Annotated in this window: 94 protein-coding genes, 1 tRNA gene and 5 pseudogenes (1 of these 100 running past the window's edge); 39 read left to right on the top strand and 61 right to left on the bottom strand. The window is 69.8% G+C overall.

Annotation, left to right across the window (positions count from 1 at the left end; translation table 11 throughout):
* Window positions 1–1,495 carry the 3' portion of a ThuA domain-containing protein gene (locus tag GA0115254_RS17595; protein WP_370740887.1) on the top strand. The gene continues 998 nt to the left of window position 1, outside the view, so only the last 1,495 of its 2,493 coding nucleotides appear in the window; its start codon lies off the left edge, out of view; the stop codon is at window positions 1,493–1,495.
* A gap of 74 nt (window positions 1,496–1,569) precedes the next feature.
* On the top strand, window positions 1,570–3,723 hold the full coding sequence (locus GA0115254_RS17590; protein ID WP_370740889.1) for an OmpL47-type beta-barrel domain-containing protein: 2,154 nt from the start codon (window positions 1,570–1,572) through the stop codon (window positions 3,721–3,723).
* 12 nt (window positions 3,724–3,735) lie between these two features.
* On the opposite strand, the gene GA0115254_RS17585 is transcribed toward GA0115254_RS17590, so the two are convergent.
* On the bottom strand, window positions 3,736–4,815 hold the full coding sequence (locus GA0115254_RS17585; protein WP_093896243.1) for an ABC-2 transporter permease: 1,080 nt from the start codon (window positions 4,813–4,815) through the stop codon (window positions 3,736–3,738).
* Window positions 4,812–5,822 carry a non-homologous end-joining DNA ligase gene (gene ligD / locus GA0115254_RS17580; RefSeq protein WP_093896242.1) on the bottom strand — a complete coding sequence of 337 codons (1,011 nt, stop codon included), beginning with the start codon at window positions 5,820–5,822 and terminating at the stop codon, window positions 4,812–4,814. Before ligD ends, GA0115254_RS17585 begins: the two co-directional genes overlap by 4 nt.
* Before the next feature lie 98 nt (window positions 5,823–5,920).
* Between ligD and GA0115254_RS17575 the strand changes: the two genes are divergently transcribed.
* Complete coding sequence (locus GA0115254_RS17575) at window positions 5,921–6,988, top strand: ATP-dependent DNA ligase (RefSeq protein ID WP_093896241.1); 1,068 nt, start codon at window positions 5,921–5,923, stop codon at window positions 6,986–6,988.
* Here GA0115254_RS17575 and GA0115254_RS17570 read toward each other — a convergent pair.
* The 14 genes from GA0115254_RS17570 to GA0115254_RS17505 all read right to left on the bottom strand — a co-directional run bounded on the left by GA0115254_RS17570 (window position 6,971) and on the right by GA0115254_RS17505 (window position 20,345).
* Window positions 6,971–8,197, bottom strand: coding sequence for a lytic transglycosylase domain-containing protein (locus tag GA0115254_RS17570; RefSeq protein ID WP_093896240.1), 1,227 nt, complete (start codon window positions 8,195–8,197; stop codon window positions 6,971–6,973). The genes GA0115254_RS17575 and GA0115254_RS17570 overlap by 18 nt on opposite strands.
* A gap of 22 nt (window positions 8,198–8,219) precedes the next feature.
* On the bottom strand, window positions 8,220–8,960 hold the full coding sequence (locus GA0115254_RS17565) for a hypothetical protein (protein ID WP_093896239.1): 741 nt from the start codon (window positions 8,958–8,960) through the stop codon (window positions 8,220–8,222).
* Window positions 8,961–9,010: 50 nt separating this feature from the next.
* Window positions 9,011–9,541: a nuclear transport factor 2 family protein gene (locus GA0115254_RS17560; RefSeq protein WP_093896238.1), complete on the bottom strand. Its 531-nt coding sequence runs from the start codon at window positions 9,539–9,541 to the stop codon at window positions 9,011–9,013.
* Window positions 9,542–9,607: 66 nt separating this feature from the next.
* Window positions 9,608–10,207 (bottom strand): hypothetical protein, encoded by a 600-nt coding sequence (locus tag GA0115254_RS17555; protein WP_093896237.1) that lies wholly within the window; start codon window positions 10,205–10,207, stop codon window positions 9,608–9,610.
* Window positions 10,208–10,226: 19 nt separating this feature from the next.
* Window positions 10,227–10,745, bottom strand: coding sequence for a hypothetical protein (locus GA0115254_RS17550; RefSeq protein ID WP_093896236.1), 519 nt, complete (start codon window positions 10,743–10,745; stop codon window positions 10,227–10,229).
* Window positions 10,742–11,998, bottom strand: a complete 1,257-nt coding sequence (locus GA0115254_RS17545; RefSeq protein WP_093896235.1) for an MCE family protein — start codon at window positions 11,996–11,998, stop codon at window positions 10,742–10,744. Before GA0115254_RS17545 ends, GA0115254_RS17550 begins: the two co-directional genes overlap by 4 nt.
* Window positions 11,995–13,227, bottom strand: coding sequence for an MCE family protein (locus GA0115254_RS17540; RefSeq protein ID WP_093896234.1), 1,233 nt, complete (start codon window positions 13,225–13,227; stop codon window positions 11,995–11,997). Before GA0115254_RS17540 ends, GA0115254_RS17545 begins: the two co-directional genes overlap by 4 nt.
* Window positions 13,224–14,351, bottom strand: coding sequence for an MCE family protein (locus tag GA0115254_RS17535; RefSeq protein ID WP_093896233.1), 1,128 nt, complete (start codon window positions 14,349–14,351; stop codon window positions 13,224–13,226). The genes GA0115254_RS17540 and GA0115254_RS17535 overlap by 4 nt, the downstream gene beginning before the upstream one ends.
* 1 nt (window position 14,352) lies before the next feature.
* Window positions 14,353–15,372, bottom strand: coding sequence for an MCE family protein (locus GA0115254_RS17530; RefSeq protein WP_093896232.1), 1,020 nt, complete (start codon window positions 15,370–15,372; stop codon window positions 14,353–14,355).
* Complete coding sequence (locus tag GA0115254_RS17525) at window positions 15,369–16,400, bottom strand: MCE family protein (RefSeq protein ID WP_093896231.1); 1,032 nt, start codon at window positions 16,398–16,400, stop codon at window positions 15,369–15,371. Before GA0115254_RS17525 ends, GA0115254_RS17530 begins: the two co-directional genes overlap by 4 nt.
* Window positions 16,397–17,698, bottom strand: coding sequence for an MCE family protein (locus tag GA0115254_RS17520; protein ID WP_093896230.1), 1,302 nt, complete (start codon window positions 17,696–17,698; stop codon window positions 16,397–16,399). Before GA0115254_RS17520 ends, GA0115254_RS17525 begins: the two co-directional genes overlap by 4 nt.
* On the bottom strand, window positions 17,695–18,498 hold the full coding sequence (locus tag GA0115254_RS17515) for an MlaE family ABC transporter permease (protein WP_093896229.1): 804 nt from the start codon (window positions 18,496–18,498) through the stop codon (window positions 17,695–17,697). Before GA0115254_RS17515 ends, GA0115254_RS17520 begins: the two co-directional genes overlap by 4 nt.
* Before the next feature lie 6 nt (window positions 18,499–18,504).
* Window positions 18,505–19,359 (bottom strand): MlaE family ABC transporter permease, encoded by an 855-nt coding sequence (locus tag GA0115254_RS17510; protein ID WP_093896228.1) that lies wholly within the window; start codon window positions 19,357–19,359, stop codon window positions 18,505–18,507.
* Window positions 19,356–20,345 carry an ABC transporter ATP-binding protein gene (locus GA0115254_RS17505; RefSeq protein WP_093896227.1) on the bottom strand — a complete coding sequence of 330 codons (990 nt, stop codon included), beginning with the start codon at window positions 20,343–20,345 and terminating at the stop codon, window positions 19,356–19,358. The genes GA0115254_RS17510 and GA0115254_RS17505 overlap by 4 nt, the downstream gene beginning before the upstream one ends.
* Window positions 20,346–21,292: 947 nt before the next feature.
* Between GA0115254_RS17505 and GA0115254_RS17500 the strand changes: the two genes are divergently transcribed.
* The gene (locus GA0115254_RS17500) at window positions 21,293–22,225 is read left to right on the top strand and encodes a hypothetical protein (RefSeq protein WP_176740163.1); all 933 of its coding nucleotides are present in this window, start codon (window positions 21,293–21,295) and stop codon (window positions 22,223–22,225) included.
* A gap of 166 nt (window positions 22,226–22,391) precedes the next feature.
* Here GA0115254_RS17500 and GA0115254_RS17495 read toward each other — a convergent pair whose 3' ends face one another.
* Entirely contained in the window at window positions 22,392–23,891 is a 1,500-nt protein-coding gene (locus tag GA0115254_RS17495) for a DUF6801 domain-containing protein (protein WP_093896302.1), read from the bottom strand.
* A gap of 139 nt (window positions 23,892–24,030) precedes the next feature.
* On the bottom strand, window positions 24,031–24,648 hold the full coding sequence (locus GA0115254_RS46150) for a hypothetical protein (RefSeq protein WP_256102633.1): 618 nt from the start codon (window positions 24,646–24,648) through the stop codon (window positions 24,031–24,033).
* A gap of 771 nt (window positions 24,649–25,419) precedes the next feature.
* Between GA0115254_RS46150 and GA0115254_RS17480 the strand changes: the two genes are divergently transcribed.
* From GA0115254_RS17480 to GA0115254_RS17465, 4 genes are all read left to right on the top strand, one after another.
* The gene (locus tag GA0115254_RS17480; protein ID WP_093896225.1) at window positions 25,420–26,634 is read left to right on the top strand and encodes a PucR-like N-terminal domain-containing protein; all 1,215 of its coding nucleotides are present in this window, start codon (window positions 25,420–25,422) and stop codon (window positions 26,632–26,634) included.
* 220 nt (window positions 26,635–26,854) lie between these two features.
* Entirely contained in the window at window positions 26,855–27,118 is a 264-nt protein-coding gene (locus tag GA0115254_RS17475) for a hypothetical protein (RefSeq protein WP_093896224.1), read from the top strand.
* A gap of 344 nt (window positions 27,119–27,462) precedes the next feature.
* The gene (locus GA0115254_RS17470; protein ID WP_093896223.1) at window positions 27,463–28,290 is read left to right on the top strand and encodes an ATP-grasp domain-containing protein; all 828 of its coding nucleotides are present in this window, start codon (window positions 27,463–27,465) and stop codon (window positions 28,288–28,290) included.
* Between the two features lie 58 nt (window positions 28,291–28,348).
* Window positions 28,349–30,439 (top strand): MDR family MFS transporter, encoded by a 2,091-nt coding sequence (locus tag GA0115254_RS17465; RefSeq protein ID WP_093896222.1) that lies wholly within the window; start codon window positions 28,349–28,351, stop codon window positions 30,437–30,439.
* A gap of 26 nt (window positions 30,440–30,465) precedes the next feature.
* On the opposite strand, the gene GA0115254_RS17460 is transcribed toward GA0115254_RS17465, so the two are convergent.
* Entirely contained in the window at window positions 30,466–30,915 is a 450-nt protein-coding gene (locus GA0115254_RS17460) for a YchJ family protein (RefSeq protein WP_093896221.1), read from the bottom strand.
* Between the two features lie 40 nt (window positions 30,916–30,955).
* Window positions 30,956–31,332, bottom strand: a pseudogene (locus GA0115254_RS17455) (AraC family transcriptional regulator); the annotation flags it as partial.
* Between GA0115254_RS17455 and GA0115254_RS17450 the strand changes: the two are divergent.
* Window positions 31,322–32,809, top strand: coding sequence for a pentapeptide repeat-containing protein (locus GA0115254_RS17450; protein WP_093896220.1), 1,488 nt, complete (start codon window positions 31,322–31,324; stop codon window positions 32,807–32,809). The pseudogene GA0115254_RS17455 and the gene GA0115254_RS17450 sit on opposite strands and share 11 nt — an antisense overlap.
* Before the next feature lie 17 nt (window positions 32,810–32,826).
* Here the strand turns inward: GA0115254_RS17450 and GA0115254_RS17445 are convergent, their stop codons facing one another.
* The 3 genes from GA0115254_RS17445 to GA0115254_RS17435 form a co-directional block, all read right to left on the bottom strand.
* Complete coding sequence (locus GA0115254_RS17445) at window positions 32,827–33,636, bottom strand: SAM-dependent methyltransferase (protein ID WP_093896219.1); 810 nt, start codon at window positions 33,634–33,636, stop codon at window positions 32,827–32,829.
* 73 nt (window positions 33,637–33,709) lie between these two features.
* Window positions 33,710–33,946, bottom strand: coding sequence for a DUF397 domain-containing protein (locus GA0115254_RS17440; RefSeq protein ID WP_093896218.1), 237 nt, complete (start codon window positions 33,944–33,946; stop codon window positions 33,710–33,712).
* Window positions 33,946–34,806, bottom strand: coding sequence for a helix-turn-helix domain-containing protein (locus GA0115254_RS17435; RefSeq protein WP_093896217.1), 861 nt, complete (start codon window positions 34,804–34,806; stop codon window positions 33,946–33,948). The genes GA0115254_RS17440 and GA0115254_RS17435 overlap by 1 nt, the downstream gene beginning before the upstream one ends.
* Before the next feature lie 207 nt (window positions 34,807–35,013).
* Here GA0115254_RS17435 and GA0115254_RS17430 point away from each other — a divergent pair, with 207 nt between their 5' ends.
* Window positions 35,014–35,466 carry an ATP-binding protein gene (locus GA0115254_RS17430; RefSeq protein ID WP_093896216.1) on the top strand — a complete coding sequence of 151 codons (453 nt, stop codon included), beginning with the start codon at window positions 35,014–35,016 and terminating at the stop codon, window positions 35,464–35,466.
* Window positions 35,460–35,900 (top strand): hypothetical protein, encoded by a 441-nt coding sequence (locus GA0115254_RS17425; protein ID WP_093896215.1) that lies wholly within the window; start codon window positions 35,460–35,462, stop codon window positions 35,898–35,900. Before GA0115254_RS17430 ends, GA0115254_RS17425 begins: the two co-directional genes overlap by 7 nt.
* A gap of 55 nt (window positions 35,901–35,955) precedes the next feature.
* On the opposite strand, the gene GA0115254_RS46145 is transcribed toward GA0115254_RS17425, so the two are convergent.
* A complete protein-coding gene (locus GA0115254_RS46145) occupies window positions 35,956–36,087 on the bottom strand; it encodes a carbohydrate-binding protein (protein WP_256102632.1) in 132 nt (43 codons plus the stop codon).
* 89 nt (window positions 36,088–36,176) lie between these two features.
* On the opposite strand from GA0115254_RS46145, the pseudogene GA0115254_RS47630 reads away from it, so the two are divergent.
* Window positions 36,177–36,398, top strand: a pseudogene (locus tag GA0115254_RS47630) (WGR domain-containing protein); the annotation flags it as partial.
* Here the strand turns inward: GA0115254_RS47630 and GA0115254_RS47625 are convergent.
* A complete protein-coding gene (locus GA0115254_RS47625) occupies window positions 36,335–36,541 on the bottom strand; it encodes a hypothetical protein (RefSeq protein ID WP_370740890.1) in 207 nt (68 codons plus the stop codon). The pseudogene GA0115254_RS47630 and the gene GA0115254_RS47625 overlap by 64 nt on opposite strands.
* A 303-nt stretch (window positions 36,542–36,844) precedes the next feature.
* On the opposite strand from GA0115254_RS47625, the gene GA0115254_RS17415 reads away from it, so the two are divergent.
* The 5 genes from GA0115254_RS17415 to GA0115254_RS17395 are packed head-to-tail and all read left to right on the top strand — an operon-like array spanning window position 36,845 to window position 46,620.
* On the top strand, window positions 36,845–39,910 hold the full coding sequence (locus tag GA0115254_RS17415; protein ID WP_256102631.1) for a DUF4132 domain-containing protein: 3,066 nt from the start codon (window positions 36,845–36,847) through the stop codon (window positions 39,908–39,910).
* Complete coding sequence (locus tag GA0115254_RS17410; RefSeq protein ID WP_093896214.1) at window positions 39,907–41,043, top strand: ATP-binding protein; 1,137 nt, start codon at window positions 39,907–39,909, stop codon at window positions 41,041–41,043. Before GA0115254_RS17415 ends, GA0115254_RS17410 begins: the two co-directional genes overlap by 4 nt.
* Complete coding sequence (locus GA0115254_RS17405; RefSeq protein ID WP_093896213.1) at window positions 41,043–43,403, top strand: DUF5682 family protein; 2,361 nt, start codon at window positions 41,043–41,045, stop codon at window positions 43,401–43,403. The genes GA0115254_RS17410 and GA0115254_RS17405 overlap by 1 nt, the downstream gene beginning before the upstream one ends.
* A complete protein-coding gene (locus GA0115254_RS17400) occupies window positions 43,400–44,593 on the top strand; it encodes a VWA domain-containing protein (protein WP_256102630.1) in 1,194 nt (397 codons plus the stop codon). The genes GA0115254_RS17405 and GA0115254_RS17400 overlap by 4 nt, the downstream gene beginning before the upstream one ends.
* Window positions 44,590–46,620 (top strand): hypothetical protein, encoded by a 2,031-nt coding sequence (locus tag GA0115254_RS17395; RefSeq protein WP_093896212.1) that lies wholly within the window; start codon window positions 44,590–44,592, stop codon window positions 46,618–46,620. Before GA0115254_RS17400 ends, GA0115254_RS17395 begins: the two co-directional genes overlap by 4 nt.
* Here the strand turns inward: GA0115254_RS17395 and GA0115254_RS17390 are convergent.
* The 6 genes from GA0115254_RS17390 to GA0115254_RS17365 form a co-directional block, all read right to left on the bottom strand.
* A complete protein-coding gene (locus GA0115254_RS17390) occupies window positions 46,617–47,963 on the bottom strand; it encodes a 6-phospho-beta-glucosidase (RefSeq protein WP_093896211.1) in 1,347 nt (448 codons plus the stop codon). The genes GA0115254_RS17395 and GA0115254_RS17390 overlap by 4 nt on opposite strands.
* A 97-nt stretch (window positions 47,964–48,060) precedes the next feature.
* Window positions 48,061–49,644, bottom strand: a complete 1,584-nt coding sequence (locus GA0115254_RS17385; protein ID WP_093896210.1) for a cytochrome P450 — start codon at window positions 49,642–49,644, stop codon at window positions 48,061–48,063.
* Between the two features lie 67 nt (window positions 49,645–49,711).
* On the bottom strand, window positions 49,712–50,326 hold the full coding sequence (locus GA0115254_RS17380; RefSeq protein WP_093896209.1) for a GTP-binding protein: 615 nt from the start codon (window positions 50,324–50,326) through the stop codon (window positions 49,712–49,714).
* Window positions 50,307–50,678, bottom strand: coding sequence for a DUF742 domain-containing protein (locus tag GA0115254_RS17375; RefSeq protein WP_093896208.1), 372 nt, complete (start codon window positions 50,676–50,678; stop codon window positions 50,307–50,309). Before GA0115254_RS17375 ends, GA0115254_RS17380 begins: the two co-directional genes overlap by 20 nt.
* Window positions 50,675–51,082, bottom strand: coding sequence for a roadblock/LC7 domain-containing protein (locus GA0115254_RS17370; RefSeq protein WP_093896207.1), 408 nt, complete (start codon window positions 51,080–51,082; stop codon window positions 50,675–50,677). The genes GA0115254_RS17375 and GA0115254_RS17370 overlap by 4 nt, the downstream gene beginning before the upstream one ends.
* The gene (locus GA0115254_RS17365; RefSeq protein WP_093896206.1) at window positions 51,079–52,686 is read right to left on the bottom strand and encodes a sensor histidine kinase; all 1,608 of its coding nucleotides are present in this window, start codon (window positions 52,684–52,686) and stop codon (window positions 51,079–51,081) included. Before GA0115254_RS17365 ends, GA0115254_RS17370 begins: the two co-directional genes overlap by 4 nt.
* Window positions 52,687–52,936: 250 nt before the next feature.
* Here GA0115254_RS17365 and GA0115254_RS43870 point away from each other — a divergent pair, with 250 nt between their 5' ends.
* Window positions 52,937–53,149, top strand: coding sequence for a hypothetical protein (locus GA0115254_RS43870; RefSeq protein ID WP_141720847.1), 213 nt, complete (start codon window positions 52,937–52,939; stop codon window positions 53,147–53,149).
* Window positions 53,150–53,178: 29 nt separating this feature from the next.
* On the opposite strand, the gene thrS is transcribed toward GA0115254_RS43870, so the two are convergent.
* The 3 genes from thrS to GA0115254_RS17350 form a co-directional block, all read right to left on the bottom strand.
* Window positions 53,179–54,474 carry a threonine--tRNA ligase gene (thrS, locus tag GA0115254_RS17360; protein WP_370740888.1) on the bottom strand — a complete coding sequence of 432 codons (1,296 nt, stop codon included), beginning with the start codon at window positions 54,472–54,474 and terminating at the stop codon, window positions 53,179–53,181.
* Window positions 54,475–54,660: 186 nt separating this feature from the next.
* A complete protein-coding gene (locus GA0115254_RS17355) occupies window positions 54,661–55,167 on the bottom strand; it encodes a MarR family winged helix-turn-helix transcriptional regulator (protein WP_093896204.1) in 507 nt (168 codons plus the stop codon).
* A complete protein-coding gene (locus tag GA0115254_RS17350; protein WP_093896203.1) occupies window positions 55,164–56,885 on the bottom strand; it encodes an FUSC family protein in 1,722 nt (573 codons plus the stop codon). Before GA0115254_RS17350 ends, GA0115254_RS17355 begins: the two co-directional genes overlap by 4 nt.
* 147 nt (window positions 56,886–57,032) lie before the next feature.
* Here GA0115254_RS17350 and GA0115254_RS17345 point away from each other — a divergent pair, with 147 nt between their 5' ends.
* Window positions 57,033–57,800 (top strand): VOC family protein, encoded by a 768-nt coding sequence (locus GA0115254_RS17345; RefSeq protein ID WP_093896202.1) that lies wholly within the window; start codon window positions 57,033–57,035, stop codon window positions 57,798–57,800.
* A 247-nt stretch (window positions 57,801–58,047) separates the two neighbouring features.
* Complete coding sequence (gene pcaB / locus GA0115254_RS17340; RefSeq protein ID WP_093896201.1) at window positions 58,048–59,418, top strand: 3-carboxy-cis,cis-muconate cycloisomerase; 1,371 nt, start codon at window positions 58,048–58,050, stop codon at window positions 59,416–59,418.
* A gap of 49 nt (window positions 59,419–59,467) precedes the next feature.
* On the opposite strand, the gene GA0115254_RS17335 is transcribed toward pcaB, so the two are convergent.
* Complete coding sequence (locus GA0115254_RS17335) at window positions 59,468–60,076, bottom strand: GNAT family N-acetyltransferase (RefSeq protein ID WP_093896200.1); 609 nt, start codon at window positions 60,074–60,076, stop codon at window positions 59,468–59,470.
* A 370-nt stretch (window positions 60,077–60,446) separates the two neighbouring features.
* Window positions 60,447–60,521, bottom strand: a pseudogene (locus GA0115254_RS47620) (hypothetical protein); the annotation flags it as partial.
* A gap of 100 nt (window positions 60,522–60,621) precedes the next feature.
* Between GA0115254_RS47620 and GA0115254_RS17325 the strand changes: the two are divergent.
* From GA0115254_RS17325 to GA0115254_RS17310, 4 genes are all read left to right on the top strand, one after another.
* On the top strand, window positions 60,622–61,080 hold the full coding sequence (locus GA0115254_RS17325) for a hypothetical protein (protein WP_176740162.1): 459 nt from the start codon (window positions 60,622–60,624) through the stop codon (window positions 61,078–61,080).
* Window positions 61,081–61,168: 88 nt separating this feature from the next.
* Window positions 61,169–61,819: a DUF3105 domain-containing protein gene (locus tag GA0115254_RS17320; protein ID WP_093896197.1), complete on the top strand. Its 651-nt coding sequence runs from the start codon at window positions 61,169–61,171 to the stop codon at window positions 61,817–61,819.
* A complete protein-coding gene (locus GA0115254_RS17315; protein WP_093896196.1) occupies window positions 61,816–62,460 on the top strand; it encodes a DUF305 domain-containing protein in 645 nt (214 codons plus the stop codon). The genes GA0115254_RS17320 and GA0115254_RS17315 overlap by 4 nt, the downstream gene beginning before the upstream one ends.
* A gap of 216 nt (window positions 62,461–62,676) precedes the next feature.
* Window positions 62,677–63,918 carry an ROK family protein gene (locus GA0115254_RS17310; RefSeq protein WP_093896195.1) on the top strand — a complete coding sequence of 414 codons (1,242 nt, stop codon included), beginning with the start codon at window positions 62,677–62,679 and terminating at the stop codon, window positions 63,916–63,918.
* A gap of 179 nt (window positions 63,919–64,097) precedes the next feature.
* On the opposite strand, the gene xylA is transcribed toward GA0115254_RS17310, so the two are convergent.
* Complete coding sequence (gene xylA, locus GA0115254_RS17305) at window positions 64,098–65,267, bottom strand: xylose isomerase (protein WP_093896299.1); 1,170 nt, start codon at window positions 65,265–65,267, stop codon at window positions 64,098–64,100.
* Window positions 65,268–65,566: 299 nt separating this feature from the next.
* Between xylA and xylB the strand changes: the two genes are divergently transcribed.
* The 4 genes from xylB (at window position 65,567) to GA0115254_RS17285 (ending at window position 70,977) form a co-directional block, all read left to right on the top strand.
* Entirely contained in the window at window positions 65,567–67,048 is a 1,482-nt protein-coding gene (gene xylB / locus GA0115254_RS17300; protein ID WP_093896194.1) for a xylulokinase, read from the top strand.
* Window positions 67,049–67,225: 177 nt separating this feature from the next.
* Entirely contained in the window at window positions 67,226–68,503 is a 1,278-nt protein-coding gene (locus GA0115254_RS17295; RefSeq protein WP_176740161.1) for a VWA domain-containing protein, read from the top strand.
* Window positions 68,503–69,348: a hypothetical protein gene (locus GA0115254_RS17290; RefSeq protein ID WP_093896192.1), complete on the top strand. Its 846-nt coding sequence runs from the start codon at window positions 68,503–68,505 to the stop codon at window positions 69,346–69,348. Before GA0115254_RS17295 ends, GA0115254_RS17290 begins: the two co-directional genes overlap by 1 nt.
* A 261-nt stretch (window positions 69,349–69,609) precedes the next feature.
* Window positions 69,610–70,977 carry a cytochrome P450 gene (locus GA0115254_RS17285; protein ID WP_093896191.1) on the top strand — a complete coding sequence of 456 codons (1,368 nt, stop codon included), beginning with the start codon at window positions 69,610–69,612 and terminating at the stop codon, window positions 70,975–70,977.
* A 204-nt stretch (window positions 70,978–71,181) separates the two neighbouring features.
* Here GA0115254_RS17285 and GA0115254_RS17280 read toward each other — a convergent pair whose 3' ends face one another.
* Window positions 71,182–73,239, bottom strand: coding sequence for a phosphocholine-specific phospholipase C (locus GA0115254_RS17280; RefSeq protein ID WP_093896190.1), 2,058 nt, complete (start codon window positions 73,237–73,239; stop codon window positions 71,182–71,184).
* A 304-nt stretch (window positions 73,240–73,543) separates the two neighbouring features.
* Here GA0115254_RS17280 and GA0115254_RS17275 point away from each other — a divergent pair, with 304 nt between their 5' ends.
* Window positions 73,544–76,216, top strand: coding sequence for a glycoside hydrolase family 31 protein (locus tag GA0115254_RS17275; RefSeq protein ID WP_256102628.1), 2,673 nt, complete (start codon window positions 73,544–73,546; stop codon window positions 76,214–76,216).
* A gap of 150 nt (window positions 76,217–76,366) precedes the next feature.
* Here GA0115254_RS17275 and GA0115254_RS17270 read toward each other — a convergent pair whose 3' ends face one another.
* The 3 genes from GA0115254_RS17270 to GA0115254_RS17260 form a co-directional block, all read right to left on the bottom strand.
* Window positions 76,367–77,194, bottom strand: coding sequence for an SAM-dependent methyltransferase (locus GA0115254_RS17270; RefSeq protein ID WP_093896189.1), 828 nt, complete (start codon window positions 77,192–77,194; stop codon window positions 76,367–76,369).
* A 251-nt stretch (window positions 77,195–77,445) separates the two neighbouring features.
* On the bottom strand, window positions 77,446–78,507 hold the full coding sequence (locus GA0115254_RS17265) for an alpha/beta hydrolase (protein WP_093896188.1): 1,062 nt from the start codon (window positions 78,505–78,507) through the stop codon (window positions 77,446–77,448).
* Window positions 78,508–78,531: 24 nt separating this feature from the next.
* On the bottom strand, window positions 78,532–79,791 hold the full coding sequence (locus tag GA0115254_RS17260; protein WP_093896187.1) for an esterase/lipase family protein: 1,260 nt from the start codon (window positions 79,789–79,791) through the stop codon (window positions 78,532–78,534).
* Between the two features lie 372 nt (window positions 79,792–80,163).
* Between GA0115254_RS17260 and GA0115254_RS17255 the strand changes: the two genes are divergently transcribed.
* The gene (locus GA0115254_RS17255; protein WP_093896186.1) at window positions 80,164–80,643 is read left to right on the top strand and encodes a GtrA domain-containing protein; all 480 of its coding nucleotides are present in this window, start codon (window positions 80,164–80,166) and stop codon (window positions 80,641–80,643) included.
* A 172-nt stretch (window positions 80,644–80,815) separates the two neighbouring features.
* Window positions 80,816–82,639 carry a hypothetical protein gene (locus GA0115254_RS17250; RefSeq protein WP_093896185.1) on the top strand — a complete coding sequence of 608 codons (1,824 nt, stop codon included), beginning with the start codon at window positions 80,816–80,818 and terminating at the stop codon, window positions 82,637–82,639.
* A gap of 27 nt (window positions 82,640–82,666) precedes the next feature.
* Here the strand turns inward: GA0115254_RS17250 and GA0115254_RS17245 are convergent, their stop codons facing one another.
* Both GA0115254_RS17245 and GA0115254_RS17240 read right to left on the bottom strand, forming a co-directional pair.
* Complete coding sequence (locus GA0115254_RS17245) at window positions 82,667–84,799, bottom strand: tetratricopeptide repeat protein (protein ID WP_093896184.1); 2,133 nt, start codon at window positions 84,797–84,799, stop codon at window positions 82,667–82,669.
* A 156-nt stretch (window positions 84,800–84,955) separates the two neighbouring features.
* Complete coding sequence (locus tag GA0115254_RS17240) at window positions 84,956–85,777, bottom strand: maleylpyruvate isomerase family mycothiol-dependent enzyme (RefSeq protein WP_256102627.1); 822 nt, start codon at window positions 85,775–85,777, stop codon at window positions 84,956–84,958.
* Window positions 85,778–86,186: 409 nt separating this feature from the next.
* On the opposite strand from GA0115254_RS17240, the gene GA0115254_RS17235 reads away from it, so the two are divergent.
* The 4 genes from GA0115254_RS17235 to GA0115254_RS17220 all read left to right on the top strand — a co-directional run bounded on the left by GA0115254_RS17235 (window position 86,187) and on the right by GA0115254_RS17220 (window position 90,349).
* Window positions 86,187–86,915: a response regulator transcription factor gene (locus GA0115254_RS17235; protein WP_256102626.1), complete on the top strand. Its 729-nt coding sequence runs from the start codon at window positions 86,187–86,189 to the stop codon at window positions 86,913–86,915.
* On the top strand, window positions 86,893–88,986 hold the full coding sequence (locus GA0115254_RS17230; protein ID WP_093896181.1) for an ATP-binding protein: 2,094 nt from the start codon (window positions 86,893–86,895) through the stop codon (window positions 88,984–88,986). Before GA0115254_RS17235 ends, GA0115254_RS17230 begins: the two co-directional genes overlap by 23 nt.
* Window positions 88,987–89,110: 124 nt before the next feature.
* Window positions 89,111–89,539 carry a hypothetical protein gene (locus GA0115254_RS17225; protein WP_093896180.1) on the top strand — a complete coding sequence of 143 codons (429 nt, stop codon included), beginning with the start codon at window positions 89,111–89,113 and terminating at the stop codon, window positions 89,537–89,539.
* Window positions 89,540–89,692: 153 nt separating this feature from the next.
* Window positions 89,693–90,349 (top strand): class F sortase, encoded by a 657-nt coding sequence (locus tag GA0115254_RS17220; RefSeq protein ID WP_093896179.1) that lies wholly within the window; start codon window positions 89,693–89,695, stop codon window positions 90,347–90,349.
* 402 nt (window positions 90,350–90,751) lie between these two features.
* On the opposite strand, the gene GA0115254_RS17210 is transcribed toward GA0115254_RS17220, so the two are convergent.
* The 7 genes from GA0115254_RS17210 to GA0115254_RS17180 form a co-directional block, all read right to left on the bottom strand.
* Window positions 90,752–91,585, bottom strand: coding sequence for an ATP-grasp domain-containing protein (locus tag GA0115254_RS17210; protein ID WP_093896177.1), 834 nt, complete (start codon window positions 91,583–91,585; stop codon window positions 90,752–90,754).
* The gene (locus GA0115254_RS17205) at window positions 91,582–92,517 is read right to left on the bottom strand and encodes an ATP-grasp domain-containing protein (protein WP_093896176.1); all 936 of its coding nucleotides are present in this window, start codon (window positions 92,515–92,517) and stop codon (window positions 91,582–91,584) included. The genes GA0115254_RS17210 and GA0115254_RS17205 overlap by 4 nt, the downstream gene beginning before the upstream one ends.
* 300 nt (window positions 92,518–92,817) lie before the next feature.
* Complete coding sequence (gene rbsD / locus GA0115254_RS17200; RefSeq protein WP_093896175.1) at window positions 92,818–93,207, bottom strand: D-ribose pyranase; 390 nt, start codon at window positions 93,205–93,207, stop codon at window positions 92,818–92,820.
* Complete coding sequence (locus tag GA0115254_RS17195; protein WP_093896174.1) at window positions 93,204–94,124, bottom strand: ribokinase; 921 nt, start codon at window positions 94,122–94,124, stop codon at window positions 93,204–93,206. Before GA0115254_RS17195 ends, rbsD begins: the two co-directional genes overlap by 4 nt.
* Window positions 94,125–94,164: 40 nt before the next feature.
* Complete coding sequence (locus GA0115254_RS17190; RefSeq protein WP_093896173.1) at window positions 94,165–96,129, bottom strand: ABC transporter permease/substrate-binding protein; 1,965 nt, start codon at window positions 96,127–96,129, stop codon at window positions 94,165–94,167.
* The gene (locus GA0115254_RS17185) at window positions 96,119–97,681 is read right to left on the bottom strand and encodes a sugar ABC transporter ATP-binding protein (protein ID WP_093896172.1); all 1,563 of its coding nucleotides are present in this window, start codon (window positions 97,679–97,681) and stop codon (window positions 96,119–96,121) included. The genes GA0115254_RS17190 and GA0115254_RS17185 overlap by 11 nt, the downstream gene beginning before the upstream one ends.
* Window positions 97,678–98,694: a LacI family DNA-binding transcriptional regulator gene (locus GA0115254_RS17180; protein ID WP_093896171.1), complete on the bottom strand. Its 1,017-nt coding sequence runs from the start codon at window positions 98,692–98,694 to the stop codon at window positions 97,678–97,680. The genes GA0115254_RS17185 and GA0115254_RS17180 overlap by 4 nt, the downstream gene beginning before the upstream one ends.
* 456 nt (window positions 98,695–99,150) lie before the next feature.
* Here GA0115254_RS17180 and sph point away from each other — a divergent pair, with 456 nt between their 5' ends.
* Complete coding sequence (gene sph / locus GA0115254_RS17175; protein WP_093896170.1) at window positions 99,151–100,134, top strand: sphingomyelin phosphodiesterase; 984 nt, start codon at window positions 99,151–99,153, stop codon at window positions 100,132–100,134.
* On the opposite strand, the gene GA0115254_RS44510 is transcribed toward sph, so the two are convergent.
* Window positions 100,104–100,301: a hypothetical protein gene (locus GA0115254_RS44510; RefSeq protein WP_176740160.1), complete on the bottom strand. Its 198-nt coding sequence runs from the start codon at window positions 100,299–100,301 to the stop codon at window positions 100,104–100,106. The genes sph and GA0115254_RS44510 overlap by 31 nt on opposite strands.
* Between GA0115254_RS44510 and GA0115254_RS17170 the strand changes: the two are divergent.
* Together GA0115254_RS17170 and GA0115254_RS17165 are read left to right on the top strand one after the other, a co-directional pair.
* Window positions 100,236–100,429: pseudogene (locus tag GA0115254_RS17170) on the top strand (transposase); the annotation flags it as partial. The gene GA0115254_RS44510 and the pseudogene GA0115254_RS17170 sit on opposite strands and share 66 nt — an antisense overlap.
* Before the next feature lie 200 nt (window positions 100,430–100,629).
* Complete coding sequence (locus GA0115254_RS17165; RefSeq protein ID WP_093896169.1) at window positions 100,630–102,090, top strand: amino acid permease; 1,461 nt, start codon at window positions 100,630–100,632, stop codon at window positions 102,088–102,090.
* A gap of 123 nt (window positions 102,091–102,213) precedes the next feature.
* On the opposite strand, the gene GA0115254_RS17160 is transcribed toward GA0115254_RS17165, so the two are convergent.
* Window positions 102,214–102,298, bottom strand: a tRNA-Leu gene (locus GA0115254_RS17160).
* A 224-nt stretch (window positions 102,299–102,522) separates the two neighbouring features.
* Here GA0115254_RS17160 and GA0115254_RS46135 point away from each other — a divergent pair.
* A pseudogene (locus GA0115254_RS46135) lies at window positions 102,523–102,669 on the top strand (DUF2254 domain-containing protein); the annotation flags it as partial.
* Window positions 102,670–102,816: 147 nt separating this feature from the next.
* On the opposite strand, the gene GA0115254_RS17150 reads toward GA0115254_RS46135, so the two are convergent.
* The 9 genes from GA0115254_RS17150 to GA0115254_RS17110 form a co-directional block, all read right to left on the bottom strand.
* Window positions 102,817–103,968, bottom strand: a complete 1,152-nt coding sequence (locus tag GA0115254_RS17150; RefSeq protein WP_093896167.1) for a sugar phosphate isomerase/epimerase family protein — start codon at window positions 103,966–103,968, stop codon at window positions 102,817–102,819.
* Window positions 103,969–104,017: 49 nt separating this feature from the next.
* A complete protein-coding gene (locus tag GA0115254_RS17145; RefSeq protein ID WP_093896166.1) occupies window positions 104,018–105,415 on the bottom strand; it encodes an alkaline phosphatase family protein in 1,398 nt (465 codons plus the stop codon).
* Window positions 105,412–106,587 (bottom strand): metabolite traffic protein EboE, encoded by a 1,176-nt coding sequence (gene eboE / locus GA0115254_RS17140; RefSeq protein WP_093896165.1) that lies wholly within the window; start codon window positions 106,585–106,587, stop codon window positions 105,412–105,414. Before eboE ends, GA0115254_RS17145 begins: the two co-directional genes overlap by 4 nt.
* Before the next feature lie 4 nt (window positions 106,588–106,591).
* The gene (locus GA0115254_RS17135) at window positions 106,592–107,440 is read right to left on the bottom strand and encodes a TatD family hydrolase (RefSeq protein WP_093896164.1); all 849 of its coding nucleotides are present in this window, start codon (window positions 107,438–107,440) and stop codon (window positions 106,592–106,594) included.
* Window positions 107,440–108,105 (bottom strand): EboA domain-containing protein, encoded by a 666-nt coding sequence (locus tag GA0115254_RS17130; RefSeq protein WP_093896163.1) that lies wholly within the window; start codon window positions 108,103–108,105, stop codon window positions 107,440–107,442. Before GA0115254_RS17130 ends, GA0115254_RS17135 begins: the two co-directional genes overlap by 1 nt.
* A 22-nt stretch (window positions 108,106–108,127) precedes the next feature.
* Window positions 108,128–108,985, bottom strand: a complete 858-nt coding sequence (locus GA0115254_RS17125) for a sugar phosphate isomerase/epimerase family protein (RefSeq protein WP_093896162.1) — start codon at window positions 108,983–108,985, stop codon at window positions 108,128–108,130.
* Window positions 108,982–110,079 (bottom strand): SCO3242 family prenyltransferase, encoded by a 1,098-nt coding sequence (locus GA0115254_RS17120; protein ID WP_093896161.1) that lies wholly within the window; start codon window positions 110,077–110,079, stop codon window positions 108,982–108,984. The genes GA0115254_RS17125 and GA0115254_RS17120 overlap by 4 nt, the downstream gene beginning before the upstream one ends.
* Window positions 110,076–111,194 carry an inositol-3-phosphate synthase gene (locus GA0115254_RS17115; RefSeq protein WP_093896160.1) on the bottom strand — a complete coding sequence of 373 codons (1,119 nt, stop codon included), beginning with the start codon at window positions 111,192–111,194 and terminating at the stop codon, window positions 110,076–110,078. Before GA0115254_RS17115 ends, GA0115254_RS17120 begins: the two co-directional genes overlap by 4 nt.
* A 130-nt stretch (window positions 111,195–111,324) precedes the next feature.
* On the bottom strand, window positions 111,325–115,047 hold the full coding sequence (locus GA0115254_RS17110; RefSeq protein WP_093896159.1) for a ThuA domain-containing protein: 3,723 nt from the start codon (window positions 115,045–115,047) through the stop codon (window positions 111,325–111,327).
* Window positions 115,048–115,343 lie beyond the last annotated feature (296 nt).

Raw genomic sequence — 115,343 nt, 5'->3', positions numbered from 1 at the left:
GCGCGGTGGCGCCGACAGCAGCAAGCCGGTCGTCACCGACTGGAACAACCCGGACATCGGCAAGGGTCTGGGGCAGATCCATGTCTACGACCCGAAGACCAAGAAGGTCACCCTCGCCGGTGAGCTGACGATCTTCGGCAACAAGGGCGGCGGCGACGAACTGGTCAAGGTCGAGGAGGGGCTGCTCGGGATCGAGCTGGACCCGGACTTCGAGAAGAACGGCTGGGTGTATCTGCACTACACACCCCACTCGAAGATCGACCGCGACAAGCAGATGGCGGTACGTCAGGTCTCCCGCTTCACCCTCGATCCGGCCACCGACAAGCTGGATCTGTCCTCCGAGAAGGTGCTGTTGCACTGGCCCGTCCAGATCCACAGCTGCTGCCATGCGGGCGGCGGGATGGCCTGGGACTCCAAGGGCAATCTGTACATCGCGACCGGTGACAACAACTCCTCCGGTTTCAGCGAGGGTTACTCCGGAAACAACCCGCAGCCGAACTACAAGGGCGTCTCCTTCGCCGATGCCCGGCGCACCGCGGGCAACACGAACAACCTCAACGGGAAGATCCTGCGGATCCACCCCGAGGACGACGGCACGTACACACTGCCCGAGGGCAATCTCTTCACCGGCAAGGAGCCCGATGAAGGCGGCGGCAAGACCCGCGGCGAGATCTATGTGATGGGGGTGCGCAACCCGGCCCGGATCTCCGTCGACAAGAGCACCGACACGCTGTACGCGGGCTGGGTCGGCCCCGACGCGGGCTCGCCGAGCACCACCTGGGGTCCGGCCAAGTACGACACGTTCGCCGCGATCACCAAGGCGGGCAACCACGGCTGGCCGTACTGCATGGGCAACAAGCAGCCCTACCGGGACCGCAATCTGCCCGACCCGAGCAAGCCGCTCGGCTGGTACGACTGCGACCACCCCAAGAACGAGTCTCCGAACAACGACGGCCTGGTGAACCTGCCGCCGATCACGTCCAACACCATCTGGTACTCGCCGCAGGGCGGTGGCGTGGACTACCCGCGCAACGCGAACGGCATCCCGAGCTACAAGGCGGAGGAGCAGAAGCAGCTGCTGCCGTGGCTCAAGGGCGGGGGTCAGGCCACGATGAACGGCCCGGTCTACCGGTACGACGCGGCGAGCACCAGCGCCGACAAGTGGCCCTCCTACTGGGACGGCAAGTGGTTCGTCGGTGACTTCTACGACGACACCCAGCCGCGGCACGCCGTACTCACCGACCCGAAGACGGTCGGCAAGGGCGGTCTGCCCACGCACGCCGAGTCCTTGAAGAAGATCATCCCGGTCGGTGCGGACGGCATCCGCAACCTGATGGACTGGAAGTTCGCCCCGGACGGTTCGCTGTACGTCCTCGACTACGGGCGCGGCTTCTTCACCTCCGACTCCAAGTCCGCGCTGTGGCGTGTGACGTACAAGGGCGGCGGCCCGACCCCGGCCGCCGAGGATCTGGCCAGGAAGGCGGCAGTGCAGTGAGACACCGTTCGATCTTCGCGCGACAGCGGTACCGGCCCGCCCGGTTGTGGCTCGCCCTGCTGGGTTCGTTCCTGATGGTGCTGGGGCTGACCTCGACGGCGGCCTACGGCCGTACGGCGGCTCCCGCCGCTGCGGCGGCCGACCAGGTCCTCACCTGGACGGCTGGCAACCCCATCGACCACTATCTGTCCGCTCCGAAGACCGCGGTGGCCGGCAAGGCGACCATCGTCTTCGAGAACAGCGCGGCGACCGGCAACACCACGGGGATGCCGCACACCCTCACCTTCAGCATCTCGGACCCGGAGTTCAACAACGACGTCACACTGAACATCCTGGCCAACCCGGCCGACGACCAGGACGGCAAGCACACCGCCGAGGTCACGCTCTCCCCCGGGCGGTACTTCTACCACTGCACCATGCCGGGGCACGAGGCGATGCAGGGCATTCTCACCGTGACGGACGGCGGCGGTACGGACACCACCGCGCCCGAGACCTCTGCGAAGGTCGACGGCGACAAGAACGCCGACGGCGCGTACATCGGTCAGGCGACGGTCACTCTCTCGGCGACCGACGACAGCTCCGGTGTCGGCACCGTCGAGTACGCGGTCGGGGCCGACGGCACCTGGCAGCCGTACACCACACCGATCGTGGTGAACGAGGTCGGGACGCACACGATCCGGTACCGCGCCACCGACAAGGCCGGCAACACGGCAGCGGAGAAGTCGGTCGACTTCGCGGTCGCCGCGCCGCCGACGGACGACAGGACGCCGCCGGAGACGTCGGCGACCGTGTCCGGTGAGAAGGACGACCAGGGACAGTACCTGGGGATGGCGACGGTCACCGTGACCGCCTCCGACACCGGGTCCGGCGTCAACACCATCGAGTACGCGATCGGGGCGGACGGCGCCTGGCAGCCGTACACCGCGCCCGTGATGGTGCACGAGACCGGCACACACCGGGTCCGCTACCGGGCCACCGACCGGGCGGGCAACACGGCGGCCGAGAAGTCGGTCGACTTCACCGTCGTCGCACCGCCGACGCAGGACAAGACGCCGCCGGAGACCTCGGCCAAGGTCGAGGGCGACAAGAACTCCGACAACGCCTACATCACCAGCGCCAAGGTGACGGTCACCGCGACCGACGCCGAATCGGGCGTGGACCGGATCGAATACTCGCTCGACGGCGGCCCGTACCTCGCGTACACCACCACCGTCATCGTCGACCGCGTCGGCTATCACACCGTCGCCCACCGGGCGACGGACAAGGCCGGCAACACCTCCGTGGCGAAGCAGGTGTCGTTCACCGTCGCAGAGAGCGGCGGCGTACCGGCACCGAACTGCCCGGAGTTCGACGAGCGGCTCACCGTCATCGTCGGCACGGTCGACACCGGGGTGCCCAACCGCATCACCGGCAACCGCTGCACGATCAATGAGCTGATCGAGGACGAGAAGGACTGGTCGTCGCACGCACTGTTCCTCAAGCATGTCGACAGCGTCCTCGACAAGCTGCTCGCCGCCGGTGTGATCGACGCCCGCGAGCACAGGAAGATCTACCGGGCGGCCAAGCAGTCGGGGATCGGCAAGCCGGGCCAGGACGAGGGCTACAAGAAGCTCTTCGACGGCACGGCGGAGTCGTTCGCCAAGTGGCAGCAGGTGGGTGGCGGCAGGTTCGGGCTCAATCCGGACGGCACGATCACCAGCTCCACCACGGTGGACGGCATGGGCATGCTCTGGTTCCCGGGCCGGCAGTACGGCGACTTCTCGCTCAAACTCCAGTGGCGCGACGACGCCCCCGGCACGGGCAACGCCAACAGCGGTGTGTTCGTCCGCTTCCCGAACGTCCACGACAACCCGGAGGAGTCACGTCCGGAGTGGGTCGCCATCAAGTACGGCCATGAGGTGCAGATCCTCGACCGTCCGGACGGCGACATGTACAAGACCGGTTCGATCTACGGCTTCGACCGGATCGGTCTGGCCGGCGCCGGGGTCACACCCAAGGGCACCTGGAACGACTACGAGATCCGGGTGGTGGACCAGCACTACTCGGTCTACCGCAACGGTGTCCTGCTGAACGAGTTCGACAACAACGGCGGCCAGGTCTTCGAGCCGCCGCGGGGCGACGACCCGGGCACCGACGGCCGGCGGTACGCCTCCGGTTACATCGGACTCCAGGTCCACAGCACCACGGACGTGGTCTCGTACCGCGACATCCGGATCAAGGAGCTGTAGCCCGGACCGGCATCAGGTGGCCGTGGCCGCATGCTGAGGCATGTGGTCACGGCCTCCCGGGTGCCGGCGGCGCCATACCCAGAACACCGTGCAGGAGACCAGCGCCCATCCGGCGAGCACCAGGTACGGGAAGACCCGCTGGTGCCCCTGGTAGTAGACGGCGGCGTGCTGGGCGTTGACCGAGGCGCCCGGGGGGAGCCAGCGGCCGATGAAGCCGAGCACCGAGGGAAGCAGCGGCCAGGACACCGCACCACCGGAGGACGGGTTTCCGAGCATCACCATCAGTCCCCAGGTGGGAAGCATGGCCCAGCGCCCGATCAGGGTGTTGAACATGGTGAAGACCATGCCCGTGGTGAACATGGTGAAGGCGAGGATCAACCACGACTGGACGAAGGGCAGGTCGACGGAGCCGAGCAGCCAGTCCACCACGGCGGCGATGGAGAACCCGCCGAGCAGGGCGTAGGCGACGGTGAACCCGATCCGCTCCAGGGGCTCCAGCGCCTTGGCGTGCACACTCAGCTGGATCGCACCGACGAACCCGACGATCACCGCGGCGAGCGAGATGTAGAAGAGAGCGAGGCCGCGCGGATCACCCCGCTGCAAGGGCTTCACGTCCGTGACCTTCACCGGCACATGGGCCGCCTCCCCCACCTTCAGCGTGGACTCGGCGAGCAGCTGGGCGACCGAGGCTCCGGACGCGCTCGCGACGTCCAGGCCGACCCCGCCGTTCTCGGACCGCAGGACGGCGAAGACCTTCTGCTCCTCCAGGGCGGTGCGGGCCTGGGCCTCGGTGATGTACTCGTGCAGCACCAGCGAGGTGTCGAGCGCGCCCTCCAGCCGGTCGAGGAAGACCTTGTCGCGCGGGGTGTCGAGGCGGCCGACCACGGCGGCCGGGATGTTGCGCGGGGTCGGATTGGCCATCGCGTACGTGTAGGAGCCCGCGAAGAGACCGGCCGCGGCCGCGATGATGAACAGGAGCACGAGGGCCGGCAGATACGGGGACGCCTTGAACGCCGCCCAACGGTCACCGCGGGCCGGGGGCCGGGCATGTTCCCCTCGCGGGGTGACGGGCTCCAGGTCGGGTGCGCTCATGCATCGCCGTCCTCGTCGCGCCGGGCCCTGCTCGGCTGGACCCGTTTCGGTTCGCCCGGCATCTTCGGGTACTCCGGCGGGTACGGCATGTCGCCGAGGCCGCGCTCCCGCTCGTCGCGGTCCGCCAGCTCCAGCAGCCCGTCGAGCCGGAAGGCGTGCTCGTCCATGTCCGCGTGCACGTCGCCCACCTCCGCGTAGCGCTTCGGCATGGTCCTGATGTCGAAGTCGCCCGGTTCGGCGTCGTCGATCTCCTCCCAGCGCAGCGGGGCGGAGACCGGGGCGTGCGGAAGAGGGCGTACGGAGTAGGCGGAGGCGATCGTGCGGTCGCGGGCGGTCTGATTGAAGTCGACGAAGATCCGCTCTCCGCGCTCCTCCTTCCACCAGGCGGTGGTCACCCGGTCCGGCATCCTGCGTTCCAGTTCGCGCCCGGCGGCGATGGCGGCGCGCCGGACCTCGGTGAAGGTCCACTGCGGCTCGGTGGGGACGAAGACATGGATGCCCCGGCCGCCGGAGGTCTTGGGCCAGCCGCGCAGACCGTGGTCGTCGAGCACGGACCGCAGCTCATGGGCAGCCCTCACCGCGTCGGCGTAGTCCGTACCGGGCTGTGGGTCGAGGTCGATGCGCAGCTCGTCCGGATGGTCGGTGTCGGTGCTCCGGACCGGCCAGGGGTGGAAGGTGAGCGTGCCGAGGTTGGCCGCCCAGATGACGGCCGCGAGCTCGGTGGGGCAGATCTCGTCGGCGGGACGGCCGCTGGGGAACGCGATCCTGGCGGTGGGAATCCAGTCGGGGAGGTTCTTCGGGGCCCGCTTCTGGTAGAAGAACTCGCCTTCGACACCGTCCACGAAGCGCTGGAGGGTGGTCGGCCGATTGCGCAGGGCGCGCGTGATGCCGGGGCCCACGGCCAGGAAGTACTCGGCCACGTCCCTCTTCGTGTAGCCCTTCTCCGGGAAGTAGACCTTGTCCGGACTGGACAGCCGTACGGCCCGGCCGCCGGCTTCCAGCTCCACCGCTTTCCCCGCTGCACCCATGACGGTCACGGTAGGCCTGGCTCACATATGCCGCATATTGGGAGACGTATGTCCACCCTTGGGCAAGAATCGGGGCCATGGATCTGCCGGTGATGCCGCCTGTGAAGCCGATGCTCGCCAAGTCCGTCTCGAAGATCCCGCCCGGTATGCAGTACGAGGCCAAGTGGGACGGCTTCCGTGCGATCGTGCACCGCGACGGCGACGAGGTGGTGATCGGCAGCCGCACCGGGAAGCCGCTCACCCGTTACTTCCCCGAACTGGTCGCCGCCGTCCGGGACAATCTGCCGCCGCGCTGTGTGATCGACGGCGAGATCGTGATCGCGTACGACGGCCGGCTGGATTTCGACCGGCTCAGCGAGCGCATCCACCCCGCCGATTCCCGGGTGCGGCTGCTCTCCGAGCAGACCCCGGCCAGCCTGGTCGCCTTCGACATCCTGGCCGTCGGTGACGATTCGCTGCTCTCCATCAGGCAGTCCGACCGGCGCGCCGTTCTGGAGGCGGCCCTGTCCGGTGCGTCGGCCCCCGTCCATCTCGCACCGGCGACCACGGACCCGGCGGTCGCCCAGGAGTGGTTCGAACGGTACGAGGGCGCGGGGCTCGACGGTGTGGTCGCCAAACCGCTCGATCTGCCGTATCGCCCCGACACCAGGGTGATGTACAAGATCAAGCATGAGCGGACCGCCGACTGTGTGGTGGCGGGGTACCGCTTCCACAAGAGCGGCCCGGTCGTCGGCTCGCTGTTGCTCGGCCTGTACGACTCCGGTGGCGTACTGCAGCACGTCGGAGTCTGTGCGGCCTTCTCGATGAAGCGGCGCGAGGAGCTGGTCACGGAGCTGGAGCCGCTGCGCATCGAATTCACCGGCCACCCGTGGGCGGCCTGGGCGGACGCCGAGGCCCATGAGCGCGCCCGGCTGCCCGGGGCGCCGAGCCGCTGGTCCGGGAAGAAGGACCAGTCATGGGTGGCGCTGCGTCCGGAACGGGTCTGCGAGGTGGCGTACGACCACATGGAGGGCGACCGTTTCCGGCACACCGCCCAGTTCCGCCGGTTTCGGCCGGACCGCACCCCGGACAGCTGCACCTACGCGCAGCTCGAAGAGGTGGTGCGGTACGACCTGGCCGAGGTGCTGTCAGCCGGCGGACGCTGAGCCCGACGGCGTGGCGCACGGGTCCTCGCTCGCTCCCGGGTCGGGCGACGGGGACTCGGTGGCTCCGGCCGAGTCGGTCGGATCGGGGGATGCGGAGTCCGTCGGGCAGCCGGGTGCCGGGGTACTGGGGTCGGGGCTCGACGTACCGGGGTCCGGGGAGGCCGGTCCGCTGTCGGTCGGATCGGGGGAGCCGCCCGGATCGGTGGGGTCCGGGGAACCGGTCGGGTCCGGGGAACCGGTCGGGTCCGGGGAACCGGTCGGCGATTCGGTGGGCTTCGGGGACGCCGATGACGAGGGGCCGGGCGAACCGCCGGGCTGCGGACCCACGATGATGCCGCCGCCGGGGGCACCGGGGCCGCCCACCGGGTGCGTCGGCTTGTTCGGTCCGCCCGCGCCGGGACTTTTCGGTACGGGTCCCTTGCCGTCGGCCACCGGATGGATGCCCTGGCGGTAGAAATCCAGCCAGGCCAGCACGGTGCGCAGATAGGTGTCCGAGTGGTTGTAGCTGAGAATGGCCCGGTCCAGATCGGCCTTCACCGACAGATTGCGCGGCCCGGCACACAGGTAGTACCCGGCGGCCAGGGCGGCGTCGTAGACGTTGCTCGGATCGCGGCGGCCGTCGCCGTTTCCGTCCTTGCCCCAATGGGCCCAGGTGGAGGGGATGAACTGCATCGGGCCGACGGCCCGGTCGTACGTCCTGTCACCGTCGTACGCGCCGCCGTCGGTGTCCGGGATGTTGGCGAAGCCCGCGCCGTTGAGCACCGGCCCGAGGATCGGGCTCAGCGTCGTGCCCTGGGCGTCGACCCGGCCCCCGCCGGCCTGGCCGGACTCGACCTTGCCGATCGCCGCGAGCAACTGCCACGGCAGGCGGCATCCGGGGTCGGTGCGGCCGAGCGCGCTCTCCGCCTTGCGGTAGGCGGCGAGCACCGTGGCAGGGATGCCCGCTTCGGCCCAGGACCGGGCGACGGCCGGGCTCTGCCCCACCCCTGCCTTGGGCGGCTTCGGCGACTGCAGCGGCGGCAGTTCGGTGTGGTAGGAGTCGTCGTTGGGCACGTGCGACCACCTGACGTCGTCGGCCTCCTGGCGCTCCTTCGCGGTCTGTTCATGGCGGACGAGTCCTGGTGCCTGGGACGCGGTGAGCGCGGCCATCGCGGCGACCGCGGCTGCCGTGCCGCCGATTCCGCGGCGCATGGTGCCGTTGAACCTCATGCGTGCTCCCCTCTCCCCCGGGTCACTGGGTGAACGTATCGATGGCGGAGATCCGCCAGGTCTCGCCGCGGCGAACAGCGTCCACGGCGAACATGGCCGCCGCGTAGGTCGTCTCGTCCGACTTGCCGGTACGGGTGTTGCTCTGGTCGGCGAAGATCAGCAGCCGGGCCCGGTCGCCGTCGAGGAGTTCCACACCGCTCTCGGTGACGGTCGTGGTGAGGACGAGCTTCTGCTTCGGCGCTTGCGCCCGTACCTCCGCGAGCATGTCCTTGTGCTGCTGAACGGCCTTGCCCACCAGGTAAGTCCGCGCCGCCTGATCGGACTTGGCGGTGGCGGCGTAGTTGTACGAGAAGACCGCACCGACCGCCTCGGAGATCTGCCCCTTCACCTCACTGGTACGGCTGATGTCGGTGAGTGCGGTGTTCCGGCGGCTCGCGTCGCCACGCAGCCCGTCGGCCGCGGTGAACGACCAGGCGGTGAAGGCACCGAGGAGGACGGTGAGTGCGCAGAGCACGGCAGGAAGCCGGATCCGGAGGCGGGGCATGGTGCGCTGCCGTTCACCCCGCGCCTCGTTCGCCGCCTCGTCCACCGTCTGCTCTGCGGCGCGGGAATCCGATGACTCCTCCAGGTCCGGCGTGACCACGGACTGCTGCTCGTCCTCGCCGGTCCGCCCTTTCCTTCGCGGTGGTGCGGTCGTGCGCTCCGCGGCGGCCACGGTCGCCAACCGGCGCTGACGGTTGACGAGGTGGCGGGTCGTCGACATGTCCGGGGTTCCTCTCGGTGATGGAATGGATCGGATGGGACCGGGTGGTTTCAGCCGGCCGTGTTCCCGACCGGCGCCTGACCGAGGGCACTGAGCTTCCACCCCTCGGACGTGCGGGTGAGCCGGCCGAGCATCCGGCTCTCCTTCACCGCGGGCTTTCCTTTCGGTGCCGTCACGGTGATCCGCAAGGCCACCATCACCGATGCCTTGCCGGTCCGGTCGTCGAGTTCGGTGACCGCACCGGACAGCACCTTGGCGGTGCTCACGGTCTTCGCCTCCTGGATCTGCTTCTCGAACCCGTTTCGTCCGTCCACGAGTTGCTGGTGCAGATCGCCAGTGGTGGAGTCCTCCCAGCTGTCCAGACCCTGGTCCAGCCTCTGATGGTCGAGCGTGTTCAGGTTCTGCACGGCCTGCTCGCCCGCCGCCAGGGCGTCGTCGCGGGTCTGCCCGTAGCCGGCCGAGTCGTCGTGCGCGGCCCCGTACCAGGACCAACCGCCCCAGGCCGCGCTGCCGGCCGCCAGGGCCGTCAGCACGATCGCCGCCACCACCAGCGGGTTCTTCGTCGTCCGTACCCGTGCCATTGCTGTCTCTCCCTTGCCGGTGGAGCTGAGCGGTGGATGTCCGATGGGCTGTGGCCGCGGCCCTGGCTATCTGGAGGTGATGTCCGTGATTCTCCAGTGCCCGTCCCGGAGTTCGGCGGTGACGGAGAGCTGGGCGGCCGCCGTGGTGGCGGGTTTGCCCCGTCGCTCGTAGACCTGGTCGAGGAAGACGAGAAGATGGGCGCCGGTGCCGGAGAGCCGGCTGACCCCGGCGCGTACGACATGCGTGGTGAGGGTCAGTTTCTGGTCCCTGGACTGCTTCTCGACCTGGCCGAACAGAGCCGCGTACTGCCGCAGCGCCTTTCCCCCGAGGAGCTCTTTCGCGGACTTCTTGGCGCCTGCGGTGTCCTGTGGTCCGTACGAGAACACCTTGCCCAGTGCACTGCTCACGTCGCCCACGACGCGGGTCGTCGCCTCGGTGTCGCTGAGCGCCAGATTGTCAGTGGCGGGAGTGTCCCTCACCTGCTGGGCACGGACGAAGAATCCGGCTCCCGTCACGACCAGGGCGACGACCAGCAGCACGACCGCGGTACGCCGCGGGCGGCGGGTGGACCCGGACTCCCCGGCCTCGTCGGGCTCGTCCCTGGTGGTCTCCGGGCTCTGCGGCTCGTCCACCTCGGCTTCGGCCTTCTCCCCGGTGCTCACCATCGCCGTCCTCCCCCGTGCCTCATGCGGCACCCACCGGAATCGCGGTGAGTGCTTTGACCTTCCAGCCGTCCGGAGTGCGGGCGAGCGTGGCCTCGAACCGTTTGCGCTCGGTGCCGGCCGCGCCGGTGCGCGGGGTGACCCGGACGTCGACGGTCGCGATCAGCTCGGCCGTACCGGCGCGTTCGTCGAGCGCGGTGAGTGCCGCGTCGGTGACGGTGCCGCGGGCCGTGCTGCCGCTCTTCTTCAGGTCGTTCGCGTCCTTGCTCCGGGTCCGCTTCAGCTGGTCGTGCAGCGGCCCCGTGGAGGCATCGAGCCACTGCCGGAGCCCCGCGTCCACGCTCGTGGCGTCCTTGCCGTTCAGACTGTTCAGCCGGGCGAGATGGTGCTTGCCCGCCGCCAGGGCCGCGTCGCGGCTCTTCGCGTACGCGAGGGTGTCGTCGCCACGCGCCTGCGTGTACGACGAGACGCCGAAGGCGCAGATCAGTAGGGCGGCGAGCACGACCGCCCAGCCCATGAGAGCCCTGGTACGGGAGTTCACTCGCCGGCCCCCAGTCCCAGCAGCCCGGCCATGCCGTTCGTGGCGGGTGATGTGTTCGCCGTGGCCCCGAGTGCACCCGGGAGCGTGCCTCCCGCGTCGGCTCCCAGGAGCATCGAGCCCGGTTTGGCGGGTTCGGGTACGGCGGGGCCCTTCGGCGCGTTGGCGCTGCCGCGTACGTTGATGCCGGTGCCGGGTGAGGAGGTGCAGCGCGTCTTGGTGTCGGCCTCGGGACCGGTCGTCGTGTCGAGACCGTTGCGATACGTCGTGCCGCCGTATCCGGCGGTGCAGGGCAGCGGTTCGAAGAAGGTGACCGACATACCGAACCGGGCACCGTCCTCGTCCACGGCGCTCGCTCCGGCCGCGGCGACCGCGGGCAGTTTCACGAGGAGTTCCTCGATGCCGCGCTGCCGGGTGACGGCAACCTCGGACGTGGTGAGGAGGTTCGCGACGACGATCCCGAAACCGGGGTCGAGATCGCGCAGCAGTCCGCTGATCTGCTCGGTCGCATCAGGCGCGGCGGCGATCAGCTTGCGGAGGTCCGTGTCGGAGCCCTTGAGCTGAGCTGCCAGCTCCTTGGCCCCTGAGGCGAATCCCTTGAGCGCTTCGCCCTGTTCGGCCTGGGTGCGCAGCACGATCTCGCCGTCGGCCATCAGCTTGGTATTGATGGGCAGTGCGTCGTCGGCCGCCTGGACGAATTCGCTGCCGGTGTCCAGGAGGACCTGGAGGTCGTCGCCGCGCCCGTCGAACGCGGTGCCGAACTCCTCGACCACGGTCCGCAGCGACTCCAGGTCGACGGAACCGGCGACGTCGTTGACACTGGTGAGGACGTTCGTCACCGGTGCCGGGACGGTGGTGTCGGCCTGGTCGATGACCGAGCCGTTCGCCAGGTAGGGCCCGTCGGTGCGGGTCGGCCGCAGATCGACGTACTGCTCGCCGACGGCGGAGAGGTTGGCGACGACGGCCTTCAGGTCGTCGGGGATGGGAGGTGCGGACTTGTCGATGCGCAGCTCGGCCTCCACACCGTCGTCGGTGAGTTCGATCGGGCCGACGCGGCCCACGGACACCCCCCGGTAGGTGACGTTGGAGTGGGTGAACAGTCCGCCGGTCCGGGTGAGTTGGACCTTGACGGTGTAGTAGTCACGCATGCCGATGTAGTGGCCGAGGTCGGCGTAGCGGACACCCAGATAGCCGAGCACCAGCACTGCGATGATCAGGAACGAGATGTTCTTCAGCCGGATGGCGAGGGTGATCATCCGTTGCTCCCCTCCGAGGCCGAAGACTTGTCCGACCGTTTGTCCGAAGGCCTCCGGGAAGGCGTTCCGGAAGGCGTGGTCGTGGTCGCTCCCTCAGTGGTGATCGAGGGAAGCGGCAGTGGCAGTCCCGAGCCGGCCGATCCGGCCGTTGCCGGCGTTCCGGTCGCCGTGTCGGCGTCCGGGTCGTAGGGCGGGATGATCTGCGTGCCAGGGGCGGCCGTCATGTCCAGGTAGACATTGAGGTAGTCGCCCTTGACACCGCGCAGCACCTCGTCCGTGAACGGGTAGGTGAGCAGCACCTGGAGGGAGTCCGGCAGGTCGTTGCCCGAGTCGGCGAGCGCCTTGAGGGTGGGGGCGATGGCCTTCAGATCGGCGATCGTGTCCGCCTTGCTCTTGTTGACGGTGTCGACGGCGACGGTGGAGAGGGTGTCGAGTGCGCGCAGCATGGTGAGGAGCGAGCCGCGCTGCTTCTCCAGGACCTTCATTCCGGGGCTGAGCCCGGTGAGGACCTTGCCCACGTCCTGTTTGCGGGTGGCGAGGGTGGTGGAGAGACGGTTGACACCGTCGAGTGCCTCGGTGATGTCCTTCTTGTGGTCGTCAAGGTTGGTGACGAGGGTGTCGACGCGGCTGAGCATGGACCGGATCTGCGGTTCCTGCCCGGCCAACGCCTTGTTGAGTTCGGTCGTGATGGTCTTGAGCTGGTTGATGCCACCGCCGTTGAGGAGCATCGACAGGGCGCCGAGGACCTCTTCGACCTCGGGGTTCCGGTTGGTGCGGGTGAGCGGGATCTTCGCACCGTCGGCGAGTGTGCCCCGGGCGGTGCCGGTCGCGGGTGGTGAGAGCTGGATGTACTTCTCGCCGAGAAGACTGGACTGTTCCAGGTGGGCGTACGCGTTGGCGGGCAGCCTGACCTTCCCGTTGACACGCATGGTCACTCTGGCCTGCCAGCTGTCCGGGGCGAGGGAGATCTTGGTGACGCGACCGACGGAGACGTCGTTGACCTTCACCGAGGACTGCGGGGCGAGGCTGAGTACGTCCGCGAAATCGGCGGTGATCTCGTACGGATGGTCTCCGAGGTCCGCGCCGCCGGGCAGCGGCAGTTGTTCGATGCCGCTGAACCGCAGCGGCTCGCAGCCCCTGACGACGAGGACGCAGCAGAGGCCGAAGGCGATCAGGGTGGCGGCGCCGGTGGTCGCGAGGGCTCCGGGTCTGCGGAGGGTACGGCTCATCGGTTCGCCCCCTTGTTCTCGTTGTTCTTCGTCGTCCGGCTGTCCTCCGGCGTGCCGTAGACGGTGCCCACGGCCGGGAGCGGCAGCGAGGGCAGGGTCTTCTGCCGTTCGGCGCTCACCGGGGAGAGGCCGTCGAGACTCACGGTGGATTCGGTGAGCGGCCCGCCCATGCTGAGCTCGTTGAGGTCGGTCCGGCCGTTGAGGGTCCGGTTCGTCGGGTCGTAGGCGTTGATGAGGTTGCCCGCGGAGAGCGGCAGTGTGTCGAGGGACTCGGCGAGCGAGGCCCTCTGGTCGACGAGGGTCTGGGTGAGCGGCACCAGGGCGTCCACGTCCTTCTTGAGTGCCCCGCGGTTGTCCTGGATGAAGGTCTTGACCTGGGCTAGTGCGGTGCCCAGCTCCTTGAGCGCGGCACCTAGGTTCTTCTTGTCGTCGGCCAGGAATCCGGTCACGGAGTTCAGCTGCTGCTCGGCGGCGCGCACATTGCCGTCGTTCTCCTTCAGCATCGTGGTGAAGGTCTGCAGGTAGGACAGTGTGCCGAAGAGATCCCCACTGCTCTTGTCGAGGGTCTTCGTGGCCTTGCCGAACTGTTCGATGGAGTCCCCGATGTCCTTGCCGTTGCCCTTGAGGTTCTTCGCCCCGGTGTCGAGGAGCCCGGCGAACGCTCCTTGCGCGTTCGCCCCATCCGGTCCGAGCGCGCCGGCGAGTTCGGTGATGGACTCGTACAACTGGTCCACCTCCACGGGCGTGGCGTTGTTCGCGGCGGGCAGTTCGGCGCCGTCTGCCAGGACCGCTCCCCCGTCGTAGGCGGGTGCGAGCTGGATGTACCGGTCGGCGACGAGGCTGGGCGCGACGACGACGGCGTGCGCCTCCTTGGGGACCTTGATTCCCTTGTCGACGCGCAGGACGACCTCGACCTCCTTGCCGCGCGGTTTCACCGATTCGACGGTGCCGACCCTCACACCGAGGATCCGGAGGTCCGATCCGGCGTAGACACCGGTGGCCTGGTCGAAGTACGCGGTGACAGTTGTCGTTCCTTCTTCGTCCAGGGACATGACCCCGGCGGTGGCCGCGACGGCCACGACGGCGAGTCCGGCGCCGATGCCGACGATGCGTGTGAGTCTCATGTCAGCTGCCGCCTTCCTGTTTGGGAGGCATACACCCGGTCGCCGGTGGTGTGTCGGCGGGCAGATAGTTCTTCGGGACGACACCGCAGACGTAGTTGTCGAACCAGCGGCCGTTGCCGAGGGTGTTGCCGACGAGCCTGTTGTACGACCCGGCGAGCGACAGCACCTTGTCGAGGCTCTTGCGGTTCTTCTGCAGGACCGCGGTGACCCGGCCGAGCGCGGTGAGCGTCGGCTTCAGCTGCTTGTTGTTGTCGGCGACGAGCCCGGTGAGCTGGGTGCCCAGATCGCGGGTGCCGGTCAGCAGCAGATGGATGGAGTCGCGGCGCGCCTGAATCTCGCCGAGGAGCAGATTGCCGTCCTCCAGGAGGGTTTCGAAGCTGCTCTTCTTGTCGGCGAGGGTCTTGGTGAGCTGTTTGCTGCCCTTGAGGAGGGTGGCGAGCTGGGCGTCGCGCTCGGAGACGGTCCTGGAGAGTGCGGACAGCCCGTTCGCGGCGCTCTTCACATCCGGTGGGGAGTCCTTGAACGTGGCGGAGATCGTTTCGAAACTCTTGGCGAGCTGTGCGGTGTCGATCTCCCCGATGGTCTCGCCGAGGCCGTTGAACGCCTGGGTGACGTCGTAGGGGGATGTGGTGCGGCTCGCCGTGATGCGTTCGTGCGGGTCCTGCGGGGCGTTGCCGAGCGGGTCGACGGCGAGGTACTTCTCGCCGAGCAGTGTCTTGATGGCGATGCCGACGGTGCTGGAGTTGCCGATCCAGGCGTCCTTGACCCGGAAGGCGACCTTCACCTTGGCGCCGTCGAGGGAGATCCCGGTGACCTCACCGACCTTCACTCCGGCGATCCGTACTTCGTCGCCGTCGGCGAGTCCGGCCGATTCGGTGAAGTCGGCGCTGTATGTGGTGCCGCCGCCGATGAAGGGCAGCGAGTCGGCGCGGTAGGCGGCGAGTCCGACGAGGGCCAGGACGAGCAGGCCGACGATGCCGACGGCGACGGGGTTGCGTTCCCGTACGGGCTTGATTCTCATGACAGGCACCTCGGCTGGGTGATCTCGATGCCGGTGGGCGGTGTGCTGCCGTCGCTGGTCGTCACACCGCTGATCCTGGCCTCGCAGAGGTAGAGGTTGAGCCATGAGCCGTACGAGGCGAGGCGGCTGATCGCCGCCATCTTGGCCGGGGTCTTCTCCAGGAAGTTCTCGATCTGCGGCGAGTTGTCCGCCAACCGGTCGGACAGGCGCCCGAGTTGCTTGATGTCGTCCTTGAGCGGCCCCCGGCCGTCGTTGAGCAGGTCCGCGGTGACGGTGGTGAGCGCTCCCATCGCGGTGACCGCCCGGCCGAGCGGTTTGCGGTCCCCGGAGAAGCCGGTGACGAGCTTCTGCAGGGTGACGACGAGGTCGTTGAAGCCGGCCTCGCGGTCGTTGACGGTCTTCAGGACCGTGTTGAGGTTCTTGATCACCTCGCCGATCACCTTGTCCTTGGCGGCGACGGTGCCGGTCAGCGAGCCGACGTGCTGCAGGATGCTGTCGACGGTGCCGCCCTCGCCCTGGAGCACCTGGACGATGGAGCCGGCGAGCTCGTTGACGTCCGGCGGGGAGAGCCCTTCGAAGAGCGGCTGGAAACCGTTGAAGAGCTGGGTGAGATCGAGTGCCGGGGTGGTGCGCGAGAGCGGAATGGTCGAGCCGGCGGTGAAGCTCTCGCCGACCGGGCCCGCCCCCTGGCCGAGGTCGATGTACCGCTGGCCGACCATGTTGAGGTACTTGATGGACGCGGTCACCGACGCCGGGAGCTTCCGGCCCTTCTGGACGCTGAAGCCGACCTCGGCGAGCCGCCTGTCGGCGACCTCGATGGATTCGACCTGCCCGACCTTGACCCCGGCGATCCGGACGCTGTCGCCGACGATCAGTCCGGTCGCGTCGGTGAACCGGGCTTTGTACGCAGCGGTGCCGCCGACGCCCGTGTTGGCGATGGACAGGGCCAGGACGGTGGTGGCCAGGACCGTGACCAGGATGAAGACGATCGATTTCGCGAGTGGCCCGGCGAGGGAGCGGCGCTTCACTTGAGCTTCACCTCCGCACCGCGGAAGGCCGGACCGATGAGCACGCTGCTCCACTCGGGCAGGGCCTGCGGCTGGACTTTCAGTGAGGGAGCCACCAGCTCGTTGACGAGCCGGCTCTCCTGCGGGGAGTTGGGCATACCGAGGGACGCATCCGCTGCCGCCACTTCTTCAGGGGCGCCGGGCGTGGAGTCCGACCAGGTGTCCCGGCCGGCCCCTGCGCGGGCATCCGCCGTCGGCACGGTGTTGCCGACGTAGGGCAGGGAGTAGCAGTGCGGCCCGCCGGTCGCGTCGTAGACCGGGGTGTCCTTACCGGCCACGTACTTCCCCTTGGAGGGCACGGTCTTCAGCGTGACGTGCAGACCGGGTTCATCGGTGCCCTTGCCGAGTGCCTTGTCCATCGCCGGGACGAACCCGGCCATGGTGCGCAGGGTGCAGGGGAACTCCGACGAGTACTTCGCGAGGGTCTCCAGCGTCGGTCTGCCTGTTGCGGAGAGCCGGATGAGGTTGTCCTTGTTCTTGCGCAGGAAGGTGGTGGCGTCCTGGGCGGAGGCGGTCGTGGACCCGTACAGGTCGGCGAGACCGGCCTGCTGTTCGGCGAGCGTGCCGCTGGTGGTGGTGAAGTCGGTGAGTGCGTCGAGGACATCCGGTGCCGCATCCGCGTACACGGTGCTCACCTTGACGAGTTCCTTGATGTCGGCGTTGAGTTCGGGCAGTTGGGGGTTGAGCTTCTTCAGGTGCGCGTCGAGCGTGACGAGGGTCTCGCCGAGCTTGTCGCCCCGCCCTTCGAGTGCCTGGGAGACAGCGGTGAGCGTGGCGGAGAGCTTCTGTGGCTGTACGGCGGTGAGCAGCGGCAGGACGTTGTCGAGGACTTGTTCCAGCTCGATGGCGTTGCTGGAGCGGTCCTGAGGGATGACGGCGCCCGCCTTCAGCGACTGCACGGAGGGAATCTCCGGCGGTACGAGTGCCACGAACCGTTCCCCGAAGAGGGTGGTGGGCAGCATCTGGGCAGTGACGTCGGCCGGGATCCGGTCGAGTTTGCCGGGTTGGATGGCGAGGGTGAGCCGGGCCCCGTCCCCATCGGCCGTGATGTTGCGGACCTGGCCGACGACGACGCCGCGCAGTTTCACATCGGCGTTGTCGTGCATCTCGTTGCCGACGGTCCCGGTCCGTACGGTCACGGTGGCGTCGTGGGTGAAGTCCTTGTTGTACACCGCGACCGACACCCATACGAGCACGGCGGGGACGAGCAGAAAGCTGACTCCGGCGAGCCGGCGGCGTACCGTCTGCATGTGCATCATCCGGCCACCTTCACGGTCGTCGTGGCGCCCCAGATGGCGAGCGAGAGGAAGAAGTCGGTGACGCTGATCAGCACGATCGCGTTGCGCACCGACCGCCCGACGGCGATACCGACCCCGGCGGGCCCGCCCTCGGCCCGGAATCCGTAGTAGCAGTGGGCGAGGATCACCATCACGCTGAAGATCAGCACCTTGAGTACCGACAGCAGTACGTCGTCCGGGGAGAGGAAGAGGTTGAAGTAGTGGTCGTACGTGCCCTCCGACTGCCCGTTGAACAGGACGGTGACGTAGCGGGACGCGACGTACGACGAGAGCAGCCCGATCGCGTACAGCGGGATGATCGCGACGACTCCCGCGATGACCCGGGTGGTGACGAGGTAGGGCATGGATCGCACGCCCATCGCTTCGAGTGCGTCCACCTCTTCGTTGATCCGCATCGCGCCGAGCTGGGCGGTGAAGCCGGCGCCGACGGTCGCGGAGAGAGCGAGTCCGGCGACGAGCGGGGCGATCTCACGGGTGTTGAAGTAGGCGGAGATGAAGCCGGTGAAGGCGGAGGTGCCGATCTGGTTGAGAGCCGCGTACCCCTGGAGACCGACGACCGTCCCCGTGAAGAGCGTCATCGCGATCATCACGCCGATGGTGCCACCGATGACACCGAGACCGCCGCTGCCGAACGCGACTTCGGCGAGGAGGCGCTGCACCTCTTTGAGGTAGCGGCGCAGAGTCCGGGGGATCCAGATCAGCGCGCGCACATAGAAGGTGAGTTGATCGCCTGAGCGATCCAGCCAGCCGAGCATGGACATCTTCTCTCAGCTCCCCTTCGCGGGGACGATCTGGAGATAGATCGCCGTGAGGACCATGTTCACGAAGAACAGCAGCATGAAGGTGATGACGACGGACTGGTTGACCGCGTCGCCGACGCCCTTGGGACCGCCGCGCGGGTTCAGCCCGCGGTAGGCGGCGACGATGCCCGCGATGAACCCGAAGATCAGCGCTTTGAACTCGCTGATGTAGAGGTCGGGCAGCTGGGCGAGGGCGGAGAAGCTCGCCAGGTACGCGCCGGGGGTCCCGTGCTGCATGATCACGTTGAAGAAGTAGCCGCCCAGGGTGCCGACGACGGAGACCAGGCCGTTGAGCAGGACGGCCACGAACATGGTGGCCAGGACGCGCGGGACGACGAGGCGCTGGATGGGCGAGACACCCATGACCTCCATCGCGTCGAGCTCTTCGCGGATCTTCCGGGACCCGAGGTCGGCGCAGATCGCCGATCCGCCCGCTCCCGAGATGAGCAGCGCCACGATGAGTGGGCTGGCCTGCTGGATGACGGCGAGGACGCTGGCGCCGCCGGTGAAGGACTGGGCGCCGAGCTGCTCGGTGAGCGAGCCGACCTGGAGCGCGATGACCGCGCCGAACGGGATGGAGACGAGGGCCGCGGGCAGGATGGTGACGCTGGCGATGAACCAGAACTGCTCGATGAACTCCCTTACCTGGAAAGGTCTTCGGAAGACCGCGCGGGTCACGGACAGGGCGAGCGCGAACAGCTTTCCGGTCTCGCGCAGCGGTGCGAGCAGCCTCGTCGGCGGCTTCTGCACCGGGGCCTGCTGCAAGGGCGTCACATCGGTGGCGGGTGGCTCGGGGGGCCGCACCGGAATCTCGGCCGTCACGGGCGTGCACCGCCGGCGGCCGGGGCGTAGCTGTTCATGATGGCCGTACGGGCGGCCTCCGGGAGCTGGCCCATCATGCCGAGGACCCGCTCCCGGCGACGCCGGACGGCCTGGCGGACCGGCATCCCGGGCGAGGGTTCCAGTTGCGGTACGACGGTCCGCGGGCCTGAGCCGTGGTCGTGGGCGCTGTCATTCAGCTGCTCGGCGGCGAGAGTTGCGGCGTCCTTCTCCTCGGACATGCCGATGGGGCCTTCGCGGCGTCCGGAGAGGAACTGGGAGACGACCGGCACATCGCTGGTGAGCAGTACCTCACGCGGCCCGAAGGTGACGAGGTTGCGGCAGAACAGCATCCCCATGTTGTCGGGGACGGTCGCCGCGATGTCGAGGTTGTGGGTGACGATCAGCATCGTGGCATCGATCTGCGCGTTCAGATCGATGAGGAGCTGCGAGAGGTAGGCGGTGCGGACGGGGTCGAGTCCGGAGTCCGGCTCGTCGCAGAGGATGATCTGCGGGTCCAGGACGAGCGCACGGGCGAGACCGGCCCGTTTGCGCATGCCGCCCGAGATCTCACCGGGCAGCTTTCCCTCGGCACCGAGGAGCCCGACGATGTCGATCCGCTCCATGACGATGCGGCGAATCTCGGATTCCTTCTTCCGTGTGTGCTCGCGCAAGGGGAAGGCAATGTTGTCGAACAGCGACATCGATCCGAAAAGGGCACCGTCCTGGAACATGAGCCCGAAGAGTTTGCGGGTCTCCATGATGTCGCGTTCGGGACTGTTCACCATGTCGACGCCGTTGATGAGGACGCGACCGCGTTCGGGCTTCAGCAGGCCGATGATGGATTTGAGGAAGACGGTCTTTCCCGTGCCCGACGGGCCGAGCATGACACTGACCTCGCCGGCGGGGAGCGTGAGCGACACATCCTGCCAGATGTTCTGCTTGCCGAAAGACTTGGTAAGGCCTTCGACAACTACTTCGATTCCCATCCCACCTCCTGCATGCGCTCACGAAGTGACAGAAGTGCGCCAAGGGGCGCACGTTAAGTTCACGGGCACCGCCAGGACAAGCCTTTGAACAGCCAATTCGTGAACGACCGGCCCACTTGTCATCCAGTGACAAACTTTCACTCAAACCTTGTAAAGAGCTGCGCACCCGCAACAGTCTGTGCAGGCCGGGACCGCACGGCCCGGAGGGCCGGAGCCGCGGGGCCCCGGGCCCCGGGGCGAGAACGCCGCCCCGCCCGGGGGTACGGGACCGATGGCTCCCCGGGCAGGGAATCCCGGCGTGGGGGGCCACGACAGAGTTCCTTTCCCGACGGGTGAGCAATCTCCGGACGCACCGCCCGAGTTGCCGACGTTACGGCCGAGTAACCTGGCCCGCAATACCAGTTCTCCAAGTTTTCGCGAGCCCGCGTGGAGCCGTCGAGTTTTTCGCATTGTCTGAGCAGGAGGCCCGGGGGATTTATCGGCAAGTGACAAGTTCCTCGGCTCTGGCGGCAAGAGCTCAGCGATCACGACCGGCCGCCCGACGACCGTCCGGACCGGCGTGAACGCACAAGCGGGAGACCGAATTCCGCATAGGCCGCGAGTCGCGACGGCATCGAGTTCCACCGTGGGTCCATGCGCACTGATTGACAAGATGCCCTTGCGCCGTACTCACCCGCGGACGAGAAGTCGCATTCGCGGGCAGATTCTCAATCGGCGGGATTGTGCGCCGGTGTTTCTCGCCAGTAACCTCACGGCTCGGTGAATGGGGAGTCCGAACCGGCATTGCTCGCTCCGGACCCCGGCACCCGCATTCCGCACACCCATCGTCTGCGCACCCCTCACGCCATGACCGAACCATGCCTGCTTCGGGGTGCCGCAGGCAGACCGAGCAACTCCGGACTCACCGGGCCGCCTCGATGACGGCTGCCTCAAAAAAAGGGGAAGACATGAGATCTGGTTCGAACCGGGCGCGCGTGGGGCTGCTGGCCTCGTTCACCGCACTTGCCGCCTTCGCGTCCATGGGGTCGGCCACCGCGGCCACCACCCTGAACGGCAACTGGGCGCCCTTCAACCGCTGTCCGGTGGACGCTCCGGCCATGCTGGCCGCGGACGGCGCGACCGACACCGCCACCTGCGTCTCCTCGCACTCGGCGAGCGGCTCCATCAAGCTCGGCAACACCGTGGTCCCGGTGGGCGCCAGCGACCTGCAGATCGGGGTCGTCACACATCCGGGTGGCGGGGCGACCGTGGTCTCACCCCAGGGCGGCGCTCTGATCGCCGACTCCGCCCAGATCCCCGGCGGTCTGCTCGGTTTGATGTGCCCGAGCGACATTCCCGTGATCACCGGCATCTGCAACCAGCTGACCGACAACAGCCTGAACCGGGTGACGGCCACCATCGAGTCCGTCAACAACCCCAGCGGCTTTCAGCTCCTGGCGGGAACCACCACCGGAAAGCCGATCATCACGCTGCCGGTACGGATCCACCTGGAGAACCCGTTCCTCGGCAACTCGTGCTACATCGGCTCCGCCTCGGACCCGATCCTGCTCCGTCCGGAGAACCTGACCCGCCCGACCGTCAGTACCCAGAAGTTCGCCGGCGACGGCACCACCGACGCGACCGGCCCCATGGGCCGTATCAGCCTCGTGGGTGCCACCCAGAACGACACGACGTACGCGGTCCCGGCGGCCGGCGGCTGCGGACTGGGCCTGCTCAACTGGGCGGTGAACCTGAAGACCGGGCTGCCGTCCGCCTCGGGCAACAACAACGTGGTCCTCAACAACGCCCAGACGTACGTCGCGACGATCAACAACCCCGGCAGCGTCGCCCCCGACGCGGGCAAGCTGCTGTCGCAGTACTGGCACTCGGCGGCCCAGTAGCCGTCGGCCGAGCCCTGCCCGACGCCCCGGTGGGGCCACGCTCCTGTTGGGAGGTGGCCCCACCGGGGCGTTGAGACGCCACTGCGGGTGCCGACGGCGCAGAGCCCGAAGACCGGGCCGGCCGTTCATGTCGGGCAGGACGTACGTCCTGCCCGACATGAACCGGTCACGAGTCCGTACCGGGCATCTTCGGCATCGTCGGCGGGCAGAGGTTATTGGGTGAACTCGGAATACATGTCGTTCCCTGGTTCATGCTGATCAGGTTTCCGGGGCCCGAGATGGATGCCGTGAACAAGGCGTCGAGGTCTTCCTCACCCGTTTCGCAGCCGGAGAACGGCGGAATGTCCACCTCACCCTCCAGCAGGCCTCCCGAGTAGACATTGACGTACTTCGCCCCACCGTTGAGAACCACCTTGTAGGGCCTGACGGTCCTGCAGTTGCTGCCCACATCCAGAGGGGTTCCATTGACCTTCACGTCGTGGAGGCGCAGACTCTGCTTGAAGTAGGCGGTGGAAAAGGCGATTCTCTGGGTGCCGGAACCAATGTTTCCGGTGGAGATGGTCATCGGACCGTTCTCGAATTCCACCTTCGCGCTCACCGGCTGGAATCCGAATGTCAGAAAGGTCGATTCGGCATCCGGAAGCTTCAGATTTCCGAGCGAGTCGAGACGTGTGTAGGCACCGCCCTTGGCGCTGGGAGCACGATTCGACGTGTGCTTGATCGCCATGACGCTGATCAATGCCGGGGTGCGGGTGGGGTCGTTCACGATCATGGCCCCATTCAGCTTGCGTACATTGGCGATCCCGACCGCGTAGGCGCAACCGAAGGTTCCGCCCGTGGGCACGTCGGTCTCCCTGGTGGGATCACCCGGAGGTGCCTGCGGTGCCTCGCTCCGGTCCATCTCCCCCGTGGCCTGCTCGACCGGGCACGGATCGGTGTCCTCCGCCGGGGTGTCCTCCGGCTCGACCATGATGCCGTCATCGGTCCTCTCGCCCGAGTCGCCGTGCTCCGCCGGGTCGGGTGTCCCCGACGTTTCGGCATCCGGTCCGCCCGGCACCGAAACGGTCGCAAGGCGTCCGTCCTGCCCCTCAGCCGGTTCGCACGTCACCGGCTCCGGAGCCGACTCGCTCTCCTGGCCCAGTGCCGCCGCGGAGCGAAGGGCGATCCTCAACTCCCGTGCGGTGAACCGAACCTCACCCGGAGCACCTACCGTCACCGACGGGACTTCGCCCGAGTGGACCAGCCTCACCGCACCGTCGGGCGGAAGCGGGGTGCCCGGAGCGCCGAGGTCCGCCCACTGCGCCTGGACCGACTGATCGTTCTGCGCCACCTCCACCGTGAGCGTCGCCGTGCTCACCACCGCATCGGCACCGGCCGGGAGCAGCCCGTCGAGATCGGTCCGCGACAGCACCACGGCAACCGTCGCGGGCCCCGGCTGCATGGGCCGGCCGACCTCACCCGTGGCCGGCACTTCCACCGAGACCTCGACCGTGGCCGCCACGGCCCCGCTCTTCGGTCCGCAGTCGTACGCGAGGGTGACCGGCTTCGTGCCCTCGTCCGCGACGGATCCGGGTCCGGACAGCAGCCCGGCAAGGAGGGCGACGCTCGCGATCGAGGCAAGCCGCATCGACCGCCTGCCGCCCCTCACGGGTGTCTTTGTGTTCATGCCGACGCTGTCCTCCACCTCGTGCGTGCTGCAACTGATCTGCTGCGGCGCCGTCATCCACGACGCCGGAAACGAGAAGGACGGGCCGACGGCGGCAGCATCCGCTCACCGTCGGCCCGTACCCGTACGCTTCCCGGTGCTACGGGGTGGTGATCACCGGCGACGTGCCCGTCGATGTCACGGTCACGTGGTACGAGGCGTTGAAGCTGGCCACATCACCGTTGTTGATGAGACCGAGGCAACTGGCGTTGGACGCGACCAGGTCGGTGCCCGAGCCGTCGATGACGAGGTCACCGGTGTTGTTCTGGTAGCGCCCGTAGACCTTGCCCGTGAAGTCGGCACTGCAGCCGATTCCGGAGATGTGGGCCGAGATGGAACTCACGCTGCCATCCACCCAGTTCGAGTTGGAGGCGTTCGGCTTGACGGCGTTGATCAACCACGGCGTCGTCTTCATCGTGACATCGAAGGGAATGCCACCGACCGTGCAGTCGGTGAAGGTGATGTTGTTGATGTTGGCAATACCGTTGCCGGTGGCACTGGACGCCTGGAGGACTCCGGCCTTCACGTCGGAGGACGCACACTCCAGTGACGCCAACGGTACTTCCAGCGTGGGGAAGTCGGCGTGCGCGGTGTAGGCCCCCGACGGCGTGATCGTCCACGTCGTCGTGGTACCGGCCGAGGCCGTCGACACCGTCATTCCGATGGCCGCACCGAGGGCGGCGGTTACAACTGCGGCTCTGCGTGCAAGGGTGTTCACGGATCTGTATCCCTTCAGGGTACGTGGCCCGGCGCCGGAGCTCGCCTCCGGCCGGATTCGGCGGAACTCGCGGGGCGGGGTCACAGGACAGAGAAGTGGCAGTCCGACCTGACCGACTGCGCGACCACTTGCGTTCGGCGGAGACGCTACGGGCGAGTAATGTTGCACCGCAACACTCGGGACGAAGAATCTCCGAAAGCGCTCTTCCCGGTCAATTATTTGTTCCGGCGCGAGTACGGTCTCCTGGATTCTTATCCAGAAGTGAGTGGTTCCGGCCCGACGGCGGCGCGTCGCACGCCCATCGGATCGACTGATCGTCGGCGTGCCCACCGGCAACTCCCCACGTCAGATCCCCTGCCGCGAGAGGCCGCCAGTCCCTGCCGGCATGCTGCACGACTGCCCGTTGCACGGGCCCTTGACTTCACCGCGCCTGCACAGTCGAATTACCAGGGGAATAACGATCGCGACTCGCTCCCCATTACAGGTGACGGCCGTACGAGGATTCCCCGGCGCTCCGGGAATTCCTTGTCACCACGCGCCGAACCTGATTGCGGGCCGGCTCCGGCCGCCGGAACTCCGGCCGCCGGGGCATGTGCGGCCCGGACCCGGCACGGCAATACGTGCCCCTTGCATCTCATGCTGTCACAACTGTGTCCACGCGCCCCTGCTTGGACTATCTTCAGCAGCCCACGTTGGTACGCACCTGACGGCTTGGGAGCGCTCCTCCCACAGCCCACCCCCATCGGGCGCCGGAGAGCAAGGGATGCAGTCATGCCGGGAGTTGTACAGCCCTCGGACCTCGGAGAACCACTCGGACCGCTGCCGCAGGAGTTCGCCGCGATCGTGCGGCCCGAACTCCCCAGCCTGATCAAGGAGATCGGGCTGGAGGTGACGCGCGCCTACCCCGAGTATGCGCGACTGCTCGACGGTCCCTACGGCCAGGGCATCCGGGTCGGCGTGGAGCAGAGCATCTCCGTCTTCGTGGACCAGGTCGCCGAGCCGGCCGCTCCCTCCGCACTGCGCGACGAGATGTGCCGCAGGTTCGGCAGGTTCGAGGCGTACGAGGGCCGCACTCTGGACCAGTTGCAGGGCGCGTACCGACTGGGCGCCCGGATCGCGCTGCGCCGGGCCAAGAAGGTGGGCCGGCGCTACAACCTCTCCCCCACGATGATGCTCACCTTCGCCGACGCCCTCTTCTCGTACGTGGATGAGCTCGAAGCACTGTCCCGCCAGGGCTACTTGGAGGTCCGGGCGGCCTCCGGCGACCACACGGACACCCTTCGGCGGCGTCTGCTGCATCTGGTTCTCGCCGGCCGGCCCGTGCCCCGTACCGCCATCGCCGAACTCTGCGAGCAGACCGGCTGGGTACTGCCCGACGAGGTGACTCTCGTTGCGGTACGCCACTCGGCGGACCTCGGGCGGCTCGGTGCCGACCGCGACGTCCTCGTCGACTTCACCGATCCACAGCCGCACTTACTGATCCCGGGACCGTTCGACGAGATGCGAAGACGCATGCTCGATCACGCGCTCCCGGGTGCCCGCGCCGTAATCGGCCTGACCGTTCCCACCGCCCTCGCCTCGGACTCGATCCGCTGGGCCCGTCGCGTGATGGAACTCGTCGACGCAGGCGTCATCGACGACGCACCGGTCACCCTCTGTGAGGACCACCTCATCACCCTGTGGCTCCTCTCCGACCCGGTCCTCCTGGACCAGCTCGCACGGCGTGAACTCGCCCCGATGGCCGGTATCAGCGCCAATCGGCGCGAGCGGCTGACCGAGACCTTGCGGATCTGGCTCGACACCCGTGGCACCGCCGCCCAGATGGGCGAGCTGCTCGACGTACACCCGCAGACCGTCCGCTACCGGATGCGCAATCTGGAATCCATCTTCGGCGAGCAACTCGTCGACCCCGCGTCCCGGTTCTCGACCGAGGCCGTGCTCCGCGCAATGCGGCTGCGTGCGCGCAGCGACGACACACCACTCTGACCGGCGCAGCGCGGGCCCCGACCCGAGCACGTTCCTTACGCGGAGTCAACTTACTTACGGGTAAGGGGAAATAGCCGGTCACTCCCAAACGGTTGCCACACGGAGACGTTCTCAACGAGAAACCCGGAAGTGCGTCCCGTACATATGGAGAAGTCGGCCGCCCACTCGACGGCCGCACCGAGAACCGCCTCCTGGCCGGCCATCCGAGAGGGAACCCCCCATGACCGCCTCGCACCTCCTCGTCCCCGTGCCGATCCCGGACCGGGTCGCCGCGCTGATCGGGTCCTGCATCCCGCCGCACATCGTGGAGGCGGAGTTCGATGCCGAATGCGCCGCGCGCGAGGTACGCAGGTTCCGCGGCCCGCGGCTCTGCGTCGAGGACCAGGCCGACCGCGAGCAGGCACTCGCCGAGCTGGCCCGCGCCAACAAGATCCTCGCCGCCCACCACCCCCGGCTGCCGGTGCGCCCCGGCAGCTCCTGGTGAACCGCCCGCACCTCCCCCACTGCACGCCCGCCTTGCGAAGGGGCTGCACGGCCCTGCCCCACTCCGCCCAGGTCGTCCGCCCCGCAGCCGCCGAGTAGGACGCACGGGAGGAGACTCCGTGGGCGCGCCCCGGCGTCTTTGGCCGCTCGCGCCCCTTGTGGCCGCATCCGGGTCACCGCCCGGATGGGGATCATCAGAGCCTGCGTGAGAATGTCGGGCGGTGGCGGCGATTGCGATGCGGTCGACTCGTTCGGGGCGGACCTCATCACCTCCGGGTCCGTGCCGTACAACGCCGCCGACGTCATCGATCCACCGTCCGCCGACACACCTCATGGGGGAACGCCATGCCCGCCGGCCCGCGCCCGTCCGTCCTCTTCGTCACCGACCTCGCCTACGAGGCCCGCGGTCGCCGCTACTGCGACGAGGACATCTACCTGACGTCGCGGCTGCGCGAGGAATTCGATGTCGCGCTCTGCCACCCCCGGGACGCCGCCGCACTGCTCGACGGTTTCGACGCCGTCGTCGTACGCAACAGCGGTCCGGTGCTGCACTACCAGGAGGCGTACGACGCGTTCTGCGCGCGGGCGCGGGAGCTGGGTGTACGCGTCTACAACCCGCTGCACGGCCGCGGGGACATGGCGGGCAAGCAGTACCTGGTCGATCTGAGCCGGGCCGGACATCCGGTGATCCCCACGGTGGACCGGGCTGCGGATCTGGGGCTGCTGCCCGCGGCCGCGGAGTACGCGGTCAAGCCGAAGCTGGGGGCGGACTCGGTCGGGCTGCGGTTCATACGGGAGGCCGCCCTGCCGGAGGGCGAGGACGGCACGCTGCTCGTCCAGCCGCGGATCGACTTCCGATACGAGGTGTCGTTCTACTTCATCGACCGCGACTTCCAGTACGCGCTGTACGCACCGCATCCGGAGCTGCGGTGGGTGCTGGAGCCGTACGAGCCGAGCGCGGAGGATCTGGGGTTCGCCCGGAGTTTCGTGGAGTGGAACAGTCTCGACCATGGCATCCAGCGGGTCGACGCCTGCCGGACCTCGGCGGGCGAGCTGCTGCTCGTCGAGTTGGAGGACCTCAATCCGTATCTCTCGCTGGACCGGGTGGCGGAGCCGGTGCGGGAGGCGTTCGTGACCCGTATGAAGGCTTCCGTAAGGGACCTGCTGGCCTGACGCCACGTCCAGCCGTCCCCCACATGCGGGGGACGGGGCCCGGTGTGAGGGTGCAAGCGTGACCACTGCCAGCGAGACCGCCCCCGCCGCGCAGAGTGCCGCCGCACAGAGTGCCGCCGCGCCACCCGTACTCGATCCGCGCCGCAGGAACATCGTCTTCGCGACGATCGTGCTGGGGCTCCTGCTGGCCGCCCTGGACCAGACGATCGTCGGCACAGCACTGCCGACGATCGTGTCGGATCTCGGCGGCGCCGCACACATGTCCTGGGTGGTCACCGCGTATCTGCTCGCCGAGACGGTGGCGACGGTCCTGGTCGGCAAGTTCGGCGACCTGTTCGGCCGGAAGATCATCTTCCAGCTGTCGGCGATCATCTTCATCACCGGCTCGTTCCTGTGCGGCCTCGCGACCAACATGACGCTGCTCATCGTCTGGCGCGGACTGCAGGGAATCGGCGCGGGCGGGCTGATGGTCACCTCGATGGCGCTGATCGCCGATGTGATCCCTTTGCGCGAGCGCGGCAAGTACCAAGGTGCGCTGGGTGCGGTCTTCGGGGTGTCGACGGTGATCGGGCCGCTGCTGGGCGGGCTCTTCACCGACCATCTGAGCTGGCGCTGGGCGTTCTACGTCAATGTGCCGATCGCGATCGTGGTGGTCATCGCCGCCGCCCGGACGATCCCGTCGGTGAAGGCCGCCGGGCGGCCCGTGATCGACTATCTGGGCATCGCGATGGTCACGGTCGGCGCGAGCGCACTGATCCTGGCGACCAGCTGGGGCGGCAATGAGTACGCCTGGGGATCGCCCGTCGTCGTCGGTCTCTTCGCGGGCGGCGCCGCGGCGCTGGCGCTCTTCTGCCTCGTGGAGTTCCGGGCCCGGGAACCGATGCTGCCGATGCGGCTGTTCCGGAATCCGGTGTTCACCGTCTGCTCGATCCTGAGCTTCATCGTGGGCTTCGCGATGCTCGGCGCGATGATCTTCCTGCCGATGTATCTGCAGTACGTCGACGGCGATTCGGCGACCCTGTCGGGTGTGCGGACACTGCCCATGGTCATCGGGCTGCTCGTCGCGTCGATCTTCAGCGGCAACGCGGTCTCCAGGACGGGCCAGTACCGGATCTTCCCCATCGTGGGCTCGCTGATCATGGCGGTCGGCCTGTTTCTGCTCTCCCGGATGGGCCCGGACAGCGGGGTGTGGCTGGAATCGCTCTACATGGTGGTGCTCGGGGTCGGCATCGGCCTGTGCATGCAGGTGCTCACGATCGCGGTGCAGAACACGGTCGACTACTCGGACCTGGGTACGGCGACGTCGGGCGTGACGTTCTTCCGTACGCTCGGCAGCTCCTTCGGTACGGCGGTCTTCGGCACGATCTACGCCAATGCGCTGAAACCGAATCTGGCCGACGGCATCGCGGCGGCGGCCCGGGCCGGCGGCGACCCCGCGGTGCTGGCGAAGGCCGCGCAGAGCCCGCAGGGGCTGCACGGTCTGCCCGCCGCGCAGTCCGCGCCACTGGCCCGGGCTTACGCCGACACACTGCACACCGTGTTCCTGTGGACGGTGCCGGTCGCGGTCCTGGGGTTCGTCGTGGCGCTCTTCCTGAAGCAGGTGAAGCTGCGCGACACGGCGCGGGTCGGCTCGACGGACATGGGCGAGGGGTTCGCCCAGCCCGGCGCCGGCGACCCGGCCAAGGTCCTGGAATTCTCCGTGGCCAAGATCCTGCACGGAGCGGGTGGGGACACGGCACGGCGGATCGTCGCGGAGTCGGACACCCGGCTGGACATGGCCGGGGCCTGGGCGGTGATGCAGGTCGAGCTGTTCACCCGGATGGTCGGCCACGCGGGTCTGAACCTGATCGCGGCCCGGCACCGGGTTCCGCCGGAGGTGCTGGTGCCGGTCTTCGACCGGATGATCGAGGAGGGATTTCTCACCGGCGACGGTCATCTGTTCATGCATACGGCCGCCGGGAGCCGGGAGGCCGCGGCGATCAACGACGCATGGGCGCGGTGGCTCAATGAGCGCCTGGACGAGAGCGGGGCACGCCCGGACGACCGGCAGCTGCGCGCGGCGGTGGATGTGATCGCCAAGCGGTTACTGGCGGAGGACCTGACGCAGGAGCTCTCGCCGGAGAAGCCACGGCTGGCGGCCGCCATCTGAACGGACCCGGTCGCCGATCGGCCGGGTCAGTCGACGAAGACCGCCGTCGAGTACACCCAGGCGCCCTCCGACCGGACGAAGCGGCTCTTCTCATGGAGCGAGGCCGGCCGCCCGTTGTCGGTGCAGTGCGCGCGGAAGGTGACCGTTCCTGTGGTGTGGAACGCGCTGCCGTCCGTCGTCTCCAGGATCTCCAGGCGCACCCAGCGCAACCCGGGATCGAAGTCGACCGCGGGCGGCCGGGTGTCGGGGTGCCAGGTGCGGAGCAGATACGCCTCGTCCCTGACGACGAACGCGGCGTACCGGGAGCGCATCAGCGCCTCGCAGGTCGGCGCTGCGGCGGTCCCGGCGTGCAGGCGGCCGCAGCAGTCGGCGTAGGCGGCGGGCAGGCCGCACGGGCACGGCGACTCCGCGGTGATCGCGGGCGTCCGCGCTCCGGCGGTGGCGGAACGCTTCGGTCGTGTGGTGCGTCGTGACATGCGTCCATTGTCACCTGCGGGCCGGCCGGTTCAGCCGGGCGTCGTCGACGAACAGCACATCGGGTCGAGGTGGACCTGCGGGTGACGGGCGGTGAAGGCGTCGGCCCAGCGCCAGTGGGTGGTGACCCGTCGGCCGTCCAGCACTCCGGCGGCGGCCGCCGTGAACGTACCCGTACAGAAGCTGACCAGCCTGGCTCCGCGGGCGTCCGCGCGTCCGATCGCGTCGAGGACGGCCGAATCGGGTTCGGTCTCCGGGTCGGGGCGGTTCGGCACGATGACCGTGCCGGCGCGGTCCACGGCATCCAACTCGGCGATGCCGGACAGCGGGTGGCCGGGTGTCGGCCTGAACACGGCGGTGAACCAGTGGGGTTGACACTGTGCCGGACGTCGGGTCAGAGTCCCGCCGATGGAGATCACCGAGCTGACCGCCGCCGAACGCCGCGTATGGGATGCCTTCCCGCGCGGCGTTCCTGTCGACTTCCGTACAGGCGTGGAGGCCGAGGACGACCCGGAGACCGGGGCCGGCTGGGGACCGGAGCGCACCGTACGCGGCGAGGTGCTGCGGGCCCTACTGATCGGCGGCCGGCAGGAGGACGGCGAGGTGGCCGCGCTGCGTGTGATGGGCGCACGCATCTCGGGCACCCTGAACGTGCGGTATGCGACGGCCGAGTACGCGGTGCTGCTGGCCGGCTGTCACTTCGAACAGGCGCCGAATCTGTACGGGGCGCAGCTGCGCCAGCTCAACCTCAGCAATTCGGTGCTCCCGGGCCTGGTCGCCGGCACCGTCCGGATCGACGGCGTACTGAGGCTCACGGACTGCCGGATCTCCGGCCCGGTCCGGCTCGGCGGTTCGAGGATCACCCAGGCGTTGTTCTTCGACCGCACCCGGATCGGGGTGAACGCCGACGGTTCGACGGCGGACAACGACGAAGCGGTCCTCCAGCTCGATCACGTGATCGCCGGGGACGACATGTGGCTGCCGGCACTCGTCGTGCACGGCGAGTGCCGGCTCGACGGTGCCGCCGTCACCGGGCAGGTCCTGCTGAACGACGCCGAGCTGCTGAATCCGGGGGCGACCGCCCTCCAGGCGGAGACGCTGACGGTCGGCACCGATGTCCACGCGATGCGGATCCGGGTCGAGGGGCGGACCAATGTGCGCGGCAGCCGGATACCGGGTCAGCTCAACCTCGCGTACGCGCGGCTTTCGAACCCCGGCGGCGTCGCCGTGCGTGCCGGCAGTTGCACGGTCGGCGAGCTGTGGCTGCGGGAGGCCGCCCCGATCCGGGGAAGGGTGAATCTGCGCCGCGCGCGGATCGACCTCATCCACGCCGACCCGGCGGTCTGGCCGCGCGATGTCCGCCTCGACGGGCTGACGTACACCACTCTGCTCCCCCGTCTGCCCGCCGAGCAGCGGCTGCCTCTGCTGGGGCGCGAGGAGGAGGGATACGTTCCCTACGCGTACGAGCAGTTGACAGCGGCGTACCGGCGGATCGGTGACGACGACGCGGCGCGTACCGTGCAGCTCGCCAAACAGCGCACCCACCGCGCCACCCTGCCGGGATACGCAAGGGTGTGGGGGTATCTGCAGGACGTCACCGTGGGATACGGCTTCCGGCCGGTGCGCGCGGCGGCCTGGCTCTTCTCGCTGCTGCTCATCGGGTCGCTGGCGTACGGACTGCACCGTCCGCCGCCGCTGAAGGCCGGTGAGGCGCCGCCGTTCAGTGCGTTCTTCTACACCCTGGATCTGCTGCTGCCGATCATCGACTTCGGGCAGGACAAGGCGTTCAACCCGCAGGGCTGGTACCAGTACCTGTCATATCTGCTGATTTCGGCCGGGTGGCTGCTCGCGACGACGATCGCCGCGGGCATCACCCGGTCGGTCAGCCGTCAGTGACGGCGCGGGCCGGGCGGTCAGGCCTTGCGGGCCACGCCGGCGTAGCCCGGGATCGGCTCGTCACCGGAGACGTCGATGGCCTCGCCGAGTTCCGGATGCCAGTCCGCGGAGAGCGTGACACCCGGCTCGACGAGTTCGAGTCCGTCGAAGAACGTGGTGAATTCGGCGTGGGAACGCAGGCGCAGCGTCATCCCGCGGGCCTTGTACAGGGCGGACGCCTGCGCCGCACCCTCGGGGTCGAAGTCCCCGGTGGTGTGCGAGAGCACCAGGTAGCTGCCGGAGGGGAGCCGCTCGACCAGGCGGTCGACGAGTTCGGCCGCGCCGTCCTCGTCGTCCAGGAAGTGCAGCAGGGCCAGCATCGACAGCGCGATCGGCTTGTCGAAGTCGAGGACCTTGCCGGCCTGCTCCAGGATGACTTCCGGCTTGCGGGCGTCGGCCTGGATGTACTCGGTGGCGCCCTGCGGGGTGGAGCGCAGCAGCGCCGCCGCGTGCGCGAGGACGATCGGGTCGTTGTCGCAGTAGACGATGCGCGCGTCCGGGGCGGTCCGCTGGGCGATCTGGTGGAGGTTCGGCTCGGTGGGGATGCCGGTGCCGATGTCGAGGAACTGGCGGATGCCGTTCTCGGCCAGCCACCGGGTGGCCCGGTGCATGAAGGCCCGGTTGACCCGGGCCATGTCGCGCCCTCTGGCGTCGAGGGCCAGCAGCTGCTGGGCCATCTGTTCGTCGACCGGGTAGTTGTCCTTGCCACCGAGGAACCAGTCGTACATCCGGGCGGGATGCGGCTTGCTGGTGTCGATCTCGATGGCTTGGGGTTCGTGCCCGGTCATAGCGCGCTCCATGGGTCCATAAGTCGGCGAACAACGAGAGTGTGGGGCGAGGGCGGACTTCGGCGCTGCGGATTCAGGTGAGAAGGAAGTCCGCCTGACCCGACTTGGCTCCCTGGATGAAGGCGGCGATCTCACGGTGGGAGTAGATCAGGGCGGGGCCGTCGGGATCGGCGGACTGGCGCACGGCGACTCTGCCGTCCGACAGCTTCATGGCTTCGACGCAATTGCCTCCGTTCCCACCGCTCCACGGCTTGTACCAGCCCTCGGAGCCGAGTTCGGCGGCCGGCATGCCGTTGTATATGGGTTCCATCACAGCTCCTTGCGGAAGTCCCGGAGGATTTCCTTCGTGCGTTGTGCAGTTGCGGCCTGAGCCGCCATGCGGTCCATGACTTCGAGGTAGGAGGCCACCTCGGGGCGCGCGTCGAAGTAGACGGCTCCGGTCAGGTACTCGCTGTAAACCATGTCGGGGAGTTCAGGGACGCCGAAGCGGAAGAGGACGAAGGGGCCGTAGGTGCCCGGATGGTGACCGGTCGAGAACTCCGCGATCTGCAGCGTCACATGCGGCATCTCGGTCGCTTCGAGCAACCGGTCGATCTGTCCTCGCATGGCGTCGGCGCTGCCGACGGGACGGCGCAGCACCGTCTCGTCCATCACCACCCACAGCTTCGGGGAGTCCGGCCTGGTCAGCAGGGACTGACGCTCCATCCGCAGCGCCACATGGCGCTCAATGTCCTCGGGCCTGGTCTGGCCGACGGCTCCGGTGCGCATCACCGAGCGCGCGTAGTCCTCGGTCTGCAGCAGTCCGGGGACGAAGTGCGGCTCATACATGCGCAGGAGGCTCGCGGCGCCCTCCAGGCTGACGTACATGCTGAACCAGTCGGGCAGTACATCGTGGAAGCGCTGCCACCAGCCGGGCTTATTGGCCTCCTCGGTGAGCTCCACGAAGGCCTCGGCCTCGTCGTCGGCGATCCCGTACGCCTTCAGCAGCAGCTGGACATAGGGGATCTTGAGAGCGACCTCGGCGGTCTCCATCCTGCGTATCGTCGCAGGTGCGACCCGCAGCACCTTGGCAGCCTGGTCACGGCTCAGGCCGACACGCTCCCGCAGATCCTGCAGGCGTTTGCCGAGAACGACCTGACCCACGGTCGGGGCGGACCGCGGTTCGCTCACTTCAGACCTCCCGATGCGCTGTTTGCCAGCAGTGTGCCATGCGCAGGCCGTCCAAGACACAGGCACTCTGAAATTTTCAGAGTGCCCCTTGCCAAGTGTTCTCGACAGAGGGAGAGTTGGTGAGTGAACCAGTTCACGTAGTCACGGCCGCCCTCATTTGCGTGGGACCGCGGAGTGTGACGCAGCCCCCACTGTGAGGAATCGGTTGTGGCACCTGGCAGTGCGCTTATCCCCCGGCTCATGGATCTCAGCCCCGGGACGGAAGCGCTCCGGTACTGCTTCGCGCTGCCTGCGCACCCCGAGTCGGTGGCCGGTGCACGGCGGCTGACGAGAGCTCGGCTCGACGAGTGGCGGCTGGACGAGGACACGCACGAAGCGGCGATCCTGATCGTCTCGGAACTGGTCACCAACGCGGTGGTGCACACCGAGAGCGCTCGCGTCGTGTGCGAGCTGCACCGCCTCCACGGACGGCTTCGCATAGCCGTGCAGGACCAAGGACACCAGCCCGGCGGCCCACAGCTGTGCCGCACCGCCGATGACGAGCACGGACGCGGCTTGCTGCTCGTCGACGCGATGAGCAGCTCCTGGGGTTCACGCGACGCGGGCAACGGCTCGGGCCGCATCGTCTGGGCAGAACTGCGCTCGGAGCGGTCATGTTGAAGAACGCAATGTCCCATCTGCTCGGAGCACGCCGCTCCCGTGAACCCCAGCGCGCCCTCACCACGGGCACAGTGCAGTTGCCGCTGCCGCCCGCACTGTCGGCGAGCCTGGGCTGCGACGCGGTGGGGGTGCCGTCCCGGTACGGCTTCCGGCTCATGTCTCATCTTCCACGCACCGGTTGCGTCTTCGCGGATGCCGACCGCTGGTGGTGGATCGTGCCTGCGGGCTCCGACCTCGATCTGGACTGGCCCGCGCAGGCCGCCTACGCGAAAGGGGCCCGCGTTCCGGCAGTACGGCCCCGGCTGATCCACCAGCCCGACAACCGCACGCCGTACACCCCGCCCATCCCGCTCTTCCTGATGGTGTGCCAGATCACCGGTGTGACGCCGTCATGGGCATCGTCCGGCGGTGCACGCGCCGTCTCCGCTCCCTGATACAGCCGGGAATGGCGGCGGGGTTTCCCTGAGGAACCCAGCCTCATCTGCTCACTCACTTACGGAACGTCAGCCCGTCGACAGCGGCGACCTCGGAGCCGCCCGCCGCGACGAGGTGGACGTCGTGCGTGCCGGTGACGGTGTGCGGCAGCTTCACGGACTGCTCCTGCCACCCCGGGACTGCCATTTGCTCGCTCCGTGCACAGGAAAGAGCTTTCACACAGCGGTTGACCTGCTGCTTCACTCCCCGGACACCACGGTCACGCTGCGTTGTCAGTGGTCCGTTCTACTGTGGCACCACTGATCGAAAAGCCCGCGGCAGGCGGGCTGTCCGGGTGTGAAGGGGGCGGGACTGTGCGCCGCTGGGAGTACGTCGAGGGCAGTGCCTCGAAGTTCTGGGAGACCGAGGCCGAGGGTGCCGTGGTGACGGTGCGCTACGGGCGGTGCGGGAGCGACGGGCGTACGCAGACGAAGGAGTACGCGTCGGTCGAGGCCGCGTCGGCGCAGGTCCTCAAGACGATCGCGGAGAAGGAGAAGAAGGGGTACCGCGAGGTGGGGGCATCGACTGCCGGGACCGCAACGGCAACGGGGGCTGCCGCGGCGACCGCGACCGCGCCGGGCGTGGTTCCCGGAGCGGACACTCCTGCGCTTCCCGAAGCCGACGCTCTTGCTCTGCCCGACGAGGACACCTTTGTTCTTCCCGCGAGCTGGCGGCGAACGCTCCATCCCCGGCGCGGCGGAGTGCACCGGGTGCCCGGCAAGGCACGGCAGGAGACACTCGGCAAGGTCGAGGACCGGATCACCGAAGAGACCGCCTGGATCCAGGAGTTCGTGGACGCGCCGCGTTCGGATGCCGGACTGGCCGACCATCTGCGGTCGCATGTGGCCGGCAGTCCCTCGCCGGTGGGGCGGCCGCGCTGGCGGCGGTCATCGGGCTCTATCCCGTGCCCGACTCCGCGTGGGCGGACCACTGGTGCGAGCGTTACGGTCTGCCGTTCGCCGCGCGGGCCGCGGTCGAGCTGTTCTCGGTCGATGCCAACTGGCGGCAGAGCGGCACTCGGCGGAGCGACCCCTGGCTGGAGACGCTGGCACGGCCGCGCCGCGCGTACTGGGCGAGGGATCGGCGATCGCCGATGGACCGGGTCCGTGCGCTGCTCGCCGCAGCCGACGAGGAGACGTACCGGCAGACGGTCGAGGTGCTGGCCGGATGTCGCACCGATGTCCTGCGCAAGATCATCGTCTCCTATCTGGTACCGAGTGAGACCGACTGGGTCGAGGACCTCTGCGCGGATCCCGAAGTGGGCGCGGAACGGAACCACACCCTGCGCGCCATGGTGTTCAGCTCGCTGAACTCGGCCGCCCAGATGGAGCGGTTCCCCCACCGGCCGGACTTCACCGACGGCGTCGCGTTCATCGCGACGGTCGCCGAGGGCATCGGACCGGCCATCGCGACCCCGCTGGCCGAATCCCTCGACGGCAACCACTACTACTCCGACAGCGTGAAGCTCGCCGCCAACTCCCTGGTGGAGCTTCCCACCGACGTGGCGTTCCTCGGCCTGCTGACCCATGCGGACTCGAAGCATGTCCGTCCCGCTCTCCTCGACGCCATGCGCCGCTACCCGGTGCGCGCGGTGCGGCTCCTGGCCGCCGAACTGCGCGGCGCTTCGACCTCGTCGTCCGGCCGGACGCTGCAACTGCTCCGCGGTCACATCGGCGCCCACCACGAACTGGTCGCGCTCGCCGTCGCACTCGGGGGCCTGGACGCCGAGGTCGTGGAGATTGTCGAGCCCCTGCTCAATCCGGAGGATCTGATCGCCGACGCGCCCGTGGACGCGCTGCCCGCCGTGCTGACGGCGCCGCCGTGGTCCCGGCCCCGCACCACGGTGAAGGAAATGGTCGTGACAGGTCCGGCCGCCGTGTCCGAGCCCTCGCTGGAGTGGCTGCCCGAGGAGCGGGCCGTGTGGGCGGCCACCTCCACCTGGTACACGGCCGAACACGCCGACGACGACTGGGAGAAGGGCACCGCGGCCCTGCGCCAGGAACTGAGCCTGTACGATCTGCGGCTGGCCCGGGTCTTCGTCCACGGGCCCGAGGAGGTGGTCGCACCGCTCCTGCCCGCCTGGGATCCGACCGATCTGTGGGACGGCCTGGACACCCTCAAGCCGGTCGTCGCACGGTTCGGTCTCGCCGCGTTGCCGCTGCTGTTGCGCGCCGTGCCCCGACAGCCCAGCTCGCTCGCCCCGCTGCTGCTCCCTTTCGTCGACGTGCAGGTCGCCCGGCACATGGCGGACTGGGCGGTACGGCTCAAGTCCACCGCGACGACGACCCGTTCCTGGTTCACCCGGCACGGTGTCGCGGCCGCGCCGCTCCTGGTGCCGGACGCCGTGGACAGGAAGGGCGCCGCGCGGCGCGCCGCCGAGCAGGCACTGACACTGATCGCCACGGTGCACGGCGACACCGTGGTGCGCGATGCCGCGCGGGTGTACGGAGCCCGGACGGAGGCCGCGGTGGAGGTGCTGCTGTCCGTGGACCCTCTGGAGCGGGGGCTGCCGGCCAGGATGCCGGTGCTGCCGGGCTGGGCGGAGCCCGCCGTGCTGCCCCAGATCATGGTCCGGTCCGGCGGTGCGCTGCCGGTGCAGTCGGTGCGCCATGTCCTGACGATGCTGGCGCTGTCGAAGCCCGGCGAGGTGTACCCGGGGGTCGCCCGACTCGTGGAGACGGCCGAAGCCGCCTCGCTCGCCGGTTTCGCCTGGGCCCTGTTCGAGCAGTGGCAGCTGGCCGATCTGCCCGCGAAGGAGTCGTGGGCGCTGCACGCGCTGGGACTGCTGGGCGACGACGAGACGGTCCGCCGGCTCACACCGGTCATCCGGTCCTGGCCCGGTGAGGGCGCGCACCACCGGGCGGTGGAGGGCCTCGATGTGCTGGCATCCATCGGCACCGATGTCGCTCTCCTGCATCTGCACGGCATCTCGCAGCGGGTGAAGTTCAAGGCGCTGAAGGCACGGGCCCAGGAGAAGATCGCCGAGGTCGCCGTGGGACTGGGGCTGACCGGGGAGCAACTCTCCGACCGTCTGGTGCCGGACCTCGGCCTCGACGAGGACGGTTCGACGGTCGTGGACTACGGCACCCGTTCGTTCACGGTCGGCTTCGACGAGCAGTTGCGGCCCTATGTGCTGGACGGTGACGGCAAGCGCCGCAAGGACGTGCCGCAGCCGGGTGTCCGGGACGACGCGGAGCTCGCCCCGGCCGAGCGCAAGCGGTTCATGGCGCTCAAGAAGGACGTCCGGACGATCGCCTCCGACCAGGTGCGCAGGCTGGAGGCCGCGATGGTGTCCGGACGCCCCTGGACGGCCCAGGAGTTCCAGGAGCTGTTCGTCGGTCATCCGCTGCTGTGGCATCTGGTGCGCCGACTGGTGTGGCTGAGCGAGGCGGACGACGGTGTGCGCACCGCCTTCCGGGTCGCCGAGGACCGTACGTTCGCCGACGCCCGGGACGATGCCTTCGTCCTGGCCGACGACGCGACCGTGCGGCTCGCGCACCCGCTGGATCTCGGCGACGAACTGACCGTCTGGTCGGAGGTGTTCGCCGACTACGAGATCCTCCAGCCGTTCGCGCAGCTCGGGCGCGCCGTGTACGAGCTGTCCGAGGAGGAGGGCTCGGGTTACCGGCTCACCCGGTTCGAGGGGCTCAAGGTGCCGACCGGAAAGGTCCTCGGGCTGCAGCGGCGCGGCTGGGAGCGCGGGGTACCGCAGGACGCCGGAGTGGAGCGCTGGATCTCCAAGCGGCTGGCCGACGACTGCTATCTGGTCATCGCGCTGCACGAGGGCATCGCGGTCGGGGTGGTCGACATGTTCCCCGAGCAGCACCTCGAAACAATCTGGCTCGACAACCGGCCCAATGATCACTGGGCCCGCCACACCCATCCGCACCGATTCACCGATCTGGACGCGGTGACCGTGTCCGAGCTCCTCGCCGACCTGACGGAACTCTCCGAGGGCGTCGCCTCATGACCGTACAGAACGAAACACGTGTCGAGCCGCCGGCCGGCGGCCCGCCCGCGGTGCAGCGGCCCCCGGCCGAGGTGCGGTACGCCGAGGAGCTGGCAGCGCTGCGGGCCGACGACCGTGATCCGCGCCCGCCGGGCTGGGAGTTGAGCCTGCGCGCTGCGCGCCGCTTCGTCATCGGTGACGCGGACGCGGGTATCAGCCGGAAGTTCGTCGGCAATCCCTCATTGGTGGACCGGGCACTGGTGACGCTGGCGACAAGCCGTGGGCTGATGCTGGTCGGGGAGCCGGGCACCGCCAAGTCGCTGCTGTCCGAACTGATCGCGGCCGCGGTCAGCGGGGACTCGACACTGACGGTTCAGGGTGGTGCGGCCACCACCGAGGACCAGATCAAGTACGGCTGGAATTACGCACTGCTGGTCGCCGAGGGTCCCTCCACCCGCTCGCTGGTCCCGGCTCCGATGCTGCGCGGCATGGCGGAGGGCAGGCTCGTGCGGTTCGAGGAGATCACCCGCTGTCCGCTGGAGGTGCAGGACTCGCTGTTGTCGCTGCTCTCGGAGCGGGTGGTGGCGATCCCCGAGCTGACAGGGCCGGACGGCATGGTCTTCGCCCGGCAGGGCTTCAATGTCATCGCGACGGCCAACACCCGGGACCGGGGCGTCAATGAGATGAGTGCGGCGCTCAAGCGGCGGTTCAACTTCGAGACGGTGTTCCCGATCCCCGACCTGGACACCGAACTGGCGCTCGTCGAGGCGGAGGTGACCACTCTTCTGCGGCGTTCGGGAGTGGAGTCGCCGCCGGACCGGGATGTGCTGGAGGTTCTGGTCGGTACGTTCCGGGAGCTGCGTGCGGGGGCCGGCGAGAAGGGCGGACCCGGTGGGGGCTCGGACCGTCCTTCGGCGGTGATGAGTACTGCGGAGGCCGTCTCGGTCGCCCATGCCGTGGGCGTGCGCGGCTGGTTCCTGCGCGGCGAGCCGGGCAGTGCCGCCGACGTGGTGGCGTGTCTGGCGGGGACGGCGGCCAAGGACAGCCCGGAGGACCTGGCCCGGCTGCGCCGCTATCTGGAGCAGCAGGTGCCGCGCCGTCGAAGCCCGGCTTGGAAGGCCCTGTACGACGCACGCCACCTGCTGGCCGACTGATGTCCGCGGTGTTCCTGGGGGTGCGTCACCACTCCCCCGCCTGCGCACGGCTCGTCGAGCGGACCATCGAGGAGATTCGGCCCGTCCAGGTGCTGATCGAGGGTCCCGCCGAGATGAACGGACGGCTGGACGAGCTGCTGCTCGGGCATGAGCTGCCGGTCGCGGTGTTCAGCCACTACCGCGACGGGCAGCGGTCCGCGACGTCCTGGGCGCCGTTCTGCGACTACTCGCCCGAGTGGGTCGCGCTGCGGGCGGGGCGGGCGGGTGGGGCGGAGGTCCGCTTCATCGATCTGCCGGCCTGGCACCCGGCGTTCGCCGAGCGCACCAACCGCTACGCCGATGCGGAGGTCCGCTACGCGGAGGCGACACAGCGGCTGTGCCGGCACTTCGCGGTGGACTCCTCGGACGCCCTGTGGGACCGCCTGTTCGAGGTCGAGCCCGACAACGGTCTCGCCGAACGGCTCGACGCCTACTTCGCGCTGGTGCGCGGGGACGCGGAAGCCGATGCCGGCGACCGGGCGCGCGAAACATACATGGCGGCGTGGGTCCGGGCCGCGGTCGCCAAGGCCGGGGACCGGCCGGTGCTGGTGGTGACCGGCGGCTTCCACCAGCCCGCGCTCCGGGCGCTCACCGGATCCGGCGGGAAGAGCGCTGCCGGCGGCGACGGCTGGGAGCGGGGCACGGACGGGTGGCCGGAGGTGCCCGCCCCGCCGGACGGGGCCCTGGCCGGGAGTTTCCTCGTGCCCTACTCCTTCCGGCAGTTGGACGCCTTTGCCGGGTACCAGTCGGGGATGCCGTCTCCCGGCTACTACCAGCAGGTGTGGGAGGCGGGCCCCGAAGCAGCGGCGGGCGGCTTGCTGCGCGTGGTCGTCGAGCGGCTGCGGGCGCGTGGATTCCCGGTGTCCACCGCCGATCTGATCGCCGCGCGGAGTCTGGCCCAGGGGCTCACGGCGCTGCGCGGCCATCCGCGCCCCGCCAGGATCGATGTGCTGGACGGTCTCGCGGGCGCCCTGATCACGGACGATCTGGACCGCCCGCTCCCGTGGACGAGCCGGGGCACGCTGACGACGGGGGCCCATCCTGTGGTCGTCGAGATGGTGGCGGCCTGCAGCGGCGACCGTACCGGGCAACTCCATGCCCGCACTCCGGCGCCGCCACTGGTTCACGATGTGGCGGCGCAGCTGGCCGGGCTGGCGCTCGACGGCGGCCCCGAGGCCTCGTACCGCCTCGATCTCACGGACTCCGCCGACCTGGAGCGCAGCCGGGTGCTGCACCGGCTGCGGGTACTGGGGATTCCCGGTCACGGGCGGACGGCCGGTCCCGAGCACGGCATCGACCCGGTCTTCACCGAACGTTGGGAGGCGCAGTCCGTCTCGGGGCGCGAGGCCGCGCTGGTGGAGGCGGGGGCCTACGGCGCGACCCTGTCGGAGGCGGCTGCGGCCACGCTCACCGAGCGCACGCAGGGCGCCGCGGCCGAGGCCGATGGCCTGGCCCGGGCGCTGTTCGACGCGGTGCTGTGCGGGATGGACGGTTTCTCCGAGCAGCTGCTCGGTGAACTGGCCTCCGGTGTGGGTGAGTTGAAAGACGCCGGCTCGCTCGGGGACATACTCTCCACGGCCCTGGGGCTGTGGCGGCACGACCGGGTGTTCGGGGTGGCTCACGGTCCTCTGCTCGCCACTGTGATCAACGGGGCGACGGGTCGGCTGCTGTGGCTTCTGGAGGGGGCGCGCGGTGCGTCGGGGGTGGGCTTCCCCCGGCTGCGGGCCGTGGTCGCGGTGCGCGACGCCCTGCTGCACGCGCCGGGGCTGCTCTCCGTACCGCGGGAGACGGCGGCCGCGATCACGTGGCGGATCAGCGGCGATCCGGAGGCACCGATCGATCTGCGCGGAGCCGCGTTCGGACTGCACCGGACCCTGGCGCGGGCCCCGGACGCCTCCGGGGACCCGGCCGAGGCGGTACGTACGGTCGTGACGGCCGGTACTGATGCGCTCGGCGACTGGCTGGCCGGACTGTTCGCGCTCGCCCGCGACGAGGTGACGGGCACGGTGCGGAACGAGGGCGGGGACGAGCGCGGCGGTGTCGCGGAGTCGCTCATCGACGTGCTGGACAGTCTGGTCTGCGCGCTGCCGGACAACGAATTCCTGTCGGGTCTGCCCGCTCTGCGTCAGGCCTTCGCCTTCTTCCCGCCACGCGAACGCGACGGGATCGCCGGTCGCCTTTTGGAACGGCGCGGGGTGCGCGGCTCGTCGCGTTCTCTGCTGCGGACCACCGAGGACCCGCTGCTGATCGCCCGGGCCCGCTCCCTGGAGGAGTCCGTGTCCCGGCTGCTGGCCCGCTATGAACTGGGAGCCACCCCATGACCATGCCCGAACACGTACCCGGCCGGGCACCCACGCCCGGGGAAGGAGCCGACGCGGCTCCCGACGCCGGGCTGGAACGCTGGCGGCTGGTGCTCGGTTCCGCCGCCGAACGGCACACCGGACCGCTGGGACCGGGCAACGCCGGCCGGGATGCCGCACTCGACTGGCTCTACGGCCGCGACCCCGACCTCGCCGGACGCGGTGTTCGCCGCTCCGGCACCACCCCCCGTACAGGAGGTGACGGCCCGTCCACCGTGACCGCGGTCGACTGGCTCGACGGCATCCACCGGCTCTTCCCGAAAGAGACCATCGAGCGCCTGGAGCGGGATGCCGTCGAGCGGTACGGCATCCAGGAGATCGTCACCGACCCCGCGGTGCTGGAGCGGGTCGAGCCGAGCCCCACCCTGCTGCGGGCCGTGCTGCGTACCAAGCACCTGATGAACCCGCAGGTGCTGCGACTGGCCCGGCGCATCGTCGAGTCGGTGGTGAAACAGCTCCTGGCCAAGCTCCGGCCGGAGATCCGCCGGGCCTTCCACGGCACCCGCTCCCGTAAACCCAGTCGGGTGCCGCTGGCGAGGGACTTCGACTTCCGGCAGACGGTACGGGCCAACCTCGCCCACTACCAGCCGGGCGCGCGGCGTCTTCTGATCGAGCGCGCCCACTTCCACTCCCGTACCCAACGTCATGTGACGCAGTGGCAACTGATCCTGCTGGTCGACCAGTCGGGCTCGATGGCCGGATCGGTGATCCACTCGGCGGTGACCGCCGCGTGTCTGTGGGGCCTGCCCGGCCTCAAGACGCACCTCGTCGCCTTCGACACCCAGGTGGTGGACCTGACCTCGGATGTGACCGACCCGGTGGAGCTGTTGATGCGGGTCCAGCTGGGCGGCGGCACCGACATCGCGCGGGCCGTGGAGTACGGCGCGGGTCTGGTGGAGAATCCGCGGCGCACGATCGTCGCGCTGATCACCGACTTCTACGAGGGCGGCGACCCCTACCGGCTGCTGCGCACGGTGCGTGCGCTGGTGGAGCAGGGCAGCACCGTGCTGGGGCTGGCCGCGCTCGATGAGGACGCCGAACCCGAGTACGACCGTGAGCTGGCCGGACGACTCGCCGCGGCCGGGGCACACATCGGGGCGATGACGCCGGGCCGCCTCGCCGAGTTCGTCGCCGAGAGGCTGGGGCGATGACCGACACGACGAGCGGCACCGTCGCCGTACGCCCCGATCTGCTCGCCCTCACTGCGGACACACTCGCGGCATTGGCCAACCGCGGCCTGGTCAAACGGGCCACGAAGGAGCTGGACGCGGGCACGGTTCCCGCTCTCACGACCGACGCGGACACCACGGTGCGAGCCCTCTTCGGCGACGGCACCACCACGGCGCTGCCGCCCGGCAAGGGTCTGGACGACGGCGACTGCAGCTGCGTCGCACCGGGCGTGTGCCGCCACCTCATCGCCCTGGTGCTCGCCTATCAGCGCCGGGCCGAGGTCCGAACGGACGGCGGCGCCCCCGCCCCCGTCGCCGGCTGGTCCCCCGGCAGCACCGACGACGCGGCCCTGACCGAAGCCGTCGGCGCCCGTCCGCTCGCCGCGGCCCGCCGTACCTTCGAGCGGGGTTACGCCGCAGTTGTTCACCGTCCGTCCCCGGACCACCCCGAGCCCCGGGTCGAACTCCCCACCTGCACGGTGCGGTTCCCGGTCCCCGGAGAGATCGCCTACGCGCTGACGGATGCGGCAGCCGCGCTGCGCGGCGAGGTGGTGGCGCTCGCGGTATGGGCGTTCCGCGCCGCCGACGCAGCGGGGACCGCCGAGCGCTCCGTCCCCGTCCGGATCGGCGGACGCGCCACCGTCCCGTCCGCGGCCGGGGCCGCGCTCGACGCGGCCGTCGGGCTGGCGGGCGAGCTGCTGGCGGAGGGCGTGGCCCATGTCGGACCGGTCCACGGCGGAGCCCTGGCACGAGCCGCTGCCGGGCTGACCGCCGAGTCGCTGCACTGGCCCGCTGGTGCGCTCGCCGAGTTGACGGACCAGCTCACGGCGTACGCCGACCGCAACGCCCACTATCGCCCGGAACTGGTCGCCGCCCTGCTCACCGAGTTGTACGCCCGTAGGCGGGCCGCCGCACTCCCCGGCGTACTCGGTACCCGCGAGGCCGGGGACACCCCGCTGCGCCGGGTCCGGCTCACCTCGCTCGGCTGCCGTGTCCACGGCACACCGCAGTCCCTGATCTGCGAGGTGTATTTCGCTCATCCCGGCGCAGGCACCGTCCTCGTCCTGCGAAAGACCTGGTCGGCTGCCGAGGGCAAGGAGCTCACCGGCCACCTGCTGTCCACCCGCCGTGTCCTCGCCACGCCCCTGAGCTCGCTGGCCGCCGGAAACCTGGTCAGCGAGAGCGTGCGGCGCACGCCGAGCCGCGCGCTGACGGTCGCCCGGGGCCGGCTGGGCACGACGACCATCACGCCCGTCGGCGCCGCCTGGACGGAGCTGCCGGAGCCGTTGCTCGTACGGGATCTGTCCGCGCTGACGGCGGGCTGGGAGGGCAGGCCGCCCCGGCTGATCCGGCCGCGGATCGAGGCGGAGACGGTCCATCTCGTCGCCCTGTCAAAGGTGGAGAGCGTCGGTTACGACCCCGCCGAGCAGCGCCTCGAAGCCGTCGTGCGTGATGCCTCGGGGACCCCCGCGCTGGTGACGTCGTGCTACCGGCCGGAGTGCCCCGGTGCGTTGGACGCCCTGGCCGACGCGCTGGAGGGCGGCGCCACGCACGTGAGTGGTTCGGTGCACCGCTCCGGCGGTGGAATCCGGATCGATCCGATCGCGGTACTCACTCCGGCCGGGGTGATCGTGCCCGATCTCGCGCCCGGTGACGGTTCCACGGCGTTGGCAGCGGTGGCGCACCATCCGTCCGATCCGCTGACGGCGGTACTGGACGAGGCGACGTCCGCCATGTCGGCGGTGCCGCACAGCGGACTGCGCCATCTGAGCAGCCCCGCCCGTCACCGTATCGACGAGGCGGCGACCGCGCTGGCACGCACCGGCCTGACCCGCGCCGCGACCCTGCTGCGCGCCTTCCTCGACGCTCTGGACAACGGGGCCGCGCCGAACGAGGAGGGCCTCGCCGCCCGCTCCGATGCGTGGCTGGAAGCCCAGCTCCATCTCCTGGTCAGCAGCGAAATCCGTTCATCCCGTAAGGAGTTCGTGGCCGCGCCGACACCCTCCTAGGGCCGATTCAGATAGGCGAGCCCGGGATGCGCCTTCGTGTACCCGTCGAGGAGTCGTCCGGCCACGGCCACCGAGTCGACCAGCGGGTGCAGCGCGAAGGCCTTCACCGCGGTGGTGCGTGAGCCGCTTTCCGCCGCGTCCAGTACAGCGCGCTCGACGGCCTTGACCCCGGTGACCAGTCCGACGGCGTGGTACGGAAGCGGGTCGACGGCGACGGGACGGGCACCGTTCGCGTCGACCAGGCACGGCACCTCGATGACGGCGTCCGCGTCGAGCACGGAAAGCGTCGTACGGTTGCGGACGTTCAGGATGAGCGAGGTCCGTTCGTTGCGGGCGACGGCCCGCATGAGGGCGAGCGCCACCTGCTCGTAGCCGCCGGACTCCAGATCGTTCTCGTCGCGCTCGCCGACTCCGGCGACCTCGCGGTTCTCCGACATGTAGGTGGCTTCGCGTTCGGCGCGGGCACGGTCCCAGGCCGGCAGTGCGGCGGCGGCCGGGTCCTTCACCCGGGCGTAGAAGCCCTCTTGCTGCTCACGGAGAAAGGCGCCCCGCGTCTGCTCGGCGTCCTGGTAGGCACGGACGGCTTCCCGGTTGAAGTAGTAGTAGTGCAGGTACTCGTTGGGGATGGCGCCCAGCGACTGCAGCCAGTCGACGCCGAAGAGTCTGCCCTCCTCGAAGGAACCGAGAAGCTCCGGGTCCGCCAGCAGCCGCGGGAGTTCGTCGCGGCCGTCGACGTGCAGCGCGCGGACCCAGCCGAGATGGTTGAGGCCGACGTAGTCGATCCGGGATCGGTCGGGGTCGGCGCCGAGCACCCGGGCGATTCGGCGGCCGAGGCCGACCGGGGAGTCGCAGATGCCGATGACCCGGTCCCCCAGGTGACGGGACATGGCCTCGGTGACCAGGCCGGCCGGGTTGGTGAAGTTGATGACCCAGGCGTTCGGGGCGAGCCGCGCGATGCGATGCGCGAGGTCGACGGCGACGGGCACGGTGCGCAGCCCGTACGCGATGCCGCCCGCCCCGACCGTCTCCTGGCCGAGTACGCCTTGGTCCAGGGCGACCTGTTCGTCGGCGGCCCGCCCTTCGAGACCTCCGACGCGGATCGCCGAGAAGACGAAGTCGGCGCCGCTCAGCGCCTCGTCGAGCTCGGTGGTGGCGGTGACGGCGGGCGCGTCCGGGACGTTCGCGGCCTGTTCGCCGAGCACCCGGGCGATGGCGGTGAGCCGGCCGGCGTCGGTGTCGTAGAGGGTGACCGCGGTCACGCGGCCCTCGGCGTGATCGGCGAGCAGCGCCCCGTACACGAGTGGAACCCGGAATCCGCCGCCGCCCAGAATTGTCAGCTTCACGCTTCCGCATGGTACGTGGGCGGGCCCGGACGGGGCCCGGGCGACTCCGGACGGCAGCTCTCCACCGGGCCGATGCTTCGCCTCGACTCCCGCCGGTTCAGTGGCCGCGCCACCAGCGGGAAACGGTCCGCCACAGCCTCGCGGGGGCGGCTTCGCTGCGCTGCTGCGGGATCCGGCCTGCGGCGGACCGCCCGGCCGGCGTTCCACCGGACTCGTGACTCACCGTCGCGGTGGACGTCACACCAGGCGCACCAGGCGAACCCATCGGGGCAGGCGCCGGTGCCGCACCGGGAGTGCGTCCGGGTGTGGGGGCGGTGTGCCGGCCCGTGGCCTGCACCTCCCGGTCCTGGCGCGGCAGATTCGGCCTCCCCATGGACGGCGGTTCCTTGTCGTCCTGCGGCTCACGCGCGGCGAAGTCCGCCGGAAGCTCCACGAGGTGCCGGCCCATGATGTTCCCGATCCATCTCAACTCGCTCTCTTCGACGGCGAGTTCGAGGTCGGGTAGCCGCATGAGCAGGGCGTCGACACCGACGTCCGCGATGGCGCGTCCGATGTCCTGCCCCGGGCATTCATGGGGGCCGCCGCTAAAAGCGAGGTGGGCGCGGTTGCCTTCCATGTCGGCGTTGAGGTCAGGCCGCACCAGCGGATCGGTGTTGGCCGGCGCGATGCCGACGATGAGGGCGTCGCCCGCCTTGATCTGCTTACCGCCCAGTTCGGTGTCGCCGACCGCCCAGCGACCGAAGACCGCGGTGAACGGCGGCTCGTCCCACAGGGTCTGCTCGACCGCTTCGGGCACCGTCATATGACCGCCGCTGAGCCTGGCCCGGAAGCGGGGATCGGTGAGCACCATGCGCAGGACGTTGGCGATCAGGTTGGCGGTCGCCTCGTAGGAGGCGATGAGGATCAGCCGCAGGTGCTCGCTGACCTCCTGGTCGTTCATTCCTGCCGGGTGATCGACGAGCCAGGTGGCGAAGTCGTCCGCCGGTTCGCGCCGGCGGCGTCGGACGAGCCGGGTCAGTGCCTCGAGGACGTAGGCGTTGCTCGCGACTGCGGTCGCCGTGCCGCGGGTCATGTCGCGGGCGGCCTGGACCATCCGGTCGTTGTACTCCTCGGGCATGCCGAGGATCGCGCACATCACCATCATCGGCAGCCGCTCGGCGAACTGGCTGACCAGGTCGACACGGCCTTCCTGGCAGAAGTCGTTGACGAGCCGGTTGCTGTAGCGGTTGACGTGGCGGCGTACCCCGCGGGTGTCGATGCGGCCCATGCTGTCGGTGACCGCGCCGCGCTGGCGTTCATGAGTGGCGCCGTCGGCGAAGACACAGACCGGCTGCCAGGTGAAGATCGGGGCCAGTGGGTGGTCCGGGGCGACTGTGCCGTCCTGCAGGGCCCGCCATCGCCGGGAGTCGCGGGAGAACTGCGAGGGAGTACGGGTCACGTGCAGGTTCTCGCTGTGCCCGAGGACCAGCCAGACAGGTACGTCTCCGTGCAGCAGGGCGGGGGCCACGCTGCCGTGTTCGGCGCGCAACTTGTCGTACAGCCCGTGGGGGTCCCGCTCGGCCTCCGGGCCGTAGAGCCGGCGCAGTCCGCCGGGGCCGACACCGAGGCCGTGGGCCGGGCACTCGGGGGGCGGAACCGGCCCCTGAGCCGCTCCGGGCTCGTAGTGGAATGGGGTTGTCACGATCGCTCCAGGGATCAGGATTCCAAGGACCAGACGGATGGGACGCGCGTGGGGGTGTGTACTGCTGTCAGGCGAGCGGGAGCGCCAGACTGTGCAGATAGCGCATCAGCGTCATCAGTACGTCGCGGCTGGAGGCACGCAGCCGGGCGTCGCAGTCGATCACCGGGACCTCTTCGGGGAGGTCCAGAGCGGCACGCAGCGCCTCGACGGGGTGTTTCGGGGCGCCGGGGAAGGTGTTGACGGCAACGACGAACGGCACGCCGCGCTCCTCCAGCCGCCCGATGACGTCGAAGCTGACTTCGAGGCGGCGGGTGTCGATGAGGACCACCGCGCCGAGGGCGCCTTCGAACAGGCCGTTCCACAGGAACCAGAACCGTTCCTGGCCCGGGGTGCCGAACAGATAGAGGATCAGTTCCTCACTGATGGAGATCCGGCCGAAGTCCATGGCGACAGTGGTGGCGGTCTTGCTCTCCACCCCGAAGTTGTCGTCCACGCCGACTCCGGCCTGGGTCATGGTCTCTTCGGTGGTCAGCGGCCGGATCTCGCTGACGGATCCGACCATGGTCGTCTTGCCGACCCCGAACCCTCCGACGATCACGACCTTGACCGCGGCTGTCGCCGTGGTGGGAAGGACGTCCTCGCGCCGGGGGCCGGTGATCGTGTCAGAGCTTCTGAAGTCCATGCATCACCGCTTCGAGAAGGGACCTGTCCGGGAGAGTGGCGCGGACGATGGGCGCACGCGATTCGATGAGTTCGGTCGCGAGGAGTTCCGTGAGGAGCGATGTCACCACGCTGAAGGGCAGACCGAGGTACGCCGAGATCTCGGCGACGGATAACGGCGCCTGACAGAGCCGCAGGATCACGGCCTGCTCGGGTTGGACCGTCGGCGTCGGCTGGGCCTTCGCGACGACCATCGTGACCAGGTCGAGCGGCGCCCGCTCGCTGCCGTCGGGATCGCCGGTGATCACGTACAGCCGTTCCGGGTCGCTCAGTGCCGGATCGGCCATTCGGCGTTCTCGTCGGGGAGAATTCATCCGGCCTGCCCGTCATGGCGCGGCGGGCTCGTCAGGTGGGCACCGATCCTGACGACCATGTCGCGCATCCGCGACCCGACGAGCCCCGCGTCGACCGTCTCACCGGCAAGGACCGCGAGGTACGCGCCGGTTCCTGCGGCCATCAAGTAGAAGAAACCGCCGGTGACTTCGATCACGACAAGGCGCATGAGGCCATCGCTGTACGGGATTTCGGAGGCGACGGCGGCGGCCAGGCTCTGCAGCCCCGCGCAGGCCGCCGCGAGGCGGTCGGCGACATCGGGGTCGCCGCCGTGCCGGGCGATGCGCAGACCGTCGGCGGAGAGCACCACGATCTGGTGGATGTCCGGCACGTCGTCAGCCAGTTCCTTGAGCATCCAGTCCATATTTCCCCGCTGCTGGATCACTTCAGGTCTCCCTTGTCCCAGGCATCGTCAGAGTCTTCGTCGGCCTTCGGCTCCTGCGGTACACCGTTGACGGCGTTGGTGAAGGCCTCCAGCCAGAGTCCGGGGGGCTGCGCCTTGCCGCTGTCGTTCCCCTGGCTGTGGCCGTTGGTGTGGCCGTTGCGCTGTCCGACGGTGGGGTCGACGGCCTGCGCGGGGAGGTTGTGCGAACCCAGGGGGGCGCGGCCGCGGCTGCGGCGTTGCGGGAGACCGCCCGCGGTCCACTCGGTCACCACGGGGACGTCGTCCTCCATGGCGGCCGCGGGGATGGCCGGCCGGGTGACGGATGCGACCGGTCCGGTGGCCGGGCGCTGGGCCACGGGGCGGGGCTTGCGCCGTGCCGGCACGACGTGCTTCATGGCCTCCTGGTCGATGTCGCTGGTGGGCCTCGATGTGGCGCCGATGCCGTGGGCGATGCCGGGAGCGGGTCCGGTGGTGATCATGACGCGGGGCACGATGAGTACGGCGCGGACACCGCCGTACGCGGACTGCCGCAGCGAGACCTGGAGGTCGTACATCCGCGAGAGCCGTCCGACGACTGCCATGCCGAGTCGCGGGGACTCGCCGAGGTCGTTCATGTTGGAGCCGGCCTGGGCCCTGGCGAGCATGTTCTCGGCCCGCGCGCGGGCCTCCTCGCTGAGCGAGACACCGCCGTCCTCGATCTCGATGGCGATGCCTGTCTGCACCTCGACGGCGGTGACGTGCACCCGGGTCTGCGGCGGCGAGTAGCGGGTGGCGTTGTCGAGGAGTTCGGCGCAGGCGTGGATGAGGGGTTCGACCGCCGTGCCGATGATGGCGACCTTGGCGATCGAGTGCAGATCGACGCGCGGATACTCGAGGATGCGCGACATGGCACCGCGCAGCACGCTGAACAGCGGCACGGGCTTGGGCCATTGGCGACTGGGGCGGGCGCCGCCGAGTACGGCGATGGAGTCGGCGAGACGGCCGATCAGCGCGGTGCCGTGGTCGATGCGGAGCAGGTCGTCGAAGACGTCGGGGTTGCGCCCGTGGTGCTCCTCCATCTCCCGCAGTTCACTCGCCTGGCGGTGGACGATCGCCTGGACGCGCCGGGCGACGTTGACGAAGGCGCGCTGCGCGGAGTCACGCATCGCCTCTTCGTTGTCGACGATGTTCAGCACCGTGTGGACGAGGGTGCGCTGGGCGTCGGGCAGGTCGCGGTACAGCTCGTCCGCGTCGACGACGTCCCGGAGCACCTCTTCGGGTGAATTGCCCACGCGCAGCCGGTGGATGGCGGCCGGCAGGAGCTCCTTGCTGATCCGCACGGTCTCGTCGTCGTGTGTGGCGATGCGCCGCTCCAGGTCGGCGAAGCGCCGTTCGTACACCGCGCGCTGGGTCCGCAGATCGCGTCCCCGGCGATTGAGTCGAACGGTGAGTGCGGCGACCACGACGGTGGCGAGCGCGCCGCAGCAGACGAGTGGTATCCGCGCGGCCTCGGAAACCAGTGCCACCGCGGCGGCGGTGGCGCCGCCCATCAGGAGCACGGGCAGCAACAGGGCGCGAACGACGGGGGTTTCTCGTTCGATCGGCGGTGATTCAACACGAACCATCTAAAACCTCTGGCGGTTGATTCGGGAGGTATACGCGCTTGCAGGACACTCGGGAACAAGCGCTCGAATTCATATCAACTCGACTTCGCTGCGCGTGAGCTTAGTCAGATCGGAACAGTGCTTCGGCACATTCGCCCAACCCCCTGCGCGAGCGCTCCTGCGGTAATACACTCACGAGTTTTTGCACGCACCGCCTCCGTGCGTGCACAAGGAGTGACGAGAGAGGGGAATTCACGAGGCGGAGCACCGGGTGAACTCCATGCACCCCGGCTCCATCGAGACGGAGCTGAGCAGGTCGCTCTCGACCGATCCCTCCCCCGAGGCCGCCGACTGTGCCCGGCGGATGGAGCTGCCCGAGGTCATTCACCCCGAACACCCTCACCTCGCGGTCCGCACTGTTCACGGAGCTCGACGAGATCCGCTCCTGCGGATACGCGGCAGGCGCCCGGAGCAGGCCGCCTGAGGGCCTGCTCCGGGACCCGGCACCTCTCGCTAGTCCCAGAGGCCGGTGCTGTGCGCGTCCACCAGGGCGACGATGCGGGCGAGGACCTCGTCGGCGGACTGTGGATCGTGCCGGCGTCCGTCGCGCAGGCGCAGGGCGACACGGTCGGCGGCGGCTTCCCTGGCACCGATGACGGCTTGGTAGGGGACCAGTCGGGCTTCCCTGATGCGGGCCGCCAGGGTGCCGCGTTCCGGTCCGACGGTCTCGGCCCGCAGCCCGAGACCGGTGCACCGCCGGGCGAGCGCCTCGGCATTCGGCAGTTCTGCCTCGGAGACCGGGAGGATCGCCAGCTGGGTGGGGGCGAGCCAGGCGGGGAAGGCCCCGCCGTGTTCCTCGATGAGGTGGGCGACAGCTCGCTCCACGCTCCCGATGATGCTGCGGTGGATCATCACCGGCCGGTGCTTCGCGCCGTCCGGGCCGATGTAGTGCAGGTCGAACCGGGCCGGCTGGTGGAAGTCGACCTGGACGGTGGACAGGGTGGACTCCCTGCCCGCACTGTCGGTGACCTGGACATCGATCTTCGGCCCGTAGAACGCGGCCTCTCCCTCGGCCGCCTCGTAGGGCAGGCCGGAGCGGTCGAGAACCTCGGTCAGCAGGTCGGTGGACCGCTGCCACATCTCGGGGGCGGCGACGTACTTCCCGCCGGGTCCCGGAAGGGAGAGCCGGTAGCGGGCCGGGCTGATGCCCAGCGCCCGGTATGCCCGTCGGATCAGCTCCAGCGCGGCCTGCGCTTCCTCGGCCACCTGGTCCAGGGTGCAGAAGATGTGCGCGTCGTTCAGCTGGATGGCCCGCACGCGGGTCAGTCCGCCGAGTACTCCGGAGAGTTCGGAGCGGTACATGCCGCCCAGCTCGGCCATGCGCAGCGGCAGTTCGCGGTAGCTGTGCGAGCGGGAGCGGTAGATGACCGCGTGGTGCGGACACAGGCTGGGCCGCAGCACGACCTGCTCCCCACCCAGGTCCATCGGCGGGAACATGTCGTCGCTGTAGTGCGACCAGTGCCCGGAGATCTCGTACAGCTCCCGCTTGCCGAGCACCGGCGAGCACACGTGCCGGTAGCCCGCCTGCCGTTCGGCGGTGCGGATGTACTCCTCCAGGGTGTGGCGCACGACTGCGCCGCCGGGCAGCCAGTACGGCAGTCCCGCACCGATCAGCGGGTCGGTGTCGAACAGGTCCAGTTCACGGCCGAGCTTGCGGTGGTCGTTCACGACGGTCTCCTCGCGGTCGTCGGGCGAGTGACCGCAGGACGAAGCCCCGGGGCACTCGCCCCGGGGCTTCGGACTGAACAGCTGTCAGCGCGCCGGGACACTCTCCGGCGTCGTCGTCATGGCAGCGCGCTTCATGCGGCGGACGTTAGCAGCGACGTACCGATGTCCGCGCGGGATTTGTTTCCGGCGCCGCCGTCCCCTGCGGCACTGCCCGGCAGTGCGGCACTCCCGACCGCGGGCCGGCCCGGCGGAGTCCCGGCCCCCGGTTCAGCGCCGGGCGCCGCCGATGCGTCCCTCCAGCTGCACCAGCAACTCGCTGAGCTGGATGCTGAGCCGGGTACGGGACTGCTCGTCGAGACCGGACAGCACCATGCGTTCGTACGCCAGCTGCCGCGGCAGCAACCGGTCGACCAGGTCGCGGCCCTCCTCGGTGAGGCGGACATGGGCGACGCGGCGGTCGCGGGCGTCGCTGCGGCGGTCGACGAGCCCACGCTCCTGAAGCACCCGCAGACGCTTCGTGACGGCGGCGCCGGAGGAGAACGTCTCCCTGGCCAGCTCGCCGGGGGTGAGTTCGCGATCGGTACGGCGTACGGCACCGAGCAGGTCGAACTCGGCGCGGGTCAGGCCGGCGGCGCGCAGCGGGGCGTCCTCCGCCTGTTGGAGCAGGGCCGCGCAGCGGTTGATACGGCCGATGAGTTCCATCGGTCCGGTGTCCAGCTCCGGGTTGACGGCCTGCCACTGCCGCACCACCGAGGCGACGATGTCGTCGGTCACACCGCTCCGTTCTCCTGGGCGGGGGCGATCAGCCCCTGCCGTGTTGCTGTCGCCGCGAGCGTACGGTGTCCGGCCTGCTCGGCCGCGAGGACCTGCTCCTGGGGCAGGGCGCGCTGCCACCATTCGCCCGCTGCGGTGTCGTCGGCCTCGCGCAGCTCGACGAGCGATCCGGTCAGCCTGCGACGAGCGGCGTCGAGAGCAGCGGGCGTGGGCTGCGGGGCGGCAAGCGCGTGTACGGCGTGGGCGCGGGCCCGGTCGGTGGCGGCCAGGGCCTTTTCGAGGCGTCCGGCGGCCCGGCGGTTGGTCACCAGCATGGCGGCGAGGATGCCCACCCCGGCGCCGATGACAGTGTCCAGGACCCGGTCGCCGATGAGCTCACCGGCCGGGTGGGTGCCGCCGAACTCCAGGACCAGCAGGGCCATGGGCGTGACGGCGATGGAGCCGAGCCAGTAGTTGCGGGTGATCAGGGCCTCGGCCGCGAAGCCGAAGAACAGGCAGAAGCCGATGAGGGCCAGCGGTCCGGTGCGGCTGACCGGGAGAACGGCGGCGAAGACGAGGACGCCGAGCAGATTGCCGAGGGTCCGCTGAAGGGCCCGGTTCCAGGACAATGTCACATTGGCCTGGTACAGGGAGGCTGCCGTGACGATCGCCCAGTAGGGCCGGCCGACACCGACCGCCTGGGAGACATATCCGGCCAGGGCGCAGCCGATGAGCGCACGGGCGCCGATGGGGAGCAGCGGGGAGCCCGGGGCGAGGCGGCGCAGCACTGCGCGCCGGGCTTCGCGGCGGCTCCGTGTGCGCCCGGCGGCCCGTTCGGCGTCGATGCCGAACAGCTCATCGGACGTGCCGGGGGCGGGCGGCGGAGTGGGGACGGGCCCGCGGGCACGGGTCTGCCGGGCCCAGGCGCGGAGCCGCTCGGGGTCGGAGGCAGGAGCGGGAGCAGCGGCGGGAGCGATCGGGAAAGTTCCGTGGGCGCCCCCGGCGAGGGCGGCCTCGGCGTGGACGACGAGGCGTTCGAGGGCCCGGCGTACGGGGGTGGGGCGTCCGGCGGCGAGCAGCGCCTGCCAGGCCGCGTGCACGGCCGCGACTGCGGCACGCCTGGTGCGGTGGCCGGGGGCCGTGACGTATGCCGCGGCCGCGTCGAGGGCGCGGGCGGTCGCCCGGCGCTCCGGGCCCTCCCTGCGGATCATCGCGGGGCCGACCGTGACCAGCCAGGAGATCCCGCCCGCGGCCAGGGTCAGGGCGAGGTGGCCTGGTACCTGGCCGAGGTGCTGCGGGGCGAAGAGTGCGGCCGAGGTGACGAACGTGAAGATCACCGGCCCGGGCGGGCCGATGCGGGTGGCGTCGCAGAGCATCTTCTGTCCGGCGGCGAGCAGCGCGCCCACCGCGATCAGCACGGCGGTCGATCCTGTGAGCGAGGCCGCGACGAGGGATATCGCCATGCCGACGACCATGGAGACGACGACCCCCGCGACGGCTCGGGCGCGGCGGGCGTACGGCAGGTTGTGGCCGTACAGCGCACAGAGCGAGCCGGCCATCGTGTACATCACGAGGTCGAGCCGGTCGATGGCGAACAGCAGCAGATCCGGTACGGCGGTGGCGACGACCACACTCAGCGCCGGCTTGAACCACATGTCCGAGGGCCGGGCGAGGCGCAGGGGGGCAGCCAGCGGGAGTCTGCGGACCGAGGGTCGGGATCGGATGGTTGTATCGCTCACCCAAATACTTTATCAGGTATTACACCCGTAAAACAATTTCTTCCACGACGAGGCCGCGGCGCCGATGGCCACCCCTCCACGAACCCATACCGTTCAACTGCACGAGGACAGACAGGCACATGTCGATGCATCCACGAAGGAATCCGAATGAACCTCACCAAACCGGTGCCCAGCGGTCCCTGCTGGATCGAGCTGAGCACCCCCGACATCCCGGCTGCCAAGTCGTTCTACGCGGCGCTCTTCGGCTGGCGCTCCGAGACCGATCCGCGTGAGGAGGCGGGCGGCTACACCATGGCGCACCTCGGAGATGCGCGAGTGGCCGCACTGAGTCCGCTCTACCAGCCGGGACAGCCGCCCGCCTGGACGATCTCGTTCGCCACCGAGGACACGGACGCCACGGTCGAGAAGGTGAAGTCGGCGGGCGGCTCGCTCCTGGTCGGCCCGATGGACGTGTTCGACCAGGGCCGGTTCGCGGTGGTCGCGGATCCGTCCGGTGCGGTGTTCTCGCTGTGGCAGGGCCGCGCCTTCGCCGGCGCCGAGCAGCTGAACGACCCGGGCTCGCTCGGCTGGGTCGAACTCGTCACCCGGGAGGCCGACCAGTCCCTCGCTTTCTACCCCGCGGTCTTCGGATGGACGGTGAACGCCGCTGCGGAGGGCTACACGCAGTGGGGCGTGGCCGGCGAGGACTTCGGCGGCATGCTGATCATGGACGACAGGTTCCCGCCGGAGGCGCCACCCAACTGGCTGCCGTACTTCGCCGTGACGGACGTCGACGCGGCGGCGGCCACCGCGCAGGGGGCGGGCGGCGAACTGCTGATGCCCCCGACAAGCGTTCCGGACGGACCTCGGATCGCGGTGGTCCGGGATCCGCAGGGAGCGGTGTTCGGTATCCACCGGGCCGGCGACGAAGGCTAGGAGGGCGCTGAACGCCGGGCAGGGCCGGATGCCGACGGACGCCGACGGGCAATCGGGTGGTACGGGGCCCCGCCGACGGGCGGTGTCCCGTACCACTCCGTCGCCGTTCCGGCAGGTGACACGCTTTTGGAGTCGCTGGACGCCGAGCACCGGGCCACACTGATCGCGACACCCACGGACCCGCGTACCCACCGGTTCGGCATCCGCCTGCGGGGGGACGGCGAACGGTCTTCCTGGAGTTCAGCTGATGTACGAGAGCGATGTCGGGCTGCTCGCCCCCGGGCGGGCCGGCTCACCCGCCGAGACGGCCACCGGCGACAGCGCCTTTCTGCAGGCGATGCTCGACGCCGAGGCCGCGCTCACCCGCGCCCAGTCCGTCTGCGGGCTCGCCCCCGCTGAGGCCGGGCGGGCGGTGACCGCTGCGGCCGACGCGAGCCGATTCGATGTGCGGGATGTGGCGCTGCGCGCACGTGCGAGCGGCAATCCGGTCACCCCGATGGTCTTCGACCTGGTCGACGCCGTCGAGCAGGACGTCCGGCCGTACGTGCACCGGGGCGCCTCCAGCCAGGACATCCTCGACACGGCCGCCATGCTGGTCGCCGCCCGGGCCCTGGCACCGGCGCTCGACGATCTGGCACGGTCCGCCGAGGCGGTGGCACGGCTCGCACTCGCACATCGCAACACCCCGATGGCCGGCCGTACGCTCACCCAGCACGCCGTGCCGACCACCTTCGGGCTGAAGGCGGCCGGGTGGCGTGCACTGATCCTCGACGCGCGGGACCGGCTCGCAGCCGTACGGGAATCGCTTCCCGCGCAGCTCGGTGGCGCGGCAGGAACGTTGGCCGCCTTCAATGCCTTCCCGCCCATCGACGAAGCCGAAGCCGAAGCCGCCGACGAGGGCAGGGGGCTGACCGTACTGCAGGCATTCGCGAACGAACTCGGTCTGGCCGAACCGCTCCTGCCGTGGCTCAGCCTGCGTACCCCGATCGCCGATCTGGCGGGCGCGCTCGCCTTCACGGCAGGTGCGCTCGGCAAGTTGGCGGCCGATGTGCTCACTCTGTCCCGTACCGAGATCGGCGAGGTCACCGAGGGGAAGGGCGGTGGTTCCTCCACCATGCCGCACAAGGCCAACCCGGTGCGCGCCACGCTGATCGCCGCGGCCGCCCGTCGCGCCCCCGGCCTGGCGGCGACGCTGTACGGCTCGCTCGCAGCCGAGGACGAGCGGCCGGCCGGGTCGTGGCACGCCGAATGGGAGCCGCTGCGCGAACTGCTGCGGCTCGTCGGCGGGGCCGCGCGCGACGCTGCCGAGCTCACGGACGGAATGCGCGTCGTCCCGTACGCCATGCGGGAGAATCTCCAGCTCACCGACGGGCTGATCGTCTCGGAGCGGCTGGCCGCCGTGTTCGCCGAGCGCATCGGCCGCACGCGCGCCAAGGAGGTTCTGGTGAGCGCCGCCGCCCGGGCCCGTGCGGAGACGACGGATCTGGCCGATGTCCTCGGCGATGTGCTGGACGAGGAGCCCGAACTTGCCGGTCTCGATCTTTCCGACCTGACCGAACCCGCCCGGTACACCGGCTGCGCAGGCGCCCTCACCGACCGTGCGCTGGATCGCGGATGACCGCACTCGCCGTCCGCCTCCCGGTGACGCCGTTCATTCGCCACACCGGTCAACGAGAGACGTCGTCCCCGCGGATCCGGGCGTGGACGTGCATGTCGTGCCAGCCGTCGGCATGCAGATGGCCCCGGCGCCTCGTGCCCTCCAGGGAGAAGCCCGCTCTGGCCGCCACCCGGCAGGACGCCGCGTTCAGCACGGAGTGGGCGAGTTCGAGGCGCTCGAACCCGATCTCGTCGAAGGCCCAGCGCGCCAGCGCCGAGACGGCTCGGGGCGCGACGCCGCGACCGCGGGCGGCCGGCAGCGTCCAGTAGGCGCATTCGGCGTGACCGATGGCCGGTGTCAGGGAGCGGAGCGCGACCCGGCCGAGCACTTCCTCGGCTCCTCCGGCCGCGCTTGCGGGGCGGACGACGGCCCAGTGGGCTCCGGTCTCGCAGCACCAGGCGCTCTGCCACTGGTCGATCCACTCGCGCGCCTCGTCCTCGGAGTCGGCGCGGCGCAGATGCCAGCGCTGGATGACCGGGTCGGCGAAGGCGGCGAGGACGGCCGGTGCGTCCGCGTACCGCCACGGCCGCAGGAGCAGGTCGTCGGCGACGGGCAGAGCGGGTTGTACGGAGTCCGCGAGGCGCCCCGGAGGGATATGGGGCGGCACCAAGTACGGCATGGGCGCATCATCGCACGGGGCGGAACAAGTTCCGGCCTCGATCAGCTCGGCCTTCTGGTTCACGACCAGGACCTGCTGATCGAGGAGCGAGCCCGCGCCGGGAACGCCCCTTGTTGGGGCTGGACCGCCTGCTGGGACGGGACCTCGGGCTGCTGGTGAGCGACCTGCTGGGACACAACCCCGCCTGCTGGTACGCGGCCTGCTGCGCGGGGGCGACCTGCTGATGCTGCGGGGCGGCCTGCCGATGCGGCACCTGAGCCTGCGGCTGAGCGGGCGCCCGGGCCCGCGCAGGCGCCGTCTGCACCTGGGCCGCGGCCCGGGACCGCTTCCCACCGGCCGGGTTGGTGTGCTCGGTCCACCGGGAACCGTCCCAGTGGCGCAGCAGCTGGGACGCGCCGCGCGGTTCCGGACACCAGCCCGCAGATACGTTCGAGATCGTTGTCACCGGGACACACCATCCCGCCCCTCCGACAACGGGGCCTCATCCCATACATCCACAGCACGCACCCTCGTTGAAACTTCACACACCACGTACGATGGCGGGGATGAACAGGCTGAGCGAACGGACGCACCGACGACGGCAGAGCGCCCACGCGTCGGCCGTTCTCGGCTGGCTGTTCGTACTGCTCGCCATGGTGTCGTGCTGTTCGGTCGCGGCCGCGGACTCGTCCGCGCACCGGATGGCGGCCCCGGGCTCGGCCTCGCACCAGTCCGGTACCCGTACCGCAGCCGCCGCCCGGGCCATGACGCCCGCGCATCCCGTGGTTGTACGGACCGTGGTGGCCGATGCCCCTGAGGACCGGGGCATGGGCAGTTCCTGCCACGGAACCTCGGAGCATGCGACGCCCGTCGTACTGCCCGGCCAGAGCTCACCCGTGGCCCTTCCCGGCGTGACCGCCACAGCCCCCGTCGCCCCGCTCACCGGCGCCGCCGCGATCCGCGGCCCGTCCAACGACGCCGTACGGGAAGTCGACCATCTGCGTCTGCAGGTTCAACGGATCTAGAGGCAGGGCCCGTTCCTCGGGACACCGAGGACGTTCTCCCGCATGCCCTCAGCTCCATCAGTCTTGCTGAACCGAAGGACGATTTTCCATGGCTTCCGCCAAGAAGCAGAACACCCCTGCCGCCGCACGCCGCGCCAAGCTGGAGGAGGCCCGCCGCAAGGAGCGGGCCCGCGAGCGGCGCAGCCGCATCATCACCCTCACCGCTTCCGTCGCCGTGATCGCCGCACTCGTCGCGGGCGGCGGCTACCTGATGTCCGCCGCCGACGACAAGGAAAAGGCCGAGGTCGAGGCCAAGTCCTCGCCCGTACAGGGCGAGCGGACCTGGGACAAGCTCTCCCAGAACCATGTCGAGAAGAAGGTCGACTACCCGATGAACCCGCCGGTCGGCGGCGATCACAACCCGGTGTGGATGAACTGCGACGCCGATGTCTACACCGAGGCGATACCGAAGGAGAACGCCGTCCACTCCCTTGAGCACGGCGCGGTCTGGGTCACGTACACGAGCAAGGCGAAGCCGGCCGACATCAAGAAACTGGGCGAGCGGGTCGAGGCGACGCCCTACTCCCTGATGAGCCCGGTCGAGGACCAGGCCGCCCCGCTCGTGCTCAGCGCCTGGGGCAAGCAGGTGACGGTGACGAGTGCCACCGACGCACGCGTGGCACAGTTCTTCACCAAGTACGTACAGGGTCCGCAGACCCCGGAGCCGGGCGCGGCCTGCACCGGCGGGGTTGCCCAGTGACGTCCGCGGTCCGCTCCTCGCGCCCGATGATGACGGCGGGCGGTGTGGTGCTGCTGCTGGCCCTGGGCCTGGTCGCGCTGATGCTCGTACGGCCGTCGTCCTCCGCGGGCTCCGCCGCGCCGGCGGCCGCACCTTCGGACACCTCCGCCGATGTCGGGTTCGCGCGCGACATGTCGATCCACCATCAGCAGGCGGTCGAGATGTCGTTCATCGTGCGGGACCGTACGTCCGACGTGGCGGTACGCCGGCTCGCGTACGACATCATCAACACCCAGGCCAATCAGCGCGGCATGATGCTCGGCTGGCTGGAGATGTGGGGCCGGGCGAAGTCGTCGAGCGCACCTCCCATGGAATGGATGGGGCACACCGTCACGCCCAGGGGCGACGGTTCGCTGATGCCGGGCATGGCGACCGACACCGAACTCGACGCACTGCGGGCGGCGAAGGGCAAGGACGCCGAGGTGCTGTTCCTGAAGCTGATGACCGCGCACCACCGTGCCGGCGCCGAGATGGCACAGGCGGCGGCCGCCGCGGCCGGAACCGATGAGATCAGGAATCTGGCGGCGGGCATGGTCCGGGGCCAGCAGTCCGAGATCGCACTCATGGCGGACATGCTCAAGGAGCGCGGTTCGACGGCCTGAGCGCCGCACGTTCCGACGGCCCGTGCGGTCGCACGCACGGGTTCGCCTTCACCCGCGGCCCGTTCGCGGCGAACACCGGCGGCCCGTTCGCGGCGCATTCCTTCTCCTGCGAACGGGCCGCCCTCGGCGACGGGACGGCGACCGGCCTCAGGACGTGCCGACCGCAAAGGCTCGCCGGACTGATCGCACAAGGGATCGCATAGGCTCGGATCCACCATGAAGAGCAACCTCACACCGCTGGGGCCCAAGGCCGACAAGGACACTGTGCGCCGGAGCAACCTCAGTCTGGTGCTGCGGGCCGTCCGCGACGAGGGCGAGGCGACCAGGGCCGGGGTCGCCTCGCGGGTGGGGCTGACCCGGGCCGCGGTGTCCTCGCTCGTCGAGCAACTCATCGACATCGGGTTCCTCACCGAGTCCGGCAAGACCTTCAGCGGGCAGGCGGGTCGCCCCGGGACCGCGCTCAAGGTGGCGCGCACGGGGCCTGCCGGGCTCGGTGTGGAGGTCAACATCGACTATGTGTCGGTATGTGTCGTCGATCTGGCGGGCACCGGCCGGGTACGGCTCACCGAGCACCTCGACAACCGCGGCGCACCGCCCGCGGAGGTGCTGGCGCGGGCGGCCGGGATCGCGGCGCGCACCCTGGAGTCGGCGCGCGAACAGGAACTGTTCCCGGTCGGGGTGGCGCTCGCCCTGCCCGGTCTGGTCTCCGGCGGTGCGGTGCGCCAGGCGCCCAACCTGGGCTGGAATCAGGTCCCGGCCGAGGAACTCTTCGCCGCTTCGCTCGCCGCCGGGCAACCCGGTCGCGGGGCACTGCCGGTGAGTTCGGAGAACGAGGCCAATCTGGCGGCGCTCGCCGAGCTCTGGTTCGGCGGGCTCGACACGGTCCGCAGTTTCCTCTATCTGACGGGCGAGATCGGCGTCGGCGGTGCCCTGGTCATCGACGGTGAACTCCTGCGCGGGGCGCACGGGTTCGCGGGGGAGATCGGGCATGTGGTGGTGGACGCGGAGGGACCGCAGTGCCGGTGCGGCTCGCGCGGCTGTCTGGAGCAGTACGCGGGACAGGCGGCGCTGTTGCGGGCCGCCGGGGTCCAGGAGTCCGGCAGCGGCTCCGGGGTGGCCGAGTTGGAACGGCGCGCCCGGGCCGGGGACGAGCGGGCGGTGGCCGCTGTCGCGGAGGCCGGCCGGATGCTGGGGCGGGTGCTGTCCGGGGCGGTGAATCTGCTCGACCCGGACGCGGTGGTGCTCGGCGGGATATACCGGAACCTGATGCCGTGGCTGTCACCGCCCGCGGACGAGGAGCTGACCGGCCGGGTGGTGTCCGGGCTCTGGGCCCCCGGGAGCGGCCGTCTGCGCGCCTCGTCCGTGGCGGGTGACGCGGCGCGGGGCGCTGCGGCGCTGGTGATGACGGGGGTACTGGCCGACCCGGTGGCGTACGCGGACGGCCGGGAAACCGGCTGATCCGCCCCTGTGCGGGAGCGGGCCGGTAACCGGCTGGTCCGCCCGCACGGGCACGGACCGGACAAGCGGTTACTGCCCCGCACGGGCGCGGACCGGACAACCGGCCGATCCGCCCGCACCGGGTACAGGGCCGGACAGCCGGCCGACTCCACACGAACGCGAAAGGGTGTGGGCCGGGATCAGCGGACCCCGAGCAGGTGGTCCATCGCGAGCTGGTCCAGGGCCTCGAACGCCATGCCTCGTTCCGCCGCCGCGTCCACGTCGAACTCCTCGAACGCCGACCGGTCGGCCAGCAGCCCGGCCACGCCGTCCTCGGCGGTGGGGCGGGCCAGCTCGTCGAGCCGGGACGCGCGCAGCGCCTCCTGCACGGCGGGGTCGGAGCGGAAGGCGGCGGCGCGCTCCTTGAGGATCAGGTAGTTGCGCATGCAGCCCGCGGCCGAGGCCCAGACACCGTCGTAGTCCTCGGTCCGCGGGGGCTTGAAGTCGAAGTGCCGCGGGCCCTGGTAGCCGGCCGTCTCCAGCAGGTCGACGAGCCAGAACGCCTGGCGCAGGTCACCCGCGCCGAAGCGCAGGTCCTGGTCGTACTTGATGCCGGACTGACCGTTCAGGTCGATGTGGAAGAGCTTGCCCGCCCAGAGTGCCTGCGCGATGCCGTGGGGGAAGTTCAGCCCGGCCATCTGCTCGTGCCCGGTCTCCGGGTTGACGCCGACCAGCTCCGGGCGCTCCAGACGCTCGATGAAGGCGAGGGCGTGACCGATGGTCGGCAGCAGGATGTCGCCGCGCGGCTCGTTCGGCTTGGGCTCGATGGCGAACTTCAGGTCGTACCCCTGCTCGGTGACGTAGTCGCCGAGCAGGTCGAAGGCTTCCTTCATACGGTCGAGGGCGACCCGGATGTCCTTGGCGGCACCGGACTCGGAGCCCTCGCGGCCACCCCAGGCCACATAGGTGGTGGCACCGAGCTCGACGGCGAGGTCGATGTTGCGCAGCGTCTTGCGCAGGGCGTAGCGGCGTACGTCCCGGTCGTTGGCGGTGAACGCGCCGTCCTTGAACACCGGATGGGTGAAGAGGTTCGTCGTCGCCATGGGGACGACGAGTCCGGCCGCGTCCAGCGCCTGCCGGAACCGCTTGACGATCCCTTCGCGCTCGGTGTCCGTCGAGCCGAACGGGATCAGGTCGTCGTCGTGGAATGTCACACCGTATGCACCGAGCTCCGCGAGCCGCTGCACGGAGTCGACCGGGTCGATCGCCGTGCGGGTCGCATCGCCGAAGGGGTCGCGCCCCTGCCAGCCCACCGTCCACAGTCCGAAGGTGAACCTGTCGTCGGGGGTGGGCGTGAAGCGTTCCGTCATCGTCTGGCCGCCTTCAGTGCTGTCGGGTTCCATGACCGGCCGAGGTGGCCGAACCCTATTTGTTTACTGTCATGACTAATCATGCACCGGGCACGTCCGGCACGTAACCCCTCGCAGTCGGAATTCCGGAGAGATCACTGTTCCCGGCGCACTCGATCGCGTAATTTGTTTTCCGTACGATCAAATTTCAGTGGCGGCATCCCGGCTACCACACCCCGAGGTGATGCACGCCCCGCAGCCATCTCACTGCGTCCGTCTCCCCGCGGTCATCTCCCCACAGCACAGGAATGAGGTCACCCATGCCGCCGCGTACCGTCGTCATCGGTGTGGACAGCTCCACCCAATCCACCAAAGCCGCCCTCGTCGACGCCGGAACCGGCCGACTGCTCGCCGTCGGCCGGGCGCCGCATGTCGTCACCGGCGAGGCGGGTGCCCGCGAGAGCGACCCGGAGGCGTGGTGGCAGGCGCTGTGCGACGCCGTCACCACCGGACTGAAGGAATCCGGCGTCGCCGCCTCCGCCGTGACCGGTATCGCGGTCGCCGGTCAGCAGCACGGGCTGGTCGTCCTCGACCGGGCGGGGCGTCCACTGCGCCCTGCGATGCTGTGGAACGACACCCGCTCCGCCCCGCAGGCCGCCGCCCTCACCGCGGCACTGGGCGGGGCCGAGACCTGGACCGCACGGACCGGATCCGTGCCGGTGGCCTCCCTCACCGCGACGAAGTGGCAGTGGCTGCGGGAGAACGAGCCGGAGAACGCCGCCGCGGCCGCGGCCGTACGCCTCCCCCACGACTTCCTGACCGAACACCTCGCAGGCACCGCTGTCACCGACCCCGGCGACGCCTCGGGCACCGGCTGGTACTCCACCGCGACCGGCGCCTACGACCCCGAACTACTCGAACTCCTCGGCCTGGACGTCACGTTGCTGCCCGAGGTGGCCGAGACCGGTGCGACCCGCATCGGTTCGCTGACCGCCGAAGCAGCCGACGCGCTCGGCCTGCCGGCGGGAATCGCCGTGGCCGCGGGCACCGGGGACAACATGAGCGCCGCCGTCGGCCTCGGACTGGGCGGCGCCGGACTGCTGGACCACCCCGTCCTCAGCCTCGGCACCTCGGGAACGGTCTTCGCCGCCTCCCGGACACGGCCCGCCTCGACGGCACTCTCCGGCTTCGCCGCGGCGGACGGCACTTACCTCCCGCTGGCCTGCACCCTCAACTGCACGCTCGCCGTGGACAAGGTCGCCGCGCTGCTCGGCCTGGAGCGCGACGACGCGGCCCCCGGCGGCGAGGCGGTGCTCCTCCCCTACCTCGACGGCGAACGCACCCCCGATCTGCCCACCGCCTCCGGCCTGCTCACCGGGCTGCGGCACGACACCACTCCGCAGCAACTCCTGGGCGCCGCCTACGAGGGCGCCGTCTTCACCGTGCTGCGTGCTCTCGACGAACTCCTGCGGGCCTGCGGCCTCGACCCGGCCGACCCCGAGGTGGCCGCCCGACCGCTGCGCCTGATCGGCGGCGGCGCCCAGGGGCACACCTGGGTGGAGACGGTACGGCGGCTCTCCGGCCGGCCGGTGATCGTGCCCGGGAGCGGCGAACTGGTGGCTCTGGGTGCGGCCGCGCTGGCCGCCGCCGCTGCAACCGGCGAGGACCCGGTCGCGATCGCCGCCGGTTGGCACATCGGTGAGGACACCCAACTGCCCGCCGTACAGAGGGACTCGGCAACCTGGGAGCGGGTCGGCTCGGCGCTGGAGCGGGCCGCGGGCCCCCTGTTGGGCAGGGCCTGACCCCCGTACACCCCACACACCCCCGCCGCTGCACAGCCCGGCATGCCGGACCGGCCCCACACATCCCGCAAGGGGCACTGACTGGCTGTCACTTCCCTTCGACCGGTCCGGGCGACGGCCCCCGGCCGTCTCCGGACCGGTTTGGGGAAGCGAAGCGATCTTCACTAGTATCCGGCGATGATCATAAGAAAAAGGCTGACGGTCGGGGTGGGCATCCTGCTCGCCACCCTGACCGCCGGGCTCGGTTCGGCGCTCCCCGCCGCAGCTGATGAAACCCCCACCAAAGCCTCCCCCAAGGTCGAGCTGGTGCTCGACGTCAGTGGCTCCATGCGGACCCGTGACATCGACGGCCAGTCCCGGATGGCCGCGGCGAAGCAGGCGTTCAACGAGGTCCTGGACGCGGTGCCCGAGCAGGTGGAGCTCGGCATCCGGACGCTCGGCGCCGACTACCCGGGCAATGACCGGAAGGTCGGCTGCAAGGACACCAAGCAGCTCTACCCGGTCGGCCCACTGGACCGCACCGAGGCGAAGACCGCCGTCGCGACCCTGGCCCCCACCGGCTGGACCCCGATCGGCCCGGCCCTGCTGGGCGCCGCCGACGACCTCGAAGGCGGCGACTCCACCCGCCGGATCGTGCTGATCAGCGACGGCGAGGACACCTGTGGCCCGCTCGACCCGTGCGAGGTGGCCCGTGACATTGCAGCCCGTGGCATCCACCTCGTCATCGACACACTGGGCCTGGTGCCGAACGCGAAGATCCGCGAGCAGCTGACCTGTATCGCCGAGGCCACCGGAGGCACCTACACCGCCGTCCAGCACGCCGATGAACTCTCCGGCCGTGTCAAGCAGTTGGTCGACCGGGCCGCCGAGCCGGTCGTCACACCGGTGGCGACGAAGGGCGCGGACCGCTGCTCCACGGCACCGGAGCTCAAGGCGGGTCTGTACACCGACCGGGAGAAGTTCGGTGAGCACCGCTGGTACCGGGTGGATGTACTGCCCGGTCAGGAGCTGCGCGCCTCGGTGAGCGTCTTCGCGGACCGTGCCGTGAACAATGACTACGGGGTGCTGCTGCGCGCGGTGACCGTGCACGGCCGGGAAATCGTCCGGGGTTCGGAGTCGGGCACCGGCCGCACCGATGCGATCTCCTCCGGCCTGCGCTACCCGAAGCCCGAGCAGGACGACACGGACAGCGGCGACAAGCCCGCCGCCGAGACCGTGTGCCTCCAGGTCAGCAACTCCTACTCGGCCCCCGCCTCGGTGAAGACCGCGCCGGGCATGCCCCTCGAACTGACCGTGGACCTGGTGGACGCCCCGGACGACGCGGCCGATGTCGCCGCGTTCGGTCTCGGCCGCGGCTGGTGGCTGCTGGGCGTACTGGTTCTCACCGGACTGGTCGCGGGTCTGCTGACCGGCTGGATCTCGCGCTGGCGCATCGCCGTCTGGAGGACCAACTGATGCGTACGACACGTGTACTCGCGGGTGCGCTGCTGACCGGCCTCGCCCTGCTGACCTCGGCGGGCGCCGCCGCGGCCGACGACCCGTCGGCGAGCCCGAGCCCGAGCGCCTCGGACGGCGGGTCCGGCCCCACCGAGGCCGGCACCACCTTCCGTACGGCCACTGCGGTCCAGCAGAACCAGCGCGCCACCGCCGGGGCGTCCACGGGTGACTACCTGTACTGGATGTTCCCCGCCGACGCGGGCCAGCGGGCCACCGTCAAGGCGAAGATCACCCTGCCGGAGAGCGCCACCCGGCACGGCGCGTCGACCTGGCAGGTCGATGTGTACGACGGACTGCGGCGCCGCCAGGCCTGCATGTACGGCCGCCAGACCGGGAAAGCGGCGGCCGACGCGTCGACCGTCGAGCTGACCTGCGTGCTGCGGGCCGTCCGCGCCTGGTCCGAGCCGTGGGCCAACGACCCCCTGCCGGGCAACTACTACGTACGTCTCACGGTCGTCGACCTGCCCTCGGCGGACCTCGGTCTTCCGGTGCAGACCGAGGTCGAGGTCACGGCGGTGGACAAGGGCGGCGCCGGGGATGTGGACGGCACGCTCGCCGAGCCACTGGTCCCCGGTGTGTCCTTCGTCGAGCAGACCTCGAACGACTCGGCCGCCAGTGGCGACGGCTCGCCGACCACAGTGTCGCGCGGCAGTGAGCCCGAGGACGGCTGGGCCTCCGGCTGGTGGACCGACCGCTGGCTGTGGACGGTCGGCGGCGGAGTACTGGGGGCGCTCGCGGCCGTCTTCGGCTATTCCCTCACCCGCGGCAACGGCCGCCCGTCCCGGGTCCCGCCGGGCGTCTGACCCGCACATCGCGCAACGGGCTCCGGACCACGAGCCCACCGGACCGCACCGCCGGACGGACTCGGGCCCCGGGCCCGTCCGGCGACCGCGGACACATCCCGCCGACCGCCCAGCCGCCCGTACGTTCTCGGCACGGCGGCCGCTACCCTCGACAACTCGCGTACCGCACAAGGCCGATGACACCCTCCACGCCGTGCGGTACTGCTGAAGTCAGGTCGCTGCGCATCCAGTCGGATGCGCCACAAGGGAGCGGAGACTTTCATGTCCACGGAGACCGGCCCAGCCGTCGATGCCGAGCCGCGAGGCCACACGATCGTGCCGGGCCCGAAGGGGCTGCCGTTTCTCGGGAACCTGCCCCAGTTCGGAAAGAATCCCCTCGCCTTCTTCGAGCGACTGCGCGGTCACGGCGACATGGTCGGCTGGCGATTCGGCCCCAACCCGTGTGTGTACATAGCCGATCCGGAATGCATAGGCGAGCTGCTCACCGAGACGGAACGCACCTTCGACCAGCCCGCACTCGGTATCGCGTTCCGGACCGTGATGGGAAACGGCGTCGTGGTCGCCCGGGGTACGGACTGGCGGCGGAAGCGGTCACTGGTGCAGCCTTCCGTACGCCCCAAGCAGGTGCGGTCGTACGCGGCGACGATGGCGAGCAGCACGGTGGAGCTGGCGGACACCTGGTCCGGCGGTGAGCGCATCGACATCAAGCGCGAGATGGCGGCACTGACGCAGAAGATCGCGGTCCGTACCATCTTCGGCGTCGACACCCCGGCCGACGCCGATGCGATGGGCCGGGCGATGGATGTGGCGCAGCAGGAGATCGGCAAGGAGTTCGCCGGTATCGGCGCGCTGTTGCCGGACTGGGTGCCGACACCGGGCCGGGCCAGGATCAGGAAGGCAGCCGCGGTCATCGACGCCGAGGTGGGTCGGGTCGTCGCCCGTCACCGCGACGGAGGGGACGATCGCCCCGATCTGCTGAGCCGGCTGCTGACCGCGGTCGACGAGACGGGTACGCACCTCACGGACCAGGAGATACGCGACGAGACGGTCACCCTGTACATCGGTGGGCACGAAACGACCAGCTCCACTCTGGTGTGGGCCTGGTATCTGCTGTCCCGCAATCCGCGGACGCGCGCCGCGCTCACCGAGGAACTGGACCGGGTACTCGGCGACCGTGAGCCGGAGTTCGACGACTATGCCCGGCTGACGTACGCCCAGTCGGTGGTCAAGGAGACCCTTCGCCTCTACCCGACGATCTGGCTCGTCACCGGCGTCGCCAAGGAGGGTGCGCGGATCGGCGGTGTGCCGATGCCGGAGGGCACCAGGGTGTGGACCAGCCAGTGGGCGACGCACCGCGACGAGCGGTGGTATCCCGAGCCGGAGGAATTCCGTCCCGAGCGCTGGGATCCACAGGAGGGCGACGACATCGCGGAGTACGCCTGGTTCCCGTTCGGCGGCGGCCCCCGGGTCTGCCTGGGCACACGGTTCGCGATGGTCGAGGCGGTGCTGATCCTTGCCGTGCTGGCACGCCGTTTCGAACTGGAGGTGGACCCGGGCACCGTCAACCCCGTACCGACGCTGACGCTGCAGCCGGACCGCGAAGTGATGGCGACGGTCCGAGCGCGGTAGCGGCGCACGGGGCAGTGTGGTCGCGGCAATCTCCCGCGCCCTCAACCCGTGGGCTGCTGCGCCCCCCGCCGTACGCCACCGCCGTCACGTCGCCACACATATCGAACCCTGTATTCCACGGGCGGCAGTGGGCCGACGGGTGGTCAGACCGCCCGGACCGGTAAGGGGGGGCAGGGGTCTGAACACCTTCCCCCGCCCCCACGGTCAGCCCGCCATCAGGGCCGGGTCGCTCGTGCCCGCCTCGCCCGTCTCGACGTGTCCGGCGAAGCGGCGCAGGAACGTGGTGTCCGCGTCGGAGACCACCGAGATGTCGTACCAGCGGCTGCTCCCCCGCAGGTCCACCGAGTGGTTCACGGTCGTGCCCGCGCGCACCGTGAACGTCTGGGCAGTACCGCCGTATGCGTCGGTCAACGTCAAATGAACGTCACCGGAGCCTGCATGAGTCATCGTCAGGTCGAGATGCCCATCGGTGGCGTTGTGACGGGCGGTCACTTCGGGCCCTGCCGCCTTGCCGGGCCCCTTGAAGGTGCGCAGGAAGCCGTTCGGACCGTACACGCTGAGGTTGGTCACCCCGTTCGAGTAGACCGTGTTCCAGGTGTCGAAGAGGGACTTTCCGGCCTCGGTGGTGTACGTCCACGGTCCGTCGGTACGGTTCGCGGACGTGACCAGGAACTGCGCTCCGGCCGCGGCGCCGCCGCTGAAGGTGAGGCCGTACTTTCCGGTCGCCGGATTCGCCGCGCCGTCCACGAACGGCGCGTACGGCAGCGGCCGGGTGGGCCGGGAGCCCGGTTCCTGTCTGGGAACGCTGCCGACGGCGGGCGGCACGGGCACATAGTCGGGATGCCGGTTGCGGTCCGGCGGCAGGTACCCGGCAGTGGAGGGCAGGGCGGCGGGGGCGGTGTCCGTTCGCCGGAAGTCGAACGCGGAGGTGAGGTCGCCGCAGATGGCGCGCCGCCAGGGCGAGATATTGGGTTCCTTCACCCCGAAGCGACGTTCCATGAACCGGATGATCGAGGTGTGGTCGAAGACCTCGGAGCAGGAGAACCCTCCGGTGCTCCACGGCGAGACGACGAGCATCGGCACGCGCTGCCCCAGACCGTACGGGCCCGCGGCGTAACCTCCGTTGCCCGCGAAGTAGTCGGCGGAGGTCGCCACGGTGGACAGCCCCTGCGCGGCCCCGGACGGCGGGTACGGCGGCACGATGTGGTCGAAGAAGCCGTCGTTCTCGTCGTACGTGATGAACAGGGCGGTCCTGCCCCACACCTCCGGGTTGGACGTCAGCGCATCCAGCACCTGCGCGATGTACCAGGCACCGTAATTCGCAGGCCAGTTGGGGTGCTCGGTGAAGGCTTCCGGGGCGGCGATCCAGGAGACCTTCGGCAGGACACCGGCCTTCACATCGGCCTTGAGTCTGTCGAAGAGCCCGTCGCCGTTCTTGGCATCGGTGCCGGTGCGAGCCTTGTCGTAGAGCGGATCGCCGGGCTTGGCCTTGCGGTAATTGTTGAAGTAGAGCAGCGAGTTGTCGCCGTAGTTCCCGCGGTAGGCGTCGCTGATCCACCCCCAGGACCCTGCGGCGTCGAGCCCGTCGCCGATGTCCTGATAGATCTTCCAGGACACCCCGGCCTTCTCCAGCCGTTCGGGGTACGTCGTCCATCCGTACCCCGCCTCGTCGTTCCCGAGCACGGGGCCGCCGCCGGTGCCGTCGTTTCCGGTGTATCCCGTCCACATGTAGTAGCGGTTCGGGTCCGTCGAGCCGATGAAGGAGCAGTGGTACGCGTCGCAGACGGTGAACGCGTCGGCAAGGGCGTAGTGGAACGGTATGTCCTCGCGGGTGAGGTAGGCCATCGTCGTCGCCGACTTGGCGGGCACCCACTGATCGTACGCGCCCTTGTTGAACGCCCGGTGGCCGCCCGCCCAGTCGTGGTTGAGGTCCTGGATGAACTGGAGTCCGAGGTTGTCGGCCGTCGGCCGGAACGGCAGCACTTCCTTGGTGCCGGAGGCCTGGTGCCACACCGGTTTGCCGCTGGGCAATGTCACCGGACGTGGGTCACCGAAGCCGCGCACACCCTTGAGTGTCCCGAAGTAGTGGTCGAACGAGCGGTTCTCCTGCATCAGCACGACGATGTGCTCGACGTCCTCAAGGGTGCCGGTGGCACCCTTCGCCGGGAGGGAGGCAGCGCGGGCGATGCTGTTCGACAGCATGGTGAAGGCGGCTGCGCCTCCGGCGAGTTGCATGAAACGGCGTCGGTCGAGTTCAGCCATGGGTGAAGACCTCTGTGGGGTGAGGAGGTGTGGGGGCAAGAGCGAATGGAGTGTTCCAGAGTCCCTCGGGGCTGCGAAAGACCGACGCGGTGTGGACACGGTGGCGATCCGCCGAACGGCAGTCGGCGGGCTGGTGCGTGACCGGCGCGGCAGTCGGCCGACTGGTGCCGATGCGAAGCACCGGCCCGGAACGTTGACATGCACCGGCCGTACGGTGAATTCTGATGCGCGAATCTCCAATGTTCCAAGCATGTCTGCGCAGACATCACCTACTTCGCTGTTCGGTACGAACGGAGAACATTCCTTGCGGATCCTTCAGAACCGTCCCGGTCAGGCGACGGTCGGCTCTCTGTCGGTGATCGTCCTCGCGCTCACCGCCCTGACCGTCCCGGCCACGCAGGCACAGGCCGCGGCAACGCCGTCGGGCACCCTCGACAGCACCACGAAGAATGTGACATGGCAGAGCCCGGTCTACGCCAAGGGCACCGTCGACTCACCTTCCAAGTGCGGTACGGCCGCCGACGACCCGGACAACGCCGTCTGCGCCCGCTTCGATCTGACCGTGAACCCACCCGCGGGTCAGTGGGACGACAATCCCGAGGGCGGCGTCCCCGTCTCCATCCAGTGGGAGACGCCCACCGACGACTTCGACATGTACATCTATGACTCGGCCAATAAGCAGGTGGCGTCGAGTGCGGGCACGGCCGACCCCGAGTCCGCAGTCATCCCGAAGGCCTCCGGCACGTACCACGTGGTCGTGGTCCCCTACGACGTGCACAACAATTCCTTCAGCGGAAAGGCGTACCTCCCCGAGGCCATCGACGCCGGAGACCTCACCGGTTTCAGCGGCTCGCACGGTACGTACGAGATCCAGGCCGGTGCGCTCAAGGCCCGCGCCGAGTTCTTCACCGACGACACACTGCGGCTGCAGGCATCCCCGGACGGCGTCCTCGCCGACCCGAAGGACAGCCACATGATCCGACAGCAGCCCACGGCCCAACGGCACACCAAATCCTTCGACGCGGGGACCTATTACGGCATCCGCTCCAAGGACGTGGTGATGCGCGTCTACAAGAAGCCGCTGCGTTTCGGCCTCTACAAGGCCGACAACCGCACGGTCATCTGGCAGGAGGCCGACCCGCTCCGCTGGACCGGCGGCGGCATGCGACAGAGCCTGAAGCGCGGCGCCGATGAACAGTTCTTCGGCGGTGGTGAGCAGAACGGCAGCTTCTCGCACCGCGATCAGGTCAGACACGTCGGCAACAACACCAACTGGAACGAGGGCGGTTACAACAACTCCCAGCCGTTCTACATCTCCACCGCCGGCTACGGCGTCTTCCGTAACACGATGACCCCCGGCATCTACGACTTCGACTCACCGGTACGGACCGGCCAGCAGGAACGGCGGCTGGACGCCTACTATTTCACCGGTGACACCAAGTCGGTCATCGGCAAGTACACCTCCCTGGTGGGCAAACCGTTCATGCCGCCGGTGTACGGGCTCGAGCCCGGCTCCGCCGACTGCTACCTCCACAACGCCAACCGGGGCGAGCGCCACACCCTGGACGCGCTGAAGGTCTCCGACAGCTACGTACAGAACGGCATGCCGCTCGGCTGGATGCTCGTCAACGACGGCTACGGCTGCGGTTACGAGAACCTCTCCCAGGCGGGTGTGGGCCTCAACAAGAACCATGCCCAGCTCGGCCTCTGGACGCAGAACGGCCTGCCCGACCAGGCCGAGGAGGCCAAGGCCGGCGTCCGCGTCCGCAAGCTGGATGTCGCCTGGGTCGGCGGCGGCTACGGTTTCGCCCTGGACGCCTGCGACCAGGCCAAGGCCGGCATCGAGGACAACAGCGACGCCCGCGGCTTCGTCTGGCTGCCCGTCTCCTGGGCCGGCGCACAGCGCTGCGGTGTGCTGTGGAGCGGTGACCAGAGTCTGTCCTGGGACTACATCCGCTGGCAGATCCCGACATACGCCGGTGCGACCATGTCCAGCATCGCGTACAACACGGGTGACGTCGGCAGCATCTACCGGCACGACCCCGAGATGTACACCCGTGACCTCCAGTGGAAGGCATTCCTCCCGGCCATCATGACCATGGACGGCTGGGCGAGCGACATCACCACCAAGAAGCCGCACGACCAGCAGCCGTGGCTGGACGGCGAGCCGTACACCTCCATCAACCGCAAGTACCTGCAGCTGAAGGAGCGGTTGCTGCCGTACATGTACACCCTGTCGAAGGACGCCACGAAGACCGGCGTCGGTCCGGTCCGGCCACTCGCGCTGGAGTACCCCGACGACCCCGCGGCACTGGGACCGAACGCGAAGTACGAGTTCCTGGCCGGACCGGACTTCCTGGTCGCACCGGTGTACAGCGACACGGACGTCCGTGACGGCATCTACCTGCCGAAGGGCACCTGGACCGACTACTGGACGGGCAGAACCTACCAGGGACCGACCACGGTCAACGGTTACCAGGCACCGCTCGACACCCTGCCGCTGTTCGTCAAGGGCGGATCGATCGTGCCGATGTGGCCCAAGGGCACCGTGTCCTGGGAATCGCGGGACAAGAGCCGACTCGGCTACGACATCTATCCGCAGGGCACCACGGACTACACGCTCTACGAGGACGACGGCGTGACGAGGAAGTTCACGGAAGGCGCCTCGGCCACCCAGCACGTACGGGTCCAGGCACCCACGCACGGCAAGGCCGGCCGCACCACCATCAAGATCGGTGCGAGCGTGGGCAGTTACGAGGGCAAGCCGTCAGCCCGCTCGTACCATGTCACCGTGCACGGCAATGACGCCCCGTCGCAGGTGGTCATGGACCACAGCCGCCTGCACCGGCTGAACTCGGCGACGGAGTTCGCCGCAGCCGAGTCCGGCTGGTTCACCGACCCCGCGACCGGGATCACGGAGATCAAGACGCCGTCCGTCTCCACGGGTCGCGGCTTCACGGTGGAGCTGCAGAAGTAACGAGTACTGCCACCTGGCAGGAACCGTGTCGGGGGCCGTTCACGGACGGCCCCCGACGCGTGTCCCCGTCCTGCGGCTTGCGGACGGCCGCTCCGTGGATCGGCCCGCGGCACGATGCATCACGTCCGGGCCGGCGACAGCGCCCGCGCGTCACTCCTTGACGCCGATTCCACCGAAGGCATCGACATCGGCGGGCACGCTCGCGCTGTCGGCGTCGGGCCGCCACTCACTGAGCCGGACGAAGCCGGGGTCGAGGATCCGCAGCCCGTCGAAGAGCGTGACGATCTCGCTCGGCTCGCGGACGAAATACGGCACTGCGCCGCTCTCGATGTACGCCTTCTCCGCGGCGATCATGCCTTCGCTGGTACGTGTGCCGTCGTACACCACGAGGTGGCTGCCGGACGGCAGGCCCGCCATCAGCCGGCCCACCACCTCACGGGCCCGCGAGAAGTCGTCCGCGTGACCGAGTATGCCGAGCAGCATCAGGGCCACAGGCCGGTCGAAGTCGAGTGTCTTCGCCGCCTCGGCAAGGATGACGTCCGGCTCGTAGAGGTCGGCATCGATGTAGTTCGTGACCCCCTCGGGTGAGCTGGTGAGCAGCGCACGTGCGTGCGCCAGCACGAGCGGGTCGTTGTCCACATACACGATGTGTGACTCGGGGGCGATGCCCTGGGCCACCTGATGGGTGTTGTCGGCAGTGGGCAGGCCGGTCCCGATGTCCAGGAACTGCCGGACACCCCGGTCCTCCACCAGGTGACTCACCGAGCGGCGCAGGAACTGTCGCCCTGCCACCGCGACATCGACGATGCCCGGGAAGAACGTCTTGATCTGGTCGCCGATCTCACGGTCGACCTCGTAGTTGTCCTTGCCGCCGACGAAGTAGTTCCAGAAGCGGGCGGAGTGCGGCCTGGTCGTGTCGATCCGGTCCGACACCGGTGTGGCGGGCCCACTGGTGGACGAATGCTGCTGCTCACTCATGAGGACCTCCGGACACGAAAGTGATCAATCTATGGCCTCAATCTACCTAAGCGTCACGGGAGTTATGAGCGTATGCGTTCTCTCCGACGTCCCGCAGCACCGGGCGGGCCGACTTCCCCACTTCGGCGAGCAGCTCACCAGGTCTGCTCGACCGCCCGGCTCGTGGACAGCGGCAAGAACCCTTGACGCCGGGATCGCGCTGGACGGCCTCGGCGTCGGTACAGGTCCTCACGGGGGACAGCCCGGCCCCTTCACCGGCCTGCGGTGAGGGTGTCGAGGAGGGCGGCAGTGAACTCCTTGGGTTTGTCGATGTGGACGGCGTGACCGGCGTCAGGGATGGCGGTTTCGCGGACGGGGCCGCCCGCGGCGGCGTAGTGATCGAGTGCGTGGCGGGTCTGGGCGAGCATGGGTTGGGCGGGGCAGTGTTCGGCGCCGGGCCAGCCGGGAACGGCGCCGAGTGCACCGAGGTGGGCGAGGTCGAAGAGGGAGGTGTCGGAGACGATGAGGTCGTCGGTGCCGCGGATCCAGCCGATGGGCGGTTTGGGGTCGATCCGGTGCAGGTCGTCGATACGGAAGTGGGTGGGAGCCATGGCGTTGAGGACACCTCGGGGGCCGGGGGCGGTGCCGGGCCAGTGGTCGCTGGGACGGGTGTCGCCGGGGTAGTGGCCGTCCCCTGTGCGGGTGGAGAGCATGGCGTCGACGAAGGCGTCCTCAAGGGCGGGGCGGAGCGGCGGTCTGACGTAGCTGGAGGCAAGGACGGCGCGGGGGGAGAGTGGTGAGTCCTCACTGCGGTCGCCGTCCTTGAGGCGCTGGACGAATTCGGGGTTGACGGTGCCTGCGCCGGAGCCGGCGCCGTCGGGGTGGTTGAGTCGGCCGTCGGGACCGTGGGTACCGCCGAAGCCGTAGGGGGAGACGGGGTTGACGAGGGTGAGGCTGCGGACGGCAGTGGGGTGATCGCGGAGGTGCTGGAGGGCGATGCCGCCGCCCATGCTCCAGCCGACGAGGTGGACGCGGTCGAGGGCGAGGGTGTCCCGGAGGGCGGTGAGGTCGTCGCTGAAGTCCCGGACGCCGCGGGTGGCGTCGACGGGGAGGGGATCGGTGTCGCCGAAGCCGCGGAGGTCGACGGCGAGGGGTCGGTAGGGGTGGGGCAGGTCGAGCATGGTCTGCTGCCAGAAGGCGGCGGCGGAGACGTTGCCGTGGACGAAGAGGACGGGTTCGCCGGTCCGGTCGGGGAGTTCGAGGAGGTTGAGGGTGACCCGGGGGGTGGTGATCCGTCGAGCGTGGATGCCGGGGAGGAGTGCGGGCGAGGTCATGGTCCGTCCTTGGGAGTGGCAGGGTCAGCCGAGCCAGGCGGCGATCTGGGCGCTGGCGGAGGAGTGCCAGCCGAGTTGGAGGTGGTTGGCGGTGGAGATGAGGGCGGTTCCGGCAACGTTGGCGATGCCGGTGCGGTCGAGGGCACTGTCGACGAAGACCACGCCGTCGCTGGGGCCGCGGTTCTCGTTGTAGATGCCGAGGACGCTGGGGGATCCTCCGGCGAGGAGGTAGGTGGCTACGGTGCCGGGGATGCCTGCCTTGTGGAGGGGGGCGATGAGGGAGCCGGCGTCGATCGCGGTCTGGATTCCACTGCCGGAGGTGTAGAAGCCCTGGCCGCCGTGGTAGGTGGTGTACCAGTCCTGTTGGGTCATGTCGATGCCGTAGGTGGCGTCCCAGCGGGCGAGCATCTGGCGCTGTCCGGGATAGACGTCGTAGCCGCTGGTGGGGGCGAAGGCGAATTCGGGATGGGCGGTGTAGGTGCCGTAGCAGGTCATGTAGAGGTGCGGCGACGGGGCGTTGACGCTGCCGCCGCACTGGGGCCAGATGCTGAAGTCATGGGCCCAGCCGTGGGCATAGGGGTAGTCGTAGCCGCCGTTGGGGCCGCCGAGGGTGATGAGGCGGCGTACGTCTCCGGCATAGGGGCGTCCCCAGGTGGGCCGCAGTGAGGAGACGTAGGCTCGGGTGGACATCTCCCCCTTGCTCCAGCCGACGAGGTCCACCTGACTGACGCCGAGCCGGTCCTTGATGACGGCGATGGCGTCGCCGACCTGCTGGGCCTGCATCAGGTTGTCGCCCTGCTTATGGGCGAAGTTGACGGCGAAGACGCGGTAGCCGCGGGCGGCGAGGTACTGCATGAGTCCGGTGTTGGGGCAGGAGACGGCACCGCAGCCGTAGCCACCGGCTTCGCCGGGGTTGGCCCAGGCGCGGTCGGCATTGTCGTTGGCGCCGTGGACGAGGAGGACGGGGGTCTGGTGACTGCCGCTGTTCCAGCCGGGGGCTGAGTAGAGAAGGAAGCGGCCGGAGTAGGGCTGCTTGACGCCGCCGAAGAAGGTACGTCGCTGACCGTCCTGGTCGCCACGGCCGTCCGAGGGGTACTGCTCGGCATGGAAACCGCTGGTGGTGTCGAGGTAGCGATCGACGCGGTCCCAGCCGTTGGTGACGGTGGTGTAGGTGGCTTCGAGGGTGAGGTAGCTGGGTGGGGCGGCGTGGGCCGCTGTGGTGGTTGCTCCGAGGCTCAGCAGTGTGAGGAGCATGCCGAGCAAGGTGCTCGTTGCTCTGCGCATCGCGGCTCTCCCGTCCGGGGGGGGTGGACTCTGTGGTTCGAGTCCGTCACGGTAGGACGGTGCGGGGGACCTTCCCATGGGGTGAGCAGCCATAGGCACGGGGCGGAGGGGTGTGTCGTGCCCCCATGTGCCGGGTCTCGAAACCCGCTTCTTCATAACCGAGTCACTGCATGCCCCTCCTCACGATCCGAGCGCCCTCTTGAGCCGGCCGGCATCGTCCCGGCGGAGATCCAGTGTCGGACCCAGGGATCTCTCGGGGTTGTCCCCCACTGAAGTCCGGGGTTTATCCGGTCGCCCGGACGACGCCGGCTCCGTAGGTTCTGCGGTGGAATCGACACGCCGCTCCACGCCACAGCCCACGGAGGCCCACCAGTGACCGCCCCATCGTGCCGACAGACGCGCACCCTTCACCCACTCGTCGCGGCCTTTGTGCGGTTCGTCGTGTGTGGTGGCGGTGTCGGGCTGGCATCGAGCGGGGCGCTCGTACTGCTCAGTGACCGGATACCGATGGCTGTTGCCAATGCGCTGGTCACTGTCGTTTCCACGGTGATCGCGACCGAGTTGCACGGGCGGGTCTCCTTCCGGAGCGAGCGGAAGGGGTGGGGCGTCCACCTCCAGTCCGGGGTGACGGTCGCCGTGAGCTATGCGTTCACGACGGGGGCGCTGTTCTGTCTGTACGCCCTCCGCTCCGAGCCCTCGGCCCTGGTCGAGCAGACGGTCTATTTGTCTGCTTCAGCTCTGGCGGGGATCGGGCGGTTCGCGCTGCTGCGGGTCGTCGTCTTCGGCGACCGGAAGCAGATCCTGTCGCGCGACGACTCGCTGAGCAGGACTGCGGTGGCGATGGCTGCGTGAGGGTTTTGGGCGCCCGGGTCGTCCCGTCGGATGCGCGTCGCTCCGTCGCCCCCTGTCAGCTCTGCTCCGCCCCGTTGGTCGGCGCGGTGGGTCGCGCTGGTTGACTGTCGTGGCCGGTCGCGTGGGCGGCATGGGTCCCACGGGTGGGCCGGGGCGGATGAGGGGTGTGCGGATGGAGTACGGGCGGGCCGGGTGGGTGCGGGTGCCGGTGGGGGATGATGCGGCGCGGTGGGCGACCCGGGGGAAGTGTCTGCGGGTCCTCGTCGTCGTGCACAACGTGACCGCGGCTACCCGGCTGCTCGATGTGCTGCCCCTGTTCGACGACGACTGGCGCGTCCAGTTGCTGGTGACCTGTACGGGCTCGTCGGCGTTCGCGGCCGGCACGGCCGAGTTGCTGGCCGACATCGGGGTGCCGGTCCTGCCGTGGGAGCAGGCGGCGGAGACAGCGGCGGACCTGGTCGTCTCCGCCAGTTTTGGTGGCCGACTGGACGCGCTTTCCGGGAAGTTGGCGGTCCTGTCGCACGGTGTTGGATACACTAAAAGGCTGGCAACACCGGACACCGGACACCGGACACCGGACACCGGACACGGGGCCGGGGTGGCGGTGCCTGCGCCCGTTTTCGGGCTTGCGCCGGAATGGCTTCTGTCGCAGGGCGCTCCTGTCGCGGACGCTCTCGTCCTCTCCCATCCCGAGCAGTACGAACGGTTGCGTATCGCCTGTCCCGATGCGGCGCCGACAGCGGTACTCGCCGGGGACCCCTGCTTCGACCGCATGCTCGCCGCCCGCCCCTATCGCGAGCGCTTCCGCCGTGCGTTGGGTGTGCGACCCGGGCAGCAATTGGTCCTGCTGAATTCGACCTGGGGCTCCGAGTCGCTCTTCGGTGATGGCGGGGGCGGCGGTGACGGCGGCGGTGACGTCGTGGCTGCGCTGCTGCACCGGGTCTCTGCCGAGTTCCCCGTGGACGAGTACCGGTTCGCCGCCGTACTGCATCCGAACATCTGGCACGGCCACGGACCCGGTCAGATCCGCGCCTGGCTCGATCGCGCGCGGCGCGGCGGGCTTGCGCTGATCGATCCACTGAAGGGGTGGCGACAGGCTCTGCTGGCCGCCGACGCCGTGATCGGGGACCACGGTTCCGTCACGTACTACGCTGCCGCCCTCGGCACTCCTGTGCTGCTGGGGGCCGCGCCGCTCGATGCCCTCGATCCCGATGCGCCGATCTCCGCGTTCATGCGGGAGGCGCCGCGGCTCGACCCCGACGCGTCGCTGTCGGCGCAGATCGACGAACTCATCCGCCGTCACCGGCCGTTGTCGGGGCCTGCCGGATTCACCACCTCCGTGCCGGGTGAATCAGCGGTCCGGTTGCGCAGGCTCTTCTACTCGATGATGGGTGCGCCGGAACCCGATTGGCCGGCTTCGCTGAAGCCTCTCCCGCTGCCCGATTACGAGGCCGGCACGGCCACCCTCCCCCTTCACGTACTGTCGCGGGTCCTCGGGCCGGGAGAGGTTGCGGTCAGTCGCCGGGCGGGGCCTCGGCAGATGGCGGGCCCGGATCACGACGGGGAACTGCATGTCGCCGTGCACGAGGACACCCGCGACGTGGACCAGTTGGATCTGGCAGATGTCATCTTCCGGGACGGGGCACCCGACGACCCGCGCTTCGGCTCTCCGTCGGCCTGGACCGCCGAGGTGCTCCGGCGCCATCAGGGCTGTTCCCTTGCGGCCTATGTGACCGGGCCGTCCACGTGTGTGGTCCGGGTGCGTGGCGAGGAGCCGCTCCGGGTGGTGGCGGCGCCGGGTGCCGATGCGGGAGGCATGTCCGGTCCGGACCCCGCCGCGTACGCCTCTGCCCTGTACGCCTGGCTGGCCACCGCGAGCCCCGGTGCGGCCACAGCCGACAGGCGCCTCGGGCAAGCGATGGCCGACGGGCTCTCCGTGCGGACAGGTACGCGGCTTCACCGCGTGCGGATCGTTCCTCTGACACCCCCGGAATGACAGGGATGTCAGAGGCGGGAAGAACGCCTACGGGGTGACGCAGCGTTCTCTCATGCGTCGCAGATGCGACAGGTGGTACTCCGCACGCTGGCCGTCGAGCGTTGCGATCGCCTCGTCGATCAACGGCAGTGCCGCTTCGGTGTCCTCTTCGTCCAACCATGTCTCGGCCAGATCGGTGAGCGTCCGGGCCGTGTTGTACGTATCGCCGCTCGCCCGGAAGTGCCGCAGTGCGGTCTCCAGCCTCTCGCGGGCCTCCCCGCCCTGTCCGAGCCCGCGCAGGGCTCGGCCGCGATGGCGTTCCAACAGGGCCTGGGCACGGGGCAGGTCGGCGGTTCCCTCGTCGCGTGCGCCCATCGTGTTCAGGATGACGCCCGCTTCGTCGAAGCACTCGTACGCCTCCTGGTAACGCCACTGACGCAGCCTGAGCAGTCCCAGGAACTCCACGGCCGAGGCGTGGCCTCGCTTGTGGGCGGCCGACTCCTCGGCCCGCGCCGCCGCCAGTGTCTCCGCCTCCGCTTCCTCCCAACGCCCCAACTCGGTCAGTGAGTGCGCCAGTTGGGCGTGGAGCGCTCCGGCATCGAGGCTTCCCGGGAAATGGGCGTCGGCGAGACGCGCTCCGATACGCAGCGCCGGAAGCAGCATCTCGTGGTGGCCCGCCTTGAGCTGCAGCGGCCACAGGGAACGGCTCAGGCGTACGGCGGTGTCCGGGTCGCCGGACTCCTCGGCACAGCGAACGGCCTCGACCAGGTTGCCCAGCTCCGCGAGCAGCGCGTCCAGGGCGGCGCCCCGGTCCTCGTACCTCTGCCCGATCCGGTCCTCGTCGGGCGCCGGGACGCGCCAGCTCTCCGGGAGTGCCTGGTGAGCCGCCGATGTCGCCAGGTCCGTATAGGCGAGAAGCGTGCGGGTGAGAGCTGCGGAGCAGGCCGCGATTCCGTCCTCGCGGATCGCTGTCGCCTCGGCGTGTGCGCGGACCCCGGGGCGGTAGTGATAGCGGCCGTTGCCGGTTCCGCTCCGGCTGCGTTCCAGGAGCATCCTGTCGGCGAGATCCGCCAGGAGTTCCGCCGTGACCGCCTGGTCCTGGCCGGTGGCCCGTCCGGCCGTCGCGGCGTCGAAGGCGGGCCAGCCGCGCAGTGCCATCAACCGGTACAACTTGGCGGATTCCGGGGTCAGAAGTTGATAGCTGTCCTCCGCCGCCCCTTGTACCGGGTCGCTGTCCGATACGGCCCGACGCGGCGCAAGCGTGGGGGTGGAGAGCCGGTCCGCTGCGGCGCGCAGGGCGTACGGCGATCCGCCGCATCGTGCGAGCAGCGAAGGCAGCGTGGCGCGGGCTGCGGCGACGGTGGATTTGTCGGTGATATCGGTGAGCAGGCGCACGGCGTCCTTGTCCGTGAGCGGACCGACGGGAACCCTTACGGCGTCGAGGCCGGGGAACGGGGTCCGGGCGACGATGATCGTGAACACCCCTGGCGCCGACGTCAGGAACGGTCTGACCTGCGCTGCGGAGTGCGCGTGATCGAGCACGACCAGGAGTTTGCGGTCCGCTGCGCAATGGCGGAAGAACTCACCGAGCCGGTCGGTGGCGGTCGGCATCTCTTCATCCCGCACGCCCAGTTGGCGAAGCAGTGTGCGCAGTACGGTTCCGACGTCGCGTGCGCTCCCGGCGCCGCCGCCGCCGAGGTCGGCATAGATCTGGCCGTCCGGGAAGAGCCGGGTCGGCCGGGATCCGAAGTGCACGGCGAGCGTGCTGGACCCCATGCCGTCCGGGCCGTGCACCAGGGCGAGCCGGGGCCGTCCGTCCGCACGGCGGGTTGCCTCTCGCTGGAGTTGCCTCATCGCTTCCTTGCGGTCCGTGAAGAACCTTATGGAGGCGGGAAGGTGTGACTGTGCGGCTCGGGCCGGATTCGGTCCTCCGTGCACTCTGGAAGCGAACACGCTCCAGGAGGCGGCGAGTTGCGGGTTCGTTCGGATCTGCTCGTAGACCATGCGGGCCACGTCGTCCCGTTCCTCCCGGGCGACGGGCGCGGGGACCTCCCGGCCGACGATTCTCCGTACGACGCCGCCGGTCGACTCCCAGGCCCACTTGCCCGCCTCGTTGGCCATCCCCGAACCAACTGCGCCGAGTACCGCCGAAATAGCCGCCACCGAAGTGGGATCGAGCATGTCGCGCACTCCTCGTTCCCGGTGTTCCGCGCGGTGCGCCCTCCCCGGCACCGCCGCTGCCACCGTGCGGATCAACGTTAGCGTCAGACGGGCCGCCATCCCTTGGACGTGACCATGATGACCGTCCTGGCTTGACGCCGGAAACCCGCCCGCCCCTCAGGGCGCCTTGAACAGCTCCGGGAAGCGGGGTGCGAGCCAGGGTTTGCGACCCCAGGCAAGAACACGGCCGCGGGCCATGCCTCCCCACGGGTTGCACCGGCCCAGCGCCATGAGGAGGAAGGTGACCGGCTCGATGAGGATGGTGCAGTCCGGGTGGGTGGGCGGCTGCGGGGTGACGGATACGACGCCGTCGGTGAAGGTGACGCCGAAGCGGGCGCCGCCCCACAGTCGGATCGTGTAGCGGGCGGTCAGCCGGGCGATCGCAGCGGCATCGGTCACCCGGGGCATCGCCGTGATCAGGAAGGGCAGCGACAGCTCGACGCGGGTGCGGTCGAGCATGTGCGGGCGGCCCAGCGCACGGGCGAGGTCGTAACCATGGCCGAGCATGTGTGTCAGCAGGTACGAGCCCAGCACCGCCTTGGTCATCGGGCCCAACGGGGTGACCACGTTCGCGTCCGTGGTGCGCCGGTCCACCGCTGTGAGGTACGCGTCCGCGTGCGTCACGATCATTTCGGCCAGCGGATCGGCGTCCCGCTCCCCGAAGCCGGCGAGCGCGCGCTCATTGGCTTCGGCCAGACTCTGCGGCGTTCCGTCGCCGTAGCTGCGTTCCTGCCCGGCCGCGATGTCGGCCATCAGCTCGTTGGCCTGCGCCAGATGCGCTGCCGCCTGCCCGAGGGTCCACTCCGAGCCGGGCACCGGAACGCCCGTGTCGGCAACCCCGCGAAGCACCGCGGCGATCTCCTCGGCAGTGGCGCGTATCGCCTCGGCAAGCCCTTCGGGCAGCGTGCCTCGTACATCGTGTCCGGTCACTGGTTCCACGTTTCTCCCCGCCTCGCCCGCGTCTGTGCGCCGGATGCGCGCAGCCCGGCCGCGGACCTCGTCACGGATCACCCACGGTGCCCGCGGTACACAAGACCAGGTGGCGGGGCCTGCGACAAGAGCCGGAGCACCGGAATCGGAACCTCGGCCTCCCCCGTGCCGGAACGCTCGATCCGCGCAGGCCCGCTCGGTGGCGCACAGTCCCGCGCCACCGGTCCGGCCATCGCTGCGTGCCCCGAGAGGGTGTGGTGCACGGCCCTCGTCCTCCGTACCGCATCTGGTCACCAGTGCTCCCTCCCCGACCCGGCATCCACGGGGGCCGGACCATGGGCCGGTGAACCGCTCCATGGCGCAACCCGGCGGTCCGGCGCTGCGAGGGGCCCGGGTGAACTCATCTACGATCGTCCGCGTGTGCGCAAACGTCATAGTCGCCGAAGACGACGAGAAGCAGGCCGAACTCGTACGCCGCTACCTGGAACACGAGGGCCACGCGGTCACGGTCGTCGGGGACGGCCTGGCGGCCCTCGCCGAGGTCCGGCACCGGGAGCCCGATCTGCTGGTGCTCGATGTGATGATGCCGCGGGCCGACGGTCTGGACGTGGTACGTGTGCTGCGCGCCGAGCACCGGGAGCTGCCGGTGCTGATGCTGACGGCCCGCAGCACGGAGGACGATCTGCTGCTGGGTCTGGATCTCGGTGCGGACGACTACATGACGAAGCCGTACAGCCCGCGTGAGTTGATGGCGCGCGTACGGACGCTGCTTCGTCGCACCCGACGGGTTGCGGCAGGTACCGACCCCGCTGCGGATCAGGTGCTGACGGTGGGTGCGCTCGTGATCGACCCGATCCGGCACGAGGTGTCGGTCGAGGGCCGGTTCGTGGAGTGCACGCCCGGTGAGTTCCGGATTCTCGCCGCCATGGCGACCGAGCCCGAGCGGGTCTTCACTCGGCAGCGGCTCCTGGAGGAGCTGCACGGCTTCGACCGGTACATCAGCTTTCGCACCGTCGACGTGCACATCATGAACCTGCGCAAGAAGATCGAGCCCGCACCGCGTCGGCCGGCCCGGCTGCTCACCGTCTTCGGTGTCGGCTACAAGCTGACGGACCCGGCGAGGAATGCTTCGCGTGCGTCGTCGTAGCCGGGTGCGTGTGGTGCCCCTTCGACGTGAGCAGCGGGCGCGGCTGCCGCTCCGCAAGAGTCTGTTCGGCCGTCTACTGGCGGTATCGGCGCTGGTGGCGGCGTGTTCGGTGGCCGCCACGGCCTGGCTTGCCGTACAGACCACCTCCGGCGCCATCAAGCAGGAACAGGGTCAGAACCTCACCGCCGACGCCCGGATCTACAACACCCTGCTCGGATATGCGGCGGCCCACCCCACCTGGGACGGCGTCGACAGCACCGTGCATGACCTGGCGCGGCAGTCCGGCCGGCGGATCGCCCTCACCACCGAGCAGCGCCGGCCACTCGCCGATTCCGCCACCCAGCCGTCCCCGCCCGCGCTGCCGCCCGAGGCATCGGCGATCGTGGATCCGCTGTCCGTGGACACGGCGCTGTCCCAGACGCCGGGCCGGGCCGGCGTCACGGCCGACCGTGTCGACCCGCGCGCAGTCGGTCCGTTCCGGCTGCCCGCGGCCGAACGCACGGCGTTGCAGCGTGCCGCCGACCGGAGTGTGGCGTGCCTCAATCGGTCCGGGGTCGCGGCGGATGTGGTTCGGGGCCCGAGTGGGCGCCCGCGGATCGAGGTCGTGGGCAACGATCCCGACCGGGTTCAGGGCACCAGGTGCGCATCCGACAGCCTGGACGAACCGACAGCGACCGAGAGAAAGGCGCTGGGGGCGCTCAATCAGCTCGCCGATGCCTGCCTGAAACGTCAGGGCCGCACGGGCGTACAGCTCAATCTGGACCTGTCCTGGGGCGACGGTCCCGAGCCGATGCCCAGCGCCGGTGTCTCCACCCCGTCGCCCGTTCCCGCGCCGAGCGTCCGCACCGGCGACGACGACCGGGCCACCGCATCCTGCGTGGGCACGGCCCGCCGTGAGCAGCTCAGTTCCTATGTCGCCTCGCCCGCACTGCTGTTCATCGGCGACGAGGGCGGCACGACCGTGCCCGGCTTCGACCTCTCCCCGGCGAACACCGCGAAGATCGCGGGTGCCGCGGCGCTCGTCCTGGCGCTCACCGTCGGAGCCACCATGCTGGCTGGGGCCCGGCTCGTACGGCCGCTGCACGCCCTCACCGGTGCGGCACAACGGATGCGGGACGGTGAGGACTCCGCGCCGGTGCTGGTCACCGACGACAACGAGATCGGGCGGCTCGCCGCGGCCTTCAACGACATGTCGGCCCACCGCTCCCGCCTCGAAGGACAGCGCAAGGACATGGTCAGCGACGTCGCCCACGAACTGCGCACCCCGCTGAGCAACATCCGCGGCTGGCTGGAGGCAGCACAGGACGGTCTGGCGGAGCCCGACCCGGCGTTCATCTCCTCGCTCCACACGGAGGCCGTTCAGCTGCAGCACATCATCGACGATCTCCAGGATCTGGCCGCGGCCGACGCGGGTGCGCTGCGGTTGCACCCCGAGCCGGTACGCATCGAGGACGTTCTGAGCCAGGTCGCCGCGGCCCACCAGGGAGGAGCGGAGACGGCTGGAGTCACGTTGGCCGTCCTCACGGCGACGGCCGGCGCTGCCGTTCCCGAGCTGACGGCCGATCCGGTCCGGCTGCGTCAGGCCATCGGCAACCTCGTCTCCAACGCGGTGCGTCACACCCCGGCGGGTGGGAATGTCTCCTTGCATGCGTATGGGTCCGAGTGTGCGGACCAGGTCGTGGTGGACGTCACGGATACGGGCAGCGGCATCTCGGCCGAGGATCTGCCCCATGTCTTCGACCGCTTCTGGCGCGCGGAGAAGTCCCGCAGCCGCCGCACCGGCGGCAGCGGGCTGGGCCTGGCGATCGTACGGAAACTCGTCGAGGCGCACGGCGGCTCGGTGAGTGCGGCGAGCGTCGAGGGGCAGGGTTCGGTGTTCACGCTCCGGCTACCGGCAGATCCTGCACAGACGGGGTCGGATGAATGCGGAGAAGCTGGTGGGTCGGACGAGTTCCAAGGAGCCTCGACGGGCGTGTCGGGGAGCGCGGCAGGCGGCTGCGAACGCGGGAGCGGCGCGGGCGGACCCGAACGTGCCGTGGGCGGCTGTGGAAGCGGTGCGGGCCAGGCCTGATGCGATGACCACAGCGATCTGACAGCTTCTTCATAACTTCACGCCAGCCTGTCGGCATGCCTCGCGCCCGGTGCGAACCGGCTTCCGGGCACCACCGAGGCCGACCTGGAATGGAGCCATGCCCATGCCCCACCGTCTGTCCCTGCGTACCGCCCTCCTTGCCGCTGTCGCGGCCGGCGCGGTACTCGTCCCGTCGACCGCGGCCTTCGCCGACAGCACGCCCGTACCGAAGCCGTCCGTCGAGCGGTCCGCCGCAGCCGCCCCGGCCGGTGTCACCGGCGCGCCCGCGCGGGGCTCGGAGCCGTCGGTTGCGCCCCGTGGCGGTGTTGCCGCGGGCGACAGTCCCGCCCCGGCCGTGGTCGAGCCTTCGGCCGCGGGCGAGCGTCCCGCTGCCGCCGCTCCGCGCGGTGGCGTCGCCGCGGGCGAGCGACCGGCCGGCACCTCGGGTGACAGCACCACCGCCCTTGTCGGGTCGGCCGCAGCCGCTCTTCTGGTCGCGGGAGCGGGAACGATCGTGCTGCGCCGCCGCTCCGCCGCACAGCAGGGCCGCTGAACTGTCGGCGCGTCAGTCTCTTCACGGCCACTGACATGCAAGGCGATTGACCGCGCACGACAACCGACCGCGCGCAACAGTTGACCTTCCCTTGTGGCGCCGCCCCGTCCCGGGCGGCGCCACTGCCCATCTCCGTCCCGTTCTGGAGCCCCCATGTCCCGTACGCCCGCATCGCTTTGGCGTGTCACACTTCCGGTGCTCGCCTGTCTCGCCCTCACCGGCTGCTCCTCCGGCGCCGTGGATGCCTCGTCCGCCGCACCACACGCCGACGGCAGTTCATCCGGCGTCCCGGACTCTCTCAACCCTCCGAAGGACACGGGACCCGAGGGGACACAGAGGCCCGGGAAGTCCGGGAAGCCGAATCCCACGGCGAGCCCCACCCATGTCAGCATCCCTTCGATCGGGGTGAACAGCTCGCTGATGCGGCTCGGTCTGAACGAGGACGGCACCGTCCAGGTCCCGCCCGCCGAGAAGGGCATGACGGCCGGCTGGTACACCGGTGGCGCCGCCCCCGGCGAGCGTGGCGCCGCGGTCCTCATAGGGCACAACAACACCCGCTTCGGGAAGGCCGTCTTCCACGACCTGAAGAAGATCGGCAAGGGTGCGGACATCGCGATCCGCAACGACCGGGGAGCGGAGATCCACTTCAGGGTCACCGGCACGGAGACCGTCAGCAAGAAGGCCTTCCCGACCAAGAGGGTCTACGGCGCCACCGACAAGCGCGTCCTGCGTCTCATCACCTGCGACGGCGCCTTCGACGCCCAGGGCCACCCCGTGGACAACCTCATCGTGTACGCCGCCCGGAGCTGACGGCGACCGCGACCGCCTCCCCCGGCGCGTCGTCGATCGCCTGCGTCGCCGTGTCCCGGCCGCACGCCGACGGGGAGGAGCATGACGCCCGCGCCGAGGCCCAGCGAGCCGTCGAGAACACCATGAGTGCGCAGAGGGCCGCCTGCGGCACTTTCTGCGCGGCCGGCGCGAGCCCGCCCATCGGCGGCTGCCAAAGCGCGGGTGGATGCGACCCTCTTCATTCCGGCCTCCTCCTGCGGGCTCCCTCGATCCCGTCGGACCCCAGGCCCCCCTGTCTTCATCCGGGGCAGCACGCACCGGGCCCGAGGTGTGCAGGAGGCGGCCCGGGTCGCACCGCGGGCGGGAAGTACCCCAATCGGCACCCCCTGCGAGTTCCTGGTGGAGGCCGGGGTGCGTCAGGCCTTATAGGCGGGCCGAGCGCGGCCGGGGGCGTCGCAGTGCCAGGGCCGCCAGCGCCGCCGGAGCGCCCTTCGGCCCGCGGATGCCCGGGAAGGCGTTGACGTCGACGACGACGGGCGCCCCCTCGCGGTCCAGCACGTCGACACCGTAGACATCCAGGCCGAAGACCTCGCCCGTGTGGAGGGCTGTTTCGGTCCAGGCCCGCGGCAGGTCACGTACCAGTGGAGCGGACCGGGCCGCGTCCGGCGGGGCGCCCACCGGTGCGGGGCGTACCCCCGCGAACACCTCTCCCGCGATCACCCACAGCTTGTGGTCCCAGCCGCTGTTCGCGACGAACTCCTGTATGACGACAGGCTCGTCGGGCCATTTCGCGGCAAGGTCCCGGAGCCCGGCCGGGCCGTCCACGCAGGCCACAAGGTCTGCGCGTCGGCTGTGACGGCTCTTGACCATGAGCGGAAAGTCGTTCTCCGACCGCTCCGCTCCAGGGAGGGCTTCGGACAGCGTGTCCAAGGTCCTGGTCCGGGGCATCGGCAGACCGGCGCCATCGGCCACGGCGGCGATCCGGCTCCTGTCCTGGCACAGCTCCGTCGCGGCGGCGGAGTTCACCACCCGGGCACCGTGCGCTTCGAGGAATCGGGCAAGCTCCAGTGACCGGGGAGTATGAGCCTTGAGGAGGTAGACGTCGGCGAAATCATCCGGGATCACCAGTTCCGACGGGGATCCGGTTCCGGTGTCCGGGTTCAGGAACGTCACCCGGTGCTCCGCCTCGATCAGTGCGGAAGAGGTTGCGGCGAGCAGCGGATGATCCGGCTTGTCGGTCAGCAGACACACCCTCATATCTGGGCGGCTCCCGGTGCGGCCGCCAGCATGTCCGCTTCGGCGTGCGGGTGGGGCTGTCCGTGGGGGATCTGCGGCTGCGCGGGAATGCACGGAGCGAAGGCGGGAACGCCCGTCCTGGCAGCGCTGCCCGCCCTGGCCAGGTCGAGGACGGCACCGGCCAACCGGGATACGGCGTCGGGGACCTGACGGAAGCTCGGGAAGTCATTGATGTCGACGATCACGGGACCGTCGGGGCCGAGCACCACGTCGATGCCGTACAGGTCGAGACCGAAGACCGACCCCACCTTCGCCGCCACTGCGACCACCTCGGCGGGCAGGGGGACGGCTCCCTCCTCGACCGGCCCGTCCGGGTGGAGCGGGGAGCGTCGCAAGGTCGCATGGAGCTCGCCCGCGAGACAGTAGACCTTCAGGTCGGAACCGGAGTTGGGCACGTAGGGCTGGGCGATCAGTTGGCCCTCCCCCGCCTGCTCCGCATCCGCCAGGTGCCCGGGGTCCGGCACGAGCCGCACCCCCCGCCCCGAGCTGCCGTCGGCGGGCTTGACCACCAGGGGGAAGAGTTCGGCGGGGACGTCCGCGAACAGCGTGGCCCTGGGTGCCGAATAGGTCACCGGAACCGGCAGCCCGTGCTGCCGCGCGATGACCGATGTAAGGACCTTGTCGCGCACCGCGCGGATCGACCGCGCATCGTTCACCGTGGTCAGGCCGACGGCCGCCGCGGCCTCCAGAAGGGTGAGCCCGGGGCCGCCGGACACGGTCTTGAGTACCCAGGCGTCATGGGTCCCCGCCCGCACCTCTTCCGAAATCCGCAGCAGCGAGCCACCGGGGCGCACCACGTCCACCTGGTGCCCCCACGACGACAGTCGTCGGGCCACGTCAAGCGGCATGCCGTCATGCCGGTACAGCTCTTCGACGAGGAAGCAGAGCTTCATCCCAATACCCCTCGGTGCCCCATGGCTGATGGGGGCACAACGATGCCTTGCGGTGCTCTTCCGAACACCACCAAAAGGGCAACGCTACGTCACGCTTCCCCCAAGGCGACGTCGGCCGGGTATTACTGATGGTGCGTCTTCTCATCCGAGGAGATCTCCGTCGGGCGCTGCTTTGGAGCGATTGCCCTGCACCGAACGAGTCCGCCCGCCGGGTCACGGGCGGACGGTTCTGCCCGAGAGGCCGGCACCGTGGCACGTTCGGGCCGGTCCGCGGACGCGACCGGTGTCTGCCGGCCTCTGTCAGAAGAACACCCCGCACCGCAGCAGCACGTTCGCGTACGGCCGCGCCTCTCCCGTCCGCACCACCAGCCGGGCACCCGCCGAAAGCGCCTTGAGCTCCTCGTGCGGTACGTGGGCGAGTTCCGGAAGTCGCTCGTCCAGGAGGCGTGCGGCCTCCGGGTTGGCCTCCCGCACCTCGTGCGCTGCTGTCGCGCCCTCCACCACCAGTTCGTCCAGCAGCCCGTCGAGCACGTCGGCGAACGACGGGACACCGGCCCGGAAGGCGAGGTCGACGACCCGGGGGCCGGCCGGGATGGGCATGCCCACATCGCAGATCAGTACCCCGTCGCCGTGGCCCAGCTCGGCCAGTGCTCCGGCGAGATGGCGGTTGAGGATTCCTGCCTTCTTCACAGCGCGGCGACTTCCTCTGCGGTCGGGAAGGACGCCTGTGCGCCCTGCCTCGTGACGGCCGCCGCGCCCACCCTGACGGCGAACGCGGCAGCCTCGGTGAGCTCCTCGCCCAGGCCGAGCCGCCAGGCCAGGGCGGCGGTGAACGCGTCACCGGCCCCGGTCGTGTCCACGGCCTCGACCTCGGGGCTCGGTACGCGTACGACGTCGTCCCTGCGGCTGTCGGCGACGAGTGCGCCCGCCGCCCCCAGCGTGACCACGACCGACTGCGGGCCGAGCCCGATGAGTGCTCGCGCCCACTCCTCGGGCGTGGTGCCCGCGGCTTCGCCCAGGATGTAGCGCGCCTCGTGCTCGTTGACCACCAAGGGGTCGCAGGCGGCGAGCACATCGTCGGGCAGGGGTGCGGGCGGGGACGGATTCAGGACCAGCCTGGTGCCGGGTGACATCGCACCGGCCACCTCGGCGACCGTCTCCAGCGGAATCTCCAGCTGTACGGAGACGACCCGAGCCGCCCCGAACAGGGCTCCGGCCTCCCGGATGTCCTCCGGGGTCAGCCGGGCATTGGCCCCCGGCGACACCACGATGCTGTTGTCACCCGAGGGGTCCACGGTGATCAGCGCGACTCCGGTCGGTGCCCCGCCCACGAGGACGCCGCTGGTGTCCACACCTGCCGCCCGCTGCGACTCCAGCAGCAGGCGGCCGTGGGCGTCGTCGCCGACCCGGGCCAGCAGGGCAGTGACGGCCCCGAGGCGGGCGGCGGCCACCGCCTGGTTTCCTCCCTTGCCGCCCGGATGGACGACAAGATCGGAACCGAGCACGGTCTCACCGGGTGCGGGGCGGCGTTCCACGCCGATGACCAGGTCGGCGTTGGCGGACCCTACGACCAGCAGGTCGTACCGGTCGTGGTCGTTCTCGTGCATTGTTCCTGCTTTCCGTGGTCAGGCAGTGTTCAGGTCCCGCTCAGGAGAAGTCGGCGACGTTCTTCTCGGTGACCACCTTGACCGGCACCTTCACCGTGCTGCCGACCTTCTTGCCCTCTGCGGCCCTCACCGCGTTCTGCACCGCGATCTTGCCCAGTTCCTTCGGCTGCTGGGCCACTGACGCGTACAGCGTGCCTGCCTCAACCGCCTTCAGGCCGTCCGGAGTTCCGTCGAATCCGACGACGGACACCGACTTTCCTGCCTTGCTGCCGAGTGCCTTGGCCGCGCCGAGCGCCATCTCGTCGTTCTCGGCGAAGACACCGGTGATATCGGGGTGGGACTGGAGCAGATTGGTCATGACGTCCAGGCCCTTGGTGCGGTCGAAGTCCGCAGGCTGCTTGGCCACGACCTTGATGCCGGGGTACGCCTTGATCCCTTCGGCGAAACCTGCGCCGCGCTCGCGGCTGGCGGAGGTACCCGCGGTGCCCTGCAGGATGACGATGCTGCCCTTGCCACCGAGCTTGTCGGCCAGCGCCGTGGCGGCAAGCTTGCCTCCGGCGACGTTGTCGGAGGCGACGAGCGTCGCGGTCTTCGCCTTGTTCACGCCTCGGTCCGCGGCGACCACCGGAATGTCCGCCTTGTTGGCGCTCTGCACGGCGGGACCGGCCGCGTCCGAGTCCACCGGGTTGACGATGATGGACTTCACCCCGGAACTGGTGAAGTTCTGGAGCTGGTTGGCCTGTTGTGAAGCGTCGTTCTGCGCGTCGGTGACGGTGAGGTCGACCCCGGCCGCCTTCGCCTCCGCCTGTGCGCCTGCCTTCATCTGCACGAAGAACGGGTTGTTGAGCGTGGAGAGCGACATGCCCACCTTGGTGTTCCCACCGGAGGAGCCTGAGTTGAAGTAGGACACCCCGCCCACGACAACGGCCACGCAGAGTGCGGCGATCCCGAACTTGACCGCTCCCGCCCGCTTGCCGCCGGATCCCGGTGCGCCGGAGGAGCCGGTCGAGGAGGCGGCTTTGGACCCGGCCCTGCGGCGCAGTGTGTCCAGCAGCACCGCGAGGGCGATGACGACACCGATGACGACCTGCTGCCAGAAGGCGGACACGGACAGGAGATTGAGTCCATTGCGCAGCACGGCGAGGATGAGCGCGCCGATCAGGGTGCCGGACGCCTTGCCGACGCCGCCGGCGAGGCTGGCGCCGCCGATGACGACTGCGGCGATCGCGTCGAGTTCGTAACCCTGCGCGGCCTGCGGCTGCGCGGAGGTCAGACGGGAGGCGAGCACGATGCCCGCGACCGCGGCGAAAAGGCCGGACAGGGCGTAGATGGCCAGCTTCTGCCGCTTGACGCGCAGTCCGGAGAGCCGGGCCGCTTCCTCGTTGCCGCCGATCGCGTACATCGAACGACCGATGTAGGTACGGGCCAGGATCAATGCCGTGATCAGGCCCATCGCGACCATCACGAGGACCGGGACGGGCAGCCAGCCGCCGAGCGTGTCGCCGAGCACGGAGACCGAGTCGGGGAAGGCGATCGGGCTGCCCTGGGAGATGACCAGGGACAGACCGCGCGCGATGGAGAGCATGGCCAGTGTCGCGATGAACGGCGGCAGTTTGCCGTACGAGACGAGCGCGCCGTTGACGAATCCGCAGGCGATGCCCGTGACGACTGCGAGGATCACCGCCAGCCAGACCGGCACACCCTCCGACGTCGCCGACCACGCGAGGACGGTCGCGGAGAGCGCGGCCACCGAACCGACGGACAGGTCGATGCCGGCCGAGACGATGACGAAGGTGACGCCGAACGCGAGGATCGCGGTGACGGCGGCCTGCACGCCGACGTTCAGGAGGTTCTGGGTGGTCAGGAAGTCGCCGGAGAGCAGCGACATCGCCACCAGCAGGACGACCAGGGCGCTCAGGGCGCCGTTGTCGAGCAGGAGGCGGCGGACCGTAAGTCCTGCGGCGCCACTCGCGCCCGTATTGCTCTTGAGCGTGTCAGTGGCCACGGGGGCTCTCCTCTTCGTTCACAGCCGGCGTCGTTGCCGGAGTCGTTACGGGAGTTGCTGTGGGGGCGGTGCTGACGGCCAGCGCCATCACCGCGTCCTGGGTCGCTTCGTGCGCGGGGAGCTCTCCGGCGATCCGGCCCTGGGCCATGACCAGCACCCGGTCGCTCATGCCGAGGACTTCGGGCAGGTCGCTGGAGATCATCAGCACGGCGTGGCCTGAGGCCGTCAGCTCATTGATGAGCTGGTAGATCTCGACCTTGGCGCCGACGTCGATGCCGCGCGTCGGTTCGTCGAGGATCAGCACTCTGGTGTCGGCGAGCAGCCACTTGCCGATGACGACTTTCTGCTGGTTGCCACCGGAGAGGGTGCGGACATGCTGGCCGAGGCCCGCCATCCGTACCCCGAGCTGTTCGGCGATCCGGGCGGCGGCCGTGCGCTGTCCCTTGAGGTCCACGAGCCCGGACCGGCTCGCCGAGCGCAGGGTGACCAGGCCGAGGTTCTCCTGCACGGAGGCGTCGAGGACCAGGCCCTGGGCCTTGCGGTCCTCGGGCACGAGGCCGATCCCGGCGCCCATGGCCGCGGTCACGTCGTACTTGGCCAGCCGCTCGCCGCGTACATCGACGGTGCCCGCGTCATAGGGGTCCGCGCCGAAGACGGCACGGGCGACCTCTGTGCGTCCGGCGCCGACGAGGCCGGCGAGGCCGACGACCTCACCCGCCCGAACGTCGAAGCTGACGTCATGGAAGATGCCGTTCCGGGTCAGCCCGCGTACGGCGAGCAGGGGCTCTCCGGCCTTCGGCCGCTCCCGCGGGTACTGCTGCTCGATGCTGCGTCCCACCATCAGCCGTACGAGCTCCTCCTCAGGGGTCGAGGCGGGCACCTGGTCGATGCTGCGACCGTCGCGCAGTACCGTGACCCGGTCGCCGAGCGCCGCGATCTCCTCGAGGTGATGGGTGATGAAGATGATCCCCACACCCTCCTCGCGCAGCTGCCGCACGATCCGGAAGAGCTTCTCGACCTCCTCGGACGTGAGGACCGCCGTGGGCTCGTCCATGATGAGGACACGTGCGTCGAGACTGAGCGCCTTGGCGATCTCCACCATCTGCAGCCGGGCGATCCCCAGTTCACGCACCTTGGCCTTCGGCGAGACGTGCAGGCCGACCCGGCGCAGGAGCACCTCGGCGTCCGCCTCCATGCGATGCCGGTCGATCATCCCGAAACGGCGCGGCTGCCTGCCGAGGAAGATGTTCTCGGCGACCGTGAGATCGGGTACCAGGTTGAACTCCTGGTAGATCGTGGCGATCTTGAGCCGTTCGGCGTCCTGTGCGCTGTGGATGCGGACCTCACGCCCCTGGGCGAAGATCCGGCCGCTGTCCGGGCGGTAGGCGCCGGAGAGCATTTTGATGAGGGTGCTCTTACCCGCTCCGTTCTCGCCGAGCAGGACATGCACTTCGCCGCCGCGCAGGTCGAAGTCGACGCTGTCGAGAGCGACCACGCCGGGGAAGGTCTTGCGTACGCCTTCGATGCGCAGCAACTCGTCCTGAGTGCTCACAGGTTGCTCCTCGGGTTCGAAGCGTGCTCGCCGCAGGAACTGCGTACGACAAGGCGGGCGGGAAGGGTGACGGGCCGCGGGGACCGTCCCTCGATGAGGTCGACCAGCGCCCGCACGGCCGCTCGGCCGAGTTCGCCGGTCGGCTGGGCGATGGCCGTGATCGGCGGGTCGGTGTGCAGGAACCACGGGATGTCGTCGAAGGCCGCGAGCCCGATGTCCCGCGGCACATGCAGCCCGCGTGCGCGGATCGCGTCCAGCGCGCCGAGTGCCATCAGATTGTCGGCGGCGAATACGACCTCGGGCGGTTCGGGAAGGGCCAGAAAGCGCTCGGTGGCGCGGCGCCCGCTGTCCGCCTGGAAGTCGCCCTGCCCGATGTAGGTGTCGGGCAGCGCGAGTCCGTGCTCACTCAGCGCCTCGCGGAAGGCCTCGACCCGCTCGTTGCCCGTGGTGGTGGCCGCCGGGCCCGCGATGATCGCGAGCCTGCGGTGGCCGAGGCCGTGCAGGTGGGCGACCAGGTCCCGGATGGCGTCACGGCCGTCGGCACGTACCACGGGGACGTCCACACCCTGGATCCAACGGTCCACGAAGACCATCGGCGTGCCGCTGCCCGCGGAACCCGGCATGAGCGGGGAGCTTCCGTCGGCCGGGGAGACGAGGAGCCCGTCGATCCGGCGGTCGAGGAGCGTACGTACGTGGTGTTCCTGCAGGTCCGGCCGCTCGTCGGCGTTTCCGATGATGACGCTGTAGCCGAGGGCGCGAGCCTCCTCCTCGACGAAGCGGGCCAGTTCGGTGAAGTACGGGTTGAGTACGTCACTGATGACCAGGCCGAGGGTGCGCGTCTGATCGGTGCGCAGCGAACGGGCGACGGCGTTGGGCCGGTAGCCGAGGACATCGACAGCGGCGAGGACGCGTCTGCGCGCGTCGGGGCTGACGGAGGGATGGCTGTTGAGAACGCGGGAGACCGTGGCGACGGACACTCCCGCCTCGGCCGCGACATCCTTGATGCTCGCCATTTCCGGACCACCTCCTTGTGGTTTCCGTGAGCCTCGAAACCAGCGGTCCAGAGCCGTGGAATCGATTACAGCGATGATTGGAATCGATTACATGGCTGAAAACAAGACCTCACCGGACCTCCGAGACCGGATTGTGACCCAAGGGGGAGCCGGGGGTGAAGGCCGGGGGCGTCAGCCGTGATCGCGTGACGCAACGCGAAATGCCGGCCGGGAGGGGACGGGGAGCCACCGCACCGGCGGCAGCGGTCCAGACCCGACAGTCGTTCGCAGACCCGCCGGGGCTCATCGTGGCGCGGATCACAGCGCGAGAACGGAGGGATGGGGTCGGCGGGCCCCGATCACCACTGGTAGGCCGCTGGAGAGACTCCCGACATCCAACATCTACCCACGAGTAACTCCCGCTGATTGGATGTGTGTTGCCTGTTCCACCCCCCATCAGCAGAAGCAGGAGACCCCGTGCCGCTCACCGCGCTCCGCCGCACCTCCGGCGTGACCCTGTCCGCCGCGCTCGCCGCCGTGACGCTGATCGCCAACGCCCCTCAGGCATCGGCGGCCGATGTCCCGTCCCTGCGGGTGCTCACGTACAACACGTTCCTCATGAGCAAGAACCTCTACCCGAACTGGGGACAGGACCACCGAGCGGCGGAGATACCGAAGGCGTCCTTCTTCCAGGGCCATGACGTGGTCGTACTCCAGGAGGCGTTCGACAACTCCGCCTCCGACGCACTGGCACGGAACGCTTCCACTCAATACCCGTATCGGACACCGGTGGTGGGCCGGAGCAAGAGCGGCTGGGATGCCACGGGCGGCGCCTACTCGGCAACCACTCCGGAGGACGGCGGGGTCACGGTACTGAGCAAGTGGCCGATCGTCCGCAAGGAGCAGTACATCTACAAGGACGCCTGCGGCAGCGACTGGTGGTCCAACAAGGGCTTCGTCTACGCCGAACTGAACGTCAACGGCACCAAGGTCCATGTGGTGGGGACCCACGCACAGTCGACCGACTCCGGATGCAAGGCGGGTGAGGCGGCGCAGATGCGCAGCCGGCAGTTCAAGCAGATCGACGCCTTCCTCGACGCCAAGAACATCCCGGCTTCCGAACAGGTCATCGTGGCAGGCGACATGAACGTCGACTCCCGCTCCCCCGAGTACGCGTCGATGCTCGCCGATGCCGGACTGACCGGTGCCGATGCCCGCACCGGGCACGCGTACTCCTTCGACACCCAGGACAACTCGATCGCCGCCGACCGCTACCCCGACGACCCCCGCGAGGACCTCGACCACGTCCTGCACCGCGCCGGGCACGCGAAGCCGGCCGGCTGGACGAACGAGGTGGTCAAGGAGCAGAGCGCGCCCTGGACCGTGTCCAGTTGGGGCACGGACTACACGTACACGAACCTCTCCGACCACTACCCGCTGATCGCTTCCGCGGCGCGGTAGCGCGACGCCTTCGGCGGGCCATCGGACAACGCGAGGCGGAGTGCCGCGCCCCGGCACTCCGCCTCGCCCCCGTCCCCGTCCCCCTTACGGCCGGCCGCCCCCTGAGCGCCGTCCTCGACCAGCGAAAGCTGCCGGCCGGACGGATCGAGGAACTGCTGGAGGCCCACCCGCTTTCGAAAATCCTGACCTCGATGCCGGGAGTCGGCGTCAGGACCGGAGCCCGCATCCTCATCGAGGTCGACGACGGCAGCACCTTCCCGACCGCCGGCCACTCTCCGCCTACGCAGGGCTCTCACAGGGCCTCCGTGAGGTCACCCTTGCTTACCTGCCCGTAACCTCTGCGGTACCTCAGATTTGTTCCTTAGTGATGTGGAGCACTGCCAGAATCGCAGGATTCCCGGATGATGTGCCCTTGAGCCGTGCCACGGGTGACGACTCCCTGGCCGGCCATGGCCGGGACCGCCCACCTTCCCCACACAAAGGCGAATCCCCTTCATGAGTGACCGCACCACTGCGGCCGATACGCTCGCCGCCGCCCCACCGGCGACGAGCTCCCCCCACCGGGACGCCGGCGACGCCGGTTACAGCAAGGACCTCAAGTCCCGTCACATCAACATGATCGCCATCGGCGGCGCGATCGGCACCGGCCTGTTCCTGGGCGCGGGCGGTCGACTGGCCGGTGCGGGTCCCTCCCTCGCCGTTGCCTACGCGGTCTGCGGTGTTTTCGCCTTCTTCGTCGTCCGCGCGCTCGGCGAGCTGGTGCTCTACCGGCCCTCCTCCGGCGCCTTCGTCTCGTACGCCCGGGAGTTCATGGGCGAGAAGGGCGCCTTCGCGGCCGGGTGGCTGTACTTCCTGAACTGGTCGACCACCGCCGTCGCCGACATCACCGCGGCCGCCACCTACGCCCATTTCTGGGCGATGTTCAGCGACATCCCGCAGTGGATCCTCGCGCTGATCGCCCTTGCCGTCGTCCTCACCGCCAACCTCATCTCGGTGAAGTACTTCGGTGAGATGGAGTTCTGGTTCGCGATCATCAAGGTCTCCGCCCTGGTGGCCTTCATGCTCATCGGCATCTTCCTGGTGGTCACCCAGCACCCGGTGGACGGTCACACGCCGGGCATCTCCACCATCTCCGACAGCGGCGGCATCTTCCCCACCGGCATGCTCCCGTTGCTGATGGTGATCCAGGGCGTCGTGTTCGCGTACGCCTCCGTCGAGCTCTGCGGCGTCGCCGCGGGTGAGACGCAGAACCCCGAGAAGATCATGCCCAGGGCGATCAACTCGATCATGTGGCGCGTCGGCCTCTTCTACGTCGGCTCGGTGGTGCTGCTGGCCCTCCTGCTGCCGTACACCTCGTACTCGGCGGACGAGAGCCCCTTCGTCACCGTCATGGAGAAGCTCGGTATCCCGGGCGCGGCCGGTGTGATGAACCTGGTCGTGCTGACCGCGGCGCTGTCCAGCCTGAACTCCGGTCTGTACTCCACCGGGCGCATCCTGCGCTCCATGGCACTGGCGGGCTCCGCGCCCAAGTTCACCGGTCGGATGAACAAGGGCCAGGTGCCCTACGGCGGCATCCTGCTGACCGCCGGTTTCGGTGTACTCGGCGTCGTGCTCAATTACGTCATGCCGGGCCAGGCGTTCGAGATCGTCCTCAACTTCGCGTCGATCGGCATCCTCGGCACCTGGGGCATGATCATGCTCTGCTCGCTGCTGTTCTGGCACCGCTCTCGGGACGGCAGGGTCATCCGCCCCTCGTACCGGCTGCCCTGGGCCCCGTACACGCAGATCGTCACGCTGGCGTTCCTCGCCGGTGTCGTGTTCCTGATGTGGTGGGGCGGCGGAGTGGGCCGTACGACCGTGCTGTGCCTGCCGCTGATCGCGGCGGCGCTGGTCGGCGGCTGGTTCGTCGTCCGGCGACGGGTGAACGACTTCGCGCGGGAGCGCCAGGACGGCTGATCCTTCCGGCTGCGTGGACGGCCCCGGTGGAAGCGTGAGGATGCTTCCACCGGGGCCGTTCCCGTGCTCACCGAGCCGTCCGGAAACGCAAAAAGACCCCAGATCAACTGGGGTCTCTCTTTGTGTCCGAGGGGGGACTTGAACCCCCACGCCCGATAAAGGGCACTAGCACCTCAAGCTAGCGCGTCTGCCATTCCGCCACCCGGACTAGGTGATCGGCCCCGGTCTCCCGCGGCGACAAAGAAAACAATACCAGGGGTTCGGGGTGCCTCTCACCTGCATATTCGGTGGTCAGTGCGGCGGGGTGGGCGCGTCCGCGGGACGGGGGGAGCGTTGCGTACGGTCCGCATTCCCATGCGTACGCACAGTTCACCGGACGTTTGCCGGGCGGCGCACGGGCGTGGTGGGGGCGGCCGGGCCCCCTTCGCGGGCATGAGTGATCGCGGCTGCCGACGGCCCCGGGCGCTGTCCCCCCTGCGTGAGCATCTGCGCGATACGTTCTGGTTCGCTCCGACGGTGGGGCTGCTGTGCCCCTTCGCGCTGTGGTGGGGCGTCTGGGCGCTCGATGCGGAAATCCTTCGGGGTGCTGGTCAGGCACCGTACGCTCCTGGTGACTGCGGTGGAGCGTACGGTGCCTGACGTCACCGGGCGGGCGTTCGCACCGCTCCCCGGTCTCCAGGAGTCCGGGGTGAGGCGCGGACCGCCGCTCCGGTGCCGCCGATGATCCTACTTGCGCAGAGCCGCCAAGTTGTCGTAACCGATCCGCGCATGGCTCAGGGACTGCGCGGGGACGGCCGAGCTCGGTGCGTTGTCCTGCTCGACCATCGGGTTGTGGTAGTTCTTCGCCCCGACGCGGCGGAAGAACGTCCGGTAGTCGATGGCCCCGGTACCGAAGGGGACCATGTCGTAGCCCTGGCCGTTGGTGGTGTTGACGATGCCGTCCTTGGCGTGGAACAGCGGGTAGCGCTTGGTGTTGCAGCGGACCAGTGCCGCCGGGTCGAAGATGTTCTCCTGCTGCGATCCGTCGTGCGCGGTGTAGGTGTGGAACTTGTACTGGGCGACGTGCGCCCAGAAGATGTCCATCTCCAGCCATACGGACTTCGGGTCGGTGACCTGAAGGAAGTACTCCAGCTTGCGGATGCCGGAGCTGCGGGTGGGGCGGCCCTGTGCGTCCAGCGGACCGCCGTCGAGCAGGAAGCCGTAGGCCGCGTCGTGGTTGTGGGTGTACAGCTTGATGCCCGCACCCTGAGCGATGCGTCCCAGCGTGTTCCACTTGTCGGCGGCCACGTCCCAGTCGGCACGGTAGGCACTGCCGGTGGGGTCGCCACCGGTGCCCATGTGTTCCATGCCGAGGATGTTCGCTATCTCGAGGTGGCGCTTGAACTGGTCCAGGTCGCTCTGGTTCAGCGGCCAGGACGACGGGATGAAGCCGTGGTTGCCCTGGGCACGCAGACCGTAGTCGTCCAGCCACGAGCGCAGCAGCTTCGCGCCTTCCACCGATTCGAGGTTGCTTCCGCCGGGTGCGTTGGCGTGCTGGCCGTACCCGGCGAACTCGACCTGCTTGTAGCCGTAGCGGGCCAGCTCCCTGAAGACCTCACGGAAGCCCGAGGGAAGGTCGGTGCTGAGCGGGTCCCGGCCCGTGGCGTCGCGCACGGTGTACAGGATGATTCCTCGTCGCTCCGCCGGGACCAGAGCCTGGCCGACGCCCTGCCCCTTGCCGGAGGCGGGCTGGGCGAGGGCCGGCGAGGCGCCGAAGGCGGGCGCGGCGATCGCCGCTGCCGCAGCGGCCGTGCAGGTGCTCAGAAAACGGCGGCGGCTGACGCCGAGGCTGCGGCGCAGGGCGCCGTCCGTTCCGGATTCGTCGTTGTACGCGGTCACGGTCTCTCTCTTTCTCGAAGATGCTCGAAACGCAGTGTGCGGACCGGTCTCATGCGAGGCCGGCAAGCGTGAGGAGCAAGGACTTCACCTCGGTGGCCCGGACGGGTCCGGTGAACGCGTGGGGGGTGGAGCACAGGATGAGCGGACCTTCTTCGTCGCTCGTGGGGAGGCGGCCGTGGCTGCCGCGAATGGGTGACGGGTCCAGCGGTACGACCGCCATGCGGTAGCGCATGCCGAGCTTCTTGCGGGCGACTGCCGCGGCGGCCTTGACCCGGACGTACGGGTCCTGGGGGTCCAGGAAGAGTTCGACGGGGTCGTAGCCGGGTTTGCGGTGGATCTCGACGAGCTGCGCGAAGTCGGGCGCGTGGGCGTCGTCGAGCCAGTAGTAGTACGTGAACCAGGCATCCGGGTCCGCGACGGCGACCAGTTCGCCGGAGCGCGGATGGTCCAGGCCGTGTGCCTTCTTGCCCTCGTCGTCGAGGAGTTGCTCGATGCCCTGGAGGTCCTGGAGGGCTTCCCGGGTCGCTTCGAGGTCCTCGGGGCGGCGTACGTAGATGTGGGCGAGCTGGTGGTCGGCGACGGCGAAGGCGCGGGAGGCCATCGGGTCGAGGTATTCCATGCCGTCCTGGGTGTGGACCTCCAGGAGGCCTGCGCGGCGCAGGGCCCGGTTGATGTCGACGGGCCGGTCGACGCGGGTGATGCCGTACTCGGAGAGGGCGACGACGGTGCGGCCTTCGCGACGGGCGTCGTCCAGGAGGGGTGCCACGGCCCGGTCGAGATCGGCCGCGGCCCGGTACGAGCGGGGGTCGTCGGGGCCGTAGCGCTGCAGGTCGTAGTCGAGGTGCGGGAGGTAGCACAGGGCCAGGTCGGGGTGGCGGGTGTCGAGGATGTGCCGGGTCGCGTCGATGATCCACTGGGAGGAGACGAGGTCGGCGCTGGGGCCCCAGAAGTGGAAGAGGGGGAAGGTGCCGAGTTTTTCGGTGAGTTCGTCGTGCAGGGCGGGCGGCCGGGTGTAGCAGTCGGGTTCCTTGCGGCCGTCGGCGTAGTAGACGGGGCGCGGGGTGACGGTGATGTCGGTGTCGGCGCCCATCGCGTACCACCAGCAGATGTTGGCGACGGTGTAGCCGGGGTGGGCGCGGCGGGCGGCGTCCCAGAGCTTGTCCCCGGCGACCAGACCGTTGTGCTGGCGCCAGAGCAGGACGTCACCGAGCTCGCGGAAGTACCAGCCGTTGGCGACGATGCCGTGCTCGGCGGGCGTGGTGCCGGTGAGGAAGGTGGACTGGGCCGCGCAGGTGACTGCGGGGAGCACGGTGCCGAGAGGGGCGTGGGTGCCGGACTGTCCCAGGGCCTTGAGGCGCGGCATGTGGTCGAGGAGCTGTGGGGTGAGGCCGACGACGTCGAGAACGAGAAGCGGGGTGGGCGTGGTGGCCTGCTCGGCTGCGGTCATGGGAGCTCCTTGAGGCCGAGGTCGACCAGGAGGTCGCGGGCGAGGGTGAGTTCGGCGGCGATGCCGTCGGCGAGCTGGGTGCGGGTGCGGGGGCGCAGTGCGGCCGGGAGCGCCTGCCAGGTGTATGTCTCGACCTCCAGGTGCCTGGTGAGAGGCCGTGCGCCGCCGACCAGCCGGGTCAGTGTGGACCGGAGCACGGGAAGGGTGGAGGTGAGCGGTGGTGCGGGAGGTGCGTGCAGCGGGACGTGGAAGTGGGCGCGCCATGGGGCGCCGTCGGGCAGGGCCCGGCCGGTGACGGCCTCGTGGAGGTCGTCGGTGCCACGCAGCCCGGCGGCGGTGCTGGTGCGGGTCTGGTGGAGGAAGCGGGGCTCGGCGAAGGCGGCGAGCGCGGTGCGTACCTCGGGGAGGTGGGGGTTCTCGGCGTGCAGTGCGGCGGAGAGCTGGGCCTTGGCTATCGGGATGCCCGCTGTGTCGAGGGCGTCGACGGCGGTGTCGGGGTCCTCGAAGGAGGTGGCCAGGTGGCAGGTGTCGATGCAGATGCCGATGCGCCGGTGTCCGACGGCGGTGAGCGGTGCGATGGCGTCGGCGGTGGTCTCGACCGTGCAGCCCGGCTCGGGTTCGAGGCCGATGCGGATGGACTTGCCGGTGAGCTCGGCCAGCGCGTCGAGGCGGTCTGCGAGGGTGGTGAGCGCGGTGTGTGCGAGAGCGGCCGCCCCGGCGTCGGAGTCGAACGGGGTGCGCCAGGCGAGCGGGAGGGTGGAGATGGTCCCTTCGGTGACGTCGTCGGGGAGCAGACCGGCCAGGAGCCGGGCGAGGTCGGTGGTGTGGGCGAGCCGCTCCGGGTCCGTCCAGTCCGGCTTGTACACCCGGTACTTGACCTCGTCGGCGCCGAATCCCTCGTACGGGAAGCCGTTGAGGGTGACGACTTCCAGGCCGCGGCGGTCCAGTTCGGCGCGCAGGGAGCGCAGCTGGGACGGGTCGTTGATCAGGCTGCGGGCGGCGTCCCTGGCGAGCCAGAGGCCGATGCCGAGCCGGTCCCGGCCGAGGCGTTTGCGGACGGGTTCGCAGTGGTCGCGCAGTTGGGTGCGGACCCCGTCGAGCGTCTCTGCGGGATGGACGTTGGTGCAGTACGAGAGGTGGACGGTGGAGCCGTCGGGGTGGCGGAAGCGCATCGGCTCACTCCCCGCCACGCAGGATGGAGTTGCCCTCGTGGAGTGGTTCCGGCGCGGTGATGTCGAGCTGGAGCCGGCCGCTCTGCCCGTAGAAGGCGACGGGGTTGCGCCAGAGCACCTGGTCGACGTCGTCCTCGCTGAACCCGGCGGCAAGCATCGCGTCGCCCACCTTGCGGGTCTTCAGCGGGTCGCTCCTTCCCCAGTCGGCGGCCGAGTTGACCAGGACCTTCTCGGTGCCGTGGGACTTGAGGACCGCGATCATGCGGTCCTCGTCCATCTTGGTGTCGGGGTAGATGGAGAAGCCGGCCCAGCAGCCGCTGTCCCTGGCGTCCTTCACGGTCGTCTCGTTGAGGTGGTCGAGCAGGACCCGCTCCGGGGGGAGGTGGGATTCGCGGATGACGTCGATGGTGCGGTGCAGTCCGGCGAGCTTGTCGCGGTGCGGGGTGTGCACGAGGGCGGGCAGGCCGTGGTCGGCGGCGAGCTGGAGCTGTGCGGCGAGGGCGGTGTCCTCGGCCGGGGTCATGGAGTCGTAGCCGATCTCGCCCACGGCGACGACGGAGTCCTTGACGAGATAGCGGGGCAGGGCGTCCAGGACGGGGGTGCAGCGGGGGTCGTTGGCCTCTTTGGGGTTGAGGGCGAGCGTGCAGTGGTGGGCGATGCCGTACTGGGCGGCGCGGAAGGGTTCCCAGCCGAGCAGGGCGTCGAAGTAGTCGAAGAAGCTGGCGGGCGAGGTGCGGGGCTGGCCGAGCCAGAAGGAGGGTTCCACGAGGGCGCGGACACCCGCGTCGTACATCGCCTGATAGTCGTCCGTGGTGCGGGAGGTCATATGGATGTGGGGGTCGAAGATGCGCATCAGGACTCCTCCGTGGGGGCGGCAGGTCCGGGAGTGGTGAGGTCGAGCACCCGGGTGAGGTCGGCGGGGACGTTGCGGCCCGCGGCGATGCGTTCGGCCGCGAAGTCGCCGAGCATGCGGGCGAGTTCCGCGTCGCCGCGGGAGCGCCGTGCCAGTTGGTCGACGGCATCCACGGGGACACCGGTGAAGAGGCATTTGAGAATGGCGTGGCGCCAGTTGTGCGCGTCGAGATGGGCGGCGGCGTACGGGCCGACGGCCGCGGCGACCAGCCGGGTGTCATTGGTGCGCAGGGCGTCCTCGACGAGCGGAAGGGCGGTGGGGCCGAGGTCCAGCCGGTGCAGGGCGAGCAGGACGGCACGCCGTTCGGCGGCGGTGCCCTGCTCGTACAGCCGGGTCAGGGCGGGCAGTGCGGCGCGGGCTTCGACGAGCAGCAGGGCGCGTACGGAGTCGGCGTGTTCGAGTCCGCAGTACCGGCCGGCGGCGGCGTACCGCAGTTCCCACGTCGGTACGGCGTACGGGCCGGCGGGCTGTTCCGAGGCCTCGTGGGAGGCGGCGTGCTCGGCCTCGGCGAGGGCCTCGTCGAGCCAGGCGCGCGCGGCTCCGCCGAGCTGTGCGTCGAGTTCCTCGCGGGTCAGCAGCGGGGAGGTCGTCGGGGTCATCGGCATGGCGTTGCTCCCTTCGGCGGTTTCAGCGGCTCGACGGACTGTGCTTGCGGAGGAACTCGATGGAGGTGCGGGCGAGTTCGGGGCCGGCGTGGGAGTGTCGGGGCAGTTCGACGACGGTGAGGCCGCGGTAGCCGGTGTCCGGGAGGGCGTCGAGCGCTTCGAGTACGGGCGGGAAGTCGATCTCGCCTTCACCGAACGGGAGGTGTTCATGGACACCCCGGCGCATGTCCTCGATCTGGACGTGCCGCAGCCAGGGGGCGGCGTCGCGGATGCAGTCGACGGGCGCGGCGGGCTCCAGGCATTGGCAGTGGCCGATGTCCAGGGTCAGTCCGAGCGGTGGCGGATCGCCGCTGAGCACGCGCAGGTGGTGGAAGTCGGCGAGGTTGGCGAGGAGGTGTCCGGGCTCCGGCTCGATCGCCAGGGGGATGCCGGAGCGGTCGGCGGCGTCCAGGACGGGGGCGAGGGAGTCGGTGAGCCGCTGCCAGGCGGTGTCGGGGGTGGTGTCCGGTGGGGTGATGCCGCTGAAGCAGTGCACGGCGTGCGCACCGAGGTCGGCGGCGATGCCGACGGCCCGGACGAGCAGCCGGGTGCGGGCTGCGCGGGCCTCGGGGTCCGGGTCGAGGAGGGACGGGCCGTGCTTGCGACGGGGGTCGAGGACGTAGCGGGCCCCGGTCTCCACTGTGACGCCGAGGCCCAGCTCCTGGAGCCTGGACGCCACGTGGCGGGTGCGCGCGGCGATGTCGGGGGCGAGGGGATCGAGGTGCATGTGGTCGAGGGTCAGCCCGACCCCGTCGTACCCGAGATCGGCGAGGAGTCCGAGGGCGTCGTCCAGGCGGAGGTCGGTGAGCCCGTTGGTGCCGTAGCCGAGGCGGATCGTCATGTGAGGCTCACCTTCCGGGCGAGGGTACGGGCGAGAGGGACGAGTCCCATGACGGCGAGCCCCGAACCTGCTGCTCCGGCGCGGGCTGCGAGGGCTGCCTGGAGCGGGATCATCGCCCGGATGCCGCTGCCGACGGCGCGTTGGGTGAGGGGCGGGGACGGGTTGAGGGCGGCGTGGATCAGGGGACCCGCGGCAGTACGGAAGTAGGAGCCGGTGAGCGCGGCGCGCAGGAGGCGGGGGGCGATGGAGGCGGGGGTCGCCGGTGGCCGGTGCGACCGGTGCGACTCCCCCTTCCTGTCGCGTCCCGCATCCGGGGACGCATCCCCGGGTCCGCGCCGCTCGCGCAGGGCCGCGGCGCCCAGTGCGGCAGTGGCCGCGAGCGCGGCGAGGGGTGCGGCGGTGGACCCGCCCTGTGCTTCGTGCCGTGAGACGGCGGTGACGGCGTAGGTGTGCGCCCCGAGCAGTCCGGCGGCCGGAAGGGCGGCGCGAACGACGCCACGCGCATGCGAAGCCGAAGCCGAACCCGTGCGCGAGCCGGAAGCCGGAGCCGCACTCGAGCTCGAGGCCGCACGCGCCCCCTTGCCCGTGCGCGAACCGGAACCCGACCCCGGGCCCGTACGCGCCCCCGGACCCGCCGCCCGCTTCGCCGCGCCGGTGGCGGTGGCACCGAGCAGCAGGTCCAGTCCTCGGGCGGCCGCCATCGCCGCCGGTCCCGCCGGGGTGTGCTTCAGGCGGAGGTCGTACGCCCAGACCGTCGCCGCCAGCCCCGTGGCGACCGCGAGGGCCGGTCGGCCGGCCCGTGCGGCGAGACCCAGTCCTGCGGCCGTCAGTGCGCCCGCCGCCGCGAGGGCCGCGCCGGGCGCGATGCGGCCCGAGGGGATCGGCCGGTGCGGACGGTCGACGGCGTCCTCGTCACGGTCGGCCCAGTCGTTGAGCGCCATGCCCGCCTCGTAGAGGCAGAGCGAGGCGCCGACGGCGAGCGCGGTGCCGCGGTCGGGGCGCCCGCCCGTCGCCGCCGCCCCGGCCAGTGCGTCGCCGGGGACGGTGAACAGCGCCGACACCCGCAGCAGCTCCGCCCAGGCCCGTACCGTCACTTCTCCCCCCGCAGCGTTTCGGCGAAGGTGAGCAGCGCCATGTACTGCTCGAAGAGTGCGGCAGGGCCGCCGTCCGGGTCCTTGAAGTAGAAGCCGAGCTGGGGCAAGGGGCCGGTCAGCCCCTTCTCGTGGGCGCGGGCCACCAGTCTGGCCAGGTCCAGAACCAGGGGTGCGGCCAGTGCGGAGTCGCACCCCTGCCAGGTCGTCTGGAGCACCATGCGCGCCCCGAGGAATCCGTCGAACGCGATGTGGTCCCAGGCCGTCTTCCAGTCACCGAGGGCCGGTACGTCGTCGATGTGGACCTCGCCCTCGGGCGCGATTCCCAGCGTGTCGGCGAGGACGCGTTCCTTGCCCGCGTTCTTGGCCGCGGCCGCGCCCGGGTCGGCCAGCGCCGCTCCGTCCCCGCCGCCCAGCAGGTTGGTGCCCGACCAGGCCCGTACAGGCAGGGCGCGTTGCACGAACATCGGGGCGAGTACGGAGCGGAGCAGCGTCTGGCCGGTCTTGCCGTCGCGGCCCGCGTGAGGAAGTCCGCAGCCCGCGACGGCGTCCTGGAGGGCGGGGGTGCGCAGCCCGGTGGACGGGGTGAAGTTGATGTACGGACAGCCGGCCCGGAGCGCTGCCGCGGCATAGAGCGAGCTGGCGGGCAACCGCCGCTCGCCGGGGGCCGGGGCCGGTTCCGTGGAGGCGACATTGATCACGACCGTCCTGGCCAGGCCGTTCCGGCGCCCGAAGTCCGCGAGATCGGCAGCGAAGGCGTTGATGAGCTCCTCGTCGCTGCGGGTGTCGCCGGGCAGTGGGCCGCCGGGCCGTATCTCCGCGTCGGCGGTGGCGAGTTCGGAGCGAACGGCCGAGGGCAGGCCGTGCGGCAGCACTCCCCCGGTGGCCAGTGCCTCGGCGCGTTTGGGCAGCGGACAGCCGACGGTGTCGTGTCCGCCGAAGACCAGTGAGGTGAGGGTGGGCAGCCGGCTCTCGGCGAACGGCGGTGTTTCGGTGACCATGCCTGCCGCCGGGTGGAGCCCTGCTGCGACCGCCGCGCACCCCGCTGTGGCGGTGGTGGCGACGGAGCCGCGTGCTCCGATGAACCAGACTCCGGTACGAACGGCGGATGCTGACACGGGCTGCCTCCCTGGCTGGGGGTCCTGGCTGGGCAGAGCAAGTGGCGCTGTGCGACGAGGGGATGGAATCGGGTGGTGACGGCGGGCGGGGAGGATGTCCTTCCCCGCCCGCTGTCGGCCGGAGTGTGCCCTACGCCGAGGGCAGTTCCTTCAACTGGATGTTGCGGAAGGACACATGGTCATTGGCACCGTGGTTCTGGATGCCGATGTAGCCGTCCTTCAGGCTCCGTACCGGATCGGTGTTGGTGAAGTCGTTGATCTTCACTCCGTTGAGGAAGACCTGGAGACGTTCGCCCTGGACCTTGATCTCGTAGCTGTTCCACTGGCCGGGCGGCCGCAGGACCTGGTCACGGGCCTTGATGTTCGCCGCCTTGAAGGTGTAGATGGAGCCCGTGGTGCGGTCGGGCGCGTCGGTGGCGTCGATCTGGACCTCGTAGCCGTTGTTCACCGCGGACCAGGGGTCGTCGGACTCCGGGAAGCCGACGAAGACACCGGAGTTGTCGTCGCCCTCCATCTTCCAGTCGAGCTTGAGCGAGTACGACCCGAGCTCCTTGGCCTGGTAGGTGAGCAGACCCATGCCGCCCTCGGAGCGCAGTTCACCGTCGACGATGTCGAACTTTCCGGGGCCGGCCTGCTTCCAGCCTTCGAGCGTCTTGCCGTTGAAGATCGACCGGTAGCCGGTGTCGGGCTTGCAGTCGGCCTTCACCTGACCGGCCGCGTACCGCATGCCGCCGAGGAGGAGCTGGCGGAAGGCCGGTTCGGCGTACGACTCCTTGGTGTGGCCGAGGCCGGTGTAGAAGGAGCGGCCGCCCTGGTAGCTCTGGCACCAGGTGATCGGGTGATCGCCCTTCATGGTGCCGCCGGTGTAGGTCGTCTCGTCGAGTGTGGCAAGGACCTTGGCCTGGCTGCGCGGGTTGGTGCGGTAGTTGTACCACTCGTCGGTACGGTCCCAGGCGTCGTCGAGGTGTGCGGTCGCCGGGTGGTTGTGGTCCTCGACGCGTACCGTGGCGGGCTGGATCGCCGGGTGCCCGGCGAAGTACGCACCGACGAGACCGCCGTAGAAGGCCCAGTCGTACTCGGTGTCCGCGGCGGCGTGCACGCCCATGTAGGCGCCGCCGGTGGCCACATAGTTCTCGAATGCCTTCTGCTGATCGGCATTGAGCACATCACCGGTCGTCGAAAGGAAGACGACGGCGTCGTACCGCGCCAGGTTGCTGGTCGTGAACTGGCCGGCCTCCTCGGTGGAGTCGACGGTGATGTTGCTGCTCCTGCCGAGTTCCTTCAGCGCCTCGATGCCCGTGGGGATCGCGTCGTGGCGGAAGCCGGCCGTCTTCGAGAAGACCAGGACCCGCTTGGCGGTGCGGTCGGGGGCGCTGTTGGAGAGCTCGAAGTCATCGACGTCGTACAACGCTCCGGCGCCTCCCTTGAAGACGAGGAAGAGTTCCGTGGCCTTCTTGGGAACGCCGCGCAGCGGTACGTCGATGTCCTGGAAGTTCTCCCAGCCGCCGGTCACCGGCACCGGTGCGGAGCCGAGGATCGTGCCGGTCGGGGATCCGGACCGTACTTCGAGGAAGCCGCCCGCCCCGCCGGAGGAGATCCGCGCGGTGAGCTTGGTCGAGTCGCCGAGGATGTACGGCTTGAAGGAGATCCAGTCGTCGTTGTCGATGTCGCCGACCGTCTTCCCGCCGTGTGCGGCCGCCTTGTCGTACGTCTTGATGCCGGACGACGAGGTGAAGTGCTCGGCCTGCCGGTGGCGGGGCTGGAGCTGCGACTGGTCGTGCCCGGACAGGGCGGCCTGGCCGCCGCCTCCGTTGTCGGTGTAGGAGGCGTCGATGACTCCGAAGATGTTGGCGTTCGGGTCGTGTCCTCCGTCGACGGCGGTCTTGATCGTGCCGGAGCACCCGTTGACGGTGGTGATGGGGTGTCCGTGGCTGTCGTGGCCGAGGACGAAGCGCACCTCGACCTTGGAGCAGTCGATCGTGCCGTCCTCGGGGTCGGTGACGGTCACCTTGAACGGGATGTCGTCCCCGAAGTCGAACAGCTGCCCGTCACCGGGGAGTTCCAGGTTCACCTTGGGTGCCGTGTTGCCCACGGTCACATGGACGCTTGCCGCGCCGGTGCGCCCGGTGGGGTCCTTGGCGGTGACGGTGGCGGTGTAGGTGCCGTTCTTCTTGTACGTGTACGTCGGGTTGGCGGCCGTGGATGTTCCGCCGTCGCCGAAGTCCCAGGCGTACGTGAGCGCGTCGCCGTCACCGTCCGTGGTGCCCGCGGAGGAGAACTGCACCTTCAGCGGTGCGGTGCCGGATGTCTTGTTGGCGGCTGCCTCGGCGACGGGTGAACGGCCGCCGGTGGCGTTCTCGATGCGGTAGAGCGCGGAGTTCTCGTCGCCGCCGAACCAGGAGAGGCCGTAGTCCAGGACGTACAGCGCGCCGTCGGGGCCGAAGGCCATGTCCATCACCTGGGTGCCTGACCAGGGGATGTTGTTGATGGACTTGACCGTGCCGTTGTCGTCCTGCTCGATGCGCTTGATCCAGCGTCGGCCGAACTCTCCGGCGAAGAAGTCCCCGTCGTACGCCTCGGGGAACTTCACCGGGGAGTCGAGGTCGGGGTCGTAGTGGTAGACCGGGCCGCCCATCGGGGACTCCGATCCGGAACCGAACTCGGGTACGGAGCCGCCGTCGTACGGAATCCACGCGGGCTGCGCCGCGGGCAGGTCGACCAGACCTGTGTTGTGCGGCGAGGTGTTCTTCGGGGCCGCGCAGTCGAAGGCGGCACCGGACGTCTTCGTCGCGAAGTCGTAGTCGACGAACGGGTCGTTGTCGCCGGTGCAGAACGGCCAGCCGAAGTTGCCCGGCTTGGTGACCCGGGCGAACTCGACCTGTCCGGCCGGTCCGCGCTTGGGATCGGCCGCGCCCGCGTCGGGCCCGTAGTCACCGACGTACACAATGCCGGTGGCCTTGTCGACGCTGAAGCGGAACGGGTTGCGGAAGCCCATCGCGTAGATCTCGGGACGGGTCTTGTCCGTGCCCGGCGCGAACAGGTTGCCGTCCGGAACGGTGTACGAGCCGTCGTCGGCGACCTTGATCCTCAGGATCTTGCCGCGCAGGTCGTTGGTGTTGCCCGAGGTGCGCCGGGCGTCGAACGCCGGGTTGCGGTCGGGGCGCTGGTCGATGGGGGTGTAGCCGTCGGAGGCGAACGGGTTGGAGTCGTCCCCGGTGGACAGATACAGGTTGCCCTGGGCGTCGAAGTCGATGTCGCCGCCGACGTGGCAGCAGATGCCGCGCGACGCCTTGACGTCGAGGACCTTCTTCTCGCTGGCCAGGTCGAGGGTGCCGTCCTCCTTGAGGACGAAGCGGGACAGCCGGTTCACTCCGTCGAACTTGGCGAAGTCGGCGGCGGTCCCGGTCTCGGGGGCGTCGCCCGCGGGGGTGTCCAGCGGGGGTGCGTAGTAGAGATAGATCGCCCGGTTCTCACTGAACTTCGGGTCGATGCCGACGCCCTGGAGTCCTTCCTCGTCGTGCGAGTAGACGGGGATGACACCGGAGACCTTGGTGTTGCCGGCGCTGTCGGTGATCCGCAGCTCGCCGTTGCGCGAGGTGTGCAGCACGCTGCGGTCGGGGAGCACGGCCAGCGACATGGGCTCGCCGGTCTCGGCCGCGCCCTTGGCGAGGGTGACCTGCTGGAAGTCCTCGGCCGCCGCGTCGGTGGCGGCCGGCGAGGACGGTCCTGCCGCGGCGGCTCCGGGCGAGGCGCCCAGGGCGAGGGTGGCCGCCGCGAGCAGCCCGCCGGTGAGCAGCGCGAGGGATTTACGGACGCGGAGCCGCGTTCTGCTCCTGCTTCTGGTTCTGTGCACGAGTGTCCTCCGGAGAGTGCCGGTTGTACGGGCGGGTGCTGCCGTGCCGTTCTGCGCGGGGACTGCCGCGCAGGTCATGCGGGGCCGGTGGGGCGCCGGTGACCGAAGTCATGTCATGAACACGTTGGGGACGGTAGACCTGTTCGTCCGGGACGGAAAGCCCTTACGCAGCGGTCTTGTCGAACTTTTTCCCGCGTCAGGACAAAGCGGGGTGAGGGCAGGGGTGAGCGCGGGGTGGCGGCGGGCCCTCGCCCGCCCCGCCCCTTCCGAACCGGGGGCTCCGCCCCGGACCCCGG

This window comes from Streptomyces sp. Ncost-T10-10d, from assembly GCF_900091955.1.
Lineage (GTDB): Bacteria > Actinomycetota > Actinomycetes > Streptomycetales > Streptomycetaceae > Streptomyces.
Note: the sequence above shows the minus strand (reverse complement) of the source record. Positions and strands in the feature narration are given on the sequence as shown.

Bases quoted from the DNA above. Each gene is read 5' to 3' on its own strand.
- GA0115254_RS17320 (WP_093896197.1), top strand. From the start codon at position 61,169: ATGGCTTCCGCCAAGAAGCAGAACACCCCTGCCGCCGCACGCCGCGCC.
- xylB (WP_093896194.1), top strand. From the start codon at position 65,567: ATGCCGCCGCGTACCGTCGTCATCGGTGTGGACAGCTCCACCCAATCC.
- GA0115254_RS17265 (WP_093896188.1), bottom strand. From the start codon at position 78,507: ATGACCTCGCCCGCACTCCTCCCCGGCATCCACGCTCGACGGATCACC.
- GA0115254_RS17575 (WP_093896241.1), top strand. From the start codon at position 5,921: ATGGATCTGCCGGTGATGCCGCCTGTGAAGCCGATGCTCGCCAAGTCC.
- GA0115254_RS17145 (WP_093896166.1), bottom strand. From the start codon at position 105,415: ATGACCGCAGCCGAGCAGGCCACCACGCCCACCCCGCTTCTCGTTCTC.
- GA0115254_RS17135 (WP_093896164.1), bottom strand. From the start codon at position 107,440: ATGCGCATCTTCGACCCCCACATCCATATGACCTCCCGCACCACGGAC.
- GA0115254_RS17520 (WP_093896230.1), bottom strand. From the start codon at position 17,698: ATGATGCACATGCAGACGGTACGCCGCCGGCTCGCCGGAGTCAGCTTT.
- pcaB (WP_093896201.1), top strand. From the start codon at position 58,048: ATGTACGAGAGCGATGTCGGGCTGCTCGCCCCCGGGCGGGCCGGCTCA.
- GA0115254_RS17245 (WP_093896184.1), bottom strand. From the start codon at position 84,799: ATGCTCGATCCCACTTCGGTGGCGGCTATTTCGGCGGTACTCGGCGCA.
- GA0115254_RS17345 (WP_093896202.1), top strand. From the start codon at position 57,033: ATGAACCTCACCAAACCGGTGCCCAGCGGTCCCTGCTGGATCGAGCTG.
- GA0115254_RS17205 (WP_093896176.1), bottom strand. From the start codon at position 92,517: ATGAAGCTCTGCTTCCTCGTCGAAGAGCTGTACCGGCATGACGGCATG.
- GA0115254_RS17195 (WP_093896174.1), bottom strand. From the start codon at position 94,124: ATGCACGAGAACGACCACGACCGGTACGACCTGCTGGTCGTAGGGTCC.
- GA0115254_RS17540 (WP_093896234.1), bottom strand. From the start codon at position 13,227: ATGAGCCGTACCCTCCGCAGACCCGGAGCCCTCGCGACCACCGGCGCC.
- GA0115254_RS17285 (WP_093896191.1), top strand. From the start codon at position 69,610: ATGTCCACGGAGACCGGCCCAGCCGTCGATGCCGAGCCGCGAGGCCAC.
- GA0115254_RS17450 (WP_093896220.1), top strand. From the start codon at position 31,322: ATGGAGATCACCGAGCTGACCGCCGCCGAACGCCGCGTATGGGATGCC.
- GA0115254_RS17380 (WP_093896209.1), bottom strand. From the start codon at position 50,326: ATGGACTTCAGAAGCTCTGACACGATCACCGGCCCCCGGCGCGAGGAC.
- GA0115254_RS17400 (WP_256102630.1), top strand. From the start codon at position 43,400: ATGACCATGCCCGAACACGTACCCGGCCGGGCACCCACGCCCGGGGAA.
- GA0115254_RS17335 (WP_093896200.1), bottom strand. From the start codon at position 60,076: ATGCCGTACTTGGTGCCGCCCCATATCCCTCCGGGGCGCCTCGCGGAC.
- GA0115254_RS17325 (WP_176740162.1), top strand. From the start codon at position 60,622: ATGAACAGGCTGAGCGAACGGACGCACCGACGACGGCAGAGCGCCCAC.
- GA0115254_RS17545 (WP_093896235.1), bottom strand. From the start codon at position 11,998: ATGATCACCCTCGCCATCCGGCTGAAGAACATCTCGTTCCTGATCATC.
- GA0115254_RS17425 (WP_093896215.1), top strand. From the start codon at position 35,460: ATGTTGAAGAACGCAATGTCCCATCTGCTCGGAGCACGCCGCTCCCGT.
- GA0115254_RS17445 (WP_093896219.1), bottom strand. From the start codon at position 33,636: ATGACCGGGCACGAACCCCAAGCCATCGAGATCGACACCAGCAAGCCG.
- GA0115254_RS17395 (WP_093896212.1), top strand. From the start codon at position 44,590: ATGACCGACACGACGAGCGGCACCGTCGCCGTACGCCCCGATCTGCTC.
- eboE (WP_093896165.1), bottom strand. From the start codon at position 106,587: ATGCGCTTCCGCCACCCCGACGGCTCCACCGTCCACCTCTCGTACTGC.
- GA0115254_RS17585 (WP_093896243.1), bottom strand. From the start codon at position 4,815: ATGAGCGCACCCGACCTGGAGCCCGTCACCCCGCGAGGGGAACATGCC.
- GA0115254_RS17270 (WP_093896189.1), bottom strand. From the start codon at position 77,194: ATGAGTGAGCAGCAGCATTCGTCCACCAGTGGGCCCGCCACACCGGTG.
- GA0115254_RS17500 (WP_176740163.1), top strand. From the start codon at position 21,293: ATGAGATCTGGTTCGAACCGGGCGCGCGTGGGGCTGCTGGCCTCGTTC.
- GA0115254_RS17505 (WP_093896227.1), bottom strand. From the start codon at position 20,345: ATGGGAATCGAAGTAGTTGTCGAAGGCCTTACCAAGTCTTTCGGCAAG.
- GA0115254_RS17405 (WP_093896213.1), top strand. From the start codon at position 41,043: ATGTCCGCGGTGTTCCTGGGGGTGCGTCACCACTCCCCCGCCTGCGCA.
- GA0115254_RS17125 (WP_093896162.1), bottom strand. From the start codon at position 108,985: ATGACGATCCGCCTCGGCTACGGCACCAACGGGCTCACCGACCTCCGC.
- GA0115254_RS17130 (WP_093896163.1), bottom strand. From the start codon at position 108,105: ATGCCGATGACCCCGACGACCTCCCCGCTGCTGACCCGCGAGGAACTC.
- GA0115254_RS17410 (WP_093896214.1), top strand. From the start codon at position 39,907: ATGACCGTACAGAACGAAACACGTGTCGAGCCGCCGGCCGGCGGCCCG.
- GA0115254_RS17515 (WP_093896229.1), bottom strand. From the start codon at position 18,498: ATGTCCATGCTCGGCTGGCTGGATCGCTCAGGCGATCAACTCACCTTC.
- GA0115254_RS17310 (WP_093896195.1), top strand. From the start codon at position 62,677: ATGAAGAGCAACCTCACACCGCTGGGGCCCAAGGCCGACAAGGACACT.
- GA0115254_RS17555 (WP_093896237.1), bottom strand. From the start codon at position 10,207: ATGGTGAGCACCGGGGAGAAGGCCGAAGCCGAGGTGGACGAGCCGCAG.
- GA0115254_RS46145 (WP_256102632.1), bottom strand. From the start codon at position 36,087: ATGGCAGTCCCGGGGTGGCAGGAGCAGTCCGTGAAGCTGCCGCACACC.
- GA0115254_RS17225 (WP_093896180.1), top strand. From the start codon at position 89,111: ATGCCCCACCGTCTGTCCCTGCGTACCGCCCTCCTTGCCGCTGTCGCG.
- GA0115254_RS17495 (WP_093896302.1), bottom strand. From the start codon at position 23,891: ATGAACACAAAGACACCCGTGAGGGGCGGCAGGCGGTCGATGCGGCTT.
- GA0115254_RS17290 (WP_093896192.1), top strand. From the start codon at position 68,503: ATGCGTACGACACGTGTACTCGCGGGTGCGCTGCTGACCGGCCTCGCC.
- GA0115254_RS17560 (WP_093896238.1), bottom strand. From the start codon at position 9,541: ATGGCACGGGTACGGACGACGAAGAACCCGCTGGTGGTGGCGGCGATC.
- xylA (WP_093896299.1), bottom strand. From the start codon at position 65,267: ATGACGGAACGCTTCACGCCCACCCCCGACGACAGGTTCACCTTCGGA.
- GA0115254_RS17230 (WP_093896181.1), top strand. From the start codon at position 86,893: ATGCTTCGCGTGCGTCGTCGTAGCCGGGTGCGTGTGGTGCCCCTTCGA.
- GA0115254_RS17440 (WP_093896218.1), bottom strand. From the start codon at position 33,946: ATGGAACCCATATACAACGGCATGCCGGCCGCCGAACTCGGCTCCGAG.
- GA0115254_RS17295 (WP_176740161.1), top strand. From the start codon at position 67,226: ATGATCATAAGAAAAAGGCTGACGGTCGGGGTGGGCATCCTGCTCGCC.
- GA0115254_RS17180 (WP_093896171.1), bottom strand. From the start codon at position 98,694: ATGGCGAGCATCAAGGATGTCGCGGCCGAGGCGGGAGTGTCCGTCGCC.
- GA0115254_RS17260 (WP_093896187.1), bottom strand. From the start codon at position 79,791: ATGCGCAGAGCAACGAGCACCTTGCTCGGCATGCTCCTCACACTGCTG.
- GA0115254_RS17365 (WP_093896206.1), bottom strand. From the start codon at position 52,686: ATGGTTCGTGTTGAATCACCGCCGATCGAACGAGAAACCCCCGTCGTT.
- GA0115254_RS17165 (WP_093896169.1), top strand. From the start codon at position 100,630: ATGAGTGACCGCACCACTGCGGCCGATACGCTCGCCGCCGCCCCACCG.
- GA0115254_RS17280 (WP_093896190.1), bottom strand. From the start codon at position 73,239: ATGGCTGAACTCGACCGACGCCGTTTCATGCAACTCGCCGGAGGCGCA.
- GA0115254_RS17590 (WP_370740889.1), top strand. From the start codon at position 1,570: ATGGTGCTGGGGCTGACCTCGACGGCGGCCTACGGCCGTACGGCGGCT.
- GA0115254_RS17375 (WP_093896208.1), bottom strand. From the start codon at position 50,678: ATGAATTCTCCCCGACGAGAACGCCGAATGGCCGATCCGGCACTGAGC.
- GA0115254_RS17565 (WP_093896239.1), bottom strand. From the start codon at position 8,960: ATGTCGACGACCCGCCACCTCGTCAACCGTCAGCGCCGGTTGGCGACC.
- GA0115254_RS17570 (WP_093896240.1), bottom strand. From the start codon at position 8,197: ATGAGGTTCAACGGCACCATGCGCCGCGGAATCGGCGGCACGGCAGCC.
- GA0115254_RS17475 (WP_093896224.1), top strand. From the start codon at position 26,855: ATGACCGCCTCGCACCTCCTCGTCCCCGTGCCGATCCCGGACCGGGTC.
- GA0115254_RS17535 (WP_093896233.1), bottom strand. From the start codon at position 14,351: ATGAGACTCACACGCATCGTCGGCATCGGCGCCGGACTCGCCGTCGTG.
- GA0115254_RS17480 (WP_093896225.1), top strand. From the start codon at position 25,420: ATGCCGGGAGTTGTACAGCCCTCGGACCTCGGAGAACCACTCGGACCG.
- GA0115254_RS17530 (WP_093896232.1), bottom strand. From the start codon at position 15,372: ATGAGAATCAAGCCCGTACGGGAACGCAACCCCGTCGCCGTCGGCATC.
- GA0115254_RS17460 (WP_093896221.1), bottom strand. From the start codon at position 30,915: ATGTCACGACGCACCACACGACCGAAGCGTTCCGCCACCGCCGGAGCG.
- GA0115254_RS17250 (WP_093896185.1), top strand. From the start codon at position 80,816: ATGGAGTACGGGCGGGCCGGGTGGGTGCGGGTGCCGGTGGGGGATGAT.
- GA0115254_RS17470 (WP_093896223.1), top strand. From the start codon at position 27,463: ATGCCCGCCGGCCCGCGCCCGTCCGTCCTCTTCGTCACCGACCTCGCC.
- GA0115254_RS17210 (WP_093896177.1), bottom strand. From the start codon at position 91,585: ATGAGGGTGTGTCTGCTGACCGACAAGCCGGATCATCCGCTGCTCGCC.
- GA0115254_RS17220 (WP_093896179.1), top strand. From the start codon at position 89,693: ATGTCCCGTACGCCCGCATCGCTTTGGCGTGTCACACTTCCGGTGCTC.